We start from the raw sequence: 114,192 nt of genomic DNA, 5'->3' as shown, positions 1-114,192 counted from the left end.
CCGCCGATGACCTGCCCCTCGACCAGGGCCGGGTTCATCACCGTGCCGCAGTCGTTGACCACGTAGTAGGCGCGCAGCTCCACGTGCCCGGTCTCGGGGTCGACCTCGACGATCGGGATGTGGCAGGCGTGGGAGACCATCGGGTAGAAGGCCCCCAGGTCGCTGCGGTCGGCCGTGGGCGGCGTGAAGTACGGGTGGTCGTAGGTGTGCACCGCGACCAGGCCGCTGCTCTCGGCGCCCTCGGTGCCGTCGTTGAAGAGGTGGGCCCGCATCCCGACCTCGGCCATGGTCATCGAGGTCCCCGGCGCCCCCTTGGCGCGGAAGACGCCGTCGACGCACTCGACGTCCTCGGGGTCCATCTCCATGGCGTGCGCCGCCACCCGGATCATCTTGTCCTTGACCGTCCGCGCGGCGCCGCGGGTGGCGCCCGAGAGCATGATCGTGACGCGGCTGCCGCCGGGACCGGCCGAGATCGCGCCGCTCGTGGAGTCGGCGTAGGCGACCGACACCGACGACGGGTCGATGCCGAACTCCTCGGCGACGACCTGCCCGACCACGGTCTCGGGGCTGTTGCCCCACAGCGGGCAGCCGATCGTGGCGCGGACGCCGCCCATCGCGTCGACGTCGATCTTGCAGCTCTCCGGGGTGCTGGTCGCCGGCAGCGGTGCCTCGTCGCCGTAGAGGAACCACCACTCCGAGGCGTTGTAGCCCGAGCGCTCCTGGCAGCTCGCCAGGCCGATGCCGAGGTAGCGGCCCTCGGCGCGCAGCCGCTCCTGCTCCTCGCGCCACCGGTCGAGCCCGGCGATCTCGAGCGCGCGGTCGAGGACCGCCTCGTAGTCGCCGCTGTCGTAGATGTTGCCCGTCGGGATCTTGTACGGGAACTGGTCGGGCTGGATGAAGTTGCGCCGCCGCAGCTCGACGCGGTCGATGCCCATCTCCAGGGCGGCCTTGTCGACCAGGCGCTCGAGGATGAAGTTGCCCGGGTCCGCGCCCGCGCCGCGGAAGAAGCCCTGCTGGACCTTGTTGGTCAGCACGCACGAGACGTCGTAGCGCAGGCTGCCGATGCGGTAGGGCCCGACGGGCTGGGCCACCGCGTTGCCGTGCTGGCCGTGGGCGAACTGGAAGTAGGCGCCGTAGTCGTCGATGATCCGCAGGACGAGGCCGAGCATCTCGCCGTCCTCGGCCAGCGCGAGCTCGGCGTCGTAGATCCGGTCGCAGCCGACGTTGTCGTTGGCGGCGACGTTGTCGGTGCGGTCCTCGAGGTACTGCACGGGCCGGCCGCACGCCTTGCTGAGCGCCCCGGTGATCGAGACGACCTTGGTGATCAGGTGCTTGCTGCCGAAGCTGCCGCCGACCGTGCACGGGATCATCCGCAGCCGGTTGGTCGAGACCCGCAGGATCCCGGCGAACGCCCACGGCAGGAAGTTGATGAAGTTGCTGTTGGAGTACATCGTCATCGACTGGCCGTAGGGGTCCCAGGACGCCACCGCGCCGGCCGTCTCGATGGGGTGGGCACCCATCCGGTGCCACCGGGCCTTCGCCCGCACGACCGTGTGCGCGCGGGCGAGGTCGCCGTCGACGTCGCCCCAGTCCAGGCTGCGGTGGAAGACGACGTTGGAGTCCAGCGTCTCGTGGACGCGCGTCGCCGACGGCTCCATCGCCGCCACCGGGTCGACCAGCGCGGGCAGCAGCTCGTACTCGACGCGGATCTTCGCGCACGCGTCCTCGGCGGTGTAGCGGTCGGTCGCCGCGACGGCGGCGACGGCCTCGCCGGGGTACCGCACGCGGTCGACGGCGATGGCGCGCTGCTCGACGGGCTCGGCGCAGAAGGCCGGCATCGGGTCGACGAGCTCGGCGGCCGCCGCGCCCGTGAGGACCACCACCACGCCGGGCAGCGCCTCGGCCTCCGAGGTGTCGATCGAGACGATCTTCGCGTGGGCGTGCGGGCTCTTCAGCACCGCGCCGTACAGCATCCCCGGCAAGACGACGTCGCCGATGTAGCCGGCCCGCCCGGTCAGGAGCTTCGGGTCCTCCTTGCGCGCGACGCTCTGCCCCACCCAGCGACGGGTCCCGGTGACGGGCTCCTCGACGATGCTCATGCCCGCACCCCGCTCTGCTCGCTCTGCTGCTGCTCGGACATCAGCCGGCCGGCCGTGCACACCGACCGCACGATGTTCTGGTAGCCGGTGCAGCGGCACAGGTTGCCGCCGAGTGCCTCCTCGACGTCCTCGCGGTCGGGCTCGGGGACGCGTTCGAGCAGCTCGCAGGCGCCCATGAGCATCCCCGGCGTGCAGAAGCCGCACTGGAGGCCGTGCTCCTGGGTGAACGCCTGCTGGATCGGGTGCAGCGTGCCGTCGGCCCCAGCCAGCGACTCCACGGTGCGCACCGACGCGCCGTCGAGCTGGGCGGCGAAGACCAGGCAGGACCGGGTCGCGACGTCGTCGACGAGCACCGTGCACGCCCCGCACACGCCCTGCTCGCACCCCAGGTGCGTGCCCGCGAGGGCCAGGTCGTTGCGCAGCAGGTCGGCCAGCAGGGTGCGGGGCTCGGTGAGGAGGTCGTGGCGGGTGCCGTTGACGGTGATCCGGATGCGGACCTTGTCAGGCATGGGTGGTCTCCTTCGGCGAGGTCGCCCGCGCGACGGCGGTGCGCAGGGCCCGGGCGGTGAGCACGCGGGCGAGGTGACGACGGAAGTCGGCCGAGCCGTGGCAGCTCGGGATGGGGTCCAGGCCGTCCGCGGCCCGGGCCGCGGCCTCGGTGAACGCGGACGGGTCGTCGGCACCGACGACCGCGGACTCGACGGCCGGGAGGCGCACGGGCCGCTGGTGGGCGCCGCACAGTGCGACCCGGGCCTGCGCGACACGGCCGTCGTCGCCCAGCCCGACGACCGCCGCGGCGCCGCAGACCGGCAGGTCGCCCTGGCGGCGGGTGAGCTCGACGAAGGCGCTGCCGGAGCGGCCGGCGGTGACCGGCACCTCCACCCCCACCACCATCTCGTCGGGGGCCAGCGACGTGCGGAACGGGCCGGTGAAGAAGTCGTCCGCGGCGACGGTGCGCTCGGCGGCGCGGCTGCGGACCTTGACGAGGCCGTCGAGCGCGAGCAGCGCGGCCGGGAGCTCGGCGGAGGGGTCGGCGAACGCGACGCTGCCGACCACCGTGCCGCGGGCACGCACCGGCGCGTGGGCCACCTGCGCGCCGGCCTCGGCCAGCAGCGGGGCGTGGGCGGCGACGTCCCCGGAGAGCTCGCTGGTGCGCTGGCGGACCAGGGCGCCGAGGCTCAGGGTGGACGAGCCGTTGTCGTTGGTCACGCCCAGCGCATCGAGCCCCCGCACGCGGTTGATGTCGACCACGACGGCCGGGCTGACCTGGCGGGCGTTCATCATGCGGACGAGGCTCTGTCCGCCCGCCAGGACCCGGGCGTCGTCGCCGTGCTCGGCGAGGACGTCGAGGGCCTCGTCGAGATCCCGTGGTGCCGCGTACTCGAACGGCGCAGGCTTCATGGGCACCTCCGGGTGCTGGTGTGCTCGACCGGCGCCCCGGCGGGCGGGTCGGGAGGGCGGCCGGCGAGGTGGTGTCGGGGTGCCGGCAGCGCGGACCGCGAGGGTGTGCCCCAGGTCACACCGCCGACGATGCTGGCGGGTGGCTCCGGTCTTAAGCAACGTTAAGTTGGCAGCAGTTCGGCCCCTGGCGTCCGAATGGCCCCGGCCGCTGCGACGCCCGGACTTAACGTTGCTTAACGCTCCGTGGCGGCCCGACGCTCACGCGGTGTCCGAGACGCGCAAAGTGATCATCACCTGTGCCGTGACCGGCGCCATCCACACGCCGTCGATGTCGAAGTACCTCCCGGTCTCGCCGGGCGAGATCGCCGAGGCCGGGCTGGGTGCCGCGGAGGCCGGGGCCGCGATCATCCACCTGCACGCCCGCGACCCCGGGGACGGCCGCCCGTCGCAGGACCCGGCGCACTTCGTGCCGATCCTCGACGAGTTCAAGCGGCACACCGACGCCGTCGTCAACCTCACCACCGGCGGCTCGCCGCACATGACGGTGGAGGAGCGGATGCGCCCGGCCCGGGAGTTCGCGCCCGAGCTCGCCTCGCTGAACATGGGGTCGATGAACCTCGGCCTCTACCCGATGCTCGGCCGGTTCAGCGAGTTCGAGCACCCGTGGGAGCGCGAGCACCTGGAGAAGAGCCGGGACCTGGTCTTCAAGAACACCTTCGCCGACATCGAGACCGTCCTCGAGATCGGCCGCGCGGGCGGCACCCGGTTCGAGTTCGAGTGCTACGACACCTCGCACCTCTACAACCTCGCCCACTTCCGGGACCGCGGCCTGACGCAGGGCCCGCTGTTCGTCCAGACCGTGATGGGGCTGCTCGGCGGGATCGGGCCGCACCCCGAGGACCTCATGCACCTGCGCCGGACCGCGAACCGGCTGTTCTCCGACGGCCACGAGTGGTCGGTGCTGGGCGCCGGCCGCCACCAGATGCCGCTGGCGGCCATCGGCGCCGCGGCGGGCTCGCACGTCCGCGTCGGGCTCGAGGACTCGCTGTGGATCGGCCCGGGGCGGCTCGCCGAGGGCAACGCCGAGCAGGTCACCCGGGTCCGCGACATCGTCGAGGGCCTCGGTCTCGAGATCGCCACGCCCGACGAGGCCCGGGCCGTCCTGGGGCTGAAGGGTCGTGACGCGGTCGGCTTCTGACGGCAGGCTGTCCCCGTGACCGGGGACACACGACCGCGCCCGGGCGTCGGCGCGCGGCGCGTGTCGGCGGCCGAGGTCGCCCGCCGGACCGGGGTGTCGGCGGCGACCGTCTCCTACGCGCTCAACGGGAAGCCGGGCGTCTCGGCGGAGGTGCGGGCCCGCGTGCTCGCGACCGCCGCCGAGCTCGGGCACCCGCTCGACCGCTACGCGCGGGCGCTCGAGCCCGAGCCGTCCCGGGTCCTCGGGCTGGTGCTCACCGACATCAGCAACCCGTTCTACTCCGAGTTCTCCGCCGGGACGATCGACATCGCCCGGGCCCAGGGCTACGAGGTCTTCGTCGCCCACACCCAGGAGAGCTCGCCGACGCTCGACACGGTCGTCCGCACGATGATCGCCCGGCGGGTGGACGGGATGGTCCTGACCTCGCTGCACACCGACGACGGCGACGCCATCCGCCTGCTGCGCCGCGCGGAGATGCCGTTCGTGCAGGTGAGCCGGCGGATCCCGGGGCTGCGGGCCGACTTCATCGGCGTGGACGAGGCGGCGCTCTCGGCGGACGTCCTGCGCCACCTCCTGGGCCACGGGTACACCGATCTCGCGATCGTCACCGGCACCCGGAGCTCGTCGTCGTCGGCGGAGCGGGCCCGGACGTTCGTCGCCACCGCCGCCGAGCTCGGGGTCCCGCTGCCTCCCCACCGGCGGTTCATCGCCTTCCTCAACGCCGAGGGCGGGCGCCGGGTCGCGCAGCACCTCATCGACGCGGACGACGTCCCGCGCGCCATCGCGTGCGGGTCCGACGCCATCGCCTCCGGGGTCATCGGGACGCTGCGCGAGCACGACCTGCGGGTGCCCGAGGACGTCGCCGTCACCGGCATCGACGGGGTCTTCCCCGGCGCCTCGATGCTGACCGAGCTCACCACCGTCACGCTCTCCCGGCGCCTCATGGCGCAGGCCGCCGTGGAGCAGCTCATCCGGCGCATCGACGGGCGCGGCGGCGGCGCGCTGGACGAGACCGTGCCGCACACCCTGCGCATCGGCACCAGCTGCGGCTGTCCCCGCCCGGTCACGGCCGGGCCGCGCCGGCCTGCACCGCCCGCACCATGAGCGCGACCTGCAGCTCGAACAGCCCGTCCCGGCGCCGCGGGTCGCAGCGGGCGAGCGTCGCGACGCGGCCCAGGCGGTAGCCGATCGTGTGCGGGTGCACGTGCAGCGCGCGGGCGGTGTCCGCCGTGGAGCACCCGCGGCGCAGCCACTCCCGCAGCGTCGCGACGAGGTCGGTGCCCCGGGTGCGGTCGTGCTCCTCGAGCGCGCCGAGACGGTGGTCGGCGAGCCGGCGCAGACCGTCGGGGGTGCCGGTCTCGAGCAGGAGCCCCGCCACGCCGAGGTCGTCGAGGTCGAGCACGCCGCGCGTCCCGGCCCCGACGGCCAGCGCGTGGGCGGTGCGGACCGTCCGCCAGGCCGGGGGGTAGCCGTCGGTGGCCGTCACCGTCGGGCCGATGACGACCGGCCCGTCGACCCCGGCGAACGCCGCCGCGAGCCGCTCCCGGTCGCCCTCGGGGACCAGGACGACGAGCGCGCCCTCGTGCTCGCCGACCAGCGCCGACCCGCCGGGCAGGGTCGCGGGCGCGGCACCGACCGGGGCCAGCACGACGGTGTGCGGGCGGCGCAGGTCGTGGTGCAGGGCGTCGGAGCGGGCGAGCAGGCTGCGCTCGTCGCCGGTGCCGCTGACCAGCTCCACCGCCAGGTCGCGGGTGAGCCGCAGCTCGGTCTCGACGGCCTGGCGGTGCGTGAGCAGCTCCAGCGCCACGAGCAGGGAGAAGCGCTCGATCGCCGCGCGGTCGGCCCACCCGTCGGTCCGCGCCACCCACAGGCGCGCGACGAGCTCCCCGGCGACGGCGATCGGCACCACCCAGGCGCAGGCCGCGTCGCCCAGCGGGGCCCGCACCGTCGTCCGGCGCTCGTCGACCGCGGACAGCGCCCGGCGCAGCGCCCGGCCCCGCACGACCGGCGGCACCCCGGCCACCCCCGGCCCGGCCCGCCCGAGCGGCGAGCCCTCCGGGGTCTCCAGGGTCACCGACGCGTCGACCGCGGCGGCGAGGGCGTCGAGGACGCCGTCGAGCCCGGCGTCGTCGAGCAGGAGGCGCATGACGTCGCGGTCCTGCGCCTCGGCCCGCTCCAGGCGCCGGATGGTCTCCTGCTGGCTGGCGCGCAGCCCGGCGGTCGTCAGCACGGTCCCGGCGTACTGGGCCATCAGCTCGGCGGCCGCCAGCTCGTCGGGGGCGAACTCCCGCACGCGGTCCGTGTAGCCGACGAGCACGCCCGCGAGGTCGTCGGCCCGGCCGTCGACCCCGCCGAGCGGCACGGCGAGCACCGACCGGATGCCCTCGGCCAGGGCGAGGTCGCGCCACGGCCACGTCGGGTCGGTGGCGCCCACGTCGCGCAGCAGCACCGTGCGTCGCTCGCGGACCGCCTGCGCGGCGGGCAGGTCGGACTCCCGCCGGTCGGGGTGCACCAGCAGCGGGGCCCGGGCCTCGAGGTCGCGGCGGTAGCGCTCGGTGAGCGCGTGCCCGGCCTCCAGGACGAGGCGCTCACCGGCGGCGTCGAGCAGCATCACCGAGCACGAGTCGGTGCGCACGAGCGTGCAGGTGTGCCGGGCGATCCGGCTCAGCAGCGCCTCGCGGGGCTCGTCGGCGTTGAGCGCCCGCAGGATGTCCGCGGCCGCCGCCATCCACTCCGCGTGCGTCGCCGGCACAACGAACCCCCGTCCCCGTTGGTCGGGCAGCCATAGTGTAGCCGCGGGCCCCCGACGAGCATGTGCGCCAGGTCACTCGTCGATCGAGGGGGTTGCCCTGGTGTACCGGGTCGGGATCGACGTCGGGGGCACGTTCACCGACTGCGTCGCGGTGGACGAGGACACCGGCGCCGTGAGGACGTGCAAGGTGCCCACCACCCCCCACGACCAGTCCGAGGGGTTCCTCGCCGGGATCGACGCGCTCGGCATCCCGATGGCGGAGATCTCGCTGGTCCTGCACGGGTGCACGGTCGGGCTGAACGCCGTGCTCACGCGCACCGGCGCGACGATCGGGGTGATCACCACCGAGGGGTTCCGCGACGTCCTCGCCATGGGCCGGGGGCAGCGCCCCAGCGGCGACCAGTTCAACCCGCGCTGGCAACGGGCGTTCGGCGACGCCCGCGAGCCGTTCTGCCCGCGCTGGCTGCGGCGCACGGTGCCCGGGCGGATCGACCGCACCGGGCGCGAGGTCGTGGCGCTCGACGAGGAGGCACTGGCCCGTGAGGTCCGCTTCCTCGTCGGCCGCGGCGTGGAGGCGATCCTGGTCTGCTTCCTCAACGCCTACGCCGACGACAAGCACGAACGGCGCGCGGCCTCGATCGCCGCGGAGCTGGCGGACGTGCCGGTGTGGACGTCGACGGGTGTGCACCCGTGCTTCAAGGAGTACCCGCGCTTCTCGACGGCCGTGGTGAACACCTACGTCGGGCCGCCGGTGCAGCGCTACCTCGACCGGGCCGAGCGCCGCCTCGCCGACGCCGGCTACACCGGGCCGCTCATGGTGATGCAGTCCAACGGGGGCGTGCTCCCGGTCGGCACGGCACGGGACCGCCCGGCGTACACGCTGCAGTCCGGGCCGACCGGCGGCGTCACCGGCGCCCAGCGCGGCGGGCGGCGCCTCGGGGCGCCGGACCTCATCACCCTCGACATCGGCGGGACCAGCGCGGACTGCGCGGTGGTGGTCGGCGGGGAGCCCGTGCTGACCACCGAGCTCGAGATCGAGCACGACGTGATCATCGCGTTGCCGGCGATGGCGGTCCACTCCATCGGCGCGGGCGGCGGCTCGGTCGCCTGGGTCGACCAGCGGGGCGCCCTGCGGGTCGGTCCGCGCAGCGCCGGCGCGGTCCCCGGACCGGCCTGCTACGGCCGCGGTGGCACCGAGCCCACGGTGACCGACGCGCTGGCCGTCCTGGGCATCCTCGACCCGGCCCGGTTCATGGGCGGGGCGTCGACCTTCGACACCGACGCGGCGCGCGCGGCGTTCACGCCGATCGCGACGGCCACCGGCCTGGGCACCGAGGACGCCGCCCGGGCGGTCCTGGACATCGCGACCGCCGCGATGGTCGAGGCCGCCCGCGAGGTGTCGGTCTACAACGGCATCGACCCGCGGCGCTTCGGGCTCTACGTCTACGGCTCGGCGGGCCCGGTGTTCGGCGCCCGGATCGGGCGGGCGCTGGGCAGCGCGTCGGTGATCGTGCCCCCGTCGCCCGGGGAGCTCAGCGCCTACGGGCTCGCGCTCGCCGACCTGCGCCTCGACGTCGGCGAGCCGGTCGTCCGCGCCCTGGGCGCGCTCGCGCCCGACGAGCTGGAGGCGGCCTACGCGCGGTTGCGCGACGACGCCGGGCGGACCCTGGGCCGGGAGGACGTCGCCTACACCCGCTGGCTCGACGGCCGCTACCAGGGCCAGACCTGGGAGACCAACGGCGTCCCGGTGCCCGAGCGGCCCCTGGACGACGCCGCGATCGACGAGCTGCGCACCAACTTCGACGCCACCCACCGCCGCACCTGGGGCTACGCGGTGCCGCGCGCCGACGTGAAGGCGACGATGGCCCGCGTCACCGCCACCGTCGCGCTCGGGACGCCGGACGCACCCGCGCCCGCTCCGGCCGCCGGCGACGGACCCGCCGGCCGCGCGCGGGTGCACCTCGACGGGCGGTGGCGTGAGGTCCCGGTGGTGGCGCGCGACGGGCTGGCCGTGGGCGCGCGCGTCGAGGGCCCGGCGCTGGTCGTCCAGCCGACGGCGACGACGGTGCTGGAGGCGGGCGACGTGCTGACGGTGGACGCGACCGGCCACCTGACGATCGAGTGGGAGCGGGCATGAGCGACCAGGTCGCCCTCGAGATCATCCGCAGCGCCTTCTTCGCGACGGTGCGCCAGGCGGGCCGGATCATCCTGCGGTCGAGCTTCTCGCCGATCATCCGCGACGCGTTCGACTTCTGCGTCACGCTGATCGGCCCCGAGGACCTCGAGCGGGGCCTCGCGCACGACGTCGTGGCGATGAACGAGAGCCTCGCGCACTTCTCGGGCGTGATGCCGTTCATGGTGCGCAACCTGCTGTGGGAGTACGGCGTCGAGAACCTGTGCGCCGGCGACCTGCTCGCGATCAACAACCCGTTCAAGGGCGGCAACCACGTCTACGACAACGGGTTCTACAAGCCGGTCTTCGTCGGCGACCGGCTGATCGGCGGCGTCGCCGTCAAGGCCCACCTCATGGACATGGGCGGGGTCACCGCGGGCGGCTACTCGACGCGCAAGCGGTCGCTGTTCGAGGAGGGCGTCGTCATCGCGGGCGTGCCGGTCTACAAGGACGACCGACCGTGGACGCCCGGCTTCAACCTGTACTTCGACAACTCCCGGCTGCCCGACAACATGGTCGCCGACCTGCAGGCCATGCACAGCGCCTGCACGTTCGCCGAGGAGCGCCTCGTCGCCCTCGCGGAGACCCACGGCGTCGACACGGTGCACGACGCGATGGCGTACACGCTCGATTACGCCGACCGCTCGATGCGCGAGGGCCTGCGCGCGCTGCCCGACGGCGACTTCGTCGGCGAGGACGGCATCGACGCCGACGCGTTCCACGACACGCCCTACGTCGTGCGCACGACCGTCCGCAAGCGTGGCGACGAGGTCGAGGTGGACTTCTCCGGCTCGACGCGGGAGGCGGCGTCGTCGGTGAACTGCTCGGTGTTCGACGCCGCGAACGGCGTCTACACCGCGCTCAAGTTCCTCTGCGACCCGCACAACCCGAACAACGCCGGGGCGTTCCGGTGCATCACCGTCGTCGCGCCCGAGGGCACGTTCATCACCGCGCGGCCGCCGGCGGCGACCACGATGTACTTCGACGCGGCCGAGGCGGTGTTCAACGCCGTCACCAAGGCGATCATCTCCGGGGCGCCGCCGGGGTCGGGGTTCGGCGGGCACTACGGGTCGAACATGGGCCTGCTGATGACGGGCAGCACCGAGGCCCCGCCGTCGGGGCCGCGGCGCGCCGGCGGCGACGGCGTCGCGGAACGCCTCGCCGCGGCGACCCAGTCGATCCCGGTCGTGCTCGAGGACGGCGCGGGCTCGGGACGCAAGCTGTTCGTGGCGCCGATGCTCGCGCTCGGGGGCTTCGGGGGGTCCGCGGAGGGCGACGGCGAGAACTTCGTGTCGATGAGCCAGCAGAACCTCATGGACATGTCGATCGAGTCGATCGAGGAGGACCACCCGATCGTCGTCCTGCGCAAGGAGTTCGTCGCCGACACCGCGGGGCCCGGCGCGCACCGGGGCGGCGCGGGCGTCGTCTACGACCGGATGCTCGTCGGGGACGCCGACGTCTACCCGATGCTCCTGCACCTGCGGATCCTGCCGTGGGGCGCCGACGGCGGGGGCGCGGGACGGCCCGGCGGGGCCTGGATCGGCGAGCCGGACGGGGGCCCCGCCGCGCAGCGCTGGCTGGGCGCGGCCGACGAGGACGTCCGCCCGCTGGGCGGGTACTTCGACGGGTCCGGGACGGCCACGGCGCCGCACGAGGGCCGGTGGCACTCGGGCAACGCCGACATCGCCGCCGCCCCGGGGACGCTCCTGCGCGTGCGCACCCCGGGGGCCGGGGGCTGGGGAGCGGCGTGGACCCGCGATCCGGAGGCGGTCCTGCGCGACGTGCGCGACGGTTTCGTGACGCTCGACGGCGCGCGGGTGGACTACGGCGTGGTGATCCTCGGCGACGTCGACGAGGGGCCCGATGAGCTGTGCGTTGACCTCGAGGCGACGGAGGTGCTGCGGTCGTGACCATGCTCTTCGGGCGGCCCGCGGAGCCGGAGCGCACCGTCGTCCGTACCGACCTCGACGAGACGTGCCCGGCGTGCGGGAGCACGGCGGTGCAGGGCTACCCGCTGCTCGAGGTGACCGGGTGGTGCCTGGTCGCCCGCTGCGCCGACTGCCTGCACGTGCTGCGGCGCGAGCCCAGCCCGACGCCGTTCGGCTTCAGCTACGTGCCCTACAGCGTCCATCTCCGGTGATGATGTCCGCGTGGCGATCCGCGTGGAGACCGATCCCGCCGACCCCCGGGTGGCGGTGCTGACCATCGACCGGCCGGACGCGCGCAACGCGCTCGACCCCGAGCACCAGCAGGCGCTCGGCGAGGCCGTGGCGGCGTTCGAGGCGTCCGACGAGCAGCTCGTCGCCGTCCTGACCGGGGCGGGGGAGACGACGTTCTCGGCCGGCGCCGACCTCAAGCGCCTCATCCCGCCCTACCGCGACCGCGTGCGCGCCGGCGAGGACGTGCCGTGGAACTTCGGCGGCTTCACCGCCGTCGACCGCGCGAAGCCGCTGATCGCCGCGGTCAACGGGCACGCGCTGGCCGGTGGGCTGGAGATGGCGCTGGCGTGTGACATCCGGCTGTGCTCGGAGAACGCGACGTTCGGGCTGGCCGAGACGAAGTGGGCGATCATCCCCGGCGCCGGCGGCACCGTCCGGCTGCCGCGCGCGGTGCCGCTGGGGCTGGCGATGGAGATGGTCCTCTCCGGCGAGCCGATCGGCGCCGCCGAGGCGCACCGGGTGGGCCTGGTGAACCGCGTGGTGCCGCTCCCGGAGCTGCTGGACACGGCGCTGGCGCTCGCGCGGTCGATCGCCGACCGGGGCCCGCTCGCGGTGCGCGAGGCCCGGGCCCGGGTGCTCGACGGGCTGGGCCTCTCCCACGACGAGGCGATGGCCCGCGAGCACGACGCGTTCCTGCGCGTCATGCGCACGCGGGACGCGCTCGAGGGGCCGGCGGCGTTCGTCGAGAAGCGGGCGCCGCGCTACCGGGGGCGGTGACCGAGCCGCCGCAGCCGGTCGAGGAGGGTGGCGAGCAGCAGCCGCAGCGGGCTCGGTGTCCTCGTCGGCGCCTCGCCCGTGCGGGCGGCCTCGTCGACGGCCGCCGCGAACTGCTCGAACAGCCGCCGCGACACGTCGCCGGCCAGGGCGCGGCCGAACTGGGCGATCCGGCCGGACAGGTGTACGTCGGCGTCGGCCCACAGCACGGTGCCGCCGTCAGGACCGGGGTCGGCGGCGAGCCGGATGACGGCCTGCGTCGACGAGCCCCCGCGGTCGGTGCCCTGGGCGAGCAGGCGCAGGCGGTGCTCGGCCGGGTCGCGCTCCACGACGTGCGCGAGGCCGTCGAAGCGCAGCGACACCGGCCCGAGGGCGACGACGGCGCGTCCCCGGTAGCGGTCGTCGCCGAGGTCGGCGGTCTTCTCCGCGCCGGGCAGGCACGCGACGAGCCGGTCGACGTCGGCCAGCACGGCCCAGACGTCGTCGACCGGCGACGCGAGCTCGCTGCGGACCTCGACCGTCACCGTCGGCGGCCCGGAGGGGACCGTGACCTCTTCGATCGAGCGGGTGGACGTCCTGTCGTCCGACGTCGGCGTGGCCGCGCCGGCGCTGCCCGAGCGCCCGACCAGGGCGGGGGGCACGGCGCCGGCGGGTGGGGGGACGCCGTCGGGGTGGGTGCGGGCGACGTCGGCGACGGCGGCGAGGATCCCCCGGTAGCCGGTGCACCGGCACAGCACGCCGGACATGTCCTCGGGCAGGGTCTCCTCGGTGTAGGTGCCGCCGGCGAGCAGGTCGTAGGAGCTCATCAGCATCCCCGGCGTGCAGAAGCCGCACTGCAGCGCGTGGTGGTGGGCGAACGCCTGCTGCAGCGGGTGCTGGGCGTCCGCCGACCCCAGGCCCTCGACGGTCGTGAGCGAGACGCCCTCGCACTGCACCGCGAACAGCAGGCACGCCCGCACGGCCTCGCCGTCGAGCAGCACCGTGCACATCCCGCACACGCCGTGCTCGCAGCCGACGTGGGTGCCGGTGAGCCCCAGACGGTCGCGCAGCACGTCGGACAGCGTCGCGCGCGGGGGCACGCCGACGGTGACGTCGCGCCCGTTGACGGTCATCGCCACGTCGACCTGGGCGTCGGCCTCGACCCTCATGCGTGTGCCTCCCGGTGCGCCCGCGCGATCTCCCGCGCCGCCAGCACGCCCAGCAGGCGCGCGCGGTAGCCGCGCGAGCCGTGGGCGTCCCCGTCGGTGTCGACGACCTCGCGCGCCAGCGCGTCGGTGACCGGCCGCAGCGCCGCCTCCGCCGGGTCGTCGACGGTCAGCTCGCGGACCACGGGCCGGTCCGAGACCCCGAAGGCCGCGAGCACCGCCTCGTCGCCTCGCACCCGGACCGCCACCCCGGCCAGTGCGAAGTCGCCGTGGCGGCGGGCGATCTCGGCGAACCCGAAGCCCGCGCCCGGCGCCGCCACCGGGAACCGCACGCCCGTGACCAGCTCGTCCGGCCCGACGCTCGTGGTCATCGCGCCGGTGACGAGCTCCCGCGCGGCGACGGTGCGCTCGCCGCGGGGCCCGCGCACGACGACCGTCGCGCCCAGGCAGGCGGCGACGGCGGGCAGCTCGGCGGCCGGGTCGGCGTGGGCGAGGCTGCCGCAGACGGTGCCGCGGCTGCGCAGCTCGCGGTGCCCCACGAACGGCATCGCGCGCCCCACCAGCGGGACCGCGGCGACCTCGGTCGAGCGCTCCACGCGCCGCTGGCGCACCGCGGCCCCGATGTGCAGCTGCCCGTCCTCCAGGACCAACGAGTCCAGCCCCGGCAGCCGCGTGATGTCGACGAGCGTCCCCGGCCGCCCGAGGCGCATGGCGAGCACCGGCACGAGCGACTGCCCGCCGGCGAGCACCTTGGCGTCGCCCGCGGCGAGGACGTCCACCGCCTCGTCGACGGAGTCGGGGCGGCAGTAGGCGAACGGAGCGGCCTTCATCTCCCCGTGAACTCCGGCTTGCGCTTCTCGCCGAACGCCGCGACGCCCTCGGCGAAGTCGTGGCTCGACCGGAGCATCGCGTAGGCCTTCCGCTCCAGCTCGATGCCGGTGTAGAGCGGCGCGTCGATCCCGCGGTCGAGCACCTCCTTGGCCGCGCGCAGCGCCAGCGGGGAGAAGCCCAGCAGCTTGTCCACCAGCGCCTCGACGGCCGTGTCCAGCGCCGCGCGGTCGGGGTGCAGCTCGGCGACGAGGCCCCAGTCGGCGGCCTCCTGCCCGGTGATGCGGCGCGCGGTCATGACGTGGTGCTTGGCCCGCGAGAGCCCGATCAGCCGGGCGAGGCGTTGCGTGCCGCCCGAGCCCGGGATCATGCCGAGGTTCATCTCGGGCAGGGCGAAACGGCTGCGCTCGGTGGCCAGCCGGATGTCGCACGACAGCACCAGCTCCAGGCCGACACCGAACGCGTAGCCGTCGACGGCGACGACCACCGGCTTCGGGCTGCGCGCGGCGGCGGTGACCTCGTGGCCGAGGTCGGTGAAGTCGATCGGCTCGACCTCCATGAACCCGGCGATATCGCCGCCGGAGGAGAAGTGCTCGCCGTCGGAGCGGATCACCACGACCTGGACGTCCGGGTCGCGGTCGATCTCGGCGAAGCGCTGCGCCACCAGCGAGCGCATCTCCCACGTGATCACCGTGTACGGGCCGTGGGACAGCGTCAGGTCCGCGACGCGCCCGTCGTGCGAGCGCTCGAGCCGGACCTCGCCGCCGGTCAGTGCCATGTCAGTGCTCTCCCAGGAGGTCGTGGATCACCGATCCGTGCAGGGGCAGGGCGTCGATCACGACGCCGGCCGGGGCCAGGGCGTCGGCGATCGCGTTGGCGTAGGCCACGGGCAGGCTCATCGAGCTGCCCTCACCGCAGCCCTTGGCGCCCAGCGGCGTCAGGGGCGAGGGCGACGAGACGTGGTCGGAGACCAGGTCGAAGGCGGTCTCCGCGCTGGTCGGGCACAGGTAGTCCAGGAACGTCGCCGACGTCGGCTGGCCGGCGGGGGAGTAGCGGAACTCCTCGTACGCCGCCCCGCCGAGCCCGTGCACCAGCGCGCCCAGCACCTGCCCCTCGAGCAGGACGGGGTCGAGCACCGTGCCGGCGTCGTGGACCGTGGCGACGCGGTCGAGGGTCACCTCGAGGGTGTCCGGCTCGATCCGCACGCCCACCATCTCGGCCACGAAGCCGTAGCAGAGCGACGAGTTGATCTTGTCCTCCGAGGTCGCGGCCACGGCCTCGGGCGGCACGAACTCGCCCTCGGTCGCCAGCCGCGCCGGGGCGCCCGCCGGGAGGGCGCCCGGGTCCCAGTGCACGACGCCCGCCGCGTGCCGGAAGAGGCACGACGCGCCCGTGGCGGGGTCCCGCACCGACCCGTCCGCCAGCTCCAGCCCGTCGGGCGCCACGTCCAGCAGCACCGACGCGCCCGCGCGCACCGTCTCGGCGAGCCGGTCGACCGCGGCGATCACCGCACTGGTCACCAGCGGGGCGAAACGGGAGGAGTAGCTGCCGGAGGTGACGGTCCAGGGCGTCGTGGCGGTGTCCATGTCCACCACCGCGCGCACCTGCTCGACCGGGAGCCCGAGCCGGTCCGCGGCGACGCGGCGGGCCACCGTCGCGTGCCCCTGGCCCTGCGGCACCGAGCCGAGCAGCACGGTCACCACGCCCTGCAGGTCGACCGACGCGCGCACGATCTCGGTCGAGCCGGACTTGTCGCGTCCCGGCTTGCGCTCCGCCGCGGGCGTCGCCAGGCCGACGTAGCCGATGTTGGTGCCCGACGGGTCGACCACCAGCGCCAGCCCGACGCCGTAGAACGCACCCTCGGCCCGGGCGGCCTCCTGGCGGGCACGCAGCTCGGCGTAGCCGCCCTTGGCGAGCAGCACGTCCAGGGCCTGCTCGTAGTCGCCGGAGTCGTAGAGCCCGCCGGTCGGGGTGCGGTACGGGAAGGAGCGCACGAGGTTGCGGCGGCGCACCTCGGCGACGTCGAGCCCGGTCGCCGTCGCGACGGCGTCCATGAGCCGCTCGAGCCCGAAGTAGAGCTGCTGGCCGCCGAAGCCGCGGTTGAGCCCGGTCGGCGCGCGGTTGGTGACGGCGGCGCGGGCGCGGATCGCGACGGCGGGGACGTCGTAGGCGCCGGTGATGTTGCCGAAGCAGCGGTAGAGCGTGCTCGGCTCGGGCGGGCGCAGGTAGGCCCCGACGTCGTCGACGAGGTCGACCCGCAGCGCCCCGACCGTCCCGTCGCCGGCGACGGCCGCCTCGAACCCCATCGCGCGCCCCGCGCCCGACGAGCTCGCCAGCAGGTGCTCGACGCGGTCCTCGGTCCAGCGCACCGGCCGCCCGGCGTACTTGGACGCGAGCGCCATGAGCACGACGTAGGGGTAGATGCCGGACTTGATGCCGAAGCTGCCGCCGATGTCCGCCGGTACGTGCAGCCGGAACCGCGACACCGGCACGCCCAGCGCGCCGGCCGCGACCGGAACCATCGTGAACGGGCCGTGGAAGTTGGCCCACACCTCGACGTCCTCGGTGCCCCACGACGCGACAAGGCCGTAGCACTCCATCGGTACCGAGGAGTAGCGCGGGAACGTGTACTCGCCCCGCACGACGTGCTCGGCGCGCGCGAACGCGCCGTCGACGTCGCCGAAGGAGAACGTGCGGTCGGTGGCGACGTTGGTGCCGGCCTCGGGGTGCAGCAGCGGCGCGCCGGGCTCGAGCGCGGCCCGGGTGTCGACGACGACGTCGAGCGGTGCGTAGTCGACCTCGACGAGCTCGGCAGCGTCCTCGGCGACGTAGCGGTCGCTCGCGACGACCACGGCGACGGGCTCGCCGACGTAGCGGGCGACGTCGACCGCCGAGGGCAGGTACGGCATCGGCGTCGACGTGGACAGCGGGAACGGGCGGACGGCGGCGCGGACCTCGTCGGGGCCGATCACGGCCGCGACGCCGGGGTGCGCGCGGGCGCGCTCGAGGTCGACGCCGCGGATCCGCGCGTGCGGGTGGGGGCTGCGGACGACGGCGGCGACCAGCGTGCCGGGCAGCGGGTCGAGGTCGTCGACGAAGCGCCCGGCGCCGGTGACCAGCGCGGCGTCCTCGTCGCGGGCGGGGGTCCAGGTCACGGCGCGACCCCCGCGGTGTCGGCCAGCGGGACGTAGTCGCCGCTGGTCAGGACCCGGCGCAGGGTCTTGCCCACCGCCGAGCGCGGGACGGCGTCGACGGCGACGACGCGCTTGGGGCGGCGCAGGGAGGGCAGGCGCTCGCGGGCCCAGCCGTCCGCGGCGGCGACGGCCTCCTGGGCCGCGACGCCGGTGGCCGGCACGACGAACGCGGTCACCGCCTGACCCCACCGCTCGTCGGGCAGCCCGACCACGACGACATCGGCGATCGCCGGGCAGAACGCGAGGGCGGCCTCGATCTCGTCGGGGTAGACGTTCTCGCCGCCGGTGTTGATCATGTCGTCGACCCGGCCGCTGACCCACAGGTCGCCGTCCTCGTCGGCCACGGCGAGGTCGCCGGTGAAGTACCAGCCGTCGCGGACGGCCTTCGCGGTCGCGTCGGGCCGCATCCAGTAGCCGGTGAACGCCTCGGGGCTCGCCATCGACACCGCCACCTGCCCCTGCTCGCCCGGCAGGACCAGCGCGTCGGGCGGGGCGCCGGGGGTGGGGTCGACGAGCCGGACCCGGCTGAACAGCCCCGCGCGCCCGGCGCAGCCCGGCTTCGCCGCGACGTCCGGGCCGATGGTGAAGGTGTAGATCTCGGTGGAGCCGAAGTGGTTGACGAACGCCTCCGGCGCCACCGTCTCGACCAGCCGCTGCGCCAGCGCGGGGGCCATCGGTGCGCCCGCGTAGGCGAGGCGGCGCACCCCGGCGAGGGTGGCCGGGTCGGCCTCGCGCAGCAGCGACCAGAACATCGTCGGGACGAGGTAGAGCGACGTGACCCGCTCCCGCGCGACCAGCTCCGCGGCCTCGGCGGCGTCGAACCGGGCCTGGGGCACCCACGTCCCGCCGGCGAGCACGGTGGCCAGCAGCGTCCGCACGCCCATCGTGTGGAACAGCGGCATGACGCCGAGCACGACGTCGCCGGGTCGCTGCCCGGTCTGCACGAGGTGGGCGACGGCCGCGGCGTGCTCGGCCGCGTGCGTGCGCGGGACGCCCTTGGGCCGGCCCGTGGTGCCCGAGGTGAAGAGCATGACGCTGGTGTCCCCGGCCGCGGGCGCGGCGGGCGGCGCCGTGTCGGGCCGGTCGCGGGCGCGGTCCTCCAGCTCGGCGAGGTCGAGGTGCGTCACGGCCCGGATGCGCTCGTCCTGCAGCGCGACCGCCGTGGTCTCGGCCGTCGCGGGCTCGCTGACGACCAGGGCGGGCGCGGCGTCGGCCAGGCAGTGCGCCAGCTCGGACGCCCCGAAGCGCGGGGAGAGCGGCGTGGCGACGGCGCCGAGGCGCTGGGCCGCGAGGTGCAGCGACGCCGCGGGCTCGCCGCCCACGAGCGCGAGGGCGACCCGGTCGCCGCGGCGGACGCCGAGGTCGGCCAGCGCGTGGGCGAGGCGGGCGGTGCGGGCGTCCCACTGCGCGTACGTCATCGGTGCCGGCCCGCCGACCGCGCGCCGGGACGGGTGGCGCTCGACCGTCCAGGCCCACGCCGTCGCGACGTCCACGGCCGCCTCCCTGATCGTGCTCCGCTGCATACCGTCTGATTCGGACCGTATGGCAGATACCGTCGACCGGGCAAGGGTCGGTACGCTCCGTGCCCGTGGCCGACCGGCTGTCCCCGACCTCGTACGTCGTGCTCGGCACGATCGCGCTGCGCGGGCCGTCCACGTCCTACGACCTGAAGCGGGCGGTCGGGCGCTCCATCGGCTACTTCTGGCACTTCCCGCACGCGCAGCTGTACTCCGAGCCGCAGCGGCTGGCCGAGCTCGGGCTGCTGGAGGCCGAGACCGAGGCCGAGGGGCGCCGGCGGCGCACGTACCGGCTCACCGACGCCGGGCGGTCCGAGCTGAAGGCCTGGCTGGCCGAGCCCACGCCCGAGCACTTCCAGATGCGCGACATCGCCGAGCTCAAGCTGTTCTTCAACGAGGTCGGCGAGCCCGGCGACGTCGCGCGGCTGGCCCGCGAGCAGGTCGCGGCCCACCGCGAGCGGATCGAGGTCTACGAGGACATGCAGGCGCGCTACGCCGACCTCGACGCCGTCGCCAAACGGATGATCACCCTGCGCCTCGGGCTGGAGATGGAGCACGCCGCCCTGCGGTTCTGGTCGGCGCTGCTGGAGGAGGTCTCCTCCCCTTAGCTCATGCCCGACGCCGCGAGCGGGTCGTAGCCCGGCGCGCGGAGCAGTTCCTGGAGCTGGCGGCGCCGCACGCCGATGTTGCTGCCCTCGATCACCGGGTAGGCGAGCGCCTCGTGGAGGTACTCGACGATCGGGTAGCGGTCGTCGTACGCGGTGACCCCGACCATCTTGACCAGCGCGTTCAGCACCTCGACGCCGGTCTCGGAGCCGACGACCTTGCTGTGCAGGGCCAGCTCCGGCGCGGCCGGGTGCTGGGCCATGACGGCGTCGAGGGCCCGCCAGGCCAGCAGGCGCACGGCCTCGATCTTGCCCTTGGCGTCGGCGAGGACGTCGGCGACGGACTGGTGGTCGATGATCGGCGAGGGGCCGCCGCGGGTCTCGGTGGTGGCGAAGCGGTGCGCGATCTCGAACGCCCCCCGCATGGCGGCGACGGCGAAGGTCCCGATGGAGGCGCCGCTGGGGAGGAAGGCGTTGCGCGTCAGGGCCGGGCCCTGTCCCTCGGCGCCGAGGAGGTTCGCGCGCGGGACCCGCACGTCGTGCAGCCGGACCCGCGACGTCAGGCACCCGCGCAGGCCGGGCAGGTCGTAGTGCTCCTCGACCTCGACGTGCCCGGCCAGGTGCTCGCGCTCGGCGACGAGCAGCGAGACCCCGCCCGGCGCGCGGCAGACGATCGTCATGACGTCCGGGCCGTCGCCGTCCCACCCCGACAGGTGCGACGCCCAGGCCTTGCGCCCGTTGACGACGAAGTGGTCGCCGTCGGGGACCGCGGTGGTGCGCGTCCCGGTGGGGGCGTCGAAGTTCGCGCTGCCCTCGGGCTCGCTGAACGCCATCGCCGCCACGGGCGCGCCGGCGTCGGCGAGGAAGGGGGCGACGAAGCGCGCCACCTGCTCGGGCGTGCCCGCCTCGTAGACGGGGGCGAGGGCGATGAGCGGGCCGGCCATGGAGATCACGAAGTCGGGGCTGTGGACCGCCCACTCCTCGATGAAGATCGCCGCGTCGACCCCGCTCGACGCGGCGCCGCCGACCGGCGCGGGGATGAGGCCCTTGAGGAATCCCTGCCCGACGGCCTTCTCGAACACCGGCCGGGCCAGCTGCGCGCGGCGCAGCGGGTCGGGCTCGGCGCGCACGGCCGCGGCCAGGTCGCGCAGGTGCTCGTCGGCGAAGGCGCGGGCGGCGGCCTTGAGCTGCTCTTGCTCGGGGCTCAGCAGGAACGACACGGTCATGCCCTGCAGAGCGTGGTCGTCAGCGCCGGTCGCGTCCCGGCCGTGCGTGCACCCCGACCGTGCCGTTCGTGCCGCGCAGCTCCCGTGGGGACAGCCCGAAGTGGCGGCGGAAGGCCCGCGCGAAGGCGGTGGGGTCGTCGAAACCGTGCGCGGCGGCGACGGCGGTGACGGTGGCCGTGGTCGCGGGGTCGGCGAGGACCGCCGCGGCGCGCTCGAGGCGGCGGCGCCGCACCGTCGCGGCGAACGACTCCCCGCCGTCGGCGAAGAGGTGGTGCAGCGTGCGCGGGGAGACCCCGAAGCGGCGGCAGACGCCGGCGACGGTGAGGTCGCGGTCGCCGAGGTGGCGCTCGACGTGGGCCAGGACCGCGGTGCGGGTGACGCCGGCGCGCCGGTCGGTCCCGTCGCTGGTGGCGGTCGCCGCGACGACCGCCGTGGCGAAGGAGTCGGCGAGCCCCGCGGCGGCGGGATCGGCCCCGTCGAGCGACCACAGCGCGGGCATGAGGGCCGCGACCGCGGCCCCGGCGCCCTTCGCGGGCACGGCCCGCCCGAGGTCCGGGCGGCGGCCGTGGAGGCGGGCGTCCAGCTCGGCGTGGGGGACGCGGAACGACAGCATCTGCCAGGGTCGGTCGAGGTCGAAGAAGTAGGGCTCGGCGGTGTCGACGACGACGAACTGGCCGGCCTCGACGACGCTCGTGCGGCCCCGGACCGTCGTTGCGCAGCGGCCGGCGAGCTGCAGGTTGACGAAGTAGTACGCGCCGTCGGTGCGCGCCACCTCGCGGCTGCCGTGGTCGGTGCGCTGAGGGCGCGAGCGCAGCCGGGCGCGGTTGACCGACGCGAGCGGACGCGTCTCGACCTTGGCCGCGAACCCCACCTCGTCGGTGGTCCGGTGCGGCGTCAGCGGCACGAACGCCTGGCAGATCACCTCGTGCCAGTAGCCGAACTGCTCCCGCGCCGGCAGCGTCGCGATGTCCCACACACCCATCGCCCCACCTCCCGCGGCCCTCGGGAGACGGTACGACCTCGGCGGTGTCCTGCGAAGGTGTCGCGGGTGGACCAGGCCGTGATCGAACAGACGACGAGGTCGACGACGGGCGCCCACGCCGCGGTGGTGGTCACCGCGCCCAGGCGGTCGATGTCGATCTCGGCGGTGACCGTGAGGGCGCGGTGACCGCGCGGGTGGTCGGTGTCCGCCCGGACCGTTTGCTCAGGTGTGTGCACTGCCTGCGCCGACGGGCCCGTCGTTGTCGGGGGTCCGCTCTAGCATCGAACACATGAGCGAACCCGGCTTGGGGGTGGTGGAGCGGGAGCTGCTCGACCGGGCCCGCGACGCCGAGGTCGCGCGGCGGCGGGACTACTACGCGCGTCTGGAGCTGGTGGCCGAGCTGGACCGGGCGGCGGTGGCCGAGGTGACCGGGGACCGCGGCACGGTGCGGTTGTTGCAGGCGCAGTGGAACGTCGATCACGCCGAGGCCAAGCGTCTGCTCGACGAGGCCGGCGACCTGGTGGCGCGCCGGTCGTTGCAGGGCGAGCGGCTACCGGCACGGTTCCCGTGCACTTCTGCCGCGGTGGCGGCGGGCGCGATCGGGCCGGGTCACGTCGCGGTGATCCGCCGGGCGATGGCGCGCCTCGAACGCATCAGTGACCTCTCGGTCGAGGACGGGGTGGAGGCGGATCGGTTCCTGGCCGAGAAGGCCCGCCAGATGTCCCCGGCCGGGCTCACCGCGCTGGCCAAGGCCCTCGTAGCCCACCTCGATCCGGACGGGGAGGCCCCGCCGGAGGGAGAGGAGCGCTGCGACGAGCTGCACGTGGTGCGCCGCCGCGACGGGCGCCTGGATTTCAAGGGCAGCCTGCACGACCCGGTCGACGCCGAGGTGTTCCTCGGGGCCATCGACCCGCTGGCGGAGAAGCTGGGCCCGGAGGACACCCGCAGCCTCGAGCGGCGCCGTGCGGATGCGTTGAAGGAGATCGTCGACAACGCTGACCCCACCGGCACGCCCACGGGCGACGACCGCGCGGCTTCGGACGACCCGGCTATGGACGGCGCGGCTTCCGAAGGCGCGGCTTGCGACGGCGCGGGCGACGACTCGGTTGCCGGCAGGGACGCGGCAGATGACGACGCGGGCGAGCTCGCGTTGATCCCCGAGCCGCGCCGCCCCGAGCCCGCGACCAAGCCGTCGGGGCCGTCGGGGCCGTCGGGGCCGTCGGGGCCGTCGGGGCCGTCGGGGTCGGGTCGGGTGTTGCTGACGCTGACGATGGACCACCGGTGGCTGGCCGAGGCGGTGGGGCACGGGGTGCTGGACTCGGGGGTGCTGGTGCACCCGCAGACGGTGCGGCGGCTGGCCTGCGACGCCGGGATCATCCCCATGGTGCTGGGCAGCCGCTCCGAACCCCTCGATGTGGGTCGCCAGCAGCGCACCGCCCCCGACGCGATCCGCCGCGCGCTGCACCTGCGGGACGGGGGGTGCGCGTTCCCGGGTTGCACCCGCCCGCCGAAGCGTTGCCAGGCCCATCACATCGATCACTGGCTCGACGGTGGGGACACGTGCGTGGAGAACATGTGCCTGCTCTGCCGGTTCCACCACCAGCTGGTCCACCACGGCCACTGGACCATCACCATGATCGACGGCCGGCCCTGGTTCACCCCACCGGACTGGATCGACCCCGACCGACAACCAAGGCCCGGCGGCCGACCACGGGTGCCGGTGTGACGAGGAGGCCACCATGACCGGTCCGGACGACGACCTCGTCGCCGGGGAGTCCCGGCGCGAGTTGAGGCGCGCGCTCTCGCACCTGCGCACGCAGCGGCAGGACGACGGCACGCTCGAGCTCCTCGGCGAGGTGCCGCCTGGCCTCGCGGACCCGCTGATGCGGGCGCTCGAGCGGGTGGCCGACGAGCTGGCCGCCGACGACGAACGCCGCGGGGAGGTGCCCCGCAGCGGCGGGCGGCTGAACGCGGACGCGTTCGTCGCCCTGCTGCTGCGGGTCACCGACACCCCGCCGGACCAGGCCTAGGAGGCCCGGGACCGAGAGGTCAGGCCTGCCGGGCCTTCCAGCGTGGGTTCTGCTTGTTGATCACCAGGACCTTGCCGTGCCGGCGCACGACGGCCGAGCCCGGCCGGTCCTTGAGGGCCTTGAGCGATCGACGGATCTTCACGGTGCCTCCCTCAGCGCTCTTCGCGGAAGTCCACGTGCCGACCCACGCGGGCGTCGTACTTGCGCAGCACGAGCCGGTCGGGGTCGTTGCGGCGGTTCTTGCGGGTGACGTACGTGGTGCCGGTGCCGGCCGTCGAGCGGAGCTTGACGATCGGGCGGACGTCGTTGCGTGCCACCTCTTCCCCTCCCTTGTTGGCAATGATTATCGTTAACGACAACGCCGACGGAGGGTCTCCTATGCCCGGCTTCACCGCCGTCTACTGCGGCACCGTGGACTGCCCGCACCACCAGCACCCCGCGCCGGGCGGCGACGTCGTCGGTGCGGCGCTGCAGGGCGCGGTCCGGCGCTGCCCCCATGCCGTGCTCGTGCGGACGGCCTGCCTCGCGGGCCCGGCCTGCGCCCACGGCACGGCGCCGCACGGGGCGGGCGCCCTGGTGCTCGTCCAGCCCTGCGGCCACGACCGGACGCCCACCGGCCCGCCCGTCGTCGCCGGCCCGCTGCACGAGCCCGCCGACGTCGACGACCTCTGCGCCTGGCTGACCGCCGGCGCCCACCACCCGCCGCCGGAGCACCTGCGCGCCGGCTGAGGGTGGGTGTGGCAACGTCGGGGCGTGACGGACGTGCGGGCCGCCCGGACCGCCACCCGCGCGGGCGCGGTGGTCATGGTGCTCGTCGGACAGTTCTCGGTGCAGTTCGGCGCCACGGCCGCGACCGGGCTGTTCGCCCGGGTGGGGCCGCTCGGCGCGGTGGCTCTGCGGCTGGCGTTCGCGTCGCTGGTGCTGCTCGCGGTGTGCCGGCCGCGCGTGCGGCACCTCGGCCGTCGCGACCGGGCGCTGGTGGTCGGGTTCGGCGTCGCCCTGGCCGGCATGAACTCCCTGATCTACGAGGCGATCGCGCGCATCCCGCTGGGGGCGGCCGTGACGCTCGAGGTGCTGGGCCCGCTGGTGCTCTCGGTCGCCGCGTCGCGCCGCGCGTCGAGCTGGCTGTGGGCGGCGCTCGCGCTGGCCGGCGTGGCGCTCCTGGGGCGCGGCGACCTCGACTCCCTGACGCCCGCCGGTGTCCTGTTCGCGCTGGGTGCCGCCACGATGTGGGCGGCCTACATCCTCGCGTCGCAGCAGGCCGGCGGGCGCTTCGACCGTCTCGACGGCCTCGCCCTGGCCATGACCGTCGGTGCCGTCCTCACCGTGCCCCTCGGCGTCGTCGCGGGCGGTGCGGCCATGGTCGATCCCGTGGTGCTGGGCTGGGGCGCTGCGGTGGCGCTGCTGTCCTCGCTGGTGCCCTACAGCCTCGAGCTCGTCGCGCTGCGGCGGCTGCCCGCCTCGGCGTTCTCGGTGCTCATGAGTCTGGCGCCGGCGATCGCCGCCACGGCGGGGTTCGTGGTCCTGGGCCAGGAGGTCACGCCGCTCTCCGCCCTGGCCATCGCGCTGGTGATCGCCGCGAGCATCGGCGCCGTGCGGGCGTCCCGGCCGGCCCGCGACGAGCTCGGTGCCGGCCGGTGAGCCCGGATGCTCACCAGGTGTCGACGATCGGGTGCCGGGGCGGCAGCTCGCCGCTCGCGGTGTCGAGGGCGGCCAGCACGACGTCGCGGGTCGCGGCTGGATCGACCACGTCGTCGACCTCGAACACGCTCGCCACCGACAGGCCCTTGCCGCGCTCGTAGTACTCGGCGACGAGCTCGTCGAAGCGGGCCTGCCGCGCCGCCCCGGACAGGGCCTCGAGCTCCTGGCGGTACCCGAGGTGCACCGCGCCCTCGAGGCCCATGCCGCCGAACTCGCCGGTGGGCCACGCCGCGGTCATCACCGGCCGGTGCAGGTGGCCCCCGGCCATCGCCATCGCGCCGAGCCCGTAGCCCTTGCGGAGCACGACGAGCACCAGCGGCACGCGCGCGTTGGCCCCGGCGACGAACATCCGCGAGAAGTGGCGGACGGTCGCCGTGCGCTCGGCGTCGGGGCCGACCATGAAGCCCGGGGTGTCGCACAGCGACACCACCGGCAGCCCGCGCGCGTCGCAGAGCTGCAGGAACCGCGCCGCCTTGTCCGCCGCGGGCGCGTCGATGGCGCCGCCGAGGTGGCGCGGGTCGTTGGCGAGCACGCCGACGACGCGGCCCCCGATCCGGGCGAAGGCGGTGACCATCCCGACGCCGAACCCGGGTCGCAGCTCCAGGACGCTCTCCGGATCGGCGAGCGTGTGCAGGACGCGGCGCACGTCGTAGACCCGCAGCCGGTTCTCGGGCACGGCGTGGCGCAGGACGCGCTGGTCGTGCGGCGCCGGCGCCGCGACCGCGTCGGTGAGGCCCAGGTAGCGCTTCGCCACGGCGACCGCCGCGGCCTCGTCGTCGACCAGCACGTCGACGACGCCGTTGGGCCCCTGGACCTCGGCGGGGCCGACGTCACCCGGCGCGACCGTCCCGAGCCCGCCGCCGGCGATCATCGCCGGGCCGCCCATGCCGAGGGAGAGGTCGCGGGTGCCGACGATGAGGTCGGCGCACCCGGCGAGCGCGGCGTTGCCCGCGAAGCAGTACCCGGCGACGATCGCCACCGACGGCACCCGGCCGGACAGCTGGGCGAACAGGGCGAAGGTGGTGACGTCGAGGCTCGCGACCGCGGTGGTGTCGGTGTCGCCGGGACGCCCGCCGCCGCCCTCGGCGAAGAGCACGACGGGCAGGGCGTGCTCGAGCGCGAGGCGCAGCAGCCGGTCGGTCTTGGCGTGGTTCAGCACGCCCTGGGTGCCGGCCAGCACGGTGTAGTCGTAGGCCAGGACGGCGACGCGGCGGCCGTCGACGGTCCCGGTGCCGGTGACGATGCCGTCGGCGGGCGTGCGCTCGACGAGGTCGTCGACCGGGCGCCGCCGGCGCTGGGCGGCCAGCGCCAGCGCGCCGTACTCGACGAAGCTGCCCTCGTCGAGGAGGTCGGCGAGGTTCTCCCGGGCGGTGCGCCGGCCGACCTCGCGGCGCTTCGCCACCGCCCCCGGGCGGGCCTCGTCGGTGGTGCGGCGGTGGCGCTCGAGCGACTCGGCGAGGTCGGGACGGACGTGGTCCGGGTCCGGGGCGTCCTCGGCGGCGGCCGCGCCGGCGTCCACGTCGCCGGGGCGCAGCACGGCGAGCACCGCCCCGGCCGGCACCTCGTCGCCGACCGCCACCCGCACGTCGGCGACCTCGCCGGCCACCTCGGCGGCGACGACGTGCTCCATCTTCATGGCCTCGAGCACCACCAGCGCTGCGCCCGCCGCCACCGTCGCGCCGGGCGCCTGCTCGACGGCGACGACGACGCCGGCGGTCGGCGCCCGGACGCCGACGGCATCGCCGAGATCGGGGGCCTCGTCGGGGGCCGGGTCCGCCAGCTCGCGCGCGTGCCGGTCGACGAACCCGGTGTCGAGCCCGCCGCTGACCAGCGCCGGGTACTCGAGCAGCGCCGTCAGCACCCCGAGGTTGGTGGGGACGCCCGCGACGTCGAACGCCTCCAGCGCCCGGACGGCCCGGCGCGCGACGGTGGCGGTGTCGCCGTGCGGGTCGTGCACGACGACCTTGGCCAGCAGCGGGTCGTAGCGCGGGCTGACGGCGTACCCGGCGTGGCCGTGCGTCTCGATGCGCACGCCGCGCCCGGTCGGCGGGGTGAAGCGCTCCAACGTCCCGGCCTGCGGTGTGACGCCCCCGTCCGGTCGCAGGGTCTCGGTGCACACCCGGGCCTGGATCGCGGTGCCGCGGACGCCGGGCACCGGGTCGAGCCCGGCGCCGCGGAGGTCGGCGCCGTCGGCCAGGCGCAGCTGCGCGGCGACGAGGTCGAGCCCGAGCACCTCCTCGGTGACGGTGTGCTCGACCTGCAGGCGCGGGTTGACCTCGAGGAACGCGGTCGTCGTGCCGTCGACCAGGAACTCGACGGTCGCGAGCCCGCGCAGCCCCACCCCGGCGACGACCCGCCGGGCGGCGTCGTGCAGGCGCTCGCGCACCGCCGCGTCGAGGGCCGGCGACGGCGCGATCTCGATCAGCTTCTGGTGGCGTCGCTGGGCGCTGCAGTCGCGGTCGGAGAGCACGACGACGTCGGTGCCGTCGCCCGCGACCTGCACCTCGACGTGCCGCGCGCGGGGGAGGTACCGCTCGACGAGGACGGCGGGGTCGCCGAACGTGGCCGCGGCCTCGGACGACGCGCGCGCCAGGGCGTCGTCGAGGTCGTCGGCGGCGTGCACCGTGCGCATCCCGCGCCCGCCGCCGCCGGCCACCGCCTTGACGACCACGGCGCCGACCCGCGCCAGCAGCTCCCCGGCCGACTCCGGGGACGCGGCCTCGAGGACGTCGACGCCCACGGAGCGGGCGTGCTGCCGCGCCCGGGACTTGTCGCCGAAGAGCTCCAGCACCCCGGGGTCGGGCCCGACGAAGGTGATCCCGGCGTCGGCGCACGCGCGGGCGAGGGCCGCGTTCTCGGCGAGGAAGCCGTAGCCGGGGTGGAGCGCGTCTGCGCCGGTCGTCGTCGCCGCGGCGACCACGGCCGCGACGTCGAGGTAGGCGGCCGGGCCGGTACCGGGCAGCTCGACGGCGTCGTCGGCGGCGGCGACGTGGCGGGTGGCGCGGTCGTCGGCGGGGGCGACGGCGACCGTCTCCAGGCCCAGGTCGGCCGCCGCGGCCAGCACCCGCAGCGCGACCTCGCCGCGGTTGGCGACCAGCAGGCGCCTCATCTCGAACGCTCGATGGCGTCCAGCAACCGCGCGCGGACGGCGGCGCCGCGGTCGGCGAAGGCGCGCTGCGCGGCGGCGTACTCGGCCTTGCCCTCCGGGGTCTCGACGCGCACCGGCGCGTAACCGTGGGCGGCGAGGTCGTAGGGCGAGGCGCGCATGTCGAGCACGCGGATGTCGCGGGCGAGGGTGAACGCGTCGAGCAGCAGCTCGCCCGGCACGAGCGGCCCGAGCTTGTCGGCCCACTTGTAGAGGTCCATGCCCGCGTGCAGGCAGCCGGGCTGCTCGAGCTCGGCCTGGCGCTCCCGCGTCGGCGTCACGGCGTTGCGCGGCGCGGCCGCGCCGGTGAAGAAGCGGTAGGCGTCGTAGTGCGAGCAGCGCAGGCGGTGGGAGTCGACGACCTCGTCCGTGCCCGCCGCGCCGAGGCGCAGCGGGACGGGGTGCCGGGTGTGCTCGTCCCGGTAGACCATGGCCCACTCGTGCAGGCCGAAGCAGCCGAGCTGCGCCGGGCGCCCGGCCGTGGCCCGCAGCAGGCCGGCGACGAACGCGACCGTGCCCGCCCGCTCGGCGGCCAGCGCCGCGTGGTCGACGCGGACGCCCCCGGGGCCCGCCACGTAGTGGCGCCACGACGCGCGCTCGCCGGCGTCGGCGAGCACCACCCCGGCGCCCGGGTGCCAGCGGCGCAGCCGGGCCGGGCGGGTCGGGTAGTAGGTGTAGAGGAAGTCCTCGACGGGGTGCGCCTCGCCGCGGGCCCGGCGGTCGCGGTGCCCGGCGGTCAGGGCGTCGGCCCGCGCGGCGTGCGCGTCCGCGCGCGCCCGCCAGTCGCGGGCGTCCAGCACCTCCACCCGACCCATGCTGCCAGCGTCGGTTCGGTCCCCACCGCAGCGTCCCGTGCCTACGGTCGCACCGTGGCACCGCACACGGGGGACGTCGACATGGCCGCGGTGGGCGAGCTGCTCGCCGACCGCGCCCGCTGCCGCATGCTGCTCGCGCTCGCCGACGGCCGGGCGCTGCCGGCCAGCACGCTCGCCGACGAGGCCGGGGTCGCCCCGTCCACCGCGAGCGGGCACCTCGGGCGGCTCACCGCGCGCGGCCTGACCGAGGTCGTCGCCACCGGCCGCTACCGCTACTACCGGCTCGCGGGGCCGGAGGTCGCGCGGCTCGTCGAGGTCCTCGGGCGGATCGCGCCGGCCCGCCCCGTCCGGTCGCTGCGGGAGGGGACGCGGGCCCACGCGATGCGCCTGGCTCGTCGGTGCTACGACCACCTGGCCGGGCGGCTCGGCGTGGCCGTCACCGACGCGCTGCGCGAGCGGTCCTGGATCGAGGGCTCCGACGGCACGCCCGACCCCCACGAGCGTCGGGGCCACCAGCTGCCCGGCCCCGTGGCCGACGACGGCGCCTACCGCCTCACCGACACCGGCCGGGCGGGTCTCGCCGCGGCCGGGGTGGCGGTGCCCGCCGGCATGGCCGCGGTGCGCTGCTGCGTCGACTGGACCGAGCAGCGCCACCACCTCGCGGGCCCGCTCGCGACGGCGCTGCTCGCGCGGTTCGACGCGGACGGCTGGCTGCGCGCGACGCCCGGGCACCGCGCGCTGAAGGTCACCGACGACGGGGTCGCCGGCCTGGCCGAGCGGTTCGGGGTGGCCTGGCCGCCGCCCGCGGTCGATCTCGCGCGACGAGGGTCCGTCCAACGTGACGCGGGTAACACTGTGGGGTCACCCCTCGAAGGAGGTCACCGATGACCGAGCCCCAGGACACCGACCGCTCCACCGTCGTCCCCGACGCCGCCCCGTTGCACGGCCATGCCCCGGAGGGCGAGCTGAAGCCCGAGGACGTCCTCCCCATCGGGGACGCGAGCGAGACCGAGCACCTCGTGGACCGCGACCGGGACTGATCCCCGCACGGCGCCGGGACACCCACCGGGTGGATCCTGGCGCCGTGAGCGAGACGACCGACGCCGCTGCCGCCGACACCGCCGCGGAGACCCGCGAGCCCGAGCCCGGCGACCGCGCCACCGGGCTCGGCTCGTGGCCCGGGACCGACCAGCGGGAGGCGGCGCGGACGGTGGTCGGCGAGGTGCCCGGCCTGCCCTACGTGCCCGAGCTGCCGGCGCGCGGCGTCGGCGCGGACGTGATCGGCCGGGCGGCGGGCATGCTCGTCGACATCGCGGTCGAGGTGTGGCCGTCGGGCTACCGCGTGGTGCGCCGCCCCGGCGGCGACCACCGCCGGGCCCAGGAGCTGCTCGCCCGCGACGTCGACGCCCTCGACGAGGCGCTCGGCGAGGCCGGGGCGACGCCGCCCGCGGTGAAGTGCCAGGTCGCGGGGCCGTGGACGCTCGCCGCCGGCGTCGAGCTGCACTCGGGGCACCGGGTGCTCACCGACCGGGGTGCGGTCGCCGAGTTCGCCGCGAGCCTCGCCGAGGGCCTGCGCGAGCACGTCGCCCGGATCGCGCGGCGGACGGGTGCACCGGTGGTCGTCCAGTTCGACGAGCCGACCCTGCCCGCTGTGCTCGCCGGGACGCTCACGACGCCCTCGGGCTACGGCACCGTCGGCGCGGTGCCGGGCGCCGAGGCCCGCTCGCTGCTCGCCGACGCGGTCGCCGGCGCCCGGGCGGCCGGGGCCGCCGCGGTCACGCTGCACTGCTGCCACCCCACCCCGCCGCTGGCCCTGCTGGGCGCGACCGGCGCGGACGCGCTGGCCGTCGACCTGGGGGCGCTGGGCGGTGCCGACGCGCCGGGGGAGGTCCTCGACGCGCTCGGCGAGGTCTGGGAGGCCGGGACCGAGCTGTGGCTCGGGATCGTGCCGTCGACCGACCCGACGTCCCGCCCGGAGCTCGAGGGGCTCGCCCGCCCCGCCCTCGACCTCGCCGACCGCCTCGGCTTCGACCGCGCCCGGCTCGCCGACCGCGCAGTGGTCACCCCGGCCTGCGGCCTCGCGGGCGCGACCCCGGCCTGGGCGCGGCGGGCGACCGCCACCACCGTCGAGCTGGCACGGGCGTTCGCCGACCCGCCCGAGGGCTGGTGATGTACTGCGGTTCGTGCGGATCGGACTGGTGGGCGGCGGGTTCGCGGCCCTGCGCGGCGCGCTGGAGACGGCCTTCGACGACGCCGGCTGGACGGGCGTCGAGATCGTCGACGTCCCCGTCGCGGTGCCCGACGGCGGCCTCGAGCACGTCGACGTCCTCTGCCCGATGGGCAGCACGATCTCCGGCGCGCTGATGGACGCGACGACGCCGGTGATGATCCAGCAGTTCGGGGTCGGCCTCTCGGGCGTCGACCTCGACGCGGCCGCCGCGCGCGGGCTGCCGGTCGACAACGTCTCCGGGGCGGAGTCCGGCAACGCCGTCGCGGTCGCCGAGATCGCGCTGCTGCACCTGCTCGCGCTGCTGCGCCGCTTCGAGGACGCACGCGCGAACGTGGCGAAGGAGCTGGTGGGGGAGCCGTCGGGCCGGACGCTGGCCGGGCGCACCGTCGGGGTGCTCGGCGTCGGCGACATCGGTGCCGAGGTGATCACCCGGCTGCGCGCGTTCGGCGCCGAGGCCGTCGGGGTCGGCCGGCGGCCCCGGGCCGAGACGCCGCGGGCGGTGGATCTCCTCGACGACGCGCACTACCACCGCACCGGCGAGCTGACCGCCGCCCTCGCGCGCTGCGACGACCTCGTCGTCGCCTGCCCGCTCACGCCGGAGACCCGCGGGATCGTGGGCGCTGCGGCGCTCGCTGCGCTGCGCCCCGGCGGCCACGTCGTCAACGTCGCGCGGGGGCCGGTCGTCGACCACGACGCCCTGCTCGAGGCCCTGCGCTCCGGGCACGTCGCCGGCGCGGGCCTCGACGTGACGTGGACCGAGCCGATCGACCCCCACGACCCGCTGTTGGCCGAGAACGTCGCCGTCACCCCGCACGTCGGGGGCGTCACCGACACGTCCTACGCGGGCATCGCGGCCGGGTTCGTCGCGTCGCTGGAGCGCCACCTGGGCCGGTGAACGGAGGGGTTCGCCGTCGGGGGGCCGGGCTAACCTCGGCCGCGTGACCAGCGAGACCGCACCGATCGCGGCCGGGGACGTGCCCACCGACGCCGCGGCACGCCACCGCGAGCTGTCGGAGGTCGTGTCCGACCACCAGTTCCGCTACTACGTGCTCGACGCCCCGATCGTCACCGACGGCGAGTTCGACGAGCTGTTCGGCGAGCTGCAGCGCCTCGAGGAGCAGTACCCGTCGCTGGTCACGCCCGCGTCGCCGACGCAGCGGGTCGGGGGCGGGTTCTCCACCGACTTCGTCGCGGTCGACCACCTCGAGCGCATGCTCTCGCTCGACAACGCGTTCACGGGCGAGGAGCTGCGCGAGTGGGTGCTGCGGGTGCAGCGCGAGCTCGACTTCCCCACCGAGGAGCTGCTCTACCTCTGCGAGCTCAAGATCGACGGCCTGGCCGTCAACCTGCTCTACGAGGACGGCCACCTCACGCGCGCTCTCACGCGCGGCGACGGGCGCACGGGCGAGGACATCACGCTCAACATGCGCACCCTGGCCGACGTGCCCACCGAGCTCACGGGCACCGACGAGTTCCCGGTGCCCGAGCTGATGGAGGTCCGCGGCGAGGTCTTCTTCCGCGTGGAGGACTTCGAGGAGCTCAACGCCGGGCTCGTCGCGGCCGGCAAGCAACCGTTCGCCAACCCCCGCAACTCTGCGGCCGGCTCGCTGCGCCAGAAGGACCCGCGGGTCACCGCCACGCGCCCGCTGCGCCTGATCTGCCACGGGCTGGGTCGGCGCCGGGGCTTCACCCCGGAGCGCCAGTCGCAGGCGTACGACGCCCTCGCCGCCTGGGGCCTGCCGGTGTCGACGCACACGCGGGTGCTGCACGGCGTCGACGCGGTCATCGAGCACACGCGCTACTGGGGCGAGCACCGCCACGACGCCGAGCACGAGATCGACGGTGTCGTGGTGAAGGTCGACGACGTCGCGCTGCAGCGCCGCCTCGGCTCCACGTCGCGGGCGCCGCGCTGGGCGATCGCCTACAAGTACCCGCCCGAGGAGGCCACCACGACGCTGCGCAACATCAGCGTCAACGTCGGGCGCACGGGCCGCGTGACGCCGTTCGCGGAGATGGACCCGGTGCTCGTCGCGGGGTCGACGGTGTCGATGGCGACGCTGCACAACGCGGGCGAGGTCGAGCGCAAGGGCGTCCTCATCGGCGACCGGGTGGTCATCCGCAAGGCCGGCGACGTCATCCCCGAGGTGCTCGGGCCGGTGGTCGAGGCCCGCACCGGCGACGAGCACGCGTTCGTCATGCCGACCCACTGCCCCGAGTGCGGCACCGAGCTGCGCCAGATGCGCGAGGGCGACAAGGACCTCCGCTGCCCGAACTCCCGCTCCTGCCCCGCCCAGCTCCGGGAGCGCCTGTTCCACGTCGCGGGCCGGGGCGCGTTCGACATCGAGGTGCTCGGCTACGAGGCGGCGACCGCGCTGCTCGACGCCGGGGTGGTGCACGACGAGGGCGACGTCTTCGGGCTCACGGAGGACGACCTCATCCGGGTCGACCTCTTCCGCACCAAGGCCGGCGCCGTCTCGGCCAACGGCCGCAAGCTGCTGGCCAACCTGGAGACCGCGAAGCAGCGCCCGCTGTGGAAGGTGCTCGTCGGCCTCTCGATCCGCCACGTCGGGCCCACGGCCGCGCAGGCCCTCGCCCGCCACTTCCGGTCGATCGACGCCATCGACGCCGCCACCGAGGAGGAGCTGGCGGCCGTCGACGGCGTCGGGCCGACGATCGCGGCCGCGGTGCGCGAGTGGTTCTCCGTCGACTGGCACCGCGAGGTCGTCGAGAAGTGGCGCTCGGCCGACGTGGCGCTGGCCGAGGAGATCGACGAGTCGGTGCCCCGCACCCTCGAGGGCCTCTCGATCGTCGTCACCGGCTCGCTGCCCACCCTCTCGCGCGACGAGGCCAAGGAGGCGATCCTCGCCCGCGGCGGCCGGGCCGCCGGGTCGGTGTCGAAGAAGACGGCGTTCCTGGTGGTGGGCGACGAGCCCGGCTCCAAGTACGACAAGGCCGTCGCCGCGGGCGTCCCGATCCTCGACGAGGACGGCTTCCGGGTGCTGCTCGAGCAGGGTCCCGACGGCGCCCGGGACGCCGCGGTGCCCCCCGCCGGCGCCGAGCCCGGGGAGGCCCCTGACGGGGGGTGACGCGGTGCACCCGACGGGTGGCGGGCGTGCCCCCGACGGCGTCGGGCACACTCGCACCGTCGGGTGACACGGCGTGCGGCGACCGGGTGGCGTCACGTCGCGGCACCGGCCGCTGTCCGGTTGGCGTTGCCCTCGCCGCCGGGAGCGTCGAAGCTGGACACCCCGGGACGACGTGCACGGCGAGGGGAGGGACGCCGCGGTGCTGCAGTGCTGCCCCAACGGTGCGCGCCCTGCCGACGTGTACCCCGCCGTCCCGATGAGCCCCCGGCACCTCGCGCGCGACGCCAAGGCGGTCGCCGCGCTCGGCGTCGAGAGCCTGCACGTGCACCCCCGCGACCGCGACGGGCAGGAGAGCCTCGACCCGCGGGTGATCGGCACCGTGGTCGACGCGATCCGGCGCGAGACCCCGGAGCTCGAGATCGGCGTCACCACGGCGCGCTGGGTCGAGCCCGACCCCCTGAAGCGCACCGAGATCATCGGCCACTGGGGCCGCCTGCCCCGCCACGCGCGGCCCGACGTCGCGTCGGTGAACGTCCACGAGCGCGGCTGGCAGCGCGTGTGCGCGGCCCTCGACGCGGCGGACATCGGCGTCGAGCTGGGCGTGTGGACCACCGGCGACGCCGTGCAGCTCAAGCAGGCCGGCCTGCCGCGCGGCACCGTCCGCGTGCTGGCCGAGGTCACCGTCACCGACCCGGACACCGCGGTGGCCGAGGCCGTCCGGATCCTCAAGGCGCTCGGCCCGGTGCCGGCGCCGATCCTGCTGCACGGCGAGGAGGCGGGCGCCTGGCCCGTCCTCGAGTACGCCCAGCGCAACAACCTCGACACCCGCATCGGCTTCGAGGACACCCTCAAGGGCCCGGACGGCACCTGGCTGGCCACCGGCAACGAGGAGCTCGTGCGCTACGCCCTGGGCAAGGACGTCGGCCAGCGCTGGGACCGCCGCCGCAACGGCTCGCGCAGCGGCGGCCTGCGCGCGTCGTCCCTGTGGCCGGGGTCGCGCGCCGAGCACCGCCGCTGACCGACCCCCTAGCCGGTGATCGTCGCGACGATCCCGGCGAGGTGGGACAGCCGCGCGAGCTCGGAGGGCCGGAAGGCGGGTCCTCCCGGGCGCCCGACGACGACGACGCGCTCCGGGCGCCCGACGGGGGCGGCGGCGAGCTCGGTGTCGAGGTCGGTCCAGGCCGAGGGGACGGTGTGGCCCGCGGCCGGGTCCAGCACGGCGGCCTTGTCGAGGGGGAGCCAGGGCAGGTCGACGGCCTCGGTCTCGGGGGCGGCGGCGCTCGAGGCCCGCCGGCATACGCGGGTGCCCTCCCCGGTGGCCTCCGTGACCAGGGCCCACGCCGAGCGGAACAGGCGCGGCACGCCCTCGGCCAGCAGGGCGACGCCGTCCTCGGGGCGCGCGGCGATCGCCTCGACCAGCTCCAGCTCGCGCGTGGTGTCCAGCGCGCCGGCGAAGGGACGCACCGACTCGACGACGACGCCGTGTACCGCCTCCGCGGCGGTGATGAGCACGTCGGGCGGGCGGGAGCTGGGCATGTCGACCACCAGGTCGTCGACCGCCGAGCCGGCGCCGCGCTCCACCACGTCGACGGACAGGATGTCCGCGCCCTCGGCGCCGAGTGCCGAGGCGAGCGCCCCGAGCGTGCCGGGGCGGTCGGGCAGCACCACGCGCAGCAGGTAGGTCACGGCCCTCCTCGACTCCCCGCACCGGCGGTCCGGCGCACGTCCCGCCGGCTCCGACGGCGGGGCACGGGGGTGTACCCGACCGGGGAGCAGCGATCGCGCCTCGGGGTGGTCCGCCGAGGCGTCCCGTCGGCGGGACCGGCGCATCCTCCCAGGCCGACCCCCGCCGGGGCGAGCCGCTGATCACCGCCCGTCGGCGGCCGGATGCCGGAATCCTCGTCGAGGCGCTGGTCGGCGCGGTCCTAGACTGGATGTCCGCGGCCGGCAGACGCAGTGCAGCGCGCGACCCGGCCCGCCGTGCATCCACCCCGGAGGGACATGTCCGACATCACCCGCGACGACGTCGCCCACCTCGCCCGCCTGGCCCGGCTCGCCGTCTCCGACGAGGAGCTCGACGTGTTCTCGAGCCAGATCGACGCGATCGTCGACACCGTGTCGCGCGTCGGCGAGATCCCCGACGACGTCCCGCCGACCGCGCAGGTGGTGCCGCAGACGAACGTGCTGCGCCGGGACGTGAGGGAGCCGTCGCTGTCGAACGCGGCCGCGCTCTCCGGGGCGCCCGCCGCCGAGGAGGGCCGCTTCCGCGTGCCGAGGATCCTGGGGGAGGGCGCATGAGCGACACGCGGGACACGCAGCGGAGCGGAGCTGGCCCCGTCGACTCCGACCTGGTGTCCCTCGACGCGGGCGAGCTCGCGCGCCGCATCCACGCCGGCGAGGTCTCGTCGGTCGAGGTCACGCGCGCCCACCTCGAGCGCATCGAGGCGGTGGACGGCGGCATCCACGCCTTCCTGCACCTCGACGCCGAGGGCGCGCTGGCCGCGGCCGAGGCCGCCGACCGCGCCATCGCCGACGGCGGGCCCGTCTCGCCGCTGGCCGGGGTGCCGGTCGCGGTGAAGGACAACCTGACCACCACGGACATGCCCACCACGTGCGGGTCGCGCATCCTCTCCGGTTGGCGCCCGCCGTACGACGCCACCGTCGTCAAGCGCCTGCGCGCCGCCGGGCTCGTCCCGCTGGGCAAGACCAACCTCGACGAGTTCGCCATGGGCAGCTCGACCGAGAACTCCGCGTTCGGCCCGACCCGCAACCCGTGGGACACGACCCGCATCCCCGGCGGGTCCGGCGGCGGGTCGTCCGCGTCGGTCGCCGCGGGCGAGTCGCCGCTGGCGCTCGGCTCGGACACCGGCGGCTCGATCCGCCAGCCCGGCGCCGTCACCGGCACGGTCGGGGTCAAGCCGACCTACGGCACCGTGTCCCGCTACGGGCTGGTCGCCTTCTCGTCGTCGCTGGACCAGGTCGGGCCGTGCGCGCGGTCGGTGCTCGACGCGGCCCTGCTGCACGAGGTCGTCGGCGGCCACGACCCGTGCGACCAGACCTCCGTCGACGCGCCCCTGCCCCCGGTCGTCGAGGCCGCGCTGGCCGGCGCCCGCGGCGACCTCGCGGGCGTCCGGGTCGGCGTCGTCGCCGAGTTCTCCGGCGAGGGCTACCAGCCCGGCGTGCTCGCGGCGTTCACCGACGCGGTGCGCACCCTGGGCGAGCTGGGCGCCGAGGTCGTCGAGGTGTCGTGCCCGGCGTTCTCCTACGCCCTGCCGGCGTACTACCTCATCGCCCCGAGCGAGGCGTCGAGCAACCTCGCCCGCTTCGACGCCATGCGCTACGGCCTGCGGGTGGGCGACGACGGCGAGCACGCGGCCGACGAGGTGATGTCGCTGACGCGCGAGGCCGGGTTCGGGGCCGAGGTCAAGCGCCGCATCATGATCGGCACCCACGCCCTGTCGGCCGGGTCGTACGACGCCCTCTACGGCAAGGCGCAGAAGGCGCGGACGTTGATCGTCCGCGACTTCACCGCGGCGTTCGAGACGTGCGACGTGCTGGTCTCGCCGACCACGCCGACGACGGCGTTCCCGCTGGGGGAGCGCACCGACGACCCGCTGGCGATGTACCTGGCCGACCTCTGCACGATCCCGTCCAACCTCGCGGGCAACGCGGCGCTGTCGGTGCCGTGCGGGCTCTCGGCGGACGACGGGCTGCCCGTCGGCCTGCAGGTGATGGCGCCGGCGCTCGCCGACGACCGCGCCTACCGGGTCGCCGCGGCCTACGAGGTCGCCCGCGGCGCCGGCGACCACCCCCGCATCCCGGAACTGCGTGCCCTGGAGACCTCGCGATGACGGCCACGGTCGAGTCCGCCCCGTACACGGTGGAGGAGGTCTGCGAGCAGTTCGACCCCGTCATGGGGCTCGAGGTGCACGTCGAGCTCAACACCGCCACGAAGATGTTCTGTGGCTGCGCGAACGCCTTCGGCGCCGAGCCGAACACCCACGTCTGCCCGGTCTGCCTGGGCCTGCCCGGCGCGCTGCCGCGGGTCAACGGCACGGCGGTCGAGTCCGCCGTCAAGATCGGCCTGGCGCTGAACTGCCACGTCCGGGAGCGCTCCGGCTTCGCCCGGAAGAACTACTTCTACCCGGACATGCCGAAGAACTTCCAGATCTCCCAGTACGAGGACCCGATCGTCTTCGACGGGTACCTCGACGTGCCGCTCGACGACGGCACGACCTGGCGCGTGGAGATCGAGCGCGCGCACATGGAGGAGGACACCGGCAAGTCCCTGCACATCGGCGGGGCCACCGGTCGCATCCACGGCGCGGACTACTCGCTGCTGGACTACAACCGCTCCGGCGTCCCGCTGATCGAGATCGTCACCAAGCCGATCGTCGGCGCCGGCGTGCGGGCCCCCGAGGTCGCACGTGCCTACGTCACGGCCCTGCGCGACGTCCTGCGCGGCCTGGGCGTCTCCGACGTGCGGATGGACCAGGGCTCGATGCGCTGCGACGCCAACGTCTCGCTCAAGCCCAAGGGCACCGAGGAGTTCGGCACCCGCACCGAGACCAAGAACGTCAACTCGCTGCGCTCGGTGGAGCGGGCGGTGCGCTACGAGATGGGCCGCCACGCGGGCGTCCTGCTCTCCGGGGGCACCATCCGCCAGGAGACGCGACACTTCGACGAGCAGTCGGGCACCACGTCGCCGGGCCGGCCGAAGGAGACCTTCGCCGACTACCGCTTCTTCCCCGAGCCCGACCTCCCGCCGCTGGAGCCGTCGCGCGACTGGGTGGAGACGCTGCGCGCGGGCCTGCCGGAACGCCCGTGGGAGCGCCGCGCGCGCATCCAGACCGAGTGGGGGCTCTCCGACGAGGAGCTGCGCGACCTCGTCAACGCCGACGCGCTCGACCTCGTCGCCGACACCGTGGACGCCGGCGCCCCGCCGGAGGCCGCCCGGTCCTGGTGGGTGTCCTACCTCGCCCAGCAGGCCAACACCGCCGGGGTGACGCTGCCCGAGCTCGCGATCACCCCGGCCCAGGTCGCCCGCGTGGTGGCGCTGGTGGCCGAGGGCACGCTGACCAACAAGCTGGCCCGCCAGGTCGTCGACGGCGTCCTCGCGGGCGAGGGCGAGCCGGACGACGTGGTCGCCGGCCGCGGGCTCGCGGTCGTCAGCGACGAGAGCGCCCTGACCGCCGCGGTCGACGAGGCCCTGGCCGCCCAGCCCGACATCGCCGAGAAGATCCGGGCGGGCAAGACCAAGGCTGCGGGCGCGATCGTCGGCGCGGTGATGAAGGCCACGCGGGGGCAGGCCGACGCGGCCCGTGTGCAGGAGCTCGTCCTCGAGCGCTGCCGCTGACCAAGATCTGGATCATGTTTTCCGTGATCTACCCGTAACCCGAACGAGTTCCTCCCGTTGGGGGATTCAGGGAGCAGCGTGTAGCGGCTTCTCGACCGGGCGTCACACTGGATCGTTCCTGTGCGTCCGTCCGGTTCATCCCCCGACGCCACACGAACCACAGGAGGGTCCGAATGGGTGCACACCGTGCCCGTCAGACCAGCACGGTCGGCAAGGTCGCCGGCCGGGGTGCGCTGACCGCCGCGGCAGCTCTCGCGCTGACCGGCGGTACCGCGTCGTTCGCGTTCGCCGCCGAGGCGCCGAACCTCGACAACACCACGCACACCCTGCGCGACGTTGCCCAGAGCAACGCCGAGAGCCTGCGGGAGCTGCCGAGCACCGACGCCCCCACCACGGTCAAGGGCGCCGAGGAGCTCGTCGGTGGCCACGTGTCGGCCGGCCAGCACGACGTCAACCGCATCACCTCCGCGGTGACCTCGGACCTGCAGACCGCCGCCAACGACAACGGCATCCCGGTCGGCAGCCGCGCCACCGACACCGAGCAGGAGCTCTCCGGCGCGGGCAACCGCCTCGCCGGGCACCTGCACGACGCCACCGGCAGCGGGGCGCACCAGATCGACGACGCGATCGCCTCGCACGGCTCGAGCCTCATGTCGTTCGGCGGCGGCGACAGCGACGACTGAGCTCGCACCGCGTCACGGCCTGACCCGCTCCCCAGGTCAGGAGCACCGGCCCCGTTCCTCCCCACCCCGAGGTGGAGGAGCGGGGCCGTCGTGTTGCCCGGGTCCCGTGCGGGCAGCGGCCCTAGTCCGCCCCGCTCGCGCCGCCCGAGGGCGGGCGGATGCGCACGACGCGGTCGTCGGTGGGCGTGACCGGCCCGCCGCCGCCCTTGTTCGCCGTGGTGAACCAGATGAGGCCGTCCGAGGCCACGTCCGAGCCGGTGATCCGGCCGTAGGTGCCCTGCAGGACGGCCTGGGGCGTGCCGACGAACGCGCCCTGGGGCGTCGGGCGCAGCACGAACATGGCGCTCGAGCCCTGCAGGCCGACGACGAGCGTGCCCGGCAGCGCGGCGCAGCCGGCGACGCCGGGGCGGTCGGGCCAGGTCCACGCGGGCGACGCGGCGGCTTCCGCGCCCGGCGCGACGCCGGGGCGCACGGCGAGCAGGACGTCGCGGGCCCCGGCGCGGTCGGTCACCCAGCTGACGTTCGTCGCGGGGTCCGGGCAGACGTCGCCCGGCGAGTGCAGCCCGCTGCCCACGATCGGCGAGCCGGCCGGCGTCCCGGGCGCCGGGCGGCCGAACGGGTCGATGCGCAGCAGCTTGCCCGCCAGCGAGGTGGGCGATGTGGCGGCCGCCGGGTCACCGGCGTCGCCGGTGGCCACGAGCAGCGTCCCGTCGGGCTCGACGCCGACCGCGCCGCGGTTGCCCGACGGGCCGCGGGGGATGCCGGTCAGCACCGGCTTGGGCACGTCGCCGGGCGCGATGCGGAAGACGGCGTTCCCGCCCGCGGTGGTGGCGTAGGCGTAGATGAGCTGGTCCTCGGCGTAGCTCGGCGACAGCACCAGGCTCGAGAGCCCGCCGTCGCCCGCGGCGTCGACCGGCACGGTCGCGACCGGCTCCGGGGGCTCGTCGGGCGCGACGCGCAGGATGCGCCCGGTGGTGCGCTCGGCGACGAGCGCCGCCTGCCCGCCCGGCAGCGTCACCACGGCCGAGAGCGGCGCGAGGCAGGTCGCGACCACCTGCGGGTCGGGGTCGACGCACGGCGGGGGCACCGAGGGCCCGGACTGGCCCGGCGGGGGCGTCGGCTCCCCGGTGTCGGGCGACTGCGGCTGCGGCGCGCGCTCGGCCGACAGGTCGGGGCGCTCCCGCCAGGGCTGCGAGCCGGCGTCCGGGAACTGCGCGCACCCGGCCAGCACCGCGGCGAGCAGCGCGACGACGAGCGCGACCCTGCGCGCCGGACCGGACACGGCTCGACACAGTAGGCGTCCCGTGATCTGTCGGCCGTGAGACGGGGTCCTCTCGGGGAGTAGCGTCCGCCGACCGTGAGCCCCGAACCCGTGACCGTCCTGGTGCCCCACGCCGAGGGCGAGGCCGCCCTGTCCGACATCGACGGGCTCGAGCTCGTCCGCTACGACGAGCAGGCCGAGCAGCTGCCCGACGCCGCCGACCGAGCCGCGGTGCTCATCCCCGGCTTCCTAGCCACGAGCGACGCGCTGGAGCTGGTCGAGCGCTGCCCGCGCCTGCGGCTGGTGCAGCTGCTCTCGGCGGGCGCCGAGCTCTGGGTGGGCCGGCTGCCCGAGGGCGTGCAGCTCTCCGACTGCCAGGGCGCGCACGGCGGCGTCACCGCCGAGTGGGTGCTCGCGGCGACCCTGGCGGTGCTGCGCGAGATCCCGGGCTTCGTCCGGGCGCAGGACCAGGGCCGCTGGGACCAGCACGTGACCGACACCCTGACCGGCAAGCGGGTGCTGCTCGTCGGCGCGGGCGACCTCGCCGAGCAGACCGCCCGCCGGATGGAGACCTTCGACGTCGCCACGATCACCCGGGTCGGGCGCCGCGCCCGCGACGGCGTCCACGCCACCTCCGAGCTCCCCGACCTCCTGGGTGACCACGACGTCGTCGTCCTGCTCGTCCCCCTGACCGACGAGACGCGGGGCCTGGTCGACGCCGACTTCCTCGCGGCCATGCCCGACGGCGCGCTGCTGGTCAACGCCGCGCGGGGGCCCGTCGTCGACAGCGACGCCCTGCTCGAGGAGCTGCGCCGCGAGCGCCTGCGTGCGGTCGTCGACGTCGTGGACCCGGAGCCCCTGCCCGCCGACCACCCGCTGTGGACCGCCCCGAACCTGCTCATCACGCCCCACGTCGGGGGCAGCGTGCCCGGCCACCTCGAGCGCGCCTACCGCGTCGTGCACACCCAGCTCGAGGCCGTCGCGCGCGGGGAGGACCCGCCGAACCTGGTGACCAACGGCTACTGATACTTACTTGCCAGCGAACACGCAAGTATATAGAACGGAGGGGTGACCACGCGACGGGCGTGGCCCGACGGGGAGCAGGTGGGTCATGACGGCGTGGACGAGCGTCAGCAGCGGGGCGGGCGAGGAGATCGTGGGCGTGCGGGTGGACGACGGGGACCCGTTCGCGGTGCTCACCCTGGGGCGGCACACGGCGGTGCTCACGCGCGACGAGTGCCGCCGGATCGCCGACGCCCTGCGCGCGGCGGCGCTGCGGCGACCGCCGGCCTGAGCGCGCGGGTAGCGTCCGCGCCGTGGACCGCCCGATGGACGTCGGCGACCTGGTCGGCGCGTTCTTCGGGACGCTCTTCGTCGTCCTGAACGCCGGCCTGCTCGGTCCGGTCGGGCACGTCGTCGCCGCGTTGGTGGCCCTCGCCTGCGGCGTGACGGTCGTGGTCGCGTACCGGCGGGCCCGCCGCGGTACCGGGGACGCCGGGATGTTCCCGCTGACCCGGTCCTACCGGTTGATCGTCACCGTCGAGGTGGTGGCCCTGTTCGGCGGGGCGATCCTGCTCGGGCGCCTCGCGCCGCAGTTCTCGGTGCCGTGGGTGGTGCTGGTCGTGGGCGTGCACTTCCTGGCGCTCGCGCGCTGGTGGCTCGTCGGCGCCCGGCCGTTCCTGGTGCTCGGCGCGGTGCTGACGGTGGTCGCCCTCGCCCGGGCCGCCGTCGCGGCGGTGGGCGGCCCGGCATCGGCCCCGACGGCGGCGTTCGTGGCCGGCGTCGGCGCGGGGGTCGTCATGCTCGGCGGGACGACCCCGCGCGCTATCCGGTCCCTGCGGGGCGCCTGAGCCGCTGCTCAGACCGAGCGCACCGCGCCCGTCGCGCCGGAGGTGACGAGCTTCGCGTAGGCGCGCAGCGCGCTGGTCAGAGGCCGGTTCCGCTCGGCGGCGGGCTGCCACGGGCGCTCGGAGGCCTCCATCTTCGCGCGCCGCTCGGCGAGCACGTCGTCGTCGACGAGCAGCTCGATCCGCCGGGCGTCGACGTCGAGGAGGATCTCGTCGCCGTCCTGCACCAGCCCGATCGCGCCGCCGGCCGCGGCCTCGGGGGACACGTGGCCGACCGAGATGCCGCTGGAGCCGCCCGAGAACCGGCCGTCGGTGACCAGGGCGCACACCGCGCCGAGGCCCGCGCCCTTGAGGAACGCGGTCGGGTGCAGCATCTCCTGCATGCCGGGGCCGCCGGCCGGGCCCTCGTAGCGCACGACGAGCACGTCACCGGGCTGCACCTGGCGTCCGAGGATCACCGAGACGGCCTCCTCCTGGCTCTCCACCACGCGGGCGGGCCCGCGGAAGTGCCGCCCGTCGTCGGGCAGGCCGGCGCTCTTGATCACCGCGCCGTCGGGGGAGAGGTTGCCGCGCAGCACCGCGAGCCCGCCGTCGGCGGAGAACGCGTGCCCGACGTCCCTGATCACACCGCTGACGCCGTCCTGATCCAGCGAGGACCAGCGGTTGGTCGTGGAGAAGGGCTCGACGGTGCGCACACCGCCGGGGGCGGCGTGGAAGAGCTCCAGGGCCTGCTCGGAGGGCGACTCGGCGCGGATGTCCCAGGTGCCCAGCCACGCGTCGAGCGACCGCGCGTGGACCGCGTGCACGTCGCGGTGGAGCATCCCGCCGCGGTCGAGCTCGCCGAGGATGGCGGGGATGCCGCCGGCGCGGTGGACGTCCTCCATGTGGTGGTCCGAGTTCGGCGCCACCTTGGCCACGCACGGCACCCGCCGGCTGACCGCGTCGATGTCGGCGAGGGAGAAGTCGAGCCCGGCCTCGTGGGCCGCCGCGAGGATGTGCAGGACGGTGTTGGTCGAGCCGCCCATCGCGACGTCCAGCGCCATCGCGTTCTCGAACGCGTGCCGCGACGCGACCCGGCGCGGGAGCACCGACTCGTCGTCCTGCTCGTAGTACCGGCGGGCGAGGTCGACGACCGTGCGCCCGGCGTCGAGGAAGAGCCGGCGTCGGGCGGCGTGGGTGGCGAGCGTGGAGCCGTTGCCGGGCAGGGAGAGCCCGAGCGCCTCGGTGAGGCAGTTCATCGAGTTCGCGGTGAACATGCCCGAGCAGGACCCGCACGTCGGGCACGCCGAGCGCTCGACCTCGGTGAGGCCCTCGTCGCTGACCTGGGCGGACGCCGAGGCGGAGATCGCGGTGATGAGGTCGGTCGGCGCCTGGGCGACGCCGTCGACGACCACGGCCTTCCCGGCCTCCATCGGGCCGCCGGACACGAACACCGTGGGCACGTTCAGCCGCATCGCGGCGTTGAGCATGCCCGGGGTGATCTTGTCGCAGTTCGAGATGCACACCAGCGCGTCGACGGCGTGGCCCTGGACCATGTGCTCGACGGCGTCGGCGATCACCTCGCGGGAGGGCAGCGAGTGCAGCATCCCGCCGTGGCCCATGGCGATGCCGTCGTCCACCGCGATGGTGTGGAACTCGCGCGCGATCCCGCCGGCCTCGCGCACCGCGCCCGCCACGAGCTCCCCCAGCTCCTTGAGGTGCACGTGCCCGGGCACGAACTGGGTGTAGGAGTTGGCGATCGCGACGAGCGGCTTGCCGAAGTCGGAATCGGTGAGGCCGGTGGCGCGCCAGAGGGCGCGGGCCCCGGCGGCGTTGCGGCCCTGGGTGGTGACGCGCGAGCGCAGCGGCGGCACGACTTACCTCGCAGGGAGACGATCAGGTGGGACGCCGCGAGGCTACGCCCGCTCCCCGCCCTCGCCCGGGGGAGTGTCGGCCTCGGTCTTGGTCTCGGCGTCGCGCTCGGCCTCCAGCTCCCGGAGCCGCGCGATCCGCAGCCGGGTGGCCTCGAGCTCGCGCTCGTGCTCGCGCGCCTCCTCGACCTCCTCCGGCGTGGGCATGGTGATCCGCCCGCCGCTGGCCTGCGCGAGCCGGCCGAGGTCGCGGGGCCGCACGCCCGTGAGTGCCGTCTCCACGGCCGTCCCCGACCCGTCCTCGCGCACGACCCGCACCCAGCCGCGCTCGGCGACGCGCAGCGTCGCCACCTCGTCCCACCCGATGCGGCGCGACCCGACGGCCGACGCGACGCGCAGCGACGTGCCGTCCACCACGGTCCGGGTGCGCACGACCCACCACGCCAGCGCCAGCGGCAGCAGGTAGAGCAGGAACGCCACCCCGCCGGTGAACGCGACCGGGGAGACGCCGATGGCCAGGAACCCCACCGCGACCAGGGCGGGCAGCGGCACCGCGCGGAACGTCGTCCGCACCCCGGGCGCGCCGTCGGTGGCGCCGTCGGTGGGGGTGGCCGTCTCCTCGCTCGTCACGGCACCGATGGTGCCAGGAGACGCACCGGGGGGCGGTTTGACGCCGTCCGGAGGCTCCGCCTACCCTCGTCGTCGTGATCCAGCGGCGAATTCTCGTACTCCCGGGGCGCGTCAGCGCCTGACGGGCCGATGACGCCCGCCGCGAGTACCTGCTGACGCGCCTGCCCTCCCCGCCTCGAGGCGGTGGGGGCTTTTTCATGTTCGGCCCCTGTTCCGCACCCGGATACCACCGTCTCGAGGCAGACACCCGATGACCCAAGCCAAGCCCTCCGCGCCACCCGGCACCCCGGGTCCGGCGGCGAACGGCGCCGCGACCCGGCGTCCCGCTCCGCGCGCCGGCGCACCCAGCGAGCAGCAGGACACGGTGCTCCAGGAGCCCGTGCGTCCCGACGCCCCGCGGCCCACCCACGTCGACCCCCAGCCCGCCACCGGCGCCCAGTCGCTGGTGCGCTCGCTCGAGGCCGTCGGGTGCGACGTCGTCTTTGGCATCCCGGGCGGCGCGATCCTCCCGGCGTACGACCCGCTGTTCGACTCCACGCTCGTGCGCCACATCCTCGTGCGCCACGAGCAGGGCGCGGGCCACGCGGCCACCGGCTACGCGCAGGCCACGGGCCGCGTCGGCGTCTGCATCGCGACCTCCGGGCCGGGCGCGACCAACCTCGTCACGCCGCTGGCCGACGCGATGCTCGACTCGGTGCCGGTCGTCGCGATCACCGGTCAGGTGGGCCGCAAGCTCATCGGCACCGACGCGTTCCAGGAAGCCGACATCTGCGGCATCACGATGCCGATCACCAAGCACAACATGCTGGTGACCGACGCCGCGGACATCCCGCGCGCGATCACCGAGGCGTTCCACATCGCGTCCACGGGGCGCCCCGGGCCGGTCCTCGTCGACCTGCCCAAGGACGTCCTGCAGGCGCAGACCACCTTCAGCTGGCCCGTCGAGACCCGGCTGCCCGGCTACCGGCCGACCACCCGGCCGCACTCCAAGCAGATCGCCGCGGCCGCCCGCCTCATCACCGAGGCGCGGCGACCCGTCCTCTACGTCGGCGGCGGCGTCATCAAGGCCGAGGCCTCCACCGAGCTCCTCGACCTCGCCGACGAGACCGGCGCGCCCGTGGTCACCACCCTCATGGCCCGCGGCGCCTTCCCCGACGGTCACCACCAGAACCTCGGGATGCCGGGCATGCACGGCACGGTCGCCGCGGTCGCGGCGATGCAGAAGGCGGACCTCCTCATCGCGCTCGGGGCCCGCTTCGACGACCGTGTCACGGGCGATCTGTCCACCTTCGCCCCCGAGGCGAAGATCATCCACGCCGACGTCGACCCGGCCGAGATCGGCAAGAACCGGGTCGCCGACGTCCCGATCGTCGGTGACGCGCGCGAGGTGATCATCGAGCTCACCGCCGCCCTGCGCGCCGGCGAGGGCGACCGGGACGGCCGGCGCGAGACCCTGCGCCCCTGGTGGGAGCAGCTCGAGAGCTGGCGGCAGACGTTCCCGCTCGGCTACGACGACCCGGCCGACGGCACGCTCTCGCCCGAGTACGTCATCGAGCGCATCGGCGCGATCGCCGGCCCGGACGCGATCTACGCGGCGGGTGTCGGCCAGCACCAGATGTGGGCCGCGCAGTTCATCCGCTACGAGAAGCCGCGCACGTGGCTCAACTCCGGCGGTGCCGGGACGATGGGCTACGGCGTGCCCGCGGCGATGGGCGCCAAGGTCGGGATGCCCGACACCACGGTGTGGTGCATCGACGGCGACGGCTGCTTCCAGATGACCAACCAGGAGCTCGCGACCTGCGCGATCGAGGGCATCCCGATCAAGGTCGCGGTCATCAACAACGGCAACCTCGGCATGGTCCGCCAGTGGCAGACCCTCTTCTACGAGGAGCGCTACTCGAACACCGAGCTCGGCACGCACAAGCACCGCGTGCCCGACTTCGTCATGCTCGCCCAGGCGCTCGGGTGCGAGGGCCTGCGGTGCGAGTCGAAGGACGACGTCGACCGCGTGATCCAGCAGGCCATGGCCATCACCGACCGGCCGGTCGTCATCGACTTCACCGTCGGCGCCGACGCCCAGGTCTGGCCGATGGTCGCGGCCGGCACCGGCAACGACCAGATCATGGCCGCGCGCGACATCCGCCCCCTGTTCGACGACCCGGAGACGGGCGGAGCCGACGAGGTCGTGCCGGAGGTGGAGGGGGCATGACCACCACGCACACCCTCTCGGTCCTCGTCGAGGACAAGCCCGGCGTGCTCGCGCGCATCTCGGGGCTGTTCTCCCGGCGCGGCTACAACATCCAGTCGCTCGCGGTGGGTCCCACCGAGGAGGACGGCATCTCGCGGATGACGATCTGCGTGACCGTCGACGACTTCCCGCTCGAGCAGGTGACCAAGCAGCTCAACAAGCTGGTGCACGTCATCAAGATCGTCGAGCTGGAGCCGACGTCGTCGGTGCAGCGCGAGCTGGTCATGATGAAGATCCGGGCCGACGCGAGCGTGCGCTCGCAGGTGCTCGAGGTGACCCAGATGTTCCGCGCGAAGGTCGTCGACGTCTCGCCCGAGGCGGTCACCGTCGAGGCCACCGGCACCGAGGACAAGCTCGAGGCGCTGCGCCGGATGCTCGAGCCCTACGGCATCCGCGAGATCGTCCAGTCCGGCATGGTCGCGCTGTCCCGCGGGCCGCGGTCGATCGCCGCGCACCACCGATAAGTTGACCCTGTTCGTCATTCCCGGAAGGAAGTAGTACTGCCCATGAGTGCCCCGGCCACCGGCAACGCCCAGGTCTTCTACGACAGCGACGCCGACCTCTCGATCATCCAGGGGCGCAAGGTCGCCGTCATCGGCTACGGCAGCCAGGGCCACGCCCACGCGCTGTCGCTGCGCGACTCCGGCGTCGACGTGCGGGTCGGCCTGCCGGAGGGCTCGAAGAGCCGCGCGTCCGCGCAGGACGAGGGCCTGCGGGTCGTCACGCCCGCGGAGGCGTCCGCCGAGGCCGACCTGATCATGATCCTCGCGCCGGACACCAAGCAGCGCTTCATCTACGCCGACGACATCGCGCCCAACCTCGAGTCCGGGAACGCGATCTTCTTCGGCCACGGGTTCAACATCCGGTACGACCTGATCCAGCCGCCGAAGGACATCGACGTGGCCATGGTCGCGCCGAAGGGCCCCGGCCACCTCGTGCGCCGCCAGTTCGTCGACGGCAAGGGCGTGCCGTGCCTCATCGCCGTCGAGCAGGACGCGACGGGCGGCGCGCAGGCGCTCGCGCTGTCGTACGCCGCGGCGATCGGCGGCGCCCGGGCGGGCGTCATCAAGACGACCTTCACCGAGGAGACCGAGACCGACCTCTTCGGCGAGCAGGCCGTGCTCTGCGGCGGCACGTCTGCGCTGGTCCAGGCCGGGTTCGAGACCCTCGTCGAGGCCGGCTACCAGCCCGAGATCGCCTACTTCGAGTGCCTCCACGAGCTCAAGCTGATCGTCGACCTCATGTACGAGAACGGCATCTGGGGTCAGCGCTACTCGATCAGCGACACCGCCGAGTACGGCGACCTCACCCGCGGGCCGCGCATCGTGAACAACGCGGTCAAGGAGGAGATGCGCAAGATCCTGGGCGAGATCCAGGACGGCACCTTCGCCCGCGAGTGGGTGGCCGAGGACGACAACGGCCGCCCGAACTTCACCAAGCTCGAGGAGGAGGGCAAGGCCCACCAGATCGAGCAGGTCGGCGCCAAGCTCCGCGGCCTCATGCCCTGGATGGCGCGCCCGACCACCTAGGCCGTCCGGAGCAACGCCCCGAACGAACGAACGGCGCTTTCGCTGCTTCCGACGCAGCGAGAGCGCCGTTCGTTCGTCGCGGGCCGGGATGTGAAGCGGTTCACGGGCGGGTCGTGGGGACCCCGACGCGTGCGGGATGATGTCCCACCAGCACGTCGCCGTGCGCTGGTGCGGGGCTCGTCGGCGTGATCCGACCGTCGACCCGCGAGGAGCGAGACCACGTGACTGCCGCCGCCAGCAAGCCCGTCGTCCTGATGGCCGAGAAGCTCGCGCCGTCGACGCTGGAGGTGTTCGGCGACGAGGTCGAGGTCCGCACCGTCGACGGCACCGACCGCGCCGCGCTGCTCGAGGCCGTGGCGGCGGCCGACGCGCTGCTCGTGCGCTCGGCCACGCAGGTCGACGCGGAGGTGTTCGACGCCGCGAAGCAGCTGAAGATCGTCGGGCGGGCCGGTGTGGGCCTCGACAACGTGGAGGTGCCCGCCGCCACCGCGCACGGCGTCATGGTGGTCAACGCCCCGACGTCGAACATCGTCTCGGCCGCCGAGCACGCCCTCGCCCTGCTGCTCGCGACCGCACGCCACATCCCGCAGGCCGACGCGAGCCTGCGCGACGGGCGGTGGGAGCGCAGCAAGCTCTCCGGTGTCGAGATCCAGGGCAAGACGGTCGGCGTCATCGGGCTGGGCAAGATCGGCCAGCTGTTCGCCGCGCGCATCGCCGCGTTCGGCACCCACGTCATCGCCTACGACCCGTACCTGCCGCAGTCGCGCGCCACCCAGCTGGGGATCGAGCTCGTCGAGCTCGACGAGCTGCTCGCCCGCGCCGACATGATGACCATCCACCTGCCCAAGACCCCGGAGACCCAGGGCCTCATCGGCAAGGAGGCGCTGGCGAAGACGAAGCCGGGCGTCATCGTCGTCAACGCCGCCCGCGGCGGGCTGGTCGACGAGGAGGCGCTGGCCGAGGCCGTGCGCTCCGGGCACGTCGCCGGCGCCGGGATCGACGTGTTCGTCACCGAGCCGACGACGGCCAGCCCGCTCTTCGAGCTCCCGCAGGTCACCGTCACGCCGCACCTCGGCGCGTCGACCGCGGAGGCCCAGGACCGCGCGGGCACCGACGTCGCCCACTCCGTGCTCGCGGGCCTGCGCGGCGACTTCGTGCCCGACGCCGTCAACGTCTCCGGCGGCGCGGTGGGCGAGGAGGTCCGGCCCTGGCTGGGCGTCACCCAGAAGCTCGGCATCCTCCTGTCCGACCTGGTCGGCGCCCCCAGCGAGCTGCAGGTCCAGGTGCGCGGCGAGCTGGCGAACGAGGACGTCTCGGTGCTCTCGCTGGCCGCGCTGCGCGGGGTGTTCGGCGAGGTCGTCGACGAGCCGGTCACGTTCGTCAACGCCCCGGCGCTGGCCGCCGAGCGCGGCGTGACCGCCACCGTCGAGACCGCCACCGAGAGCCCGAACCACCGCAGCCTCGTCACGCTGCGGGCCGTGCGCGACGACGGCGAGGCCGTCACCGTCTCCGGCACGCTCACCGGGGCCGACGAGGTCGAGAAGCTCGTCGAGATCAACGGCCGCAGCTTCGACCTGCGCGCCGAGGGCCACGTCCTGCTCTTCGAGTACTCCGACCGTCCCGGGGCGATGGGTGCGGTCGGCACGATGCTCGGCGAGTCCGACGTCAACATCGAGGCCGCGCAGCTCTCGCAGTCGCGCGACCGGGCGTCGTCGATCATGCTGCTGCGCGTCGACCAGCCCGTCGCGGCCGAGGTCCTCGAGCGGATCGGCCAGACGCTCGACGCGCGGACCACGCGCCTCATCTCGTTCGGCTGATCAACACGAGGCCGTTGCGCCCGGCGGCGGAGCGGTCCGGTCCGCAAACCCCGCCGGGCGCAGAATCCCCGACAGAGAGCGGATTCCTACGATCCGGCGATCCGGTTCCGTGATCGACCGACACGCCTAGTAGTCTCCCCGGGTCAGCCCCGGTCACCCCGTCGCGGGGCGACCCGCTCGGTGGAGGTTGTTGCGGATGCGACTCGCGGTGGTGCCCGGGGACGGCATCGGTCCCGAGGTCGTCGGCGAAGCGCTGAAGGTGCTCGACGAGGTCGCCCCATCGGTGGAGACCACGCAGTACGACCTCGGCGCCGCGCGCTGGCACTCCACGGGGGAGCTGCTCCCGGAGTCGGTGCTCTCCGAGCTGCGCGAGCACGACGCGATCCTGCTCGGTGCGGTCGGCGACCCGTCGGTGCCCAGCGGCATCCTCGAGCGCGGGCTGCTGCTGCGCCTGCGCTTCGAGCTCGACCACCACGTCAACCTGCGCCCGGCCCGGCTCTACCCGGGCGTCCGCGGACCGCTGTCGAGCAACCCCGAGATCGACCTCGTCGTCGTCCGCGAGGGCACCGAGGGCCCGTACGCCGGCACCGGCGGCCTGCTGCGCAAGGACACCCCGCAGGAGATCGCCACCGAGGTCAGCATCAACACCGCGTTCGGTGTCGAGCGGGTCGTGCGCGACGCGTTCACCCGGGCCGCCGCCCGCCCGCGCCGCAAGCTCACGCTGGTGCACAAGACGAACGTCCTCACCCACGCCGGGTCGCTGTGGTCGCGCGTGGTCGAGGAGGTCTCCCTCGAGCACCCCGAGGTCTCGGTCGACTACCAGCACGTCGACGCCACGACGATCCACCTGGTCACCGACCCGTCGCGGTACGACGTGATCGTCACCGACAACCTCTTCGGCGACATCCTCACCGACCTCGCGGCGGCCGTCACCGGGGGCATCGGCCTCGCGGCGTCGGGCAACCTCGACGTCTCGCGCGCCAACCCGAGCATGTTCGAGCCGGTGCACGGCTCGGCGCCGGACATCGCCGGCAAGGGCATCGCCGACCCCACCGCGGCGATCCTCTCGGTGGCCCTGCTGCTCGACCACCTCGGCGAGCCCGAGCTGGCCCGCCGCATCGAGGCGGCCGTGGCGTTCGACCTCGCGACGCGCGACCACACCAACCCGGGCGGCACCCACGCCGTCGGCGACCGCCTCGCGGCGCTGGTCTCCTCCGCCGCCGGCACCCGCACCCCCGCCTGACGGCACCGTCCCGGTGCGAGCAACGCGGCTTTCCTGGCGTTCGGCGCCAGGATCGCCACATCCTCGCTGAATGACACGCCGGTGGGCCTACCTCGTCGCGGCGGTCGAGGCGGCGTGCGGCATCGCGGTGGCGGCCTACCTCGTCGTCCTCGGCGTCACGGCGGAGGGTGCGGACCGGACGGCCCTCGACCGCGCCTTCCCGTTCGTGCTCGCCGCGCTGGGGCTCGCGGTGCTGGGTGCGATGGCATGGCGCAGCGCCCGGAGCGCAGCGCCCGCCGTCCCGTCCTCGCCCACGGAGCCCGGTGATCGTGGTGGTTTTCCTGATGATGAACGTCAGCGTGGACGCCACGCTGACACGCCCCGGGTCACGCCCACCCTCACGGAGGAGGGGCGGGCGGAGCTGGAGCGCATCCTCGGGGTGCTCGCGCGCGCCGGGGTGCTCACGGAGCCCGTCGACCCCGACGCCGTCGCCACGAACGTCGCCGACGCCGGCGAGCCCGTCACCGCCGGCTCGGTGCTCGGTGGGCTCGACGAGGCGGGGGTCGCGCACCCGGCGGTCGTGCTCCACGAGGGCCACGTCGAGCAGTTCGTGGAGACCCTGCACGAGCAGGTCGACGACCTCGCGCGCCTGCTAGGGGGCGAGCCGACCGTCCGTCTCGAGCACGCCACGATCACCGAGGGCTGGCGCCACCACCTGCGCCTGCGTCTCGGCGACGAGGTCCGCCTGCTCGAGTACCCCGGCCACCCCAAGTACCTGAGCACCGTCCTGCACGCCGCGGTCGCCCGCGCGGCGCCCGGGCGTCTGGCGTGGCTGTGGGTCGACCAGGGCGCGTGGATCGCCGCGCCCACCGTCGACGTCGACCGCCTCAACGCCGAGCTCGGTGCCCCCGACCACGAGCGGTGGACGTGGGTCCACGAGGAGGAACCGGTCGTCGCGGGATAGGGTCCGACGTCGTGCGTCTCGCCCGGATCGCCCACGCCGACGGCGTCTCCTTCGCCGCCCTGCAGTCCGCCCCGACCGCCGGCGGCGGGCCCGAGACGGCGGGGGACGTCTGCGCCGAGATCGCCGAGCACCCGTTCGGCGACCCCACCTTCACGGGACGGACCTGGCCGCTCGCCGACGTCCGCGTGCTCGCGCCGATCCTGCCGACGAAGGTCGTCTGCATCGGCAAGAACTACGCCGACCACGTCAGCGAGATGGGCGGCGAGGCCCCGCCGGCGCCGCTGATCTTCATGAAGCCCTCGACGAGCGTCATCGGCCCCGGCCTGCCGATCCAGCTGCCGCCGGACTCCGAGCGCGTCGACTACGAGGGCGAGCTCGCCGTCGTCATCGGTATGCCGTGCCGCGACGTGCCCGAGGCCCGGGCTCGCGACGTCGTCCTCGGCTACACCGTCGCCAACGACGTCACCGCCCGCGACCTGCAGCAGGCCGACGGCCAGTGGACCCGGGCCAAGGGCTACGACTCGTTCTGCCCGCTGGGTCCGTGGATCGACACGACCGTCGACCCCAGCGACCTGGCCATCCGCACCGAGCTCGACGGGGAGGTCCGCCAGCAGTCGCGCACGCACCTGCTGCTGCACCCCGTCGACGAGCTCATCGCCTACATCTCGCGGGTGATGACGCTGCTGCCCGGCGACGTGATCCTCACCGGCACCCCGGCCGGGGTCGGGCCGATGACGCCGGGCCAGCAGGTCAGCGTCACCGTCGAGGGGATCGGCACCCTGACCAACCCGGTCCAGGCCCGCTAGGCCCCCGTAGCCTGGGACGGGATCGATCCTCACGAGGAGTACGCGCAGGTGGTGGAGACGGCCGTGACGCCGGAGCCGGACTGGGTGTCGGCCATGGCCGACGAGGTGATCGAGCGCGCCGGACCGGGGACGAGGATCGTCTGCGCGTCCGGCCTGAGTCCCTCGGGTCCCATCCACCTGGGCAACCTCCGCGAGGTGATGACGCCGCACCTCGTCGCCGACGAGATCCGCCGCCGCGGGTACGACTGCGAGCACCTGGTCTCGTGGGACGACTACGACCGCTTCCGCCGCGTCCCCGCCGGCATCGACCCCGCGTGGTCGGAGCACATCGGCAAGCCGCTCTCCGAGGTGCCGGCGCCGCTGGGCAGCCCGTTCGCGAACTGGGCCGAGCACTTCAAGGCCCCGATGATCGCCGCGCTCGCCGACCTCGGCGTGCCGTTCCGGGGCATCAGCCAGACCGAGATGTACACCTCGGGCGCCTACCGCGACCAGGTGCTGCTGGCCATGCGCGAGCGCGCCACGATCGACGGCATCCTCGGGCGGTTCCGCACGAAGAAGAAGGACGCCGCGACCGACGACGACGAGGACGTCGTCCACAGCGGCGAGTACTTCCCCTTCAAGCCCTACTGCGGTGGCTGCGGGCGCGACGACACGACCATCACCGCGTACGACGACGCCAGCACCGAGATGACCTACACGTGCGCGTGCGGGTTCACCGAGACCGTGCTGCTGCGCGACTTCACGCGCGGCAAGCTGGTGTGGAAGGTCGACTGGCCGATGCGGTGGGCCTACGAGGGCGTGCACTTCGAGCCCTCCGGCGTCGACCACTCCTCGCCCGGCTCCTCGTACCAGGTCGGCGGCCTGATCGTCGACGAGGTCTTCGGCGGAGAGCAGCCGATCGGCCCGATGTACGCCTTCGTCGGCATCACCGGCCAGGCGAAGATGTCGAGCTCGCGTGGCTCCGTGCCCACCCCGGGCGACGCGCTGGAGATCCTCGAGGTGCCGGTGCTGCGGTGGCTGTTCGCGCGGCGCCGCCCCAACCAGGCCATCAAGGTCGCGTTCGACCAGGAGATCCACCGGCTCTACGACGAGTGGGACGCCCTCGAGCGCAAGGTCGCCGCGGGCACGGCGGGCGGCATCGAGACCACCGGGCACGTGCGCGCCGTCAGCACGGCCGAGCAGGAGCTGCCCCGCACCCCGGAGCCGGTGGCGTACCGGACGCTGACGTCGGTCGTCGACGTCACCGCCGGCGACGCCGTGCAGCTCGAGCGCATCCTCGGGGGCCTCGGCGCGACGCTCGACGGCGCCCGCCCGCGTCTCGACCGGGCCACGCACTGGGTCGAGGGCTACATGCCCGACGACGCGCACACCCGCCTGCGCGACGAGCCCGACACCGCGCTGCTCGCCTCCCTCGGCGAGCAGGAGCGCGAGGCCGTCGCGATGCTGCGCGACCACCTCACCGACGACTGGTCGCTCGACGGCCTCACGACGCTCGTCTACGGCGTGCCCAAGAAGCAGGCCGGCCTGCCGCTGGACGTCAAGCCCACCGACGAGCTCAAGGCCGCCCAGCGGCGGTTCTTCGTGGTCGTCTACCAGCTGCTGGTCGGGGCCGACACCGGCCCGCGCCTGCCCACCCTGCTCCTCGCCGCCGGGCCCGAGCGGGTGCGCCACCTCCTCGGCGGCTGACGGCGGGTCGGCTCAGCGCAGGAAGCTGTTGATCATCCCGCCGACGCCGCCGTGGCCGGCCTCCTGGCCGCTGCCGTGGCCGCCGACGGCGCTGGACGGCGGGGGCTCCTCGGACGGCTGGACGATGACGAAGCCGCGCCCGCCGAAGGTGAGCGTGAAGGCCTCGCCGGTGGTGCGGCCCAGCAGGGTGCCGAGGCCGATCTGGTCGGCCCGGTGCACGCCGACCTGCAGCCCCGCGGACCAGGCGACGGCGGCCTGGGGGTCGGCGAAGGTGGGCTGGTCGACGTTGAGCACGACCGGCGTGCCCTTGCACGTGACCGCCAGCCGGCCCTGCCCGGAGAACACGCAGTTGAAGAGGCCGGCCCCGGACATCATCCCGGCGCCCTGCACCATCTGAATGTCGTAGGACAGCGTCGGCTCGAACGCGAGCACGTTCTTGCCGTTGATCGACAGCGCGTCGTGCGGGCCCTCGAGGTCGATGAGGTGGACGTCCTGGGCCGCGTCGGCCAGGAACACGTCGCCCCGGCCGCTGACCTTCATCAGCGGCACGCCCTCGCCGGTGAGCTGCTTCTTGATGAAACCGCCGATCCCGCCGGAGCCCAGCGCCTCGAAGTGCACCTGGCCCTGGAAGGCGACCATCGCGCCCTGGCGGGCGAGGAACTCGCCGTCGAGCTCGGCCTTGAGCATCTTCGAGTTCTGCAGGCGCAGGCCCGGCTGCGCGGACTCCTGCTCCTGGTTCTCCGGGGCGAACAGGTTGCTGCGCACGAGCCGGAGTCTGTCAGCGCGGCGAGGCGAAGACGACGACGTTGTCGACGTACGAGCGCGTCGTGCGGTCGAACGGTCCGCCGCAGGTCACGAGCCGCAGCGCCGGGCCCGCGGTCGGGCCGTAGACGCGGTCGGTGGGGAAGTCGTCCTTGCCGAAGCGCTCGACGGAGTCGACGACGAAGTGGGCGACGGTGCCGTCGCTGCGCGGGACGTCGATCGCGTCGCCGGCGCGCAGGTCGCGCAGCCGGGAGAACACGCCGGGGCCCTGCCAGGAGTCGACGTGGCCGACGACCACGGCCGGTCCGGCCTGCCCGGGCACGGAGCCCTCGGTGAACCAGCCGACGTCCTGCGGCCCGGCCGGGGCGGGGAGGCCGCCCCGGCCGTCGAGGGTCAGGTCGTCGAGGTGGTCGGCGGCGACCCCGGCCGCGGGCACCGACAGCCCGGTGGGTCGCAGCGGGGCCTGCCCGGTGGCCGGCACGGCGACGACGGGCATGGGGCGCGCGGCCGGGGCGACCGCGGGCCCGGCCGGCGCGCCCGCGAGGGCGCCGAAGCCGGCGGGGACGCCGCCGCTCGGGGTCCGGCGGGGCGGCGGGGTGGGGGACGAGCTGGTGGTCGGACCCGCGCTGGGCGTCGGGGTGGCACCGGTCGGCGACGAGGTGGACGACGGGGCGCTCGACGGCGTGCCCGACGGGGTGGGGGTCACGGTGGTGGACGGGGTGGTCGACGGCGTGCCCGAGGACGCGGTCGCGGGCACCGCGCTGGCGGCGTCGGGCACCGCGGTGACCGCCAGCGCCCCCGCCGCGTCGCGCGTGACGATCACGGAGTTCACCGACGAGCTCGCGACCGGCAGCGTGACCTGCGTGCTCTGGCCCGCGCTGGTGGTGACGTCCATGGTCCAGGTGCGTGCGGCGACCGTCGCGTAGTCCGAAGCCGCGCCGTAGAAGATGTCGTCCGCGATCGGGCCGCCGCCCTGCGCGGTGACGTCGACCGCGCCCACCCCGCTGGCCGCGGCGACCACGCGCACGAGCGCGGACCCGGGTGCGGGGGCCTGCGTCCGGTCGGTGAGCAGCTCGGCCTGCGGGGAGGCGTTCGGCCCGACGTCGACGAACGCCGCGGTCTGCGCCGAGCCGGGCGTCACGGCGACGCTCGTGCTCAGCGCGGGCGGGGTGGACGCGGCGGCCCCGGCGGGGCGCGCCTGCAGCGTGTAGACGCCGGGCGCGGCCGGGAGGTAGTCGGTGAGGCCGCGGTAGGACACCGACGAGGCGACCTTGGTGAGCGGGAGGCCGGGCCCCTCGGCGTACATGTCGACGGCGCCGGTGGACGGCGAGAGGTGCGCGACGCGCAGCAGCCCCTGGTCGGTCGGCGCGGTCTGCGACGTCGGCACGACGTCGAGCGACACCACCCCGGCCTGTGCGGCGATGCCCGTCCCGCCGATCGCGAACCCCAGGGTGGCCAGCGCGAGCGCCGCCGTACCCGCCCGGCGCCCGATCGGGCCCTCCGTCCGTGTCATCTCCGCCGTCCTCGGTGCTCGCCGTGGTGTTCCGTCCGTCCCCCGACGCGCGTCGTTCGGCCGATCGGGCGATCTGGTTCGAGCCGAACGAACGACGCTCGTCACAACGAGCGGCACCGCGCGAGGATGCGACCGGACGGGCACGATCGACCCATGAGCGAGCCGGATCCCCCTGCCCTCCCGCTCGACGGCGTGCTCGTCGTGTCCTGCGAGCAGGCGGTCGCCGCGCCGCTGGCCACGCGGCACCTCGCCGACCTCGGCGCGCGGGTCGTCAAGGTGGAGCGGCCGGGCCGCGGCGACTTCGCGCGGGACTACGACACCGTCGTGCACGGGCTCTCGAGCCACTTCGTGTGGCTCAACCGCGGCAAGGAGAGCGTGGCGCTCGACCTCAAGGACCCCGACGGCATCGCCGCCCTGCGGCGGATCGTCGCGCGCGCCGACGTCTTCGTGCAGAACTTCGCGCCGGGGGCGGCCGAGCGCCTCGGGCTCGGGGCGGAGGACCTGCGCCGGGAGCACCCGCGCCTGATCACCTGCTCGGTCTCCGGCTACGGGTCCAGCGGGCCCTACCGCGACGCCAAGGCCTACGACCTGCTCATCCAGGCCGAGACGGGCCTGGTGACGATGACCGGCACGCCGGAGCACCCGGCGAAGGCGGGCATCCCGGCCGCCGACGTCGGCGCGGGCATGTACGCGTTCTCGGGCATCCTTGCCGCGCTCTACGAGCGGGAGCGCACGGGGGAGGGGACCGCGCTGGAGGTCAGCCTGTTCGACGCGCTGAGCGAGTGGATGGGCTTCCCGCTGACCTACGCCGCCGGCGCGGGCCACGCCCCGCAGCGGGCCGGGATGTCGCACCCGGCCATCGCGCCCTACGGCACCTTCGCCGCCGGGGACGGCACCGAGGTCGTCCTGGCGATCCAGAACGAGCGGGAGTGGGTGCGGTTCTGCGCGGAGGTCCTCGGCGACGAGGACCTCGCGTCCGACGAGCGGTTCGCCACCGGCTCCGCCCGCGTCGAGCACCGCCCCGACCTGCACGCCGCGATCGACGCGGTGCTGGGCACGCTCGACGGCGAGGAGGTGGTCGCCCGCCTGGCCGGGGCGGGGATCGCGCACGCCCGGCAGCGCGACCTCGTCGGCGACGACGGGGTGCTCGCCCACCCGCAGCACGCGGCCCGCGACCGCTGGCGCACGGTCGGCTCCCCGGCCGGCGAGGTGCCCGCGCTCGTGCCCCCGATCGGCCTGCCCGGGCGTCCGCTGCGGATGGGACCGATCCCCGACGTGGGTGAGCACACCGACGCCGTGCTCGCCGAGTTCGCGGCGGAGGCACCCGATGCCCGCTGAGCTCACCGGGCCGGCGCAGCCCCTCCCGGCGGGCTGGCTGACGCACACCCACGTGCACCGCTTCACGGTGGCCGCGGCCCGGGACCGGGTGTGGGACTGGCTGTGCGACCCGGCCACGTTCACCGACACCCAGGTCGGGCCGTTCCGCGTCGAGTTCCTCGGCGGCGGGTTCGAGCCCGGGGTCCTCACCACCCACCACGGCCCGCTGCTGCACCTGCCCGGCGTGATCGGCGAGATCCGCGACGGGGAGTACCGCGACCTGCAGTACCTCTACGGCGCGTTCGCCGTGTCGTTCCGCCTGCTGCGCCCGACACGGCTGCAGATGCGGGTCACCGACGACCCGGCCGAGCCGGCCGGCGGCACGGTCGTCGAGGTGACGATCGACGCGCACGTCCACCCGCGGTTCCTGCGCCCGTGGGCGCTGTCGCAGCGGCTGTTCTGGCGGCGGTTCGAGACCTGGACGCAGCGCGCAGCGACCAGCTGAGCACGCACGGTTGCCCTCACCCGTTCGGGTGCGCTCTCATATCGGACACCGATCGCGCGAGGAGGACACCGGTGTCCGACACGACCCCGTCCCGGAAGGGCATCTTCGCCGCGAGCTTCATCGGCACGGCGATCGAGTGGTACGACTACTACATCTTCGGCACCGCCGCGGCGCTGGTGTTCGGGACCCTCTTCTTCCCCCGGTTCTCCTCGGTGGCGGGCACGCTCGCGGCGTTCGCGACCTTCGCGGTCGGCTTCGTCGCCCGGCCGCTGGGAGCCGCGGTGATCGGCCACTTCGGCGACCGCATCGGCCGCAAGTCCATGCTCGTGCTCACGCTCGTGCTGACCGGCGGCGCCACCGCGCTCATCGGCCTCCTGCCCACCTACGCGGTGATCGGCGTGGGCGCCCCGCTGCTGCTGGTGCTGCTGCGCCTGCTGCAGGGCTTCGGCGTGGGCGGGGAGTGGGGTGGCGCGGTGCTCATCGCCACCGAGCACGCGGCGGGCCGGCGCCGCGCGGTGTACGGCAGCTTCGCGCAGTTCGGCGTCCCGATCGGGGTGCTCACCTCCAACCTCGCGTTCCTCGCCGTCGCGGGGCTGCCCGACGAGGCCTTCGCGTCGTGGGGCTGGCGCGTCCCGTTCCTGCTCTCGATCGTGCTGGTGGTCGTCGGCCTGCTCGTGCGCAGCCGCCTGCAGGACGCGCCGGAGTTCCAGCGGGTCAAGGAGCGGAACGCGACGAGCACGGTGCCCCTCCGCGAGCTCTTCCGCCGCCACCCGCGCGTGCTCGCGCTGGCGAGCCTCGCCTCGATCGCGCCGCCCGCCGTCGGCTACACCGTGATCGTCTACATGCTCAGCTACGGCACCCAGGTGCTCGGCTACGAGCGCACCACCCTGCTCTCGCTGATCCTGCTCTCGACCGTGGTGTGGGTGGCGACGATCGTGGTCGCCGCCGTCCTCGCCGACCGCTACGGCTCGCGCCCGGTCTACGTGATCGGGGCGCTCACGGCCGTCATCTGGCCGTGGCCGATGTTCGGCCTGGTCAACACCGGGTCCGCCGCCCTGGCCGGGCTCGCGTTCGCGGTCGCGGCGGTCGTCCAGGGGATCATGGCCGGGGCCCAGGGCGGGCTGTTCAGCGAGATCTTCCCGGTGCGCGTGCGCTACAGCGGCATCTCCATCGCCTACCAGGTCGGCGGCATGGTCGGCGGCGCGGTGACCCCGATCGTCGCCACGGCGCTGTTCGGGGCCACCGGCTCGTCGACGCCGATCGCGCTCTACGTCGCGGCCCTGTCGGTGCTCACGCTGGTGGCGGTGCTCGGCCTGCGCGAGGGCTCGGGTCGCGCTGAGGAGGCCGACGCCGAGGTGCCGGTGCGGTGAGGGCGGTGCGGGCCCGCCGTCAGCCGCCCGCCCGGGTGATCGCCACCGCCAGGGAGAGGTCGTCGGACGTCGCCGCGGCGTCGCCATTGACGGCACCCTCGGTCATCGACACCGCGAGCACCTCCTCGGCGATCGTGCCGGCGTGCGTGCGCACCGCGTCGGCGACGTCGGCGCGGCCGGCGGCCCAGGTCAACGCGATGCGGTCGGACACCTCGAGACCCCGGGTCTTGCGGGCCTCCTGCACGACCCGCACGACGTCGCGGGCGAGGCCGGCGGCGCGCAGCTCGTCGGAGAGCTCGGTGTCCAGGCCGACCGACAGGCCGCCCTCGGAGCGGACCGCCCACCCCTCGCGGGGCGTCTCCTCGACGAGGATCTCGTCGCCGGACAGCGTGATCTCCTCGCCGTCGACGACCACGGTGAGCGAGCCGTCGACCGGGACGTCCGTGGACGCCTTGACCGCCTCCGCGACGGCCGGCGTCCGCTTCGCGAAACGCTTGCCCAGCGCCCGGAAGTTGGGCTTGACGGTGACCTCGACGAGGTCGGAGCCCGCCGCCTCGACCCGCGCGACGTTGAGCTCCTCGGCGATCTCGGCGAGCAGCCCGGCGTCGAGCGCGGCGAACCCGGGGGCGGCCACGACCGCCCGGGAGAGCGGCTGGCGGGTGCGCACGCCGCTCGCGGCGCGCGTCGAGCGGCCGAGCTCGACGATGCGCTGCACGAGCGCCATCCGCTCGGCCAGGCCGGGGTCGACCGCGGCCTCGTCGACCTCGGGCCAGTCGGCGAGGTGCACCGAGTCGGGCGCGCCCTCGACGACCCCGGACCCGCCCTCGCCCTGCAGCAACGTCCACAGGTAGTCGGTGGCGAACGGCGTGAACGGCGCCATCAGCCGCGAGAGCGTCTCGACGCAGGTGTGCAGCGTCTCGAGCGCGGCCGCCTCGCCGTGCCAGAAGCGGCGGCGCGAGCGGCGGACGTACCAGTTGGACAGGTCGTCGATGAAGGCGCTGATCGCCCGGCCGGCGCTCGACGAGTCGAAGTCGTCGAGCGCGCGGGTGACCTCGCGGACGCAGCCCGCGAGCTCGCCGAGGACCCAGCGGTCCATGGGGTGCTCGGACCTGGCCGCCCCGCCGGAGGGCTTCCACCCCGACGCGTTGGCGTACGTGACCAGGAACGACGCGGTGTTCCAGTACGTCAGCAGGATCTTGCGGACGATCTCGCGCAGCGCCTCGTGCCCGACGCGGCGGTCGACCCACGGCGAGCCCTGGGCGAGCATGAGCCAGCGCACGGCGTCGGCGCCGTGGGAGTCGAACAGCTCGAACGGGTCGAGCACGTTGCCCAGGTGCTTCGACATCTTGCGGCCCTGCTCGTCGAGCAGCAGGCCCAGGCACACGACGTTCTCGTAGGACGACCGGTCGAACACCAGCGTGCCGACCGCCATCAGCGAGTAGAACCAGCCGCGGGTCTGGTCGATCGCCTCGCAGATGTACTGCGCGGGGTACGCGGCCTCGAAGTCGGCCTCGTGGTGGTGCGGCGCGCCCCACTGGGCGAACGGCATCGCGCCCGAGTCGTACCAGACGTCGATGACGTCGGTGACGCGGCGCATCGTGCCGGTGCCGCTCGGGGCCGGGAAGGTGACGTCGTCGACGTAGGGGCGGTGCGGGTCGAGCTCCGACAGGTCCTGCCCCGCGTACGACCCGAGCTCGGCCAGCGAGCCGACGCACACCATCTCCGACGGGTCGGCGTCGTTGCGCCAGATCGGCAGGGGGGTGCCCCAGTAGCGGTTGCGCGACAGCGCCCAGTCGACGTTGTTCTCGAGCCAGCCGCCGTAGCGCCCGTGCTTGATGTGCGGCGGGTACCAGTTCGTCCGCTCGTTCTCCTCGAGCAGCCGCTCGCGCACCGCCGTGGTGCGGATGAACCACGAGGGGAGCGCGTAGTAGATCAGCGGCGTGTGGCAGCGCCAGCAGTGCGGGTACGAGTGCTCGTAGGACTCCGAGCGCCACAGCACCCCGCGGGCGCGCAGCTCCTCGACCAGCGTCGGGTCGGCGCCCTTGAAGAACATGCCGCCGACCAGCGGGACGTCGGCGAAGAAGTGCCCGTCCGGCCCGATCGGGTTGACCATCTCGAGGCCTTCGGCCTTCGCCACGAGGTGGTCCTCGGCGCCGAAGGCGGGCGCCATGTGCACCAGGCCGGTGCCCGCGTCGGTGGTGACGTGGTCGCCGTGGACGACGCGGTGCGCGTCACCGAAGCGCTCGTCTCCGATGAGGTCGAGCGGGCGCCGGTAGTGGCTGCCGAGCAGGTCGGCGCCGGTGAGCCGGTCGGTGACCCGCGCGTCCTCGCCGAGCACCCCGAGCAGGTCCTCGGCGACGACGAGGTCGTCCCCGGCGCCGGTGGTGGCGCGGACGTAGACGATGTCGCGCGCGACGGCCACCGCGGTGTTCGACGGCAGCGTCCAGGGCGTCGTCGTCCAGACCAGCAGGTCGGCGCCGGACCAGGGGCCGTCGGTGAGCGGGAAGCGTACGTAGACCGAGGGGTCGACGTCGTCCTCGTAGCCGAGCGCGACCTCGTGGTCCGACAAGGGCGTCTCGTCGCGCGGGCAGTACGGCGTGACGCGGTGGTCCTCGACCAGCAGGCCGTCCTCGAAGATCTTCTTGAGCGACCACCACACGCTCTCGACGTAGCGCGGGGCCATGGTCATATAGGCCTCGTCGAGGTCGACCCAGTAGCCCATGCGCTCGGTCATCGCGGCGAAGGCCGAGACGTTGCGCAGCGCCGACTCGCGGCACGCGGCGTTGAACTCGGCGATGCCGTAGGCCTCGATGTCGCCCTTGGCGGTGAAGCCGAGCTCCTTCTCGACGGCGAGCTCGACGGGCAGGCCGTGGCAGTCCCAGCCGGCGCGGCGCGGCACGTGGTAGCCGCGCATCGTCCGGAACCGCGGGAACAGGTCCTTGAAGGCCCGGGCCTCGACGTGGTGGGTGCCCGGCTGGCCGTTGGCCGTCGGCGGGCCCTCGTAGAAGATCCACGGGTCGCCGCCGGCGGTGCGCTCGAGGCTGCGACGGAACACGTCGCGGTCGTCCCAGCGGGCGAGGACCTCGCGCTCGATCGCGGGCAGGTCCACGCTCGCGGGCAGCGGGGCGAACGCGGACTCGCCCCGGGGAGCCGGGGCCGGCGAAGAACTCACGTCTCGATCTTCCTGGTCGTGCGGTAGCCCAACTCACCCAGGCTACCGGTGCGCACCCGGGTGCCCTGACCTGCGGGTCCGGCGCCGCCCGGGGGGTGTCGATCCGGCGCCGACCGATGTCCTAGACTGGGTGCCGTCGCCGACGGAGACGGTCTACCGTCACGCTCGGTGATCGCCATGGGGTATGGTGTAATTGGCAACACGGCTGATTCTGGTTCAGTTGTTCTAGGTTCGAGTCCTGGTACCCCAGCTGCGAGCGGTGATGGACCGTCCTCTAAGGTTCCACCCGTTCTCCTAGGGCCCCGTCGTCTAGCGGCCTAGGACGCCGCCCTCTCAAGGCGGTAGCGGGGGTTCGAATCCCCTCGGGGCTACACCCACGAACGCGGCGCACCGGTCCCCGGTGCGCCGCGTTCGTCGTTCCGGGGTCAGACGGTCGCGGCCGCCTCGCGCGCGGCCGCGTCGACGACGCCGGTCCACGGGGTGGCCGGGCGGCCGAGGAGGCGTGCGAGGTCGTCGCCGGGAGCAGTGAGCCAGCCCGCGGCCGCGCCACGGTCGGAGTCGGCGAGCACCGCCGCGAACGGCTCCGCCAGTCCCGCGCGGACGAGCGCCTCGGTGTACGCCGCGACCGTGAGGTCGGTGTAGGGCACGTCCCGCCCGGCCACCCGGCCGATCTCCGCAGCGAGCTCCGCGCGGGTGAAGCCCGGGCCGCCGAGCTCGAGGACGTCGCCGGCCACCGCGCCGCCGGTCAGGGTCGCGACCGCGGCCCGCGCGTAGTCCTCCCGCGTGGCGGCGTCGAACCGGCCCGCGCCCGAGGCGCCGACCATCCCGCGCTCGACGTCGCCGGCCACGTCGGCGAGGAAGTTCTCGACGTACCAGCCGTTGCGCAGCAGCACGTGCGGCAGTCCGGCGTCGGAGAGCATCCGCTCGGTGGCGGCGTGCTCCCGGGCGAGGACCATGTCCGAGGTCTGGGCGTGCAGGATGCTCGTGTAGGCGACCAGCTCGACGTCCGTCGCGGTCAGGGCGTCGACGACGGCGCGGTGCTGGGGGACGCGCGCCCCCACCTCGCTTCCCGACACGAACAGCACCCGGGTGGCGCCCGCGAAGGCCGCGGTCAGCGTCGCCGGATCGTCGTAGTCGGCGCGACGCACGTCCACGCCGCGCGCCGCGAGGTCGTCGAGCGTCTCGACCCGCCTCCCCGTGGCGCGGACCTCGTCCGCGGGCACGCGCTCGAGCAGCGCGTCGACGGCCAGGCGGCCCAGGGCTCCGGTGGCTCCGGTGACGACGTACACGGTGACTCCCTCGCGGTCGCGGGCCGCGGCTCGCGGCCCCTCGACCTCGGCAACCGCTCGCCCGCCGTCCTGGTTCCCGTCGGAGAGTGAGCACCTTGAAGTGCTGTAGGTACCTGGGAGATAGTGTGCTGGTGAGGGGCAATGTGTACCGCGCGGACTGCCCGAGCCGGCAGGTGCTGGACCGCATCGGCGACCGGTGGAGCGTCCTGGTGGTCGGCACGCTCGGCGAGGGCACCCTGCGCCACGGGGCCATCGCGGCCCGCATCGGCGGCATCACCCCGAAGATGCTCACCCAGACGTTGCGTGGTCTCGAGCGCGACGGCCTGGTCTCGCGCACCGTCCACGCGGAGGTCCCGCCGCGGGTGGAGTACGCGCTGACCGACCTCGGCCGCAGCCTGCTCGGTCTCGCCCGGGCCCTCGACGACTGGGCCGAGACCCACATCGAGCAGGTCGACGCCGCTCGCCGGGCCTACGACGCCCGCACCCCGTCCTGACCGACACCATTTCTCGGACCTGCCGAAAAGGTGGTTTCGGCGAGCCGAAATCGTCGTTGGGGAACGGGCCACAATTCGTCCGGGTGAGTGGGGTCACCGGGGTTGGAATTGTCGGGGAGGAATGGGATAACGTGCTGCACAGCGAAGGGGAGTAGCTCCCAACACCGCGGTCGACACACTGACGCCCCGGCGTCCGGTCGCGAGGGCCACCGGTTCACCGGTGGCGGGCGAGACCTTCGGCATCGACCCCCGCGGGTCGGGCCGGAGCGTGCCCCGGTCCGGTCCGACTCGATCCGACCCGATCCGACCCGGAGGAGCACGACGCCGTGACCGGCTTCCTCGCCGCGACCGCCCTGAGCTTCGCCGTCATCTTCGTCGCCGAGCTGGGCGACAAGTCCCAGCTGATGGCGCTGACGTTCGCCACGCGCTTCAGGGCGCTGCCCGTGCTGCTCGGGATCGCCGCGGCCACGGCGGTGACGCACGCGGTCTCGGTCGGGGTCGGCTACCTGCTGGGCGCCGCCATCCCGACCTTCTGGATCTCGCTCGTGGCGGCCGTCGCGTTCGTCGGGTTCGGGCTCTGGACGCTGCGCGGCGACACGCTCACCGACGACGAGAAGTCCCGGGCGGGCGGCACGTCCCGGTCGACGTTCCTGACGGTCGGCGTCGTGTTCTTCCTCGCGGAGCTCGGCGACAAGACCATGCTCGCCACGATCACCCTCGCCACGCAGTACCCGGGCGCGAGCGGCGTCCTCGGCGTCTGGGTCGGCTCGACCGTCGGCATGGTGCTCGCGGACGGCCTGGCGATCGTGCTGGGCCGCGTGCTCGGCCGGAACCTGCCCGAGCGGCTCATCCGCGTCGGCGCGGCCGTGCTGTTCTTCGCCTTCGCCGCGTGGATCGCGATCGAGGCGTTCACCGGCGCCTGAACCTCAGGCCAGCAGCTCGTCGAGCACCAGGTACAGCAGGAAGCCGACGAAGAAGCCGACGCTCCCGAGCGCCGTCTCGCCCTGCTCGTGGGCCTCGACCAGCAGCTCCTCGGTGGCCAGGTACATGAACGCCACGGCCCCGAACGCGAGCACGCCGGCGAGCAGCTCGGGGGAGGCGCCCGCCAGCGCCACGGCGCCGAGCGCGGCGCCCGCGACGGTCAGCAGCGCGAGCGCGGCCGGCGCGACACCCATCACCCAGCGGGGCGCGCGGTGGCGCATCGCGCCGGCCAGGGAGAGCCCGACGAAGAGGTACTCGATCGCGAGCGCGATGCTCAGCAGGATGCCGGTGCGGGCGCCGGCGCTGAAGCCGGCGCCGAGCACGATGCCGTCGACGAAGAAGTCGATGCCCGTCGCGATGCCGAGACCGACCGGCAGGCCGCGGCGGGCGTCGCCGTCGTCCGGTGCCTCCAGGCGCTCGCCGACCGCGCGGAACGTGAACATCACCGCCACGCCCACCGCGAACCCGGCGATCGCCACCCACGGCGACTGCCGCAGGACCCCGGGCAGCAGCTCGATGGCCGCCGCTGCGAACACGACACCGGCTGCGAAGTGCTGGATCCCGCTGGTGACGCGCCGCCCCGGCGGGCGGATCACCGCGACCCCGCCCGAGACACCGGCCGCGGCGACCGGGACGAGGGTGAACAGCACCGCCGAGAGCGTCACCCTCCCATCGTGGGCGCCCGTCAGCTCAGCGGCCCGGCAGGGCCCCGCCCGGCCCACGTCCAGGCGTACCGGCCGTCGTCGGCGGCCCGGCCGCCCTCCCCGAGCTCGAGCGGCCGCAACGTGTCGACCATGACCGCGACCTCGTCGACCTCCTGCACGCCGAGGGACGCCTCGACCGCCCCGGGCTGCGGCCCGTGCGAGTGCCCGCCCGGGTGCAGGCTCACCGAGCCCACCCCGATGCCCGAGCCCTTCCGGGCCCCGTAGCTGCCGCCGCAGTAGAACATGACCTCGTCGGAGTCGACGTTCGAGTGGTAGTAGGGCGCCGGCACCGCCAGCGGGTGGTAGTCGACCTTGCGGGGCACGAACGTGCAGATCACGAGGCCCGTCGCCTCGAAGACCTGGTGCACCAGAGGGGGCTGGTGCACCCGTCCGGTGATCGGCTCGAAGTCGGCGACGGCGAACCGGTAGGGGTAGAGGCAGCCGTCCCAGCCGACGACGTCGAAGGGGTGGGTGGGCACGACGTAGCGCGTGCCGGTGATGCCCCCGCGCGAGTCGCGGTGCTTGACCAGCACCTCCACCTCGCCGCGCCGTCCACCACGAGCGGGGTGTCGGGGGCGCCGAGGTCGCGCTCGCAGTAGGGCGCGGTCTCGAGGAACTGCCCGAAGCGCGAGAGGTAGCGCTCCGGCGGGCGGACGTGGGAGTTCGCCTCGATCACGTAGCAGCGCAGCGGCCCGTCGCCGGACGGCACCCAGCGGTGGGTCGTCGCGCGCGGCAGCACCAGGTAGTCCCCGGCGGTGACCGACAGCGCGCCGAACACCGTCTCGACCTCGGCGTCGCCGGCCTCGACGAAGACGCACTCGTCGCCGACGGCGTTGCGGTAGAGCGGCGAGGCCTCCCCGGCCGCGACGTAGGAGATGCGCACGTCGTCGTTGCCCAGGACGAGCCGGCGGCTGGTCACCGGGTCGGCGGCCTTCCACTCGTTCGCCGGGAAGAGGGTGTGCAGGGCGAGGTGGCGCGGCAGCAGCGGCTGGTTGACGGTCGTGGACAGGTCGCCCGGGGTCCACGGCGTCGCGTCGACCATCGCCGAGGGCAGCCCGCGGTGGTAGAGCAGCGACGAGTCGGAGCTGAAGCCCTCCTCACCCATGAGCTCCTCGGCGTAGAGGCCGCCGGCGGCGTCGCGGTGCTGCGTGTGGCGCTTGCGGGGCACGTCGCCCACCCGCCGGTAGTACATGTCGGCCTCCTCGCGCGCTCACCAGCGCAGGGGTAGATGGGTGATGCCGTTGATGAAGTTCGAGGTCAGGCGGGTGGGTGCGCCGGCGAGCTCCACCGGCGGCAGCACGTCCACGAGGGCGGTGTGGAACGCCCGCAGCTGCATCCGCGCGAACTGCGCGCCGAGGCACAGGTGCGGGCCCTGGCCGAACGCGAGGTGGTCGCACGGGTCGCGGGCGATGTCGAAGCGGAACGGGTCGGCGAAGTGGCGCTCGTCGTGGTGCGCCGAGACGTGGTAGACGACGACCTTGTCGCCCGCGGCGATCTCGGCCCCGCCGAGGACGGTGTCGCGTGCCGCGGTGCGCCGGAACGTCAGCACCGGCGGGTGCCACCGCAGCATCTCCTCGACCGCGCCCGGGAGCGCGGCGCGGTCCTCCCGCAGGCGCCGGTACTGCTCGGGGTGCTCGACCAGGGCGAGCACCCCGCCCGGCAGGGCCGACCGGACCGTGTCGTTGCCGGCGATCGTGAGCAGGAAGAAGAACATCTGGAGCTCGGTGTCGTCGAGGGTCTCGCCGTCGACGCGGGCCTCCACCAGCGCGGTCATGACGTCGTCGGCCGGGTGGCGACGCTTGTGCTCGGCGAGCTCGCCCGCGTAGGCGAACATCTCGGCGAGCTGGGCGGGCGAGCGCGGGTTGACCGGCCGCCCGCGCTCGTCGCGGACGTCGTCGGCGTGCTGGGGGTCCTGGTAGCCGATGACGCGGTTCGTCCAGCGCAGGAGCAGGTGCCGGTCGGACGCGGGCACGCCCATCAGCTCGGCGAGGTTGGTCAGCGGGAAGTCGTCGGTGACCTGCACGGGCAGGTCGCACCCGCCGTCGCCGGCGACGTCGCGCAGCAGCCGGCGGGCCCGCTCGGCGACGTCCGCGCCGAAGCGCTCCAGGCGACGGCGGGTGAACGCGGCCGTGACCAGGCGCCGGAGCCGCCCGTGCTCGGGCGGGTCCATGTTGAGGATCATCCGCCGGATGAAGGGCAGGTCCTCGGGCTCGGGGTCGCGGATCTGCGTGGCGCCCAGCCAGGAGCTGAAGACCTCCGGCGTGCGCAGGACGTGGCGGACGTCGTCGTAGCGGGTGACGGCCCAGAACCCGGGACCGGCCGGCCAGTCGCCGACGGCGTGCTCGTGCTGCCACGCCACGGGCGCCTCGTCGCGGCGGCGCCGCAGCGCCTCGTGCGGTACGCCGCGCGCGAAGACGGCCGGGTCGAACACCTCGGCGTCCGTCCCGGCGCTGACCCCGATGTCGGTCACCGGCCCACCTCCTCGCCCCGCGATCGTCGCAAGCCGCGCCGCGGTCCGAAACCCGTCGACCGGCCCGGCGCCGGCCCGTAGCCTGCGCCGCCGTGGACCTGCCGATCACCTACGTCCTCGTCCACGGCGCGTTCGCCAACGCCGCCCACTGGAGCCCGCTGGTCCGGGCCCTGGCCCTGCGCGGGCACCGGGCGCTGGCCGTCGACCTGCCCGGGCACGGCCTCGACGCCCGCCCGGGCGGCATGGCCGGCATCTCCACGGCCGACGACGTCGCGGCCGTCGTCGACGTCGTCCGGGCCGCCCGGGAGCACGGCCCGGTGGTGCTCGTCGGCCACAGCCGGGGCGGGCTGACCGTCACCGCCGTGGCCAACGCCGTGCCCGAGCTGCTCGACCGCGTCGTCTACGTGTCGGCCTGGTGCTGCGCGGGCGCGGGACCGAGCGAGTACGCCACGGTCGCACCCTCGGCGCTCGACCGGCTCGCGCCACGGCTGCTGCTCGCCGACCCCGCGGAGGTCGGCGAGCTGCGCGTCGACTTCCGCACCACCGACCCCGAGCTGCTCGACGCGCTCCAGGACGCGCTGCTCGCCGACGGCACGCGCACCGAGCTCCACGCGATGCTCGCGACCATGGACCTCGGCGAGGCCCTCGCGATCGACGAGACGGCCGTGCGGGTCGACCCCGAGCGCTGGGGGACGCTGCCCCACACCTACGTGCGGCTCGCCGACGACCGGGCGCTGCTGCCGGCGCTGCAGGACCGGTTCGTCGCCGACGCCGACGCGCTGCTCCCGGTGCCGTTCGCGACGGCCGAGCTCGCCACCTCGCACCTCGGGGTCCAGCTGCGGCCCGCGGCACTCGCGGACGTCCTCGTGCCGACCGGGCCGTGACGGGTCAGGGCAGCAGCGCGATCGCGGCGTAGCCGCCGGTCGGCCGGGCCTCGGGGTCGGGGGCCGGCCAGTCGACGATGTCGACCATCCCGGGCTCGGCGAGCGCGTTCCCGCCCAGCAGCTCGTGGATCTCCGGGCGGCTGCGCAGGACGACCTCGGTGGCGCTGCCCCGGTAGCCGTCCTGGATGGCCCGGGTCCGCGCCGCGAGCTCGGCGTCGTCGTGGTCGGCGCTGCCGTGCGTCATGACGTGGGCGCTGCCGGGCGCGAGAGCGGCGCGGTAGCGCGCCAGGATCGCCGGCAGCATCGGGTCGGGCACGAAGTGCAGCACCGCGACCGTGAGCAGGGCCGTCGGGAGCGCGGGGTCGAGCAGGTCCCGGACCCCGGGCGCACCCAGCACCGCGTCGGGGTCGCGCATGTCGGCCCGGGTGACGCTGACGGTCTCCAGCCCGTCCACCACCTCGTGGGCGTGGGCGACGGCGACCGGCTCGAAGTCGACGTAGGCCACCCGCGCGTCGGGCCGGTGCGCGAGCGCGATCTCGTGGACGTTGCCGACCGTCGGCACCCCGGAGCCGAGGTCGAGGAACTGGTGGATGCCGCGGTCGAGGCACCAGGCCACGGCGCGTCGCAGGAAGTCGCGGTTGGCCCGGCACACGTAGGCCATGTCCGGGTTCTGCGTGAGGATCTTCGCGGCCTGCTCGCGGTCGACGGCGAAGTTGCACGCCCCGCCGAGCAGGTAGTCGTAGATCCGGGCGGCGTTGGCGCGGTCGAAGTCGATGCCGGCCTCCAGCGCTCGTTCGGGCGCCGACCACCCGGCCGGTGCTCCCCGACGGTCCCCCTGGCCGCGCGGCACGGTCAAGACGCGCTCGCCCCCTCCGCCATCGTCACCCAGCGCGATGGTCCCATCACCGCCGTCGGGTGGGGGTCAGCGGTGCGCGCGCGGGGCCGGGTCGCCGGTGTGGCTGAACGAGCTGTCGGTGGCGGCGTCGCGCAGCGGGCCCGGCTGGCGCTCCAGGCGTTGGAGCACCCGACGCAGGTCGGCGAGGAGCGCGTCGGCGAGGTCGTGGGTGAAGCCGTTGCGCACCACGAACCGCAGCACGGCGAGGTCGGTGCGGTCCGGCGGGAACGTGTACGCCGGCACCTGCCAGCCGTGCTCGCGCAGGCCCGCGGAGACGTCGAACACCGAGTAGCGGGTGACGCCGTCGTCGAGCGTCGCGGCGAACACGGGCAGCTCGTCGCCGCGCGTGAGGAGCCGGAACGGGCCGAGACCGGCGATCTCGCGAGCCAGGTGGGTCGCCACGTCGCGGCAGTGCTGCTGGACCCGCCGGAAGCCGTCCCGGCCCAGCCGCAGGAACTGGTAGTACTGCGCGGCGACCGGCCCGCCGTTGCGCGAGAAGTTGAGGGTGAACGTCGCCATCTCGTCGCCGAGGTAGTTGACCCGGTAGATCAGCTCCTCGGGCAGCGCCTCGGCGTCGCGCCAGACCACCCACCCGAGGCCGGGGTAGACCAGGCCGTACTTGTGGCCGCTGGTGTTGATCGACGCGACGCGGGGCAGGCGGAAGTCCCACTCCAGGTGCGGGTCGAGGAACGGCGCGACCATCGCGCCGGAGGCGCCGTCGACGTGCACGGGGACGTCCGGGCCGCCGCGGGCGGCGAGGTCGTCGAGCGCCGCGCAGATCGCGGCGACGGGCTCGTAGCTGCCGTCGAACGTCGAGCCGAGGACGGCGACGACGCCGATGGTGTTCGCGTCGACGCGGGCGAGGGCCTGCTCGGCGTCGAGGTGGAAGCGGTCACCCGACACCGGAACCAGACGCGGCTCGACCTCGAAGTAGTTCGCGAACTTGTCCCAGCACACCTGGACGTTGCCGCCCATGACGATGTTCGGCCGGCCGGTGCCGCCGCGGGCGGCCCAGCGCCGCTTGAGGGCCAGGCCGGCGAGCATGCCGGCCTCACTCGACCCCGCCGTCGAGCAGCCGGGTGCGGACGCCGCGTCGGGGGCGTGCCAGAGGTCGGCGAGCATCCGCACGCAGCGCCGCTCGAGCTCGGCGGTCCGCGGGTACTCGTCCTTGTCGATCATGTTCTTGTCGGCGCACTCGGCCAGCAGGAGCGCCCCGTGCGGCTCCATCCACGTCGTCACGAACGTGGCGAGGTTGAGCCGCGCGTTGCCGTCGAGCATCAGCTCGTCGCGCACGAGCTGGTGGGCCACCTCCGGCGCGAGCTCGTGCTCGGGCAGCCGGTGGGACGGCATGCGCCCCGGCTCGGCGGTGAAGATCGGGACGAGGCTGGCGTCGAGACCGCTCCCGGCGTACGGGACGTCTCCTCCGTGCGGCATGCCGCCGATCCTGGCGCGCCGCGGCCGATCAGTCCTGCGGGCTCGCCGGGGTGAGCAGCGGCGTGCGGCGGTAGAGGTCCAGCGAGACGACGGCCAGCCACACCCACGCGACGACCAGCCCGACCCAGAAGCCGAGCACCGCCACCGGCGAGGCGCTGCCGCTCGCGATGCCCAGGAAGCCGAGCAGGAAGACGATCCCGGCGATGCGGGAGAACCAGGCCATCCCGGGCCGGGCGTGGTACGCGCGGGCGAGCACGAGGCAGCCCGCGACCAGGGCCAGGAAGCCGATCCCGCCGAACAGGAGGTGCCCGACGCCGCCGACGGTGACCGTGGCCGGCGGCCCGTCCGGCGTCCCGGGCGGGAAGCCGTTCATCGGATCGGCGACGAAGGCGCCCGCCCCGACGAGACCGACGCCGTAGACGGCGACGAGCCGCGGACCCCACACGCTGCCGGGACCGCCGCCGAGCACGCGCAGCGCGCGGCGCATCCCGACCGCGGCGGCGATCACCATCAGCCCGGAGAGCACGAGGTTCGCGATCTGGATCCAGCCCCACGCGCCGTTGGCCAGCAGGGACAGGTCGTGGCGGGCGAGGTCGAACCCGTCGCGGGTCAGGGCCTGGACCAGGCCCACGACGACGTAGAACGGCCCGACCAGGACGCCGTAGCCGAGCAGCGAGCGGGTGATCGCCGCCGTGCGGTCGGCGTCGCCGCGCCCGACGAGCGGGCTGCCCGACGGACCGGTGGGGCGCCCGGCCGCCGAACTGGACTGCTCGGTACTCATGGACCGGACGGTACTGCTGTGGGTACCGTGCGGTCCAGTCGGTGGTCGGGAGGGGTGCGGTGGACGACGGGCTCCTCGTGCGGATCGACGCGGGTCCGCCGGCGCCCCGATCGCGGGCGCGGGAGGGCAAGCGCGCGGCGATCGTCCGCGCGGCCACCGAGCTGTTCCTGGCGCAGGGCTACCAGGCCACGAGCACCGAGCAGATCGCGGCGGCGGCCGCGGTGTCGAAGCAGACGGTCTACAACCAGTTCGCCGACAAGCGGACCCTGTTCGCCGAGATCGTCCTGGGCGTCGGGGCCACCGCCGACGCGTTCCTGGCCGAGCTGGCGTCGACGGTCGCGGCGGTGGGCGCGGCCACCGAGGTGGAGCCGGCGCTGCGCCGGGTCGCCCGGCGCTACCTGGCGGTCGTGGGGCACCCGCAGGTCCTCGCGCTGCGCCGGCTCGTGATCAGCGAGGCCACCCGCTTCCCGGACCTCGCCGCCGACTACTACGCCCGCACCCCCTCCCGGGTGCTCGAGGCCCTCGCCGGCCACCTGGCCGAGCTGGGCCGGCGCGGCCTGCTCGCCGTCGACGACCCGGCCCGGGCGGCCGACGACCTCGCCTTCCTCCTCGTCGGGCGCGTGCTCGACGAGGGCATGTTCCGGCCGGGAGTGGTGCGCCGCGACGACACCGCGGTGGACCGGCACGCCGACCACGCGGTCGACGTGTTCCTGGCCGCGTACCCGCCGTCCGGCGGCACAGGTCACCGGTCCTCCGGCTCGTGAGCGAGGAGGCCGGTGACGATCCGGCCTCGACATCGCGATCAGCTCGCGTGTCGCGCGTCGACGATGCGCGGCTGCGCCTCGCGGCGGCGCCAGGAGTCGACGTCGCGCGGCCAGTCGAACGGGTCCGGAGGGTGGTCCGCACTCGGACTCGGCCGCTCGTCCCGGCGCAGCGGATCGTCGGGGTCGCGGTCCCAGGGCGGTGGCTCGAGCGATGGTGACCGGACCCACCAGCGGTGCCCGGACGGCGAGGTCCAGATGATCACCGGTGCGGTGCCGCCGTCGGGATCGGGGGCGAGCTCGGTGTGCCAGTGGCCGAGGGTCTTGAGCTGGTGGTGGCGCCGGCAGACCGGCTTGAGCTGGTCGGCACGGGTCGGTCCGGCGCCGCCGCCAGGTCGGTGGTGCTCGTAGGGCACGACGTGGTCGAGGTCGCAGCGGGCAGCCGGGATGCGGCAGCCAGGGGCGGCGCAGGTGACGTCGCGGGCGCGGACGAAGTCCGCCATGGACGCGGGTGGCCGGTAGCGACGGGCGTCGAGGTGGGCCGCGGCGCCGGTGACCGGGTCGGTGAGCAGGCGCCGCCACCACGCGTCGGGGTCGGAGGCGAGCTTCCGGGCGAGTGCGGCAGGGATGGGGCCGTGGCCCTCGAGCTCGCCAGGCCGGTCGGAGAACCCGGCCAGCACGTCCCACCCGATCGTCACCCGCACCTCGGTGCGGACCGGCGACGACGCGCTGCACCGCACCCCGCGCTGGGGGTCTCGTCCTCGGGTGGGCGTGGGCTGCGTGGCCTGTGCCGCCGGCCCGTCGTCGACGGTGGCAGCCTCGGTCGGGGCGCCCCCGTTCGCTGCGGTGTCGTCCGTGCCGCCGGGCCGGCCGGTCTCGTTCTCGGCCGAGTCGCTGCTGCCGGACACGTCGTCGCCGCAGCTGCAGGGGCCGCCGTCGTCACCACGGCCACGTGCGGTGGCGCCGTCGAGGATGAGGTCGCGCGCGGTGTCGCCGCGGGTCTGCTCCAGGGTGCGCTTCTCGGCATCCGGCGGATCGCCGGCGCTGCGGGCCACGGCGTCCACGACGGCCCACACGCCGCGGGCCTGGTCGGCGGGCAGTCGCAGCTGCAGCACGCCGGTCGCGCCGTGGTCGTCCGACCAGTACCGCAGCCCGCGCCGCGCGGCGGCCTGCTCGGGGCGGCGGCGCACCAGCTCGGGGTCCAGGCGGGTCACGATGCGCCGCACGAGGTCGCGCAGCTGGGCCGGCGTGCGGTCACGGGCCGGGCGGGACCACAGTTCGGCGTCCACCGCCCGCGCGACCCCGTCGTCGCACAGCTCGGTCTGCTCGATCACGACCCGGGCGTGGCCGATGGCGATCCGACCCGCCTCCAACGCCGCCAGGGTGGCGGGCAGCCGGTCGATGAGGACCTCGGCGTGGAACACCCGCACCTCTCCAGTGCGCGGAGCCACCTTCGCCAAGGTGGCCACCTCCATCGCGACCGCCTCGGAGGTCAGTTCGGCCTGCCCCGCTCCGCGACCGCGGGCCTGGCGGGCCTGCAGGTAGTGGGCGGTCTCGCGGTAGAGCCGCCCGGTGGCCCAGTTGGCCAGCGCCTCCCACCCGGCCAGCCGCTCGGCGGCGTCGAACCCCTCGTCGACGGCCAGGTCGACCGGCTCGCTGCCGGCCAGTGCCGCTGCCAACTCCGGACCCGGCAGCCACGACGACCACGCAGGCGCGGCAGATGACGGCCCCTCGGCCACGGCTGCCCAGCCATCATCGAACACATGTTCGATGATACCAGTCACATCGAGGTGGCGGGAGCGACTCCCGAGACCCGTCGCGCCTCCCCACTCTTGACGCTGTCGTCTCTACCGTCTAAAAATCGACACTATCGTCAAACGCGTGGCCCGGGGTCACGCCGTCGTCTTCAGCGAGGAGTGGCCATGGCGTTCGTGATCGGCGTGGACGTGGGCGGGACCTTCACCGACGCCGTGCTGGACGACGACTCCGGATCGGTCATCGCCGCCAAGGCGCCGTCGACGCCGCCGGACTACTCGCGGGGGGTGCTCGACGTCCTCGAGCTGCTCGCCGAGCAGCTGGGGCGGTCGGTCGAGGAGATGCTGGCCGACACCCACCACATCGCCCACGGCACCACGTCGAGCCTCAACGCCCTGGTCCAGCGCGCGGTCCCCGACGTCGGGTTCCTCACCACCAAGGGCCACCGCGACTCGATCTTCATCATGAACGTCGAGGGCCGGTACCTGGGTCGCTCCCCGCACGAGCTGCAGCACGTGCTGGCGCAGGACAAGGACCACTACCTGCTGCCCAAGCGGCACGCCCTCGAGGTCACCGAGCGCGTCGACCGCGACGGCAACGTCGTCGTCGCCCTCGACGAGGACGAGGTCCGCGACCGGGTCGCGACGCTCCGGAGCGAGGGCATCCGGGCCATCGCCGTCTCGCTGCTCTGGGCCTTCCGCAACCCGGTCCACGAACGCCGCATCCGCGAGATCGTCGCCGAGATCGACCCGGACATCTACGTGGCGCTCTCCAGCGAGGTCAGTCCCCGGATCCGCGAGTTCGCCCGGAACTCCACGACGATCATGTCCACCCAGGTCGGCCCCGGCCTGCGCGACTACCTGGCCACCCTCGAGTCGAGCCTCGAGCAGAAGGGCCTGGCCGGGCCGCTGCTGGTCATGCAGTCCAACGGGGGAGCGGTCGCCGCGGGCGAGGCGCCGCAGCAGGCCATCTCGACCGTCGGCTCGGTGCTCACCGGCGGGGTCGTCGGGTCGGTCCAGCTCGGCCAGAAGCTCGGCCACCGGAACATCATCTCCACCGACGTCGGCGGCACGACCTTCCTCGTCGGTCTCATCGTCGACGGCGAGCCCGAGCGCGACACCACCACCGTCATCAACCACCACCCGATCAACGTCCCCACGCTCAAGGTCCACGCCATCGGCTCGGGCGGCGGCGCGATCGCGTGGGTCGACGCCGGCGGCAACCTCCGCATCGGCCCGCACTCGGCGCAGGCCGTCCCCGGCCCCGCCTGCTACGACCAGGGCGGCACCGAGCCCACCAACACCGACGCCAACCTCGTCCTGGGCATCCTCCCGACGGGCCTGCTCGGCGGCCGCAAGGCGCTCGACGTCGAGCGAGCGCGCGAGGCCATCAAGACGAAGGTCGCCGACCCCCTCGGCCTGTCCGTCGAGGACGCCGCCGCCGCCGTCCACGCCGCGCAGAACGCCCAGACCGGCGACCTGCTCCGCAAGAGCGTCGTGGAGGCCGGGCACGACCCGCGCGAGTTCGTCCTCTACGCCTTCGGCGGCTCCGGCCCCGCGTTCTGCGCGAAGTACGCGACGCACCTCGGGGTCGACGAGGTCGTCGTCCCGCTCGGCCCGGTCGCCTCCGCGTTCTCCGCCTACGGCCTCGCCGCGTCCGACATCGCGCTCGCCCAGGAGCTCTCCGACCCCGCCCAGCTCCCCGTCGACGCCGTCCGCCCCGAGAAGAACTTCGCCCAGCTCGAGGACCAGGTCCGCCAGGGCCTCGACCGGCAGGGCCTGGCGTTCGACCGCGTCGAGATCGTCCGCGAGATCGACATGCGCTACGCCATGCAGCTGGCCGAGGTCACGGTGCCGGTGCCCGACGGCCCGCTCGACGAGGCCGCGCTCGACACCGCGGCTCAGCGGTTCGAGCAGCGCTACGCCGACCTCTACGGGCAGGGCACCGGCTTCTCCGCCGCCGGCATCCAGGCGATCACCTACCGCGTCCGCGGCCGCGGCGTCCTGCCGTTCAGCCCCGAGCTCCCGCCGCTCGACCGGGCCACCGGAGACCCGGAGGCCCGGACCAGCAGGCCCGTCTACCTCGAGATCGGCCAGGGCTTCGTCGACACCCCCATCTACGACTACACCACCCTGCGCGCCGGCCACGTGATCGCCGGACCCGCCGTCATCGAGGTCCCCACGACGACCGTGGTCGTCCCCGACGGCCGCACCGGCACCGTCGACGAGCTGGGCAACCTCCACATCACCCGCACCCGGAACGGAGCCTGAGCGATGACCATGGCCGTCCCCGGCTCCGAGCGTTTCTCGAGCCGCCCGATCGACCCCGCCACGCTCGCCGCGCAGCTCCCCGCGAGCCTGCCGGTCCACACCGTCACCCAGGAGCAGATCGACGCGGTCGACCCGCTGACCTACGAGGTGATCCGGCACCGCCTCTGGTCGGTCACCGACGAGATGGGCGAGGCGCTCAAGCGCATGTCCGGCTCGCCGATCGTCACCGACGCCAACGACTTCGACTTCGCCGTGTCCGACGAGCTCGGCCAGGAGGTGCAGGTCGGGCTCTACAACACGATGCTCGTCGGCGCCGTCGACCTCGCCATCTACTGGACGCTGCAGCACCGCGCGACCAACCCCGGCATCGCCGAGGGCGACATGTTCCTCACCAACGACCCGTGGGTCGGCGGCGGGCTGCACCAGAACGACGCCATGGTCTACCAGCCGGTGTTCTGGGAGGGGGAGCTCTTCGGCTGGACCTCGGCGATCGCCCACCAGCCCGACCTCGGCGGCGTCGGCCTCGGCTCGTTCTCCCCGGCCGCGCAGGACGTCTTCTCCGAGTCATTGCCCACCCCGCCGATCAAGGTCGTCCGCGACGGCGTGCTGCAGGAGGACGTCGCCGACGTCTGGGTCCGCCGCTCCCGGGTGCCGATGATGATCGGGCTCGACCTGCGGGCGAAGATCGGCTCCAACACCGTCGGTCGCGACCGCCTCCTCGCCGTCATCGAGCAGTACGGCGCCGACACGGTCAAGGCCGTGATGAAGCGGATGATGTCCGACGCCGAGTCGCGCCTGCGGGGCAAGCTCACGGACCTCCCCGACGGCACCTGGCGGGCCACCGGTTACCAGGACCAGTCCCACTCCGGCGACCGCGGCCTGCACAAGATCACCGTCGAGATGCGCAAGGCCGGCGACCACCTGACCTTCGACTTCACCGGCACCGACCCGCAGTCCGGGGTCGTCAACTGCACCTACGCCGGCATGCGCGGCGGCGTCATGCTCGCGCTGCTGCCGATCCTCGCGGGCGACATCCCGTGGTCGGCCGGTGGGCTCATGCGCTGCTTCGACCTCGTCGCCGAGGAAGGCACGATCAACAACGCGAGCTTCCCGGCCGCCGTCGGGCGCGGGCCGATCGGGCCGGCGTGGCTCACCGGCAACCTCGTCGCGGAGTGCCTCTCGCAGATGCTCGACCAGGCGCCCGAGCTGGATGCGCACGTCCAGTCCGCCTGCTGCGGCACGTGGGACACCGCCGTGATCGCCGGGCTCGACCAGCGCGGCGCGGTGCCGACCCCGTTCCTCTCCATCCTCATGGACCCCATGGCCGGCGGCTACGGCGCCCAGCCGCAGGCCGACGGCATGGACACCGGCGGGCTGTTCTGCATCCCGATGGGCCGCGTGCCCGACGTCGAGATGACCGAGTTCCTCTACCCGGTCCTCGCGCTCTGGCGGCGGGAGGAGCCGGACTCGGGCGGTCCCGGACGACGGCGGGGCGGCGTCTCGGCGTCGATGGCGGTCACGCCGCACGGCACGAGCTTCCCGATCGGCCTGGTCCTCGCCTCCAACGGCAAGGCGGTCAGCCAGAACAACGGGCTCGCCGGCGGCTACCCCGGCAACACCGGCGTCGAGTACATCGCCCGCGGCGCCGAGGTCACGACGATGCTCGGTGCCGGCCGGCTGCCCGCCGACCTCGCCGAGGTCGGTGGTGCGGCGGAGCTGCAGCCCTGCTACGGCGAGACGTACGTCGCGCCCGGCGAGGTGTTCACGATGTTCTGGCAGGGCGGCGGGGGGTACGGCGACCCGCTCACCCGCGAGCCGGAGGACGTGGCCCGCGACGTGCGCGAGGAGAAGGTCACCGCGGCGGCCGCCGAGCAGGCGTACGGCGTGGTCGTCTCGAACGGCACCGTCGACCCCGGGGCGACGGAGAGCCGCCGTCGGGAACTGCGGGACGCCCGCCGCAGCCGGGCCGACGTCGGCGGTGAGCGGGAGACGATCGACCTCACCGGCGCGCGCCGGCTGGACGACAACCTCGTCGCGGTCCGTCGTGGTGGAGCCGAGCAGGTGGCGTGTGTCCACTGCGCGACGCTGCTCGGGTCGGGCGCGGTGGGCGAGCTCGACCTCGTCCGCTACGAGGGACCGGTCAGCGACGCGGGCCCGCAGGTCGTGGACGACGCGGGGTCCTACGTCGACGGCGCGGTGCACTTCCGGCAGTACTGCTGCCCGGGGTGCGCCGTGGCGGTGTCGACGGCGGTCGTGCCGGTCGACCACGTCGACGACGTGACCCGCACCAGCCGCGTGCTCGCGGACGCCCGGTCGTGACGCCGGACCGCGTGGCCGTGCTCGGCGGCGGACCGGGAGGTCTGTACGCCGCGCGGCTCCTGAAGCTCAGCCGGCCGGACTGCGAGGTCGTGGTCCACGAGCAGGGCGTGCCCGACGAGACGTTCGGGTTCGGGGTCGGGCTCGCGGCGCGCACCCAGCGTCGGCTCGCCGAGGCGGACCCCGCCTCGCTCGACGACATCCTCGCGGCCTCGTGGTCCCACGACATGCGGATGCGCGTCGGGGGCCGCGAGGCCGGGATGAGCGTGTCGAGCCTCGTCGCGGTCGGGCGCGCCGAGCTGCTGCGGGTGCTGCAGCGCCACGCCGAGGCTGCCGGGGTGAAGCTCGAGTTCGGGGTGCGGCGCACGGCCGACGAGCTCGACGCCGACCTCGTGGTCGCGGCGGACGGCGTCGGGAGCGCGACGCGGTCGGCCGGCGACTTCGGCGCCGACGTCGAGACCGGCAGCGGCTGGTACCTCTGGGCCGGCGTCGACGTCGCCCTGCCGCACGCGCTGTTCGCCCCGGAGCGGACCGGGCACGGGGTGTTCGTGACGCACGCCTACCCCTACGCGGCCGACCGCAGCACGTTCCTGGTCGAGACCGACGAGGCGACGTGGCGATCGGCGGGGTTCGCGGAGACCACGGCGGCGACCCCCGCCGACGCGTCCGACGAGGACGCCCTGCGCTACCTCTCCGGCGTCTTCGCCGACCACCTCGACGGCCACCACCTGATCGGCAACCGCACGCGCTGGCTGCGCTTCCGGACGGTGCGCTGCGCCCGCTGGCACGCCGGGCGGGTCGTCCTGCTCGGCGACGCCGCGCACACCGCGCACTACTCGGTGGGCTCGGGCACCAAGCTCGCCATGGAGGACGCCATCGCGCTGGTCTCCGCGCTGCAGGAGACGAACGACCTCGAGTCCGCGCTGACGGCCTACGAGGCCGCCCGCCGCCCGGCCGTCACGCGGCTCCAGGACATCGCGGAGCGGTCGCGCCGCTGGTGGGAGACGTTCCCGGAGCGGCTGGACCTCCCGGTCGAGCAGCTCCTCGTCGCCTACATGAGCCGCGCCGGCAACGTCCCGCTGGAGCGCTTCGCCGCCGGGACGCCCGAGGTCGTGACGTCGGCCCTGCGGCAGTGGGCGGGGGAGGGGCCGCCGGCCGGCGGGTCGCTCGTCGAGTGGGCGTTCGCGCGGGCACTGCGCCCGTCGTCGCCCGGGCAGGAGCCCGACCTGGACGTGCTGGACGAGCCGCTCGGCACGCGGGGCTTCGACTCGCGCGTCGTGCCCGACGACCCCGCCGCGCTCGGTGCGACGGTGCTCGACGTCGGCACCGACGCCCGCCCGTCGGGCGTCGAGCACGCCGTCGAGGACGCCGTCCGCCGCGGCGCCGGCGTCACCGGCGCGGTGTGGCTCACCGGCGGGGACGACCGCTCGAGCGTCCTCACCCGGCTCGAGGTCGCCGAGCGCCTGCGGCGTCGCACCCCCGCGCTCGTCGTCGTCGCCGGGCCGCGAGACCTGCGCGACGACTTCGCCGACGGCCTCGTGGCCGACCGCACGCACCTGGTGGCGCTGCGATGACCGCGAGGACGACCGCGGGGACCCGCTATCCCGCGGACCGCGTCACGGCGTACCGCGAGGCCGGGCTCTGGGGCATCCGCACGATCGCCGAGGAGCTGCACGCGGTCGCGCTGGCCCACCCGGACCGCGACGCCGTCGTCGCGGCCCAGGGCCGGCGGACGTACGCCGAGCTGGACGCCGAGACCGACCGGATCGCGGTCGGGCTCGCCGGGCTCGGGCTGCGGCCGGGCGACCCGGTGATCGTGCAGGTCACCAACCGGCTCGAGACGGTCGTCGCCTGGTACGCGCTGCTCAAGGCCGGACTGGTGCCGGTCGCGACGCTGGCTGCCCACCGCGGGCACGAGATCGCGCACATCAGCCGGGCCGCCGGGGCCCGCGCCCACCTGGTCGAGAGCGGGACGAAGGGCATCGACCTCGTCGCCTTCGCCCACGAGCAGGCCCGCGACCACCCGACGCTGCGCCACGTCCTCGTCCTCTCCGACCTCCCCGTCGCCGACCTCGACCCGGCCGCGGCGCGGGCGCGGGTCGAGGAGATCCAGCACGGGATCGACCCCGACGACGTCGCGGTGTACCAGCTCTCCGGCGGCACCACGGGCGTCCCGAAGCTGATCCCGCGGCGGCACGCCGAGTACTGGTACAACGCCCGCGCCTACGCCGAGGTCCTCGGCTGGACCGCCGACGACCGCGTCGGGCACCTCATCCCCGTGATCCACAACGCCGGGGTTGTGTGCGGCGTCCACGGCCCGCACACCGTCGGTGCCTGCCTCGTGCTCACCGACCACGACCTCGACACCGCGATCCCGCTGCTCGTCGCCGAGCGCACCACCTCGGTGCTGTTCGGCCACGTGCACTACCGGGCGCCGGAGCACCCGCGCTACGACGAGCTCGCGGCGTCGCTGCGCGTCGTCCTGCTCTCCGGGGCGAAGGTGTCGCCGGAGCTGTTCGCCCGCACCGGCCGCGGCGGGGCGTGGGTGGGGCAGCTGTTCGGCATGGCCGAGGGCATGTTCCTCGTGACGCCGCGCGGGTCGTCGCCGGAGCTGCGCCGCGAGACCGTCGGGGTGCCGATCTCGCCGCTCGACGAGGTGCGGATCCTCGCGCCCGGGACCGAGGACGAGGTCCCCGACGGTGAGGTGGGGGAGCTGTGCTGCCGCGGTCCCTACACGCTGCGCGGCTACCACGGCGTCGACCGGCCCGAGGCGTTCACCGCCGACGGCTCGTACCGGAGCGGTGACCTCGCCGCGGTGCGCCGGCTCGACGGGTACCGCGCCATCTCGATCGAGGGCCGCATCAAGGACCTCATCAACCGCGGCGGCGAGAAGATCAACGCCGAGGAGGTCGAGCTCCTGCTGCTCGCGCATCCCCACGTCGTCGAGGCGGCGCTGGTCGCGATGCCCGACCCGCGGCTCGGTGAGCGCGGCTGCGCGTACCTGGCCACCGACGGCACGCCGGTCACGCTGGAGGACGTGCGCGCCCACCTCGCGGCGCTCGACGTCGCGCGGTTCAAGTGGCCCGAGCGCGTGGAGCGGGTGGACGCCCTGCCGCGCACGAAGGTCGGGAAGCTCGACAAGAAGGTAATGGCCGCAGACATCACGAGCCGTCTGGAGCGAGAGTGAGCCACCACCGGATCGGGATGATCGTCCCGAGCTCCAACGTCACCGTCGAGACCGAGGTCCCGGCGCTGCTCGCGCGGCACCCGTCGGCGACCTTCTCCTTCCACGGCAGCCGGATGCGCATGCACCGGGTGACGCCCGAGGAGCTCGTCGCCATGAACGCCCAGCGCGGCCGGTGCGTCGACGAGCTGGCCGACGCCGGCGTCGACGCCCTGCTCTACGCCTGCCTCGTCGCGGTCATGGCGCAGGGGCCGGGCGAGCACCGGCGGGTCGAGGCCGAGGTCGCCACCCGGCTCGGCGAGCGCGGGCTGCCGGCGGCGCTCGTCTCCAGCGCCGGGGCCCTGGTCGACGCGCTGGCCGCCCGGTCGTGGGGCCGGGTCGCGCTGGTCATGCCGTACCTGCGGCCGCTGGCCGAGCAGGTCGTCGCCTACCTCGAGGCCGAGGGCCTGGAGATCGTCGACTGGGCCGCGCTCGAGGTCGGCGACAACACCGAGGTCGGCTGCATCCCCGGCGACCGCGTGCTCGACGCCGCCCGCGGCCTCGACCTGGGGCGCGCGGACGCCCTGGTCGTGTCCTGCTGCGTGCAGATGCCGTCGCTGCCGATCGTCGGAGCCGCCGAGCGCGAGCTCGGCCTGCCGGTGCTCTCGGCCGCCACCGCGGGCGCGTTCTGCCTGCTCCGGGCCCTCGATCTGCCGACGGAGCTCCCCGACGCCGGGGCGCTCCTCGCGTCCCCTGCCCCCGCCGCCGTCTGACCCACCGGACCGCGGAGGGGGCTCAGCTCACCCGCACCGACACGTGCCCCCGGAAGCGGCCGGCGAGCAGGTCGACGAGCGCCCCGGGGGCGGCGTCGAGACCGCCCTCGACGACGGTGTGGGGGAAGACCAGCCCCTCGGCGAGCCAGCGGCCGAACGCCGCCGGCCACTCCCCGAGGACGTGCGGGGCGTGGGACAGGGCGAAGCCGCGCAGGTGGATCCCGCGCACGATGGCCCGCTGCGTGTCGAGACGCGGCCACGGCGCCCCGGCCTGCTGGGTCGCGAGGGCGCCACCGATCGCGAGGCGGGCGTGCGGGGCCGCCACCTCCACGGCCGCCTCGAGCTGCGTGCCGCCCACGAGGTCGAGCACCGCGGTGACGCCCTCGGGCGCGGCCGCGCGCAGCGCGTCGGGCAGCCCGGGGTCGTGGTGGTCGATCGCGGCGTCCAGGCCGAGCTCGTCGACGAGCCAGCGGCACTTGTCTAGCGACCCGGCCGTGCCGATCACCCGGGCCGCCCCGAGCCGCCGCGCGATCTGGCCCGCCAGCGATCCGACCCCGCCGGCCGCGCCGGTCACCAGCACCACGTCGCCGTCGCGCACCCCGGCGACGTCGCGCACCCCGTACAGCGCGGTCGCGCCGTTGCCGGTGGCGAGGTGGTACTCGGGCGCGGGCAGCAGCGTCGGGTCGAGGACCTGCACCGCGGAGGCGGGGACGTCGGCGTACTCCGACCAGGGACCCCAGAAGGAGACGAGCGTGCCGGCCGGCACGGGCCCGCCCTCCGGGGCGAGGACGGTGCCGACCGCGGGGCCGTCCACGGGCTCGTCGAGCGCGAGGGGCGGGAACGGCAGGTCGGCGTCGGCGTCCATGCGCTCGCGCAGGACCGCGGCGAGCCCGAGGTGCCCGGTCCGCACGAGCAGCCGGCCGGGCGCCGGGGGCCCGACGGGGACCTCGACGGTGCGGAAGACGTCGGTGGTGAGCGCGCCCGCGGGACGGGCGACCAGGTGGACGGCGCGGGCGCGGTCGGGGAGCGGGTCGGGGAGCGACACGTCAGACCACCAGGACGAGCCGGCCCCGGACACGGCCCGTCTCGCTCCAGCGGTGGGCGTCGGCGATCGCCGACAGCGGGAACGTCCGCTCCACCGGCAGCCAGAAGCGGCCGGCCTCGATCAGGTCGCCGATCGTCGCCATCGCGTGGAAGGCGTTGCCGTCGGCGAACCCGTTGCTGAAGTGCACGCCGTGGGCGGCGGCGCCCTCCGTGTCGGCCACGGTGAGGACCCGGTCGGCCGCACCGGTGAGCGCGACGAGCTCGGGCAGGACCCCGCTGCCCGCGATGTCGACGGCCGCGTCGACACCGTCGGGCGCCAGGGCCCGGACCCGGTCGACGAGGCCGTCGCCGTAGACCACCGGCTCGGCGCCGAGCAGGCGCAGGTAGTGCTGGTTGGCCGCGCTCGCGGTGCCGATCACCCGGGCCCGGCGGGCCCCCGCCAGCTGCACCGCGGTGCTCCCGATGCCGCCCGAGGCCCCGCTGAGCAGCACGGTCGTGCCCGCGCCCACCGTCAGCTGGTCGAGCACGCGGGTGGCGGTCTCGAGCGCGATCGGGAGCCCGGCCGCGTCGACGAAACCGAGCGAGCGGGGCATCCGCGCGCGGTGGGTGACGAGCGTGTACTCCGCCGCGCCCGCGTGGTCGTCGGAGACGCCGAACACCCGGTCGCCCACGGCCACGTCGGTGACGCCCTCGCCGAGCTCGTCGACGACGCCGGCGACCTCGGCGCCGGTGGTGGACGGCAGCGGCGCACCGAAGGACAGCGTGCCGGCCCGCAGCTTCGGGTCCGAGGCGCTGATGCCGACCGCGCGGACGGCGAGGCGCACCTGGCCGGGACCGGGGTGCGGGTCGGGCAGGTCGACGATCTCGAGGACCTCGGGTCCTCCGTACTGCGCGAACCGTGCGGCCTTCATGGCGGTCCCCTTCCGTCGATCAGCAACTTATCATCGATAAGTTCCTGAGCAACGGGATACCCTGCGCGGCATGGACGACGAGCGGGCGAGCGACGTGCTGTGGCTGCGCGATCGTCCGGAGCCCGCGCCGCGGCGGGCCGAGCCGCTGAGCGTGGCGCGCATCGTCACGGCGGCCGTCGCGGAGCTCGACGAGCACGGCGTGGAGCGGCTGACCATGCGCCGGCTCGCGCAGCGCCTCGACGTCACCTCGACCGCGCTCTACTGGCACGTCCGCACCAAGGAGGACGTGCTCGACCTCGCCGTCGACCACGTGCTCGGCGAGGTGCCGATCCCGGGTGAGGCCGGCCCGCGGCCCGCGGTGCGCGCGCTGCTCGTCGACTGGCGCGCGGCGATGCTGCGGCACCCGTGGTCGTCGGTCCTGCTCGGGCGCCCGCTGCTGGGGCCGAACGTGCTCGCGCGCATCGAGTTCCTGCAGGCGACGCTCGTGCGGGCCGGCCTGTCCGGCGTCGAGCTGAACACCGCGACGAAGCTGCTCTCCAACGTCGTCATCGGCACCGCCATGAACGATTCCTCCTGGCGGCGCCTGGGCGACCCCGCGGTCATGGCCGAGGTGCGCGCGTTCATCGGCGGGCGCGGCGACCTCTACCCGACGCTGGGCTCGTCGGGCTTCCTCGACGGCGGCCCCACCGACGACGAGCTCTTCGAGCGCGGGCTGGACCGGGTGCTCGACGCGGTGGGGCTCAGCCCTCCGGCGTGAACGACAGGGTCGGCCGGTAGAGGCCCGGGTACTGGGCCGGGCGCGGCGCGGCCGGGTCGCTCCCGAAGCGGGTCGCCGCCTCCCGCATCTCCGGGTTCGCGGCGGCGTCGCGCCACGCCTGCTCGCTGTCCCACCGCGCGATGTTGACGAGCTGGAAGCGGGCCTCGCCGGACACGGCCTCGTGGAGCTGGGCGCCCCGGAACCCGGGCGCCGCCGCCATGATCGCCGCGAGCCGCCGCCAGCCGTCCGTGAACGCCGGCACGTCCTCGCGCGCGATCTCGAAGACGTTGATGAACGTGACGCCGTCCTTATCGCTGTTCTGCTCCATTGACCAATGGTAAGTGGCGTTGCGCCCGATCCGCCAGGGCTGCTCCTCCGTATCGTCGCCACCCATGAGCGCGCCCGAACCCGTCCCGGACGGCGCCCCCGCCCGGCGGCCCCGCCGGGAACTGGTCGAGGCGCAGATCTACGAGCAGGCGACGCGGCTGTTCGCCGAGCGCGGCTTCGCGGGCACGAGCCTGCAGGACATCGCCGAGGCGATGGGCATGACGCGGCCCTCGCTGTACTACTACGTCCGGAACAAGGACGAGCTGCTCGCGCGCCTGGTCACCGAGATCACCGAGGGGCCGGCGGACACCGCCGAGGAGATCGCGGGCAGCGCCGACGACCCCGTGACCAAGCTGCGCGAGCTGGTGCGGGTCACCGCGGCGCAGCAGGCCCGTCACGGGCCGCGGTTCCAGCTGGTGATCCGCTCGGAGTCGGAGCTGCCCGACGACCTCGCCGCGTCCCACGCGGCGGCGAAGCGGCGGGTCCTCGACGGCTTCGTACGCATCGTCGAGGAGGGCGTCCGCAGCGGGCAGTTCCGTCCGCGGCCGGCCCGCAGCACCGCGCTCGCCCTCATCGGCATGTGCAACTGGGTCGCCTTCTGGTACCGCGACGGCGGGCCCCAGGGTGTCGACGACGTCGCCGACCAGATGGCCGAGATGGCCGTCGCGATGGTCGCCCAGGCCCCGGACCGGCAGCCCGACAGCCCGCGGCCGGACGACCCCGCGGCGGCGCTCCGCCTGCTGCGCCAGGACCTCGACTACCTCGAGAGCGTTATTGCTACACCGACGTCGAAAGATTGACGCTGACGTAGACGGCTCCTACGCTGGGGCCATGGCGCTGGAGCACAAGGTCCGCGGTGTCGACCACGCGGCGTTCCCGACGTTCGACCCGGCCGCGACCGTCCGCTTCTACCGCGACGTCCTCGGCTTCCCGGTCGTGCACTCGATCTGCGCGGCCGGGTGGGGCCCGGAGGACCACCCGGACTTCATCCACTTCTTCTTCGACATCGGCAACGACGACCGGATCGCGTTCTTCTACTACTTCGGCCTCGAGCCCCAGCACGCCCACGGGCGCGGCGACGTCTACGCCGGGTTCGGCCCGGAGGTGCCGGAGTTCTTCGTGCGGTCGCGCCACCTCGCCATCCACGTCGAGGACGACGCCGACCTGCTGGAGTACCGCCGCCGTCTCGACGAGTCGGAGTGGCCGGTGGAGATGCAGATCCGGCACGAGACGATCGAGTCGATCTACACGCACGACCCGAACGGCTACATGGTCGAGTTCACCCGCGCGATGCGTCCGGTGACGCCGCAGGAGGACCTCGACGCGAACCTGACGATCGACGCCCTGCTCGACGTCGTCGGCGCGCCCGAGCCGAGCTTCGGCAAGCTGCTCGCGCGCAAGGCCGAGCTGATCGTCGAGCGCGCGGCCGCCTGGGAGCTGGAGCAGAGCCGGTGACCGCCCTCTACGTCCTCGACGTCCCGGAGAACACCACGGTGGCCAAGGTCGCCGCCGAGGACGCGACGGTGACCGTCGGGAAGGTCGGGCCCTACTTCGAGATCACCGCGGACGGGCCGATCGTCGTCGACCGGCGCGCGACCGGGTGCCGCCACGCGGTCTGGTACTCGTGCGTCGCGGGCGTCGCGGGGGGCGACATCACCCAGCACGACAAGCACGCGCTGCGGATCGACCCGGCATGAGCGCACCCGTCACCGGTCTGGGGGCCGGCCGGCACGTCGCGGTCGGGGAGCGCCCGGCGACCACCGCGACGAGCGTCCACGAGCTGACGACGTCCGACGGCGCCACGGTGCGCGGGCTGCTCGCGACGGTGCCGGGGGCGCGCACGGTCGCGTTCGTCATGCACCCGCGCCAGGACGTCACCCACCACGCGCTGGTGCCGCACCTGCTGCGGGCCGGGGTCGCGGTGTGGACCCAGCACACGCGCTCGGTCAACAACGACCTGACGCTGGTGCACGAGCAGGCGCTGCTCGACGTCGCGGCCGGGGCGGTGTTCCTGCGGGAGCGGGGGTTCGACGCGGTCGTGCCCGTCGGCCACTCCGGCGGGGGGACGCTGTTCGCCTACTACCTCGAGCAGGCCGGTCTTGCCCCCACCGAGCGGATCGCCACCACGCCGGGCGGGCGGCCCACGGGGCTCGCGGACGCGGAGATGCCCGCGCTCGACGGCGTCGTGTTCCTCGCCCCGCACCCCGGGCAGGGCCGGCTCCTGCTCGGCTGCATCGACCCCTCGGTGGCCGACGAGCGCGACCCGCTCGCGGTCGTCCCGGCGCTCGACCCGTTCGACCCCGCGAACGGCTTCGCCGAGCCGCCCGCCAGCAGCGCGTACGCCCCGGAGTTCCTCGAGCGCTACCGCTCCGCGCAGCACGACCGCGTCGCGCGGATCGACGCGCACGCCCGAGCGCTCCTCGCGCGCACCGCCGAGGCCCGGGCCGCCCACCGGCGCACGGGCGCCGCCGGGGACCGCCGGCGCGCGCTCGCGCCGCACGTGATCACGGTGTTCCGCACCGACGCCGACCCCCGCACCGTGGACCTGTCGCTCGACCCGAGCGACCGGCCGTACGGCTCGCTGTTCGGGGCGCGCCCCGACCTGATCAACTACGGGCAGGTGGGCTTCGGGCGGCTGACGACGCCCGAGGCATGGCTGTCGACGTGGTCGGGCCTGTCGTCGCACGCCGACTTCGTGCGCTGCGCCCCCGGCGTCACCGTGCCGACGCTCTTCCTCGAGCTCACCGGCGACCAGGCGGCGTTCCCGTCGGACTCCCGGCGCATGGTCGGCGCGCTCGGCGCCACCGACCTCGTGCACCTCGCCGTGCGTGGCACGCACTTCGGCGGCGCGATCGCCCCCGGGGAACCGACCGGGAACGAGCTCGCCGCCGACGAGGTGCGCCGGTGGCTCGGCGACCGGTTCGCCCTCGCCCCGGCACCGGCCTGGGATCCCCGGTCGTCGCCCCCGCACGACACCTCGCCGTGACGTGGGTGTCGTCGCGGTTGCCCCTGGTCGACGCTGGGCATTCGCACAGTGATCCGGCGACTGCGGCCCGCGACCAGCTCGGCGTCCCTCGTCGCTGGGGCACCCGACGCCGAGGGGGTCTCTCAGGTGCTCGACGAACGAGAGCAGCGCATCCTGGCCGACATCGAGCGGCAGATCGAGGTGAGCGATCCAGGTCTCGCCCGCCTCGCCCGCACGAAGGACGAGCGCCGGACGTACTGGTACGCGGTCGCGGCCCTCGTGGTCGGCGCGGTGCTCGGGGTGGCGCTCGCCGGCCTCGGCCCGGTCGGCCACGGCCTGCTGCTGATCCTGGTCTCCGCCGTTCCCCTGGTGGTGTGGCACTGGCGACGGCCGGGGTCGGCGCAACCGTCGGCGTTCCGCCGGCTGCGCTGACGCCCCGCCCGACCGTCAGGCGCTCCGTCCCGCGCCGACCCAGCCGAGCACCGCGGTCAGCGCGTCCTCGGCGAGGGCGCCCGGGAGGTCGGTGCCGAGCCGCTGCTGGGCCCAGCCGCGCAGGCGCATGCCGCCGACGGCTGCGCCGAGGGCCGTGCCGGCGGCGACGAGCGCCCCGGGGCCGGGCTCGCGCCCGTCGCGCCGCGCGGCGGTGCTCGCGGAGCCCGCGGCCAGCGCGAGGCGCGGCACCAGCGCGGACGGCGAGGTCCGCGGCGGGATGGCCGGGTGCATGTCGCCGGCCACCTCGCCGAGCGCGAGGACGCTGACGAGCGTGCGGACGGAGCCGTTCGCGGCCGTCCCGCTGGCCCCGCGGTCGCCGCGCTGGGCGCGCCAGGCCAGCGCCGCCGGTCCCGCCGTGCTGCGCGCCCCGGTGGCCGCGTCGAGGGCGGCGGCGCGCAGGACGCTGCCGGTGGTCGCGGGCCGCGGCCCGGCGTGCGGGCGCTCGGCGCGCTCCCGGTCGTCGGCGCGGAACGTCGAGGACAGCGTCGCGTGCGTGGTGACGCCGTAGACGAGGTGCGGGACGGCGTCGGCGGCCCAGTCCGCGTTGGCCCACCGGCGCGGGTCGGTGAGGCCCAGGCGGGCCATGGGCAGGTCCGACGCGGCCATCGCCGCGAGGCCGAGCAGCGGGCCGCCGACCACGGCGGGCAGCCGCACGCCCGCGCTGCGCAAGACGCCCGCGAGGCCGCCGACCGCCACACCGGTCGCCGACCCGGCGAGCCCGCCGAGCCCCTCGAGGCGGCGACCGCGCTCGCGCCGCGAGCCCGGTACGTCCACGTCGACCCGGTCGGCGACCGCGGAGACCAGCTCGGTGGGCGCCCCGCTCGCCGGCCGGGCCCGCAGGGCCATGTCGGCCTGGGTGGTGAGGTTCAGCGCGGTGGTGCCGGCCGCGCCGGCGGCGGTGCCGCGCAGGAGTCCGGTCAGCAGTGACGTCATCGCGCCGGACTACCCGGCGACCGTCCTGAGAACGCGTTCCGCCGTTCGGGCTAGTACGACGCCCGGTGACGTGGTGCTCACCGTGCGCGAGCGGCCGCCGATCTCCGGGAGCGGTCGCCGTTCTCAGGTCCGGCCGGTCACCGCGGTGATCACTCCTAGCGTCGGCGCCCGTGTCGAAGCGCGCGAAGCGAGCCCTGTGGTCGTCGGCCTTCGTCCTGCTGCTGCTCGGTCCGGCGGCCGTGTACGTGGACGGGGAGGGGATCGGGAAACCGCTCGGCCTGGTGCTCGTCCTGTCCGGGCTGGTCGCCGTGGTCGCGATGGCGCTGACGACGATCGGGGCGTCACGGGTGCGGGCGCTGACCACCGCCCTGGGGATCGACCGCGTGATGGGCGTGCACCGCTGGCTCGGGGTGGCGGCGCTCGCCCTCGTCGTCGTGCACCTCGTGGTTGCGGTGGTGCGCAGCCCGAAGCTCCTGAACCCGCTCGCGGGGTCGCTCGCCATCCAGTTCGGCTGGGCCTCCCTCGCCGGGATGCTGGTGCTCGCGGGCGCGGCGTCGTGGGGACGGCGCCGCGGCGCGCGCTACGAGTGGTGGGCCCGGGCGCACGTCGCCGGCGCCGCCCTGGCCCTCGCCCTCGCCGGGCTGCACATCGTCTGGCTCGGGGACCTGCTGGAGGACCGCACGATGCGGGTCGTGCTCTCCGTGCTCGCGGCCGCCCTGCTGGTGGTGCTCGCGCGCCGGTGGGTGTGGCAGCCGCTGTTCTCCCGGCGCGGGGCCTACGTCGTCTACGGCGTGCGCGACGAGGGCGGCGACGTGGCCACCCTGGCGCTCACCCCCGTGTCCCGCCGCGGCGCCCTGCGCTTCGCGCCCGGCCAGTTCGTGTGGCTGCGGCTGCACCGCCGCGTCGTCGGCGTGCAGGAGCACCCGTTCACGATCGCGTCGAGCGCCGAGCTCACCGACCGCCTCGAGCTGACGATCCGCGCCAGCGGCGACTTCAGCCGGGCGCTCGCGCGGCTGCGCCCGGGCCGCAAGGTGTGGCTCGACGGCCCGCACGGCAGCTTCACCCCCGACACCCCGGAGCGCGTCGACGGGCTCGTGCTCGTCGCGGGCGGCGTCGGCATCACCCCGATGATGAGCATGCTGCGCACGCTGGCCGAGCGCGGCGACGAGCGGCTGCACCGGCTCGTGCTGGCCGAGCGGGCCGACCAGCCGCTGTTCGGTCCCGAGCTCGAGGTCCTGTCCCGCCGGCTCGACCTCGAGGTCACCCGCACCCACGGCCGCCGCGTCGACGCCGAGCTCCTCGGCGAGCTGCTGCCCCGCGCCCGCGGCCGGCTCGAGTACTACGTGTGCGGGCCGCCGTCGCTGCTCACGGGCACGACGGACGCCCTCGGCGAGCTCGGCGTGCCGCCCGGGCGCGTCCACAGCGAGCAGTTCGGCTGGACCGGCCCGGTGCCGGTGGCGACCCCCTCCGGTGCGCCGGCGGCGCCCACCGCGCCCGCGACCGGCGACGTCCCCCGGCCGCGGCGCCCGCGGACGGGGCCGACGCCGCGCGTGTCGGGGCGCACGGTGAGCTCGCCGGCCTCGCCCGCCGACCACCACCCGACGCACCCGTCGATCCCGGTCCGCGTCGTCGACGGCGGGCGCGGACGACGCTGACCCGCGCCACCGGTCACGCCACCGCCGGGGGCGGCTCCGGCCGCAGGGCGGCGACGAGGTGCTCCACCGCCTCGTCGAGGCGGTGCTGCGCCGCCCGGTCGCCGAGCCGGCGCGCGCCCAGGCCCTGGGCCGCCTCGTGCCGCACCGCGTCGGCGGCGCGCCGCATCGCCGTGGGCGGCCGGTCCGCGACGACGTCGGCGTAGGTCCCACGCCAGCGCCGCGACTGCCGGACCGACGGGTCGGCGGGGTGCAGCGGGTCGCGCCGCGTCGACCGCAGCGGCTGGACGGGCACGCCGTACCGCTCGCCCAGCGTCCGGAGCAGCGACACGTCGAGAGGGCCGGCGTAGGGGCCGGCCGGCACCCCGGGTCCCTCGGCCCCGACGTCGTCGGCGACCGCGAACAGCACCAGGGGATAGGCCCGCTCGGCCCGCCAGCCCGCCGTGGCCTCGACCACCCGGCCCCACAGGGCCGTGGCCCCGAGGACCACGGGCGCGGGACGGTGCCCGGCCAGGAGGGCGAGGTCGGCCGTGGCGTACAGGCCGCAGGTGCAGTCCCAGCCCGGCGGGTCGGCGCAGCCGGTGGGACACGACGCGGTGGCCGCGCGCCGCGGCGTCCACGTCACGGGGCGCAGGGGGGAGACGAGGACGGGACCGTCCTCGTCGATCCCGAGGTGCCAGAGCCGCCAGCCCGCGATCGGGACCGCGAGGTCCGGCGCCTCGCTCACGCGCTCGGGAGGCGCGCCGGCTCCCGCCCCGCGCCCGACCGCGGCGTGGGACGGGGACGCCGGGGCCGCACCTCGGCGAAGCGGTCCGGGAAGTCGCGGTCGGGGACGGGGTCCACGACCGGCTCGACGGTGATGGTGCGGAGCTGCTCCCCGATGCGCATCGCGCCGGCCTCTCGTCGGTTCCACGTGGCGTGGGTCTCACTCGAACGGGTCAATCCGACCCTACGCCCCCCGCGGCGAGATCGGTCCACCAGTCGACGATCTGGTCGCGGTGGACGAGGGCGATCTCCGGCTCGCCGGCGACGTGGGCGAGGAAGTCGCGCACGGCGGCCGCCCGGGCGGCCTGGCCGCTCCAGCGCGGGTGCAGACCGACCGTCATCAGCCGCGCGCCGGCGCCGTGACGGGCCTCGTCGAGCAGGAAGTCCGCGGCCCCGATGAGCGTCTCGGCGAAGTGGCGCGGCGTCGCGTAGGTGGGCGCGAGGAAGTAGCGGGTGTCGTTGTGGACCTTGGAGTAGGGGACGACGAGCCAGCGCCGCCCGTCGACCTCGGTCCACCAGGGCAGCTCGTCGTTGACCGCGTCGCTGTCGTAGACGAGGTCGGGGTGCGCCGCGGCGAGGCGTCGCGTGCGCTCGCTGGGGAACGAGCGCACGTACCAGCCGCGGACGGGTCGCCCGACGAGTCCGGGGAGCACCCGCATCGCGTGCTCGAGGTCGGCCCGCTCCTCGTCCTCGCTCATCGCGGTGACCTCGGCCCAGCGGTAGCCGTGGCCCAGCACGTCGTGGCCGCTGGCCCGCAGCCAGGCGGCGAAGGGTGGGTTGCGCTCGAGCGCGCGGGCGCAGACGCCGAACGTCACGGGCACGTCGAACCGCTCGACCAGGCGCACCAGCCGCCAGATGCCGACGCGGCTGCCGAACTCGAAGTGGCCCTCGGTGCCGAGGTCGCGGACGGCCGGGTCGATCGGGATGCCGTACTCGCCCCACGCGTCGTTGCCCTCGCCGTCGGGCCACGCGGCCTCGGCGCCCTCCTCGACGTTGATCACCACGTTGACGGCCACGAGGGCACCGTTCGGCCACCGCTCGAGGGGGTTGTGCGGCCCGCGGCCGACGAAGTCGCGCTCCATGCCGCCGGTCTACCCCGCTCAGAGACCGAGGAGGGCGGGGAGGAGCGCCACGCTCCCGGCGAGCGCGCCGGCCAGGCTGCAGGGGACGAGCACGCCGGCGCACGTCACCCACGACGTGCCCCAGAACCACGCCCAGGTGCGGGCGAGGTAGACGTACACCGGCACGATCAGCAGCAGCGCGAGCACGCCGCCGACGTCCGGGACGTTGAACAGCGCCATCGGCGGGAACGTGAAGCCGAGGGTCAGGCAGAGGAACGCGAGGAAGTCGCGGCTGGACCGGCGCACCGGGGCGATCCGGCGCATCCAGCGGAAGTACAGCGAGTACGTCGTCCCCCAGCACAGGAGTGGGAAGAGCGCGCCCCCGACCAGGCCGACCACCGGGTTCTCCCCGAACAGGGTGCTCGGGGCCAGGCAGAGGAAGTAGAACCCGACGCTGATCTCGAAGAACTTCGCGGCGTCGCTGAGCCGGCCGAGCCGGAAGCCGCGCAGCGTCTCCGGCAGCGGTGCCCGCAGGATCGTCCAGTAGCGCGTCGCCCAGCGCCGCAGGGCGCCGACCTTGAGGAACGTCTCGGCGACCAGGCGGGTCGGGCTGCCGGAGGACCCCATCGACCAACCGCACCGGCTGCAGTACTCCCCGCGGTCGACGAGCCCGCAGCTGTCGCACCGGAGGGGCCGGGCCGCCCCGGCCGGCTGCCAGACGCCCGTGGAGCCGTGGGGTCCGAACGCGCCCGGCGGGGGCGGGCCCGGGTGGCGGGGGCCGTGCGCGGCGTGGGTCGGGATCGTGGCGTGCTCGGGCCGGACGGCCATCACTGCTCCTCCTCGTCGTGGGGTGCCGGGTCGTGGGGTGCCGGACACGACGTGGACGACGGGGCGGGCGCTCGCCGGTGCAGGTCGGCGCGGCTCCCACCCGGACGCGATCGGGATCGCGGTGGGTGACGGCGTACTCGGCAGTCGGGTGTACCGACGCCGTCCGGCGTCCTACGGACGGCCGCCCTCGGCGAGGCGCGTCTCGAGCCGGCGGGCGGCGGTGAGCAGCGCGTCGGCCCACCGCGCGCCGGGCCGCCGGCCGATCCGGTCGACGGGGCCCGACACGGAGACGGCGGCGACGACCGCCCCGTCCGGTCCGCGCACGGGGGCGGAGACGCTCGCGACCCCGGCCTCCCGCTCGGCGACGCTCTGCGCCCAGCCCCGGCGGCGGACGTCGTCGAGCACGGCCGCGGGGAAGTCCGACGGGCCGCGCGACCACGCCGCCAGCACCTTGGCCCCCGACCCGGCGGCCATCGACACCCGCACGCCGACCGGCACCGTGTCGCGCAGCCCGCTCGCCGGCTCGGCGGCGGCGACGCACACGCGCAGGCCCGGGTCGGCGGGGTCGCGCCGGTAGAGCTGGACGCTCTCGCCGGTGAGGTCGCGCAGCTCGGGCAGGACGTCCTCGGCGGCGGTCAGCAGGGGGTCGCCGTGGCCGTGGGCCAGCTCGCCGAGGGCCGGGCCGGGGTGCCAGCGGCCGTCCGCGTCGCGGGCGAGCAGCCGGTGCGCCTCGAGCCCGACGGCGAGGCGGTGGGCCGTCGCGCGCGGCAGGCCGGTGCGCTCGCAGAGCTCGCCCAGGGCGCACGGGGTGGCGGCCGCCGCCCGGAGCACGACCACCGCCTTGTCGAGCACGCCGATGCCGCTAGACTGTCCCACAGTACGACATGCTAGTCCCACATCGTGGGACGGCACCACCACGCAGGCAAAGGTGATGTTGTGGGACGCACGCTCGCGGAGAAGGTCTGGGACCAGCACGTGGTCAGGCATGGCGAGGGCCAGGAGCCGGACCTCCTGTACATCGACCTGCACCTCGTCCACGAGGTGACGAGCCCGCAGGCGTTCGACGGCCTGCGCCTCGCCGGGCGTCCCGTGCGCCGTCCCGACCTCACGATCGCGACCGAGGACCACAACGTCCCGACACTCGACATCCTCGCGCCGATCGCCGACGAGGTGTCCCGCACGCAGGTCGACACGCTGCGGCGCAACGTCGAGGAGTTCGGGGTCAAGCTCTACCCGATGGGCGACGCCAACCAGGGCATCGTCCACATGATCGGCCCGGAGCTGGGGCTGACCCAGCCGGGCACGACGGTGGTCTGCGGCGACTCGCACACCTCCACGCACGGCGCCTTCGGTGCGCTGGCGTTCGGCATCGGCACCTCCGAGGTCGAGCACGTGCTCGCCACCCAGACGCTGCCGCTGCGGCCGTTCCGGACGATGGCGATCGAGATCTCCGGCGAGCTGCGCCCGGGTGTCACCAGCAAGGACGTCATCCTCGCGGTGATCGCCCAGATCGGCACCGGCGGCGGCGCGGGCTACGTGCTCGAGTACCGCGGCGAGGCCGTCCGGAAGATGTCCATGGAAGCCCGCATGACGATGTGCAACATGTCCATCGAGGCGGGCGGGCGCGCCGGCATGGTGGCGCCCGACGACACGACCATCTCCTACCTGCGGGGCCGCCCCCACGCCCCGCAGGGCGCGCAGTGGGACGAGGCCGTCGCGGCCTGGCGCGAGCTGCGCACCGACGACGACGCCGTGTTCGACGCCGTCGTGCACATCGACGCGGACGCGCTGACGCCGTTCGTCACCTGGGGCACCAACCCGGGGCAGGGTCTGCCGCTGTCGGAGAGCGTCCCGGACCCCGCGGAGATGGACGACGACGACGCCGCGGCCACGCGCAAGGCGCTGGAGTACATGGCACTCGAGCCCGGTACCAAGCTGCGCGACATCGCCGTCGACGTGGTCTTCCTCGGGTCGTGCACCAACGCCCGCATCGAGGACCTGCGCGCCGCCGCCGACGTCCTGAAGGGCCGCCGCATCGCCGACGACGTCCAGATGCTCGTCGTCCCCGGGTCGATGAAGGTCAAGGCGCAGGCCGAGGCCGAGGGCCTGGACACGGTGTTCACCGAGGCCGGGGCGGAGTGGCGCAACGCCGGCTGCTCGATGTGCCTCGGCATGAACCCCGACCAGCTCTCGCCGGGCCAGCGCTGCGCGTCGACGTCGAACCGCAACTTCCAGGGCCGGCAGGGCAAGGGCGGGCGGACGCACCTGGTGTCGCCGCTGGTCGCGGCGGCCACGGCCGTGCGCGGCACGCTGTCCTCGCCCGAGGACCTCAGCCCGACCACGCTGCAGCTCGCCTGAGGGGACCCGACATGGACCAGTTCTCCACCCACACCGGGATCGGCACGCCGCTGCGCGTGTCGAACGTCGACACCGACCAGATCATCCCGGCCGTCTACCTCAAGCGCGTGACGCGCACCGGGTTCGACGACGGCCTGTTCGCGTCGTGGCGGCAGGACCCGGAGTTCATCCTCAACGTCGAGCCGTTCTCGCGGGGGTCCGTCCTCGTCGCCGGCCAGGACTTCGGCACCGGGTCGTCGCGCGAGCACGCCGTCTGGGCGCTGATGGACTACGGCTTCCGCGTGGTGGTCTCGTCGCGCTTCGGCGAGATCTTCAAGGGCAACGCGTCGAAGGCCGGGCTGCTCACCGCGATCGTCGAGCAGTCCGACGTGGAGCTGCTCTGGAAGAAGATCGAGGAGCGGCCCGGCCTCGAGCTGACCGTCGACCTCGAGGCGAAGACCATCACCGCGGACGACCTCGTCGTGCGCTTCTCGGTCGACGACTACACGCGCTGGCGGCTCATGGAGGGCCTCGACGACATCGGCCTGACGATGCGCCACGCCGAGGACATCGACGCCTTCGAGGCCACCCGGCCGGCGCACAAGCCGACCACGGTCTGACCCCTCACCAGGGGATCGATCCGGCGTCCTCGACGTATCCGCCGGTCGGCCCGTCGTCGGGGATCTGCGCGAGCGCGATCGCGATCGCGGCGCCCTGCTCCGGGGTGCGCACGCCGTGGAACCCGTTGAGGTCGGTGGCGACGTACCCCGGGCAGGCCAGGTTGATCTTGATGTTGGTGTCGGCGAGCTCGCGGACGTACTGCAGGGTGACCGCGTTGAGGTACGTCTTCGTGGGCGAGTAGCCCGCGGCGATCGGCCCGACCTGCTCCCCGGCCGCCTGGCGCGTCAGCGACCCGACGCTCGAGGACATGTTCACGATCCGCGGGTGCGCCGAGCGGCGCAGCAACGGCAGCACCGCGTTGGTGAGCCGGACGACGCCGAAGACGTTGACCTCGAGCGCCTCCCGCATGGTGTCGATGCTGATCCTCGTCGGCTCCTGGGGCGCGCCACCGGTGATGCCGGCGTTGTTGACCAGCACGTCGAGCCGGTCCAGCGACGCCGCCGCCGCGGCGACGCTCGCGTCGTCGGTGACGTCCAGCGGCACCCCGAACGCGTCGACCCCCGCGGCCTGCAGCTTCCCGACGGCCTCCTCGCGGCGGGCGTCGTCCCGGGCGCCGACGCCGATCCGCCAGCCCAGGGCCCCCAGGCCCGCAGCGATCTCGTACCCGATGCCCTTGTTCGCCCCGGTGACCAGGGCGACGGTCTTCTCCTCGCTCATGGCGTCGATCGTCGGCCCGTGGGCCGGGTCCGGTCCAAGACCGACTCGGTGGCCGGCGATACCGCAGGGGTATAGATGACGGGGTGGAGACCCGGGAGCTGCGGTACTTCGTCGCCGTCGCCGAGGAGCGGCACTTCGGCCGCGCGGCCGAGCGCCTCGGGATCGCCCAGCCGCCGCTGTCGCGGGCGATCCAGCAGCTCGAGCGCCGCCTCGGCGCCCGGCTGCTCGACCGCACGACGCGGGGGGTCGCTCTCACCGAGGCGGGGGCCGTGCTGCTCGCCGAGGGCCGCGCGGCGCTCGACGCGGTCGACGCCGCCGAGCGCCGCGCCCGTCGCACCCACGACGGCCCGGGGCTCGTCCTGGTCTCCAAGGCGGGCGCGTCGGAGGAGCTGCTCGCCAAGCTGCTCGACGCCTACGCGGCGGAGCCCGCGGCGGTGGACGTCGACGTGCAGCTGTGCGGGCCCGGGCAGCAGGAGCGGCTCCTGCGCGACGGCCGCGCCGACGTCGCCCTGCTGCACCGCCCCTTCGACGCGACGGCCGGCTTCGACACCGAGGAGCTCGCGACCGAGGGGCAGGCGCTCTTCCTCCCGGCCGGGCACCCGCTCTCCACCCGCGCGGAGCTGCGGACGGCCGACCTCGCCGACGTGGCGCTGCCGCGCTGGCCGCACCCCGACGGTGCCTACCCCGACGGCCCGGGTCCGGAGGTGCGGGACACCGCGCAGCTGCGCCAGCTCGTCTCGCTCGGGCGGGCCGTCGCGGTCCTGCCCGACTCCGCGCGGCACGCGCTGGCCGACGACGTCGTCGCGGTCCCGCTGGTCGACGCCCCGCTCGTCACCACCGTGATCGCGTGGCCCGCGCACAGCCGCTCGCGCCCGCTGGCCGACCTGGTGCGCGTCGCCACCCGGCTCTGACGACTTAGGGCACCCTAAGGAGCAGGGGTAGGGTCGGCGGCATGGCTGCTCCCGACACCGCTCCTCCCGCCCGCCGGTCGAAGGGCGGGCCGGGCCATCGCCTGCGCGTCGTGCGCACCGAGCGGCTCACGCCGCACCTCGTGCGCGTCGTGCTCGGCGGGCCGGGGCTGGACGGTGTGGTGGACAACGGCTTCAGCGACAAGTACGTGAAGCTCGCCTTCCCGCGGCCCGGCGTCGACTACCCGGCGCCGTTCGACGTCGCCGCCGTCCGGGAGTCGATGCCCCGCGAGGCCTGGCCGCTCGTGCGCACCTACACGGTCCGCTCGCTCGACCACGCCGCCGGTGAGATGGCGATCGACTTCGTGGTGCACGGCGACACCGGCGTCGCCGGCCCGTGGGCGATGGCCGCGAGCCCCGGCGACGAGCTGGTGTTCATGGGCCCGGGCGGCGCCTACGCGCCCTCGCCCGAGGCCGACGCGCACGTGCTGGTCGGCGACGAGGCGGCCCTGCCGGCCATCGCCGCCGCGCTGGAGCGCATCGCGCCGGGGGTGCCGGTGCACGCGTGGGTGCAGGTCGACGGCCCCGACGACGAGCTGGCGCTCGCCACCGACGCCGACCTGACCCTGCGCTGGCTGCACCGCGACGCCGGCGAGGACCTGGTCGCCACCGTCACCGCGGCCGACTGGCCCGCCGGCACCGTCCACGCCTTCGTCCACGGCGAGACCGGCGACGTCAAGGCGCTGCGCCGCCACCTGCTCGACGAGCGCGGCCTCGACCGCGCCTGGGTGTCGATCTCGGGCTACTGGCGCCGCGGCGCCGACGAGGACACGTTCCAGGCGGAGAAGCGGGCCGAGAAGGGCTAGCTCGGTCCAGCCACGATCAGTCGGGCAGCGCCCGCCGCGGCCCGGGCCCGATGTTGATCATCTTCGCCTCCGACGGCACGCCGCGGTCGTCGACGACGAACAGCATGTAGGGCCCCGGCGGGGTGAGCGCCGGGTTCGTCGGCACCGTGATCGACACGCCGTCCGGCGTCGGCGACATGTCGAGCGCCACCGAACGCATGTCGGTGGTGGTGACGTGCGTGGCCGTCGACGCCTTGATCAGCCGGGCGCTGCGGATGTGCGAGGCGTCCGGCGTCGGGATCGTCGCCGTCTGGCCCCGGACCAGGGTGGGCGGTGCGCTGCCGATCGTCGGCCGCGCGCCCTGGAAGAGGTAGGGCGGGCTGTAGATCTCGATGCGCTGCTCGAACGTGCCCGGGACGAGGTTCTGGTCGTCGTCGAACAGCGGGTCCGAGCCGGCCGTGAGCACGCGGCCGTCGGGCAGCAGCAGCGCCTCGGTGTGGTAGTCGCGCCCGACGTTCGGGTCGGCCGCCCCCGTGAGCTGCCCGGTGTCGGGGTGCAGCAGCCGGGCGATGTGGTTGTTGGTCGCGCCCTTGCCCCGGTAGTCCCGCGAGCCGCCCGAGATCAGCATCGTGTCGTCGGGCAGGTTGACGAGGTTCGGGTAGCGGACACCCTCGGGCAGCGTCGGACCGGGCGTGAAGTGCGGCGCCGGGTCGTTCAGCGAGAGGTAGTCGATGCGGCCGGTGGAGCGCGGGCTCTCGCCGACGCCGCCGCCGCCGACCACCGCCAGGCGCTGGTCGTTCACCGGGCCGACCCAGGCCGAGCCCGCGGTCTCGAGCAGGTCCGGGTCGCGCATTCCGGGGATCGGGGCGAACGCGCCGGTGTCGGTGTTCCAGAAGCCGGGCTCGCGGCCCTGCTCGGCGGGCCCGTAGCCCGCGTTCGCGCCGGTGTAGACCAGCTGGCCGGCCCGCGCGGTCTCGAAGATCGCGGGGTAGGTCGGGAAGTAGTGCGTGAGGTCCTTGCGCTCGGTGAAGACGTTCGTCGTCGGGTCGTAGACCTCGGTCTGGCCGTTGAGGACCTCACCGACCCCGTCCAGCCCGGAGACCGTGATGACGCGGCCGTCCGACATCGGGGTCAGGGTCGGGTACCAGCGGTGGAACTGCATGTCGCCGACCCGCGACCACGTCTCGCTGACCGGGTCGAACGTGTAGGCCTGGTTGGTGCCCTGGTAGTCCTGCTTGCGCAGGGTCATCTGCTGGGCCTGGCCGTAGACGTTGCGCGCCACGGCCGGCGGCAGGCCCTCGATCTGGTACTGCCCCGGGGTGTTGGTCACCCCGGCCGGACCGGGGTCGACGGCCTCGACGAACACCTGCTCCTGGGAGGCCGTCACCTGGGTGCGCCGACCCTGGCCGGTCTTGGCCGCCGGGGGCAGGCGGACCTCCTGGGTGGACCGGTACCGCACCCCGCCGGGGGAGACGAAGATCGCGCCGAGCGGGACGACCGCCGGGGTGTTCGGGTCCTCGTTCTTGACCGTCATCCCGCCCGCGGCGTTGGTCACCGCGCCGTCGAGCTTCTCGTAGCGCTGCGTGCCGCCGGCGACGAGCAGGCGCCCGTCGGGCAGGGTCGTCTGGCCCCCGCAGAACATGTCGTCGGGGACGGGGATCATCCGCGACTGCCCGGTGGCCGGGTCGTAGAGCAGGCTCTTGAGCGCCCGCGTCGCGAACATGTCCTCCTTGTTGCCCGACCCCGCGATGAGCAGGACCTTGCCCGTGGAGAGCAGCGCCGCGTGGATGGCGTTGACGCGGTTGGCGTCGGGGATGTCGATGACGTCCCAGTGCCCGTACTGCCGCTTGTAGTCCGCGCTGTTGATCAGTTCCTCGTGGCGCCACTCGCTGATGTACGACCACGCGGGCGGGACGTTCACGCCCAGCAGGACGACCGCTGCGGCGACGACGAGGACGATCTGGCGGACGCGTCGGGTGTTCGACGGACGCACCTCGGGCGCACTCCTGGCGTTCGGCGGTGGGGGAGCGGGAGACTCGGGGGCTGGGGGCGTCCCGACGTTAACCGAACCGTGACCGAGCCCTGCGCCCGCCCCGGTCCGTGCCCGTTCGGGTGATTCGTCGCCGACGGGCAGGCGTCAGAACGTGGCGTCGCGGTGGTAGTCCGCCGCGGCGAGCAACCCGTCGGGGCCGAAGGACAGCACCCAGAAGCTGCCCTTCCGGCTGGGCGGGTCGTCGAGGTCGCGGTTGGACAGCGCCGGGGCGCCCGCCGCGCGGGCCTGCGCGGCGAGGTCGCCCACCAGGCGGGGGATGCCGTCGCCCTGCGCGCAGGCCGCCGTGACCGCCGCGCCGTCGGCCAGCTTCCCCACCAGCGCGAGCGCGGCCTCCGGGTCGCGCTCGACGGCACCGTCACCGAGCTCGGGCGCCGGCTCGACGGTCAGGCCGGCGGCCTCGGCGTAGGGCTCGAGGGTCTGGTGGCAGCGCGTCTTCGGCACCGCGCGCAGCGCCCCGACGCCGTAGCGGGCGAGCATGGCCGCGAGGCGCTGCGCCTGCTCGCGGCCCTCCTCGACCAGCGGCCGGTCGGCGTCCGGGCCGGACCACTCCGTGCGCCGGCCGGCCAGGGCGTGCCGCACGAGCAGCACCGTGCGCAGGGCCGCCGGGCGGGCGGTGAAGTCGTCGACGACCTCGCGGTCCGAGGCGTAGGTCAGCAGCGCCGAGGCCTCCGCGGGCGCCAGCCAGCGCAGCTCGTCGGTCTCGTCGCCCGGGGTGAACCGCCCGTCGCCGGCGCGCGCGGACCAGAAGTCGACGGTCTTGTCGTCGGAACCGACGGTGTAGTGCACCGCCCGCAGGTGGCGGCCGAGCACCGCGGCGAACCCGGTCTCCTCGGCGAGCTCGCGCACGGCGGCGTCGGCCCGCGTCTCACCGGGGTCGACCTTGCCCTTGGGCAGGCTCCAGTCCTGGTGGTGGGGACGGTGGACGACGGCCACCTCGGCGCCGTCGTCCCCGACGGGACGCCACAGCACCGCACCGGCGGCGTAGATCACTTCTCGCCCTGGTGACGCTGCAGCAGCTGGACCTGGTGGTCGCACACCGACAGGCCCTCGGTGCCCTCGCCGGCGGCGACCGGCCACGGGTCCCACGACCCGTCGGGCTGCAGGATCCACGAGCGCGTCGACGGCGCCGTGGCGGAGTCGAGCACGTGGTCGAGCTGCGCGGTCAGGCGGGGATCGGTCACGGGGACGAGGGCCTCCACGCGGCGGTCGAGATTGCGGTGCATCATGTCGGCGCTGCCGATCCAGTGCTCGTCGGCACCCACGAAGTGGAAGATCCGCGAGTGCTCGAGGAAGCGGCCGAGGATCGAGCGCACGCGGATGTTCTCCGAGAGGCCCGGTACCCCGGCGCGCAGGGAGCACAACCCCCGGACGACGAGGTCGACCGGCACGCCCGCCGCCGACGCGCGGTAGAGGGCGTCGATCACCTGCTCGTCGACCAGCCCGTTGACCTTGATGCGGATGCCCGCGGTCTCGCCGCGCTCGGCGCGCTCCCGCTCGCCGTCGATGCGCTCGACGATGCCGCGGCGCAGCCCGTACGGCGCGACCAGCAGCTTGCGGTACGTCGTGCGCCGCGCGTAGCCGGTGAGGACGTTGAACAGGTCGGTGAGGTCGGCGGCGACCGTCTCGTCGGCGGTGAAGAAGCCGATGTCCTCGTAGAGCCGGGCGGTCTTGGGGTTGTAGTTGCCGGTGCCCAGGTGGCAGTAGCGCTTGATCGCCTGGCCCTCCTGGCGGACCACCAGCACGGCCTTGCAGTGCGTCTTGAGCCCGACCAGCCCGTAGACGACGTGCACCCCGGCGCGCTCCAGCGCGCGGGCCCAGCCGATGTTGGCCCGCTCGTCGAAGCGCGCCTTGATCTCCACGACCGCCACGACCTGCTTGCCGGCCTCCGCGGCGTCGATGAGCGACTCGACCACCGGGGAGTCGCCCGACGTGCGGTAGAGCGTCTGCTTGATGGCCAGCACCTTGGGGTCGCCGGCCGCCTGCTCGATGAAGCGGTGGACGCTCGTGGAGAACGAGTCGTACGGGTGGTGCACGAGGACGTCGCCCTCGCGCAGCGTCGCGAACACGCTCTTGGGGGTCTCGCCCTCGCTGAACGCCGAGTGGGTCGAGGGGACGAACACCGGGTCCTTGAGGTCGGGCCGGTTGAGCGCCTGCAGCTCCATCAGCGCCGAGAGGTCGAGCAGGCCGGGCACCTGGACGACGTCGTGCGGGTCGACGTCGAGCTCGCGCAGCAGCAGCTCGAGCATGTGCTCGCTCATGGTGTCGGTGATCTCGAGGCGCACCGGCGGGCCGAAGCGGCGCCGGGCCAGCTCCCGCTCGAGGGCCTGCAGCAGGTCCTCGTCGCGGTCCTCCTCGACCTCGAGGTCGGCGTTGCGCGTCACCCGGAAGACGTGGTGCTCGCGGACGTCCATGCCCTCGAAGAGCTGGTCGAGGTTCTCGGCGATGAGGTCCTCGATGGGCAGGAACCAGGCTTCGCGGTCGGTCCCGCCGCCCTCGTCGGGGTCGTGCCCGACGCGGACCAGCCGCGGCACGTTGTTGGGCACCTTGACGCGCGCGAAGTGCTCGGTGCCCGTCTCCGGGTCGTGGACGGCGACCGCGAGGTTCAGCGACTGGTTGGAGATGTAGGGGAACGGGTGCGCCGGGTCGACGGCGAGCGGCGTGAGCACCGGGAACACCTGGCGGGCGAACCAGTCCGTGAGCCGCGGGCGCGCGGCCTCGGTGACCTGCGACCAGTCGATGACGTGGACGCCCGCGTGCTCGAGGGCCGGCGCGACGTCGTCGAGCCACACCCGCGCGTGCTTGTGCGAGAGCTCCTGGGTGCGGGCGGCGATGCGGGCGAGCTGCTCGCGCGGGGTCAGGCCGTCGGCGCCGCGCACCGCGAGCCCGGCCTCGTCGCGGCGCTTCAGGCCGGCCACCCGGACCATGTAGAACTCGTCGAGGTTCGACGCGAAGATCGACAGGAACTTCGCCCGCTCCAGCAGCGGCTGGCTGGTGTCCTCGGCCAGCGCGAGCACCCGCGCGTTGAACTCCAGCCACGAGAGCTCGCGGCTGTCGTAGCGGTCCGAGGGCAGGTCGGCGGCCGTGACCGGGCCGGCGGTGGGCGCCGCGGGCGCGCTCGGCGTGCGGCGCGGGGCGCGGCCGTTCTCGTCGGCGGGTGCGGGCGGGCGGGGGCCGGTGCGCTCGCCCGCGTCGCCGGCCTCGTGGGCACCGGGCAGATCGCGCTCGGTGTCGGTCCCGTCGACGACGTCGTCGGTCGCGCCGGTAGACACGGAGTGGCTCACGACGACCGATGGTGCCCGAGAGGGCCACCGCGCCGCGAGTGACGCAGGTCGCGGCACGCGGCGCAGCGGAGCGGCCGCCGGGGCGGTCGCTCCGTCAGTGCCGCTCGGCGGCCCCGACGACGGCGGACGGCAGCGGGTGCGGCCAGGCGCGGGTCTCCGGCCCGGCCCCGAGGTCGCGGGCCCGGGCGAGGTCGGCGGTGGTGTCGACGTCGCCGCGCAGGCCCGGCCAGGCGCCGTCGAGGGCGACCGCGCCGGACGCCGCGTGCGCGCTCGCCGAGCCGGGGCCGAAGCGGGGGCGCAACGCCCGGCCGGCGGCGGCGACGAGCAGGGTGGTGCCGGTGCCGGCGTGGTCGGCGACGAAGGCACGCGTCGCGCCCGCGGCGAACACCGCCGCGGCCTGCTCGAGGGCCTCGTCGAGCTCGTCGGGCCGCAGGGCCGGGAGGTCGGCCTGCAGGGCCGCGACGGCCCGCGGCGCCCCGGGCCGCGCGCCGGTGCGACACAGGTGCTCGGCGCCCCGGCGCAGGGCGGCGTTGAGCCCGCCGCCGGTGTCGGGCACGTCCTCGCGCGGCTCGCCCGCCCCGCCCAGCGAGATCGCGGGCTCGCCGGTGACGACGACGAGGCGTCCGGTGCGGGTGGCGGCCCGCGCGGCGCGCAGCGTGTCGAGGGCCAGGGCCAGCGGCAGGGCCCACGCCGCCCGCGCGCGCTCGGCGTCGCCGCCGGGCAGGTCGGCGACGGCCGGGGCGAGGCGCGACTTCGCGCGGCGCAGCTCCTTGACCGGCACCACGAGGTCCACCGGATCGTGCACGACCCCAGTCTGCCCCTCCGGGAGACGGAGCGGAGCGGAGCTCGACCATGATCGCGGCCGCGGGCGTGATCGTCCGCGGCTGGACCGTCGGCGGGCGCCGGGAGAGACTGCCGCGCAACAGGTCCCGACGGGGGCCGGAGCGAGTCGGGAGGTGGCGAGCCGGTGGCACGGGCGCGCGAGAAGGGCGGGCCGGCGGTGGCCCTGGCCGCCGCGGTCTTCTACCCGCTGACCCTGCTGCTCGCGCGGCGGCGCATGGAGGGCCTCGAGCACGTGCCGGCCACCGGGCCCGCGCTGCTGGTGTGCAACCACGTCTCGTACCTGGACCCGGTGTACACGGCGGTGTTCGTGCACCGGGCCAAGCGCGTGCCGCGGTTCCTGGCCAAGGCGTCGCTGTGGCGGATCCCGCTGTTCGGGCGGGTCCTGAGCGGCAGCCGCCAGATCCCGGTGAGCCGGGGCTCCGCCGACGCGGGGGCCAGCCTGGAGGCGGCGCGCGCGGCCTTCGACGACGGTGGCGTCGTCGTCATCTACCCCGAGGGCACCATCACCCGCGACGAGGCGGGCTGGCCGATGGCCGCCCGCTCCGGGGCCGCCCGGCTCGCGCTCGACCGCGACGTCCCGGTGATCCCGGTCGTGCACTGGGGGACGCTGTCGGTCTACGACCACTACCGGCGCCGCTTCCGCCCGTCGCGCCGCACGACGATCACGGTGCAGGCCGGGCCGCCGATCCCGATGGACGACCTGCGCACCCGTCTGGCGGAGGTCGGGCCCCGCCCGCTGCTGCGCGAGGCCACGGAGCGGATGATGTCCGCCGTGCGCGAGCTGCTCTCCGACGTCCGTGGTGAGCCGGCCCCCGAGGTCACCCGCGGGACGCGCGGCCGGTCGGCGGGCCAGTGAGCGTCGCCGACCTGCCGGCGGGCGTGCGCCCGCTGCGCCGCTTCGCCGTGCTGGGCGCCGGGTCGTGGGGCACGACCTTCGCCAAGGTCCTCGCCGACGCCGGCACGCCCGTCACGCTGTGGGCGCGCCGGGAGGAGGTGGCCGAGCAGGTCACCAAGGAGCACCGCAACCACGAGTACCTGCCCGACGTGCTGCTGCCGGCCGACCTGCACGCGACCGCCGACGCGTCCGAGGCGCTCGACGGCGCCGAGGCCGTGGTGCTGGCGCTGCCCGCCCAGCGGCTGCGGGAGAACCTCGAGCACTGGCGGGGCCGGCTGCCCGCGGGGGTGACGCTGGTCAGCCTGGCCAAGGGCGTCGAGCGGGGCACGCTGCTGCGGATGAGCGAGGTGATCCGCGAGGTCACCGGCGCGGCGGCCGGGGACGTCGCCGTGCTGTCGGGGCCCAACCTCGCGGGCGAGATCGCCGCCGAGCAGCCCACCGCCACGGTCGTCGCCTGCGTCGACCACGACCGCGCGGTCGCCGTCCAGCACGCCTGCTCGACGGGCTACTTCAAGCCGTACACCAACGCCGACGTCGTCGGCTGCGAGCTGGGCGGCGCCTGCAAGAACGTCATCGCGCTGGCGTGCGGCACGGCGGCCGGGCTCGGCTACGGCGACAACACCGCCGCCTCGCTGATCACCCGGGGGCTCGCCGAGATCTCGCGGCTCGCGGTGGCGCTGGGCGCCGAGCAGCTGACGCTCGCCGGCCTGGCGGGAATGGGCGACCTCGTCGCCACCTGCTCGTCGCCGCTGTCGCGCAACCGGCGCTTCGGCGAGTGCCTGGGCCGCGGGATGAGCGTCGCCGAGGCCGAGGAGGCCAACCACGGCCAGGTGGCCGAGGGCGTGAAGTCGTGCGACGCCATCGGCGAGCTGGCCCGGCGACACGGCGTCGACACCCCGATCGTCGACGCGGTCCGGCGGGTGTGCGCGGGCGAGGTGTCGGCCAAGGAGGTCGGCGACGAGCTGATCAACCGGGAGCTCAAGGTCGAGTAGCGGGGGTGCCACGTTTGTGCTCCCGGGGCCCGGGAACACTGGCCGCGATGGACGTGCTGCAGCGGATGGGTCCGCGGCGGACACCGCGGACCGCGGTCCCGCCGCTGGAGCTCTGCGCGCTCGCGACCACCGAGAACGCGGGCACGCTGCGGCGCCGTTTCCGGCAGTGGGTGGGGGAGCTCACCGACCCCGACACGGCGGACGACCTCGCGCTGGCCCTGTACGAGGCGCTCGCCAACGTCGTCGACCACGCCTACGTCGAGCGCGGCGCCCCGGGGCTGATGACCCTGTGGGCCGCCGTCTCCTGCCCGCTGTCCACGGGGCGCGACCTCGTGGTCACCGTCATCGACGAGGGCGCCTGGCGGCCCAGCGACGGGCCGGGCTGGCGCGGGCGCGGGCTGCCGCTGATGCGCGAGCTCATGCACGCCACGGCCGTGCTGCCCGGCGAGCGGGGCACCACGGTGCAGCTGCGGCGACGCATCGCACCGGCCCCCGCGGTGACGCCGCGCCGCGCCGCCGCCATGGCCTAGAGGGCGTCCCCCACCGCCGGGACGTGACCGGGCACGGGCGTGCCCGCCGGGAGCGCCGGGCAGGTCGTCACGCCCGCGACGCGGGTCTCCAGCGCCACGACGCCGGCCCAGCGCCCGTCGCCCTCGGCCACCGCGTCGCCGTCGCCGGGCGGGCCGGTGCGCACCTTGACGCTGGCCTCGTCGAGGTCGACCGCGACCACGGCGGTGGCGGCGAGCTCCTTGCGGCTCGGCGCCGCGGCGTACTCCTCCTGCCCGGGCGCGACCGCGGCGACCAGGGACCGCAGCGCGGCGAGGTGCTCGTCGGGGTCGGTGACGCGGCGGGCGTGCCCGCGGACCACGGCGCTGCGGTAGTTCGCGGAGTGGGTGAACCAGCGCCGGGCGTACACCAGCCCGTCGAGCAGCGTCACCGTCACGCACACGGGCTCGCCGCCGCGCAGGCTCGCGGCGCCGCTGGACCCGTGCAGGTAGAGCACCTCGCCGACGCGGGCGTGCAGCGTCGGCAGCACGACGGGCTCGCCGTCGACCACGAGCCCGAGGTGCGCCACCAGTGCCTCGTCGAGCACGGCGTGCAGCTCGGCGCGGTCGCCGCGCTGGCGGTCGCGGTGGCGGCGGACTCGGGAGCGGTCGGTGGGGGAGAGCGGCGGTGCGGTCACGGGCTCCATCCTGGGTGCCCCGGTGGCATCATCGAACGGCCACTTCCGCGCGATCCCGGGAGGCCACTCGTGCGTGCGCCGGTGCCCGAGGCGGCCGTGCCGCTGGACCGCGACGCGGCGACGCCGCTCGCGGTGCAGCTCGCCGACGGCCTGCGCGGTGCGGTGTCGCGCGGCGCGCTGCGGGTCGGCGACCGCGTGCCGTCCACCCGTGCCCTCGCCGCCGAGCTGGGCGTGAGCCGCACGGTCACGGCCGCGGCGTACGACCAGCTCGTCGCCGAGGGCTGGCTCGGCCCCCGCCGCGGCGCCGGCACGTACGTCCTCGCCACCGCCCACGTGCGTGATCTTCCGAGCTATACCTCAGAAGATCACGCACGGAGCGGGGTGTCGGTCGACCTGCGGCCGGGGGTGCCGTGCACGGCGGTGCTGGACCGGGCGGCGTGGCGGCGGGCCTGGCGGCGGGCGGGTGACCGTGCGCCGGCGGCCCGGCCCGAGCACGCCGGCGTCCCGGCCTACCGCGACGCCGTCGCCCGGCTGCTCCTGCACCACCGCGGGCTCGCCGCCGCGCCCGACGACGTCCTCGCCACCTCCGGGACCACCGACGGGCTCGCCGAGCTCGTCGCCGTGCTGCACGGGCACCTCGGGCGGGCACCGCGCGTCGCGGTCGAGGAGCCCGGCTACACCCGGGCCACGGCGCTGCTGCGGGACGCGGGCGCCGAGGTGCGGCTCGTGGGCGTCGACGACGAGGGGCTGCGCGTCGAGGGGATCCCGGCCGGGGTCGACGCGGTGTACCTGACGCCGGCGCACCAGTACCCGCTCGGCGCGCGGCTGCCCCTGGCCCGCCGGGCGGCGCTCGTGGCCCGCGCCCGCGACGAGGACGTCCTGCTCGTCGAGGACGACTACGACGGCGAGCTGCGCTACGACGTCGCCCCGCTGCCCCTGCTCGCGGGCCTGGCGCCCGACGTCACCGTGCACCTCGGCACCACCAGCAAGATCCTGTCGCCCGGTCTCGGAGCAGGCTGGATGGTCGCGCCGCCGGCGCTGCGCGCGGCGGTGCTGGCGCGCCGGCGGGCGATCGGCGTGCGCCCGTCGCCGGCCGGGCGGGAGGTCGTCGCCGCGCTGCACGACGACGACGCGCTGGCCCGCCACCTCGACGGCCTCCTCGGCGGCCCGGTCGGGCAGCGGGCCGACGAGGAGGCCGTCGTCGCGGCGGCCGC

At 74.9% G+C, this 114,192-nt stretch carries 103 protein-coding genes, 2 tRNA genes and 1 pseudogene (1 of these 106 only partly in view); 61 read left to right on the top strand and 45 right to left on the bottom strand.

Going from position 1 to position 114,192, the window contains the following annotated elements:
- The 3 genes in view from ABD994_RS11205 to ABD994_RS11195 are tightly spaced (each overlapping or abutting the next) and all read right to left on the bottom strand, a layout consistent with a single transcriptional unit that may run on beyond the window.
- Positions 1–2,099: the 5' portion of a xanthine dehydrogenase family protein molybdopterin-binding subunit gene (locus ABD994_RS11205; protein WP_345414141.1), read on the bottom strand. Its footprint begins 328 nt before the window's first position; the window shows 2,099 of its 2,427 coding nt (coding positions 1–2,099); it begins with the start codon at positions 2,097–2,099; its stop codon lies off the left edge, out of view.
- The gene (locus ABD994_RS11200) at positions 2,096–2,608 is read right to left on the bottom strand and encodes a (2Fe-2S)-binding protein (protein WP_345414139.1); all 513 of its coding nucleotides are present in this window, start codon (positions 2,606–2,608) and stop codon (positions 2,096–2,098) included. The genes ABD994_RS11205 and ABD994_RS11200 overlap by 4 nt, the downstream gene beginning before the upstream one ends.
- Positions 2,601–3,500 carry an FAD binding domain-containing protein gene (locus ABD994_RS11195; RefSeq protein ID WP_345414137.1) on the bottom strand — a complete coding sequence of 300 codons (900 nt, stop codon included), beginning with the start codon at positions 3,498–3,500 and terminating at the stop codon, positions 2,601–2,603. Before ABD994_RS11195 ends, ABD994_RS11200 begins: the two co-directional genes overlap by 8 nt.
- A gap of 265 nt (positions 3,501–3,765) precedes the next feature.
- Between ABD994_RS11195 and kce the strand changes: the two genes are divergently transcribed.
- Both kce and ABD994_RS11185 read left to right on the top strand, forming a co-directional pair.
- Positions 3,766–4,698, top strand: coding sequence for a 3,5-dioxohexanoate:acetyl-CoA acetone transferase (kce, locus tag ABD994_RS11190; protein WP_345414135.1), 933 nt, complete (start codon positions 3,766–3,768; stop codon positions 4,696–4,698).
- Positions 4,699–4,713: 15 nt separating this feature from the next.
- Complete coding sequence (locus ABD994_RS11185; RefSeq protein ID WP_345414133.1) at positions 4,714–5,802, top strand: LacI family DNA-binding transcriptional regulator; 1,089 nt, start codon at positions 4,714–4,716, stop codon at positions 5,800–5,802.
- Here ABD994_RS11185 and ABD994_RS11180 read toward each other — a convergent pair.
- Positions 5,762–7,450 (bottom strand): helix-turn-helix domain-containing protein, encoded by a 1,689-nt coding sequence (locus ABD994_RS11180; RefSeq protein WP_345414131.1) that lies wholly within the window; start codon positions 7,448–7,450, stop codon positions 5,762–5,764. The two genes, ABD994_RS11185 and ABD994_RS11180, sit on opposite strands and share 41 nt — an antisense overlap.
- A gap of 100 nt (positions 7,451–7,550) precedes the next feature.
- On the opposite strand from ABD994_RS11180, the gene ABD994_RS11175 reads away from it, so the two are divergent.
- Genes ABD994_RS11175 through ABD994_RS11160 form a run of 4 tightly spaced genes read left to right on the top strand, consistent with a single transcriptional unit; the run spans position 7,551 to position 12,559 of the window.
- Positions 7,551–9,587, top strand: a complete 2,037-nt coding sequence (locus tag ABD994_RS11175) for a hydantoinase/oxoprolinase family protein (RefSeq protein ID WP_345414129.1) — start codon at positions 7,551–7,553, stop codon at positions 9,585–9,587.
- On the top strand, positions 9,584–11,533 hold the full coding sequence (locus tag ABD994_RS11170) for a hydantoinase B/oxoprolinase family protein (RefSeq protein ID WP_345414127.1): 1,950 nt from the start codon (positions 9,584–9,586) through the stop codon (positions 11,531–11,533). The genes ABD994_RS11175 and ABD994_RS11170 overlap by 4 nt, the downstream gene beginning before the upstream one ends.
- Positions 11,530–11,763: a hypothetical protein gene (locus ABD994_RS11165; protein WP_345414125.1), complete on the top strand. Its 234-nt coding sequence runs from the start codon at positions 11,530–11,532 to the stop codon at positions 11,761–11,763. The genes ABD994_RS11170 and ABD994_RS11165 overlap by 4 nt, the downstream gene beginning before the upstream one ends.
- A 10-nt stretch (positions 11,764–11,773) precedes the next feature.
- On the top strand, positions 11,774–12,559 hold the full coding sequence (locus ABD994_RS11160) for an enoyl-CoA hydratase/isomerase family protein (RefSeq protein WP_345414123.1): 786 nt from the start codon (positions 11,774–11,776) through the stop codon (positions 12,557–12,559).
- Here the strand turns inward: ABD994_RS11160 and ABD994_RS11155 are convergent.
- Genes ABD994_RS11155 through ABD994_RS11135 form a run of 5 tightly spaced genes read right to left on the bottom strand, consistent with a single transcriptional unit; the run spans position 12,544 to position 19,216 of the window.
- A complete protein-coding gene (locus ABD994_RS11155) occupies positions 12,544–13,704 on the bottom strand; it encodes a 2Fe-2S iron-sulfur cluster-binding protein (protein WP_345414121.1) in 1,161 nt (386 codons plus the stop codon). The genes ABD994_RS11160 and ABD994_RS11155 overlap by 16 nt on opposite strands.
- On the bottom strand, positions 13,701–14,531 hold the full coding sequence (locus ABD994_RS11150) for an FAD binding domain-containing protein (protein WP_345414119.1): 831 nt from the start codon (positions 14,529–14,531) through the stop codon (positions 13,701–13,703). Before ABD994_RS11150 ends, ABD994_RS11155 begins: the two co-directional genes overlap by 4 nt.
- On the bottom strand, positions 14,528–15,307 hold the full coding sequence (locus tag ABD994_RS11145) for an enoyl-CoA hydratase/isomerase family protein (RefSeq protein WP_345414117.1): 780 nt from the start codon (positions 15,305–15,307) through the stop codon (positions 14,528–14,530). The genes ABD994_RS11150 and ABD994_RS11145 overlap by 4 nt, the downstream gene beginning before the upstream one ends.
- Before the next feature lies 1 nt (position 15,308).
- Positions 15,309–17,684, bottom strand: a complete 2,376-nt coding sequence (locus tag ABD994_RS11140) for a xanthine dehydrogenase family protein molybdopterin-binding subunit (RefSeq protein WP_345414115.1) — start codon at positions 17,682–17,684, stop codon at positions 15,309–15,311.
- Positions 17,681–19,216, bottom strand: coding sequence for a class I adenylate-forming enzyme family protein (locus tag ABD994_RS11135; protein ID WP_345414114.1), 1,536 nt, complete (start codon positions 19,214–19,216; stop codon positions 17,681–17,683). Before ABD994_RS11135 ends, ABD994_RS11140 begins: the two co-directional genes overlap by 4 nt.
- 95 nt (positions 19,217–19,311) lie before the next feature.
- Here ABD994_RS11135 and ABD994_RS11130 point away from each other — a divergent pair, with 95 nt between their 5' ends.
- Positions 19,312–19,848 (top strand): PadR family transcriptional regulator, encoded by a 537-nt coding sequence (locus ABD994_RS11130; protein WP_345414112.1) that lies wholly within the window; start codon positions 19,312–19,314, stop codon positions 19,846–19,848.
- Here ABD994_RS11130 and ABD994_RS11125 read toward each other — a convergent pair.
- Entirely contained in the window at positions 19,845–21,071 is a 1,227-nt protein-coding gene (locus ABD994_RS11125) for an acyl-CoA dehydrogenase family protein (RefSeq protein WP_345414110.1), read from the bottom strand. The two genes, ABD994_RS11130 and ABD994_RS11125, sit on opposite strands and share 4 nt — an antisense overlap.
- A 19-nt stretch (positions 21,072–21,090) precedes the next feature.
- The gene (locus ABD994_RS11120; RefSeq protein WP_345414108.1) at positions 21,091–22,053 is read right to left on the bottom strand and encodes a helix-turn-helix domain-containing protein; all 963 of its coding nucleotides are present in this window, start codon (positions 22,051–22,053) and stop codon (positions 21,091–21,093) included.
- Between the two features lie 289 nt (positions 22,054–22,342).
- On the opposite strand from ABD994_RS11120, the gene ABD994_RS11115 reads away from it, so the two are divergent.
- Both ABD994_RS11115 and ABD994_RS11110 read left to right on the top strand, forming a co-directional pair.
- Positions 22,343–23,779 (top strand): HNH endonuclease signature motif containing protein, encoded by a 1,437-nt coding sequence (locus ABD994_RS11115; protein WP_345414106.1) that lies wholly within the window; start codon positions 22,343–22,345, stop codon positions 23,777–23,779.
- Between the two features lie 13 nt (positions 23,780–23,792).
- On the top strand, positions 23,793–24,083 hold the full coding sequence (locus ABD994_RS11110) for a DUF222 domain-containing protein (RefSeq protein ID WP_345414104.1): 291 nt from the start codon (positions 23,793–23,795) through the stop codon (positions 24,081–24,083).
- 19 nt (positions 24,084–24,102) lie between these two features.
- On the opposite strand, the gene ABD994_RS11105 is transcribed toward ABD994_RS11110, so the two are convergent.
- Positions 24,103–24,225, bottom strand: coding sequence for a ribosomal protein bL36 (locus ABD994_RS11105; RefSeq protein ID WP_345414102.1), 123 nt, complete (start codon positions 24,223–24,225; stop codon positions 24,103–24,105).
- 10 nt (positions 24,226–24,235) lie between these two features.
- On the bottom strand, positions 24,236–24,400 hold the full coding sequence (gene rpmG, locus ABD994_RS11100; protein WP_274203511.1) for a 50S ribosomal protein L33: 165 nt from the start codon (positions 24,398–24,400) through the stop codon (positions 24,236–24,238).
- 61 nt (positions 24,401–24,461) lie between these two features.
- Here rpmG and ABD994_RS11095 point away from each other — a divergent pair, with 61 nt between their 5' ends.
- Positions 24,462–24,812, top strand: coding sequence for a hypothetical protein (locus ABD994_RS11095; protein WP_345414100.1), 351 nt, complete (start codon positions 24,462–24,464; stop codon positions 24,810–24,812).
- A gap of 24 nt (positions 24,813–24,836) precedes the next feature.
- Positions 24,837–25,724, top strand: a complete 888-nt coding sequence (locus tag ABD994_RS11090) for an EamA family transporter (RefSeq protein WP_345414098.1) — start codon at positions 24,837–24,839, stop codon at positions 25,722–25,724.
- 10 nt (positions 25,725–25,734) lie between these two features.
- Here ABD994_RS11090 and ABD994_RS11085 read toward each other — a convergent pair whose 3' ends face one another.
- Positions 25,735–28,893 (bottom strand): acetyl-CoA carboxylase family protein, encoded by a 3,159-nt coding sequence (locus tag ABD994_RS11085; RefSeq protein ID WP_345414096.1) that lies wholly within the window; start codon positions 28,891–28,893, stop codon positions 25,735–25,737.
- The gene (locus ABD994_RS11080) at positions 28,890–29,744 is read right to left on the bottom strand and encodes a 3-methyladenine DNA glycosylase (protein ID WP_345414094.1); all 855 of its coding nucleotides are present in this window, start codon (positions 29,742–29,744) and stop codon (positions 28,890–28,892) included. Before ABD994_RS11080 ends, ABD994_RS11085 begins: the two co-directional genes overlap by 4 nt.
- A 54-nt stretch (positions 29,745–29,798) precedes the next feature.
- Here ABD994_RS11080 and ABD994_RS11075 point away from each other — a divergent pair, with 54 nt between their 5' ends.
- From ABD994_RS11075 to ABD994_RS11050, 6 genes are all read left to right on the top strand, one after another.
- Complete coding sequence (locus tag ABD994_RS11075; protein WP_345414091.1) at positions 29,799–30,632, top strand: ArsR/SmtB family transcription factor; 834 nt, start codon at positions 29,799–29,801, stop codon at positions 30,630–30,632.
- Positions 30,629–30,784 (top strand): hypothetical protein, encoded by a 156-nt coding sequence (locus tag ABD994_RS11070; protein WP_345414088.1) that lies wholly within the window; start codon positions 30,629–30,631, stop codon positions 30,782–30,784. Before ABD994_RS11075 ends, ABD994_RS11070 begins: the two co-directional genes overlap by 4 nt.
- A 44-nt stretch (positions 30,785–30,828) precedes the next feature.
- Entirely contained in the window at positions 30,829–31,914 is a 1,086-nt protein-coding gene (locus ABD994_RS11065; RefSeq protein WP_345414085.1) for a uroporphyrinogen decarboxylase/cobalamine-independent methonine synthase family protein, read from the top strand.
- A gap of 13 nt (positions 31,915–31,927) precedes the next feature.
- The gene (locus tag ABD994_RS11060) at positions 31,928–32,869 is read left to right on the top strand and encodes an NAD(P)-dependent oxidoreductase (protein ID WP_345414083.1); all 942 of its coding nucleotides are present in this window, start codon (positions 31,928–31,930) and stop codon (positions 32,867–32,869) included.
- Positions 32,870–32,912: 43 nt separating this feature from the next.
- Positions 32,913–35,060, top strand: coding sequence for an NAD-dependent DNA ligase LigA (ligA, locus tag ABD994_RS11055; protein WP_425550051.1), 2,148 nt, complete (start codon positions 32,913–32,915; stop codon positions 35,058–35,060).
- Between the two features lie 172 nt (positions 35,061–35,232).
- Entirely contained in the window at positions 35,233–36,078 is an 846-nt protein-coding gene (locus ABD994_RS11050; RefSeq protein ID WP_345414081.1) for a 3-keto-5-aminohexanoate cleavage protein, read from the top strand.
- A gap of 8 nt (positions 36,079–36,086) precedes the next feature.
- Here the strand turns inward: ABD994_RS11050 and ABD994_RS11045 are convergent, their stop codons facing one another.
- Positions 36,087–36,746, bottom strand: a complete 660-nt coding sequence (locus tag ABD994_RS11045; RefSeq protein ID WP_345414079.1) for an ACT domain-containing protein — start codon at positions 36,744–36,746, stop codon at positions 36,087–36,089.
- Positions 36,747–37,061: 315 nt separating this feature from the next.
- Between ABD994_RS11045 and gatC the strand changes: the two genes are divergently transcribed.
- The 4 genes from gatC to ABD994_RS11025 all read left to right on the top strand — a co-directional run bounded on the left by gatC (position 37,062) and on the right by ABD994_RS11025 (position 41,099).
- Positions 37,062–37,358, top strand: a complete 297-nt coding sequence (gene gatC / locus ABD994_RS11040) for an Asp-tRNA(Asn)/Glu-tRNA(Gln) amidotransferase subunit GatC (protein ID WP_345414077.1) — start codon at positions 37,062–37,064, stop codon at positions 37,356–37,358.
- Entirely contained in the window at positions 37,355–38,911 is a 1,557-nt protein-coding gene (gatA, locus tag ABD994_RS11035) for an Asp-tRNA(Asn)/Glu-tRNA(Gln) amidotransferase subunit GatA (protein WP_345414075.1), read from the top strand. The genes gatC and gatA overlap by 4 nt, the downstream gene beginning before the upstream one ends.
- Positions 38,908–40,416: an Asp-tRNA(Asn)/Glu-tRNA(Gln) amidotransferase subunit GatB gene (gene gatB / locus ABD994_RS11030; RefSeq protein WP_345414073.1), complete on the top strand. Its 1,509-nt coding sequence runs from the start codon at positions 38,908–38,910 to the stop codon at positions 40,414–40,416. Before gatA ends, gatB begins: the two co-directional genes overlap by 4 nt.
- A 173-nt stretch (positions 40,417–40,589) precedes the next feature.
- Entirely contained in the window at positions 40,590–41,099 is a 510-nt protein-coding gene (locus ABD994_RS11025) for a hypothetical protein (protein WP_345414071.1), read from the top strand.
- Positions 41,100–41,220: 121 nt separating this feature from the next.
- Here the strand turns inward: ABD994_RS11025 and ABD994_RS11020 are convergent, their stop codons facing one another.
- Positions 41,221–42,381: a PQQ-dependent sugar dehydrogenase gene (locus tag ABD994_RS11020; protein WP_345414069.1), complete on the bottom strand. Its 1,161-nt coding sequence runs from the start codon at positions 42,379–42,381 to the stop codon at positions 41,221–41,223.
- Between the two features lie 75 nt (positions 42,382–42,456).
- Here ABD994_RS11020 and ABD994_RS11015 point away from each other — a divergent pair, with 75 nt between their 5' ends.
- The 3 genes from ABD994_RS11015 to ABD994_RS11005 all read left to right on the top strand — a co-directional run bounded on the left by ABD994_RS11015 (position 42,457) and on the right by ABD994_RS11005 (position 44,210).
- Positions 42,457–43,386 carry a 2-hydroxyacid dehydrogenase gene (locus ABD994_RS11015; RefSeq protein WP_345414067.1) on the top strand — a complete coding sequence of 310 codons (930 nt, stop codon included), beginning with the start codon at positions 42,457–42,459 and terminating at the stop codon, positions 43,384–43,386.
- 85 nt (positions 43,387–43,471) lie between these two features.
- On the top strand, positions 43,472–43,654 hold the full coding sequence (locus ABD994_RS11010) for a hypothetical protein (protein WP_345414065.1): 183 nt from the start codon (positions 43,472–43,474) through the stop codon (positions 43,652–43,654).
- Between the two features lie 22 nt (positions 43,655–43,676).
- Complete coding sequence (locus tag ABD994_RS11005) at positions 43,677–44,210, top strand: hypothetical protein (protein ID WP_345414063.1); 534 nt, start codon at positions 43,677–43,679, stop codon at positions 44,208–44,210.
- Positions 44,211–44,218: 8 nt separating this feature from the next.
- Here ABD994_RS11005 and ilvD read toward each other — a convergent pair whose 3' ends face one another.
- Both ilvD and ABD994_RS10995 read right to left on the bottom strand, forming a co-directional pair.
- Positions 44,219–46,060 (bottom strand): dihydroxy-acid dehydratase, encoded by a 1,842-nt coding sequence (gene ilvD, locus ABD994_RS11000; protein ID WP_345414061.1) that lies wholly within the window; start codon positions 46,058–46,060, stop codon positions 44,219–44,221.
- 42 nt (positions 46,061–46,102) lie between these two features.
- A complete protein-coding gene (locus ABD994_RS10995) occupies positions 46,103–46,687 on the bottom strand; it encodes a PH domain-containing protein (protein WP_345414059.1) in 585 nt (194 codons plus the stop codon).
- A 250-nt stretch (positions 46,688–46,937) separates the two neighbouring features.
- On the opposite strand from ABD994_RS10995, the gene ABD994_RS10990 reads away from it, so the two are divergent.
- The 8 genes from ABD994_RS10990 to lysS all read left to right on the top strand — a co-directional run bounded on the left by ABD994_RS10990 (position 46,938) and on the right by lysS (position 56,959).
- Positions 46,938–48,896 (top strand): acetolactate synthase large subunit, encoded by a 1,959-nt coding sequence (locus ABD994_RS10990; RefSeq protein WP_345414057.1) that lies wholly within the window; start codon positions 46,938–46,940, stop codon positions 48,894–48,896.
- Positions 48,893–49,399 (top strand): acetolactate synthase small subunit, encoded by a 507-nt coding sequence (gene ilvN, locus ABD994_RS10985; protein WP_345414055.1) that lies wholly within the window; start codon positions 48,893–48,895, stop codon positions 49,397–49,399. The genes ABD994_RS10990 and ilvN overlap by 4 nt, the downstream gene beginning before the upstream one ends.
- 42 nt (positions 49,400–49,441) lie before the next feature.
- On the top strand, positions 49,442–50,464 hold the full coding sequence (gene ilvC / locus ABD994_RS10980) for a ketol-acid reductoisomerase (protein ID WP_345414053.1): 1,023 nt from the start codon (positions 49,442–49,444) through the stop codon (positions 50,462–50,464).
- A 254-nt stretch (positions 50,465–50,718) separates the two neighbouring features.
- Positions 50,719–52,281: a phosphoglycerate dehydrogenase gene (serA, locus tag ABD994_RS10975; RefSeq protein ID WP_345414177.1), complete on the top strand. Its 1,563-nt coding sequence runs from the start codon at positions 50,719–50,721 to the stop codon at positions 52,279–52,281.
- Between the two features lie 196 nt (positions 52,282–52,477).
- Positions 52,478–53,524: a 3-isopropylmalate dehydrogenase gene (locus ABD994_RS10970; protein ID WP_345414051.1), complete on the top strand. Its 1,047-nt coding sequence runs from the start codon at positions 52,478–52,480 to the stop codon at positions 53,522–53,524.
- A gap of 70 nt (positions 53,525–53,594) precedes the next feature.
- The gene (locus tag ABD994_RS10965; RefSeq protein WP_345414049.1) at positions 53,595–54,467 is read left to right on the top strand and encodes a hypothetical protein; all 873 of its coding nucleotides are present in this window, start codon (positions 53,595–53,597) and stop codon (positions 54,465–54,467) included.
- Between the two features lie 11 nt (positions 54,468–54,478).
- Positions 54,479–55,273: a fumarylacetoacetate hydrolase family protein gene (locus ABD994_RS10960; protein ID WP_345414047.1), complete on the top strand. Its 795-nt coding sequence runs from the start codon at positions 54,479–54,481 to the stop codon at positions 55,271–55,273.
- Positions 55,274–55,321: 48 nt separating this feature from the next.
- Positions 55,322–56,959: a lysine--tRNA ligase gene (lysS, locus tag ABD994_RS10955; RefSeq protein ID WP_345414045.1), complete on the top strand. Its 1,638-nt coding sequence runs from the start codon at positions 55,322–55,324 to the stop codon at positions 56,957–56,959.
- 12 nt (positions 56,960–56,971) lie between these two features.
- On the opposite strand, the gene ABD994_RS10950 is transcribed toward lysS, so the two are convergent.
- Both ABD994_RS10950 and ABD994_RS10945 read right to left on the bottom strand, forming a co-directional pair.
- Entirely contained in the window at positions 56,972–57,724 is a 753-nt protein-coding gene (locus ABD994_RS10950) for an AIM24 family protein (protein WP_345414043.1), read from the bottom strand.
- Positions 57,725–57,737: 13 nt separating this feature from the next.
- On the bottom strand, positions 57,738–59,234 hold the full coding sequence (locus ABD994_RS10945) for a class F sortase (RefSeq protein WP_345414041.1): 1,497 nt from the start codon (positions 59,232–59,234) through the stop codon (positions 57,738–57,740).
- A gap of 153 nt (positions 59,235–59,387) precedes the next feature.
- Between ABD994_RS10945 and ABD994_RS10940 the strand changes: the two genes are divergently transcribed.
- The 3 genes from ABD994_RS10940 to ABD994_RS10930 all read left to right on the top strand — a co-directional run bounded on the left by ABD994_RS10940 (position 59,388) and on the right by ABD994_RS10930 (position 62,426).
- Entirely contained in the window at positions 59,388–60,572 is a 1,185-nt protein-coding gene (locus tag ABD994_RS10940; RefSeq protein WP_345414039.1) for a CaiB/BaiF CoA transferase family protein, read from the top strand.
- On the top strand, positions 60,562–61,056 hold the full coding sequence (locus ABD994_RS10935; protein ID WP_345414037.1) for an SRPBCC family protein: 495 nt from the start codon (positions 60,562–60,564) through the stop codon (positions 61,054–61,056). The genes ABD994_RS10940 and ABD994_RS10935 overlap by 11 nt, the downstream gene beginning before the upstream one ends.
- Positions 61,057–61,127: 71 nt before the next feature.
- Positions 61,128–62,426: an MFS transporter gene (locus ABD994_RS10930; protein WP_345414035.1), complete on the top strand. Its 1,299-nt coding sequence runs from the start codon at positions 61,128–61,130 to the stop codon at positions 62,424–62,426.
- Between the two features lie 19 nt (positions 62,427–62,445).
- Here ABD994_RS10930 and ileS read toward each other — a convergent pair whose 3' ends face one another.
- Positions 62,446–65,598 (bottom strand): isoleucine--tRNA ligase, encoded by a 3,153-nt coding sequence (gene ileS, locus ABD994_RS10925; RefSeq protein ID WP_345414033.1) that lies wholly within the window; start codon positions 65,596–65,598, stop codon positions 62,446–62,448.
- 178 nt (positions 65,599–65,776) lie between these two features.
- Here ileS and ABD994_RS10920 point away from each other — a divergent pair.
- A tRNA-Gln gene (locus ABD994_RS10920) sits at positions 65,777–65,848 on the top strand.
- A gap of 48 nt (positions 65,849–65,896) precedes the next feature.
- Positions 65,897–65,969 (top strand) — tRNA-Glu (locus ABD994_RS10915).
- 54 nt (positions 65,970–66,023) lie between these two features.
- On the opposite strand, the gene ABD994_RS10910 is transcribed toward ABD994_RS10915, so the two are convergent.
- Positions 66,024–66,887 carry an NAD(P)H-binding protein gene (locus tag ABD994_RS10910; protein ID WP_345414031.1) on the bottom strand — a complete coding sequence of 288 codons (864 nt, stop codon included), beginning with the start codon at positions 66,885–66,887 and terminating at the stop codon, positions 66,024–66,026.
- Positions 66,888–67,018: 131 nt separating this feature from the next.
- Here ABD994_RS10910 and ABD994_RS10905 point away from each other — a divergent pair, with 131 nt between their 5' ends.
- Together ABD994_RS10905 and ABD994_RS10900 are read left to right on the top strand one after the other, a co-directional pair.
- Complete coding sequence (locus ABD994_RS10905; RefSeq protein WP_345414029.1) at positions 67,019–67,381, top strand: winged helix-turn-helix transcriptional regulator; 363 nt, start codon at positions 67,019–67,021, stop codon at positions 67,379–67,381.
- 326 nt (positions 67,382–67,707) lie between these two features.
- The gene (locus tag ABD994_RS10900; protein WP_345414027.1) at positions 67,708–68,304 is read left to right on the top strand and encodes a TMEM165/GDT1 family protein; all 597 of its coding nucleotides are present in this window, start codon (positions 67,708–67,710) and stop codon (positions 68,302–68,304) included.
- 3 nt (positions 68,305–68,307) lie between these two features.
- Here the strand turns inward: ABD994_RS10900 and ABD994_RS10895 are convergent, their stop codons facing one another.
- From ABD994_RS10895 to ABD994_RS10885, 3 genes and pseudogenes are all read right to left on the bottom strand, one after another.
- Positions 68,308–69,027: a ZIP family metal transporter gene (locus ABD994_RS10895; protein ID WP_345414025.1), complete on the bottom strand. Its 720-nt coding sequence runs from the start codon at positions 69,025–69,027 to the stop codon at positions 68,308–68,310.
- A 20-nt stretch (positions 69,028–69,047) separates the two neighbouring features.
- A pseudogene (locus ABD994_RS10890) lies at positions 69,048–70,258 on the bottom strand (cupin domain-containing protein).
- An 18-nt stretch (positions 70,259–70,276) separates the two neighbouring features.
- Entirely contained in the window at positions 70,277–71,536 is a 1,260-nt protein-coding gene (locus ABD994_RS10885; protein WP_425550050.1) for a cytochrome P450, read from the bottom strand.
- Positions 71,537–71,628: 92 nt separating this feature from the next.
- Between ABD994_RS10885 and ABD994_RS10880 the strand changes: the two genes are divergently transcribed.
- Complete coding sequence (locus ABD994_RS10880) at positions 71,629–72,420, top strand: alpha/beta hydrolase (protein WP_345414023.1); 792 nt, start codon at positions 71,629–71,631, stop codon at positions 72,418–72,420.
- A gap of 4 nt (positions 72,421–72,424) precedes the next feature.
- On the opposite strand, the gene ABD994_RS10875 is transcribed toward ABD994_RS10880, so the two are convergent.
- From ABD994_RS10875 to ABD994_RS10865, 3 genes are all read right to left on the bottom strand, one after another.
- On the bottom strand, positions 72,425–73,270 hold the full coding sequence (locus ABD994_RS10875) for an SAM-dependent methyltransferase (RefSeq protein ID WP_345414173.1): 846 nt from the start codon (positions 73,268–73,270) through the stop codon (positions 72,425–72,427).
- Between the two features lie 72 nt (positions 73,271–73,342).
- Entirely contained in the window at positions 73,343–74,749 is a 1,407-nt protein-coding gene (gene gad, locus ABD994_RS10870) for a glutamate decarboxylase (RefSeq protein ID WP_345414021.1), read from the bottom strand.
- A 28-nt stretch (positions 74,750–74,777) separates the two neighbouring features.
- Positions 74,778–75,530: a DUF998 domain-containing protein gene (locus tag ABD994_RS10865; protein ID WP_345414019.1), complete on the bottom strand. Its 753-nt coding sequence runs from the start codon at positions 75,528–75,530 to the stop codon at positions 74,778–74,780.
- Positions 75,531–75,589: 59 nt separating this feature from the next.
- Here ABD994_RS10865 and ABD994_RS10860 point away from each other — a divergent pair, with 59 nt between their 5' ends.
- Positions 75,590–76,294, top strand: coding sequence for a TetR/AcrR family transcriptional regulator (locus tag ABD994_RS10860; protein ID WP_345414017.1), 705 nt, complete (start codon positions 75,590–75,592; stop codon positions 76,292–76,294).
- Positions 76,295–76,332: 38 nt separating this feature from the next.
- Here the strand turns inward: ABD994_RS10860 and ABD994_RS10855 are convergent, their stop codons facing one another.
- Positions 76,333–77,970 (bottom strand): HNH endonuclease signature motif containing protein, encoded by a 1,638-nt coding sequence (locus ABD994_RS10855; protein ID WP_345414016.1) that lies wholly within the window; start codon positions 77,968–77,970, stop codon positions 76,333–76,335.
- A 243-nt stretch (positions 77,971–78,213) separates the two neighbouring features.
- Here ABD994_RS10855 and ABD994_RS10850 point away from each other — a divergent pair, with 243 nt between their 5' ends.
- Genes ABD994_RS10850 through ABD994_RS10830 form a run of 5 tightly spaced genes read left to right on the top strand, consistent with a single transcriptional unit; the run spans position 78,214 to position 86,568 of the window.
- The gene (locus ABD994_RS10850) at positions 78,214–80,316 is read left to right on the top strand and encodes a hydantoinase/oxoprolinase family protein (RefSeq protein WP_345414014.1); all 2,103 of its coding nucleotides are present in this window, start codon (positions 78,214–78,216) and stop codon (positions 80,314–80,316) included.
- A 3-nt stretch (positions 80,317–80,319) separates the two neighbouring features.
- The gene (locus ABD994_RS10845) at positions 80,320–82,635 is read left to right on the top strand and encodes a hydantoinase B/oxoprolinase family protein (protein WP_345414012.1); all 2,316 of its coding nucleotides are present in this window, start codon (positions 80,320–80,322) and stop codon (positions 82,633–82,635) included.
- Positions 82,632–84,206, top strand: coding sequence for an FAD-dependent monooxygenase (locus ABD994_RS10840; protein WP_345414009.1), 1,575 nt, complete (start codon positions 82,632–82,634; stop codon positions 84,204–84,206). The genes ABD994_RS10845 and ABD994_RS10840 overlap by 4 nt, the downstream gene beginning before the upstream one ends.
- Positions 84,203–85,819 carry a (2,3-dihydroxybenzoyl)adenylate synthase gene (locus tag ABD994_RS10835; protein WP_345414007.1) on the top strand — a complete coding sequence of 539 codons (1,617 nt, stop codon included), beginning with the start codon at positions 84,203–84,205 and terminating at the stop codon, positions 85,817–85,819. The genes ABD994_RS10840 and ABD994_RS10835 overlap by 4 nt, the downstream gene beginning before the upstream one ends.
- Positions 85,816–86,568, top strand: coding sequence for a maleate cis-trans isomerase family protein (locus ABD994_RS10830; RefSeq protein WP_345414005.1), 753 nt, complete (start codon positions 85,816–85,818; stop codon positions 86,566–86,568). Before ABD994_RS10835 ends, ABD994_RS10830 begins: the two co-directional genes overlap by 4 nt.
- 22 nt (positions 86,569–86,590) lie before the next feature.
- Here the strand turns inward: ABD994_RS10830 and ABD994_RS10825 are convergent, their stop codons facing one another.
- Positions 86,591–87,613 (bottom strand): zinc-binding dehydrogenase, encoded by a 1,023-nt coding sequence (locus ABD994_RS10825; protein WP_345414002.1) that lies wholly within the window; start codon positions 87,611–87,613, stop codon positions 86,591–86,593.
- 1 nt (position 87,614) lies between these two features.
- The gene (locus ABD994_RS10820) at positions 87,615–88,523 is read right to left on the bottom strand and encodes an NADP-dependent oxidoreductase (RefSeq protein ID WP_345414000.1); all 909 of its coding nucleotides are present in this window, start codon (positions 88,521–88,523) and stop codon (positions 87,615–87,617) included.
- 70 nt (positions 88,524–88,593) lie between these two features.
- Between ABD994_RS10820 and ABD994_RS10815 the strand changes: the two genes are divergently transcribed.
- A complete protein-coding gene (locus ABD994_RS10815) occupies positions 88,594–89,280 on the top strand; it encodes a TetR/AcrR family transcriptional regulator (protein WP_345413997.1) in 687 nt (228 codons plus the stop codon).
- Here ABD994_RS10815 and ABD994_RS10810 read toward each other — a convergent pair.
- Positions 89,264–89,608: an antibiotic biosynthesis monooxygenase family protein gene (locus ABD994_RS10810; protein ID WP_345413995.1), complete on the bottom strand. Its 345-nt coding sequence runs from the start codon at positions 89,606–89,608 to the stop codon at positions 89,264–89,266. The genes ABD994_RS10815 and ABD994_RS10810 overlap by 17 nt on opposite strands.
- A gap of 64 nt (positions 89,609–89,672) precedes the next feature.
- Here ABD994_RS10810 and ABD994_RS10805 point away from each other — a divergent pair, with 64 nt between their 5' ends.
- The 5 genes from ABD994_RS10805 to ABD994_RS10785 all read left to right on the top strand — a co-directional run bounded on the left by ABD994_RS10805 (position 89,673) and on the right by ABD994_RS10785 (position 93,004).
- Complete coding sequence (locus ABD994_RS10805; RefSeq protein WP_345413993.1) at positions 89,673–90,407, top strand: TetR/AcrR family transcriptional regulator; 735 nt, start codon at positions 89,673–89,675, stop codon at positions 90,405–90,407.
- A gap of 31 nt (positions 90,408–90,438) precedes the next feature.
- Entirely contained in the window at positions 90,439–91,062 is a 624-nt protein-coding gene (locus tag ABD994_RS10800) for a VOC family protein (protein ID WP_345413991.1), read from the top strand.
- Positions 91,059–91,304 carry a hypothetical protein gene (locus ABD994_RS10795; RefSeq protein WP_345413989.1) on the top strand — a complete coding sequence of 82 codons (246 nt, stop codon included), beginning with the start codon at positions 91,059–91,061 and terminating at the stop codon, positions 91,302–91,304. The genes ABD994_RS10800 and ABD994_RS10795 overlap by 4 nt, the downstream gene beginning before the upstream one ends.
- Positions 91,301–92,593, top strand: a complete 1,293-nt coding sequence (locus ABD994_RS10790; protein WP_345413987.1) for an alpha/beta hydrolase — start codon at positions 91,301–91,303, stop codon at positions 92,591–92,593. Before ABD994_RS10795 ends, ABD994_RS10790 begins: the two co-directional genes overlap by 4 nt.
- Before the next feature lie 126 nt (positions 92,594–92,719).
- A complete protein-coding gene (locus ABD994_RS10785) occupies positions 92,720–93,004 on the top strand; it encodes a DUF3040 domain-containing protein (RefSeq protein ID WP_345413983.1) in 285 nt (94 codons plus the stop codon).
- Between the two features lie 15 nt (positions 93,005–93,019).
- On the opposite strand, the gene ABD994_RS10780 is transcribed toward ABD994_RS10785, so the two are convergent.
- Entirely contained in the window at positions 93,020–93,997 is a 978-nt protein-coding gene (locus tag ABD994_RS10780; protein ID WP_345413981.1) for a hypothetical protein, read from the bottom strand.
- A gap of 170 nt (positions 93,998–94,167) precedes the next feature.
- On the opposite strand from ABD994_RS10780, the gene ABD994_RS10775 reads away from it, so the two are divergent.
- A complete protein-coding gene (locus ABD994_RS10775) occupies positions 94,168–95,652 on the top strand; it encodes a ferric reductase-like transmembrane domain-containing protein (protein ID WP_345413978.1) in 1,485 nt (494 codons plus the stop codon).
- Positions 95,653–95,665: 13 nt separating this feature from the next.
- Here the strand turns inward: ABD994_RS10775 and ABD994_RS10770 are convergent, their stop codons facing one another.
- The 5 genes from ABD994_RS10770 to ABD994_RS10750 form a co-directional block, all read right to left on the bottom strand.
- A complete protein-coding gene (locus ABD994_RS10770; RefSeq protein ID WP_345413976.1) occupies positions 95,666–96,376 on the bottom strand; it encodes a hypothetical protein in 711 nt (236 codons plus the stop codon).
- The gene (locus ABD994_RS10765) at positions 96,373–96,537 is read right to left on the bottom strand and encodes a hypothetical protein (protein ID WP_345413974.1); all 165 of its coding nucleotides are present in this window, start codon (positions 96,535–96,537) and stop codon (positions 96,373–96,375) included. The genes ABD994_RS10770 and ABD994_RS10765 overlap by 4 nt, the downstream gene beginning before the upstream one ends.
- 50 nt (positions 96,538–96,587) lie before the next feature.
- Positions 96,588–97,496 carry a polysaccharide deacetylase family protein gene (locus ABD994_RS10760; protein ID WP_345413972.1) on the bottom strand — a complete coding sequence of 303 codons (909 nt, stop codon included), beginning with the start codon at positions 97,494–97,496 and terminating at the stop codon, positions 96,588–96,590.
- Positions 97,497–97,514: 18 nt separating this feature from the next.
- Complete coding sequence (locus ABD994_RS10755) at positions 97,515–98,303, bottom strand: hypothetical protein (RefSeq protein WP_345413970.1); 789 nt, start codon at positions 98,301–98,303, stop codon at positions 97,515–97,517.
- A gap of 171 nt (positions 98,304–98,474) precedes the next feature.
- Positions 98,475–99,179 (bottom strand): IclR family transcriptional regulator, encoded by a 705-nt coding sequence (locus ABD994_RS10750; RefSeq protein WP_345413968.1) that lies wholly within the window; start codon positions 99,177–99,179, stop codon positions 98,475–98,477.
- A gap of 60 nt (positions 99,180–99,239) precedes the next feature.
- Between ABD994_RS10750 and leuC the strand changes: the two genes are divergently transcribed.
- Positions 99,240–100,661: a 3-isopropylmalate dehydratase large subunit gene (gene leuC / locus ABD994_RS10745; protein ID WP_345413966.1), complete on the top strand. Its 1,422-nt coding sequence runs from the start codon at positions 99,240–99,242 to the stop codon at positions 100,659–100,661.
- An 11-nt stretch (positions 100,662–100,672) separates the two neighbouring features.
- Positions 100,673–101,260 carry a 3-isopropylmalate dehydratase small subunit gene (gene leuD / locus ABD994_RS10740; RefSeq protein ID WP_345413964.1) on the top strand — a complete coding sequence of 196 codons (588 nt, stop codon included), beginning with the start codon at positions 100,673–100,675 and terminating at the stop codon, positions 101,258–101,260.
- Between the two features lie 4 nt (positions 101,261–101,264).
- Here the strand turns inward: leuD and ABD994_RS10735 are convergent, their stop codons facing one another.
- Complete coding sequence (locus ABD994_RS10735; RefSeq protein ID WP_345413962.1) at positions 101,265–101,978, bottom strand: SDR family NAD(P)-dependent oxidoreductase; 714 nt, start codon at positions 101,976–101,978, stop codon at positions 101,265–101,267.
- Positions 101,979–102,061: 83 nt separating this feature from the next.
- On the opposite strand from ABD994_RS10735, the gene ABD994_RS10730 reads away from it, so the two are divergent.
- Together ABD994_RS10730 and ABD994_RS10725 are read left to right on the top strand one after the other, a co-directional pair.
- A complete protein-coding gene (locus ABD994_RS10730) occupies positions 102,062–102,889 on the top strand; it encodes a LysR family transcriptional regulator (RefSeq protein WP_345413959.1) in 828 nt (275 codons plus the stop codon).
- A gap of 41 nt (positions 102,890–102,930) precedes the next feature.
- Positions 102,931–103,752 carry a siderophore-interacting protein gene (locus tag ABD994_RS10725; RefSeq protein WP_345413956.1) on the top strand — a complete coding sequence of 274 codons (822 nt, stop codon included), beginning with the start codon at positions 102,931–102,933 and terminating at the stop codon, positions 103,750–103,752.
- 16 nt (positions 103,753–103,768) lie between these two features.
- Here ABD994_RS10725 and glxA read toward each other — a convergent pair whose 3' ends face one another.
- From glxA to cofC, 4 genes are all read right to left on the bottom strand, one after another.
- Positions 103,769–105,724, bottom strand: a complete 1,956-nt coding sequence (gene glxA, locus ABD994_RS10720; RefSeq protein WP_345413954.1) for a radical copper oxidase GlxA — start codon at positions 105,722–105,724, stop codon at positions 103,769–103,771.
- Between the two features lie 144 nt (positions 105,725–105,868).
- Positions 105,869–106,774 (bottom strand): NUDIX hydrolase, encoded by a 906-nt coding sequence (locus ABD994_RS10715; protein ID WP_345413952.1) that lies wholly within the window; start codon positions 106,772–106,774, stop codon positions 105,869–105,871.
- Entirely contained in the window at positions 106,771–109,065 is a 2,295-nt protein-coding gene (locus ABD994_RS10710; protein WP_345413950.1) for an RNA degradosome polyphosphate kinase, read from the bottom strand. Before ABD994_RS10710 ends, ABD994_RS10715 begins: the two co-directional genes overlap by 4 nt.
- A gap of 94 nt (positions 109,066–109,159) precedes the next feature.
- Positions 109,160–109,870: a 2-phospho-L-lactate guanylyltransferase gene (gene cofC, locus ABD994_RS10705; RefSeq protein ID WP_345413948.1), complete on the bottom strand. Its 711-nt coding sequence runs from the start codon at positions 109,868–109,870 to the stop codon at positions 109,160–109,162.
- A gap of 162 nt (positions 109,871–110,032) precedes the next feature.
- Between cofC and ABD994_RS10700 the strand changes: the two genes are divergently transcribed.
- The 3 genes from ABD994_RS10700 to ABD994_RS10690 are packed head-to-tail and all read left to right on the top strand — an operon-like array spanning position 110,033 to position 112,325.
- Positions 110,033–110,764, top strand: coding sequence for a lysophospholipid acyltransferase family protein (locus tag ABD994_RS10700; RefSeq protein WP_345413946.1), 732 nt, complete (start codon positions 110,033–110,035; stop codon positions 110,762–110,764).
- 32 nt (positions 110,765–110,796) lie between these two features.
- A complete protein-coding gene (locus ABD994_RS10695; protein ID WP_345414171.1) occupies positions 110,797–111,795 on the top strand; it encodes an NAD(P)H-dependent glycerol-3-phosphate dehydrogenase in 999 nt (332 codons plus the stop codon).
- 47 nt (positions 111,796–111,842) lie between these two features.
- The gene (locus ABD994_RS10690; protein WP_345413943.1) at positions 111,843–112,325 is read left to right on the top strand and encodes an ATP-binding protein; all 483 of its coding nucleotides are present in this window, start codon (positions 111,843–111,845) and stop codon (positions 112,323–112,325) included.
- On the opposite strand, the gene ABD994_RS10685 is transcribed toward ABD994_RS10690, so the two are convergent.
- Positions 112,322–112,987 (bottom strand): pyridoxamine 5'-phosphate oxidase family protein, encoded by a 666-nt coding sequence (locus ABD994_RS10685; RefSeq protein WP_425550049.1) that lies wholly within the window; start codon positions 112,985–112,987, stop codon positions 112,322–112,324. The genes ABD994_RS10690 and ABD994_RS10685 overlap by 4 nt on opposite strands.
- Positions 112,988–113,047: 60 nt before the next feature.
- On the opposite strand from ABD994_RS10685, the gene ABD994_RS10680 reads away from it, so the two are divergent.
- Positions 113,048–114,192, top strand: a 1,145-nt coding sequence (locus tag ABD994_RS10680; RefSeq protein ID WP_345413939.1) for an aminotransferase-like domain-containing protein, incomplete at its 3' end; no start/stop codon positions are given.

This window comes from Actinomycetospora chlora (genome assembly GCF_039542135.1).
Lineage (GTDB): Bacteria > Actinomycetota > Actinomycetes > Mycobacteriales > Pseudonocardiaceae > Actinomycetospora > Actinomycetospora chlora.
The sequence above is the reverse complement of the archived record's forward strand: the minus strand, read 5'-3'. Positions and strand labels throughout refer to the sequence as shown.

Bases quoted from the DNA above. Each gene is read 5' to 3' on its own strand.
- ABD994_RS10965 (WP_345414049.1), top strand. From the start codon at position 53,595: ATGACACGCCGGTGGGCCTACCTCGTCGCGGCGGTCGAGGCGGCGTGC.
- ABD994_RS11080 (WP_345414094.1), bottom strand. From the start codon at position 29,744: ATGGGTCGGGTGGAGGTGCTGGACGCCCGCGACTGGCGGGCGCGCGCG.
- ABD994_RS10820 (WP_345414000.1), bottom strand. From the start codon at position 88,523: ATGAAGGCCGCACGGTTCGCGCAGTACGGAGGACCCGAGGTCCTCGAG.
- serA (WP_345414177.1), top strand. From the start codon at position 50,719: ATGGCCGAGAAGCTCGCGCCGTCGACGCTGGAGGTGTTCGGCGACGAG.
- ABD994_RS10935 (WP_345414037.1), top strand. From the start codon at position 60,562: ATGCCCGCTGAGCTCACCGGGCCGGCGCAGCCCCTCCCGGCGGGCTGG.
- gad (WP_345414021.1), bottom strand. From the start codon at position 74,749: ATGCCGCACGGAGGAGACGTCCCGTACGCCGGGAGCGGTCTCGACGCC.
- ABD994_RS11070 (WP_345414088.1), top strand. From the start codon at position 30,629: ATGACCGAGCCCCAGGACACCGACCGCTCCACCGTCGTCCCCGACGCC.
- ABD994_RS10865 (WP_345414019.1), bottom strand. From the start codon at position 75,530: ATGAGTACCGAGCAGTCCAGTTCGGCGGCCGGGCGCCCCACCGGTCCG.
- ABD994_RS10845 (WP_345414012.1), top strand. From the start codon at position 80,320: ATGACCATGGCCGTCCCCGGCTCCGAGCGTTTCTCGAGCCGCCCGATC.
- ABD994_RS10815 (WP_345413997.1), top strand. From the start codon at position 88,594: ATGGACGACGAGCGGGCGAGCGACGTGCTGTGGCTGCGCGATCGTCCG.
- ABD994_RS11120 (WP_345414108.1), bottom strand. From the start codon at position 22,053: ATGGGTGTGTGGGACATCGCGACGCTGCCGGCGCGGGAGCAGTTCGGC.
- ilvN (WP_345414055.1), top strand. From the start codon at position 48,893: ATGACCACCACGCACACCCTCTCGGTCCTCGTCGAGGACAAGCCCGGC.
- leuD (WP_345413964.1), top strand. From the start codon at position 100,673: ATGGACCAGTTCTCCACCCACACCGGGATCGGCACGCCGCTGCGCGTG.
- ABD994_RS10755 (WP_345413970.1), bottom strand. From the start codon at position 98,303: ATGGCCGTCCGGCCCGAGCACGCCACGATCCCGACCCACGCCGCGCAC.
- ABD994_RS10725 (WP_345413956.1), top strand. From the start codon at position 102,931: ATGGCTGCTCCCGACACCGCTCCTCCCGCCCGCCGGTCGAAGGGCGGG.
- ABD994_RS10800 (WP_345413991.1), top strand. From the start codon at position 90,439: ATGGCGCTGGAGCACAAGGTCCGCGGTGTCGACCACGCGGCGTTCCCG.
- ABD994_RS10835 (WP_345414007.1), top strand. From the start codon at position 84,203: ATGACCGCGAGGACGACCGCGGGGACCCGCTATCCCGCGGACCGCGTC.
- ABD994_RS11155 (WP_345414121.1), bottom strand. From the start codon at position 13,704: ATGAGGGTCGAGGCCGACGCCCAGGTCGACGTGGCGATGACCGTCAAC.
- gatA (WP_345414075.1), top strand. From the start codon at position 37,355: ATGAGCGACACGCGGGACACGCAGCGGAGCGGAGCTGGCCCCGTCGAC.
- gatB (WP_345414073.1), top strand. From the start codon at position 38,908: ATGACGGCCACGGTCGAGTCCGCCCCGTACACGGTGGAGGAGGTCTGC.
- ABD994_RS10970 (WP_345414051.1), top strand. From the start codon at position 52,478: ATGCGACTCGCGGTGGTGCCCGGGGACGGCATCGGTCCCGAGGTCGTC.
- ABD994_RS11125 (WP_345414110.1), bottom strand. From the start codon at position 21,071: ATGACCGTGTCGTTCCTGCTGAGCCCCGAGCAAGAGCAGCTCAAGGCC.
- ABD994_RS11170 (WP_345414127.1), top strand. From the start codon at position 9,584: ATGAGCGACCAGGTCGCCCTCGAGATCATCCGCAGCGCCTTCTTCGCG.
- ABD994_RS11110 (WP_345414104.1), top strand. From the start codon at position 23,793: ATGACCGGTCCGGACGACGACCTCGTCGCCGGGGAGTCCCGGCGCGAG.
- ABD994_RS10990 (WP_345414057.1), top strand. From the start codon at position 46,938: ATGACCCAAGCCAAGCCCTCCGCGCCACCCGGCACCCCGGGTCCGGCG.
- ABD994_RS10790 (WP_345413987.1), top strand. From the start codon at position 91,301: ATGAGCGCACCCGTCACCGGTCTGGGGGCCGGCCGGCACGTCGCGGTC.
- ABD994_RS10685 (WP_425550049.1), bottom strand. From the start codon at position 112,987: ATGGAGCCCGTGACCGCACCGCCGCTCTCCCCCACCGACCGCTCCCGA.
- ABD994_RS10735 (WP_345413962.1), bottom strand. From the start codon at position 101,978: ATGAGCGAGGAGAAGACCGTCGCCCTGGTCACCGGGGCGAACAAGGGC.
- ABD994_RS11115 (WP_345414106.1), top strand. From the start codon at position 22,343: ATGAGCGAACCCGGCTTGGGGGTGGTGGAGCGGGAGCTGCTCGACCGG.
- ilvC (WP_345414053.1), top strand. From the start codon at position 49,442: ATGAGTGCCCCGGCCACCGGCAACGCCCAGGTCTTCTACGACAGCGAC.
- ABD994_RS10760 (WP_345413972.1), bottom strand. From the start codon at position 97,496: ATGGAGCGCGACTTCGTCGGCCGCGGGCCGCACAACCCCCTCGAGCGG.
- ABD994_RS11025 (WP_345414071.1), top strand. From the start codon at position 40,590: ATGGGTGCACACCGTGCCCGTCAGACCAGCACGGTCGGCAAGGTCGCC.
- ABD994_RS11195 (WP_345414137.1), bottom strand. From the start codon at position 3,500: ATGAAGCCTGCGCCGTTCGAGTACGCGGCACCACGGGATCTCGACGAG.
- ABD994_RS10765 (WP_345413974.1), bottom strand. From the start codon at position 96,537: ATGCGCATCGGGGAGCAGCTCCGCACCATCACCGTCGAGCCGGTCGTG.
- ABD994_RS11010 (WP_345414065.1), top strand. From the start codon at position 43,472: ATGACGGCGTGGACGAGCGTCAGCAGCGGGGCGGGCGAGGAGATCGTG.
- ABD994_RS10850 (WP_345414014.1), top strand. From the start codon at position 78,214: ATGGCGTTCGTGATCGGCGTGGACGTGGGCGGGACCTTCACCGACGCC.
- ABD994_RS11150 (WP_345414119.1), bottom strand. From the start codon at position 14,531: ATGAAGGCCGCTCCGTTCGCCTACTGCCGCCCCGACTCCGTCGACGAG.
- ABD994_RS10945 (WP_345414041.1), bottom strand. From the start codon at position 59,234: ATGACACGGACGGAGGGCCCGATCGGGCGCCGGGCGGGTACGGCGGCG.
- ABD994_RS11145 (WP_345414117.1), bottom strand. From the start codon at position 15,307: ATGGCACTGACCGGCGGCGAGGTCCGGCTCGAGCGCTCGCACGACGGG.
- gatC (WP_345414077.1), top strand. From the start codon at position 37,062: ATGTCCGACATCACCCGCGACGACGTCGCCCACCTCGCCCGCCTGGCC.
- ABD994_RS10780 (WP_345413981.1), bottom strand. From the start codon at position 93,997: ATGACGTCACTGCTGACCGGACTCCTGCGCGGCACCGCCGCCGGCGCG.
- ABD994_RS10810 (WP_345413995.1), bottom strand. From the start codon at position 89,608: ATGGAGCAGAACAGCGATAAGGACGGCGTCACGTTCATCAACGTCTTC.
- ABD994_RS11095 (WP_345414100.1), top strand. From the start codon at position 24,462: ATGCCCGGCTTCACCGCCGTCTACTGCGGCACCGTGGACTGCCCGCAC.
- ABD994_RS10940 (WP_345414039.1), top strand. From the start codon at position 59,388: ATGAGCGAGCCGGATCCCCCTGCCCTCCCGCTCGACGGCGTGCTCGTC.
- ABD994_RS11200 (WP_345414139.1), bottom strand. From the start codon at position 2,608: ATGCCTGACAAGGTCCGCATCCGGATCACCGTCAACGGCACCCGCCAC.
- ABD994_RS10690 (WP_345413943.1), top strand. From the start codon at position 111,843: ATGGACGTGCTGCAGCGGATGGGTCCGCGGCGGACACCGCGGACCGCG.
- ABD994_RS10805 (WP_345413993.1), top strand. From the start codon at position 89,673: ATGAGCGCGCCCGAACCCGTCCCGGACGGCGCCCCCGCCCGGCGGCCC.
- ABD994_RS11085 (WP_345414096.1), bottom strand. From the start codon at position 28,893: ATGAGGCGCCTGCTGGTCGCCAACCGCGGCGAGGTCGCGCTGCGGGTG.